This is a genomic window from Martinezella paranaensis, assembly GCF_014200235.1.
Lineage (GTDB): Bacteria > Pseudomonadota > Alphaproteobacteria > Rhizobiales > Rhizobiaceae > Rhizobium > Rhizobium paranaense.
In genome coordinates, this window is record NZ_JACHBI010000007.1 from 1 (window position 1) to 113536 (window position 113536).

Annotated in this window: 106 protein-coding genes, 2 tRNA genes and 1 riboswitch (1 of these 109 cut by a window edge); of the genes, 44 read left to right on the forward strand and 64 right to left on the reverse strand. The window is 60.6% G+C overall.

The window, feature by feature from the left end; genetic code table 11:
• Positions 1-239: 239 nt before the first annotated feature.
• On the forward strand, positions 240-1736 hold the full coding sequence (locus GGD50_RS17640) for an ArnT family glycosyltransferase (protein WP_107106965.1): 1497 nt from the start codon (positions 240-242) through the stop codon (positions 1734-1736).
• 95 nt (positions 1737-1831) lie between these two features.
• Here the strand turns inward: GGD50_RS17640 and GGD50_RS17645 are convergent, their stop codons facing one another.
• Complete coding sequence (locus GGD50_RS17645; protein ID WP_414124462.1) at positions 1832-2101, reverse strand: helix-turn-helix domain-containing protein; 270 nt, start codon at positions 2099-2101, stop codon at positions 1832-1834.
• Positions 2102-2180: 79 nt separating this feature from the next.
• Here GGD50_RS17645 and GGD50_RS17650 point away from each other — a divergent pair, with 79 nt between their 5' ends.
• From GGD50_RS17650 to secD, 3 genes are all read left to right on the forward strand, one after another.
• On the forward strand, positions 2181-4034 hold the full coding sequence (locus tag GGD50_RS17650; protein WP_107106963.1) for a cation:proton antiporter domain-containing protein: 1854 nt from the start codon (positions 2181-2183) through the stop codon (positions 4032-4034).
• A gap of 66 nt (positions 4035-4100) precedes the next feature.
• Positions 4101-4472 (forward strand): hypothetical protein, encoded by a 372-nt coding sequence (locus GGD50_RS17655; RefSeq protein ID WP_245407407.1) that lies wholly within the window; start codon positions 4101-4103, stop codon positions 4470-4472.
• A 93-nt stretch (positions 4473-4565) separates the two neighbouring features.
• Positions 4566-7121 (forward strand): protein translocase subunit SecD, encoded by a 2556-nt coding sequence (gene secD / locus GGD50_RS17660; RefSeq protein WP_107106961.1) that lies wholly within the window; start codon positions 4566-4568, stop codon positions 7119-7121.
• A 62-nt stretch (positions 7122-7183) separates the two neighbouring features.
• On the opposite strand, the gene GGD50_RS17665 is transcribed toward secD, so the two are convergent.
• On the reverse strand, positions 7184-8053 hold the full coding sequence (locus GGD50_RS17665; RefSeq protein ID WP_107106960.1) for an SMP-30/gluconolactonase/LRE family protein: 870 nt from the start codon (positions 8051-8053) through the stop codon (positions 7184-7186).
• Positions 8054-8321: 268 nt separating this feature from the next.
• Here GGD50_RS17665 and GGD50_RS17670 point away from each other — a divergent pair, with 268 nt between their 5' ends.
• On the forward strand, positions 8322-10391 hold the full coding sequence (locus tag GGD50_RS17670; RefSeq protein WP_107106959.1) for an ATP-dependent helicase: 2070 nt from the start codon (positions 8322-8324) through the stop codon (positions 10389-10391).
• A gap of 224 nt (positions 10392-10615) precedes the next feature.
• On the opposite strand, the gene mmsB is transcribed toward GGD50_RS17670, so the two are convergent.
• The 8 genes from mmsB to GGD50_RS17710 all read right to left on the reverse strand — a co-directional run bounded on the left by mmsB (position 10616) and on the right by GGD50_RS17710 (position 18969).
• Positions 10616-11497 carry a 3-hydroxyisobutyrate dehydrogenase gene (gene mmsB / locus GGD50_RS17675; protein WP_107106958.1) on the reverse strand — a complete coding sequence of 294 codons (882 nt, stop codon included), beginning with the start codon at positions 11495-11497 and terminating at the stop codon, positions 10616-10618.
• Between the two features lie 22 nt (positions 11498-11519).
• On the reverse strand, positions 11520-12578 hold the full coding sequence (locus GGD50_RS17680; protein ID WP_107106957.1) for an enoyl-CoA hydratase/isomerase family protein: 1059 nt from the start codon (positions 12576-12578) through the stop codon (positions 11520-11522).
• Positions 12579-12617: 39 nt separating this feature from the next.
• A complete protein-coding gene (locus tag GGD50_RS17685; RefSeq protein WP_107107053.1) occupies positions 12618-14213 on the reverse strand; it encodes a GMC family oxidoreductase in 1596 nt (531 codons plus the stop codon).
• A 162-nt stretch (positions 14214-14375) separates the two neighbouring features.
• On the reverse strand, positions 14376-15365 hold the full coding sequence (locus GGD50_RS17690; RefSeq protein WP_107106956.1) for a branched-chain amino acid ABC transporter permease: 990 nt from the start codon (positions 15363-15365) through the stop codon (positions 14376-14378).
• Between the two features lies 1 nt (position 15366).
• The gene (locus GGD50_RS17695) at positions 15367-16254 is read right to left on the reverse strand and encodes a branched-chain amino acid ABC transporter permease (RefSeq protein ID WP_107106955.1); all 888 of its coding nucleotides are present in this window, start codon (positions 16252-16254) and stop codon (positions 15367-15369) included.
• Positions 16255-16258: 4 nt separating this feature from the next.
• On the reverse strand, positions 16259-16960 hold the full coding sequence (locus GGD50_RS17700) for an ABC transporter ATP-binding protein (protein WP_107106954.1): 702 nt from the start codon (positions 16958-16960) through the stop codon (positions 16259-16261).
• A 2-nt stretch (positions 16961-16962) separates the two neighbouring features.
• Positions 16963-17745, reverse strand: a complete 783-nt coding sequence (locus GGD50_RS17705; protein ID WP_107106953.1) for an ABC transporter ATP-binding protein — start codon at positions 17743-17745, stop codon at positions 16963-16965.
• 15 nt (positions 17746-17760) lie between these two features.
• Complete coding sequence (locus GGD50_RS17710) at positions 17761-18969, reverse strand: ABC transporter substrate-binding protein (RefSeq protein ID WP_107106952.1); 1209 nt, start codon at positions 18967-18969, stop codon at positions 17761-17763.
• A gap of 172 nt (positions 18970-19141) precedes the next feature.
• On the opposite strand from GGD50_RS17710, the gene GGD50_RS17715 reads away from it, so the two are divergent.
• The gene (locus GGD50_RS17715; protein WP_107106951.1) at positions 19142-20059 is read left to right on the forward strand and encodes a LysR family transcriptional regulator; all 918 of its coding nucleotides are present in this window, start codon (positions 19142-19144) and stop codon (positions 20057-20059) included.
• A 61-nt stretch (positions 20060-20120) separates the two neighbouring features.
• Here GGD50_RS17715 and GGD50_RS17720 read toward each other — a convergent pair whose 3' ends face one another.
• The 5 genes from GGD50_RS17720 to GGD50_RS17740 all read right to left on the reverse strand — a co-directional run bounded on the left by GGD50_RS17720 (position 20121) and on the right by GGD50_RS17740 (position 26026).
• Entirely contained in the window at positions 20121-22082 is a 1962-nt protein-coding gene (locus GGD50_RS17720; RefSeq protein WP_107106950.1) for a putative bifunctional diguanylate cyclase/phosphodiesterase, read from the reverse strand.
• A gap of 143 nt (positions 22083-22225) precedes the next feature.
• The gene (gene galE, locus GGD50_RS17725; protein ID WP_107106949.1) at positions 22226-23260 is read right to left on the reverse strand and encodes a UDP-glucose 4-epimerase GalE; all 1035 of its coding nucleotides are present in this window, start codon (positions 23258-23260) and stop codon (positions 22226-22228) included.
• 192 nt (positions 23261-23452) lie between these two features.
• Positions 23453-24619, reverse strand: a complete 1167-nt coding sequence (locus tag GGD50_RS17730) for a pyridoxal phosphate-dependent aminotransferase (protein ID WP_107106948.1) — start codon at positions 24617-24619, stop codon at positions 23453-23455.
• A gap of 143 nt (positions 24620-24762) precedes the next feature.
• The gene (gene mscL, locus GGD50_RS17735) at positions 24763-25197 is read right to left on the reverse strand and encodes a large conductance mechanosensitive channel protein MscL (RefSeq protein WP_107106947.1); all 435 of its coding nucleotides are present in this window, start codon (positions 25195-25197) and stop codon (positions 24763-24765) included.
• A 226-nt stretch (positions 25198-25423) separates the two neighbouring features.
• A complete protein-coding gene (locus GGD50_RS17740; RefSeq protein WP_107106946.1) occupies positions 25424-26026 on the reverse strand; it encodes a TetR/AcrR family transcriptional regulator in 603 nt (200 codons plus the stop codon).
• Between the two features lie 143 nt (positions 26027-26169).
• On the opposite strand from GGD50_RS17740, the gene GGD50_RS17745 reads away from it, so the two are divergent.
• Entirely contained in the window at positions 26170-27381 is a 1212-nt protein-coding gene (locus GGD50_RS17745; RefSeq protein WP_107106945.1) for an MFS transporter, read from the forward strand.
• Positions 27382-27388: 7 nt separating this feature from the next.
• Here GGD50_RS17745 and GGD50_RS17750 read toward each other — a convergent pair whose 3' ends face one another.
• From GGD50_RS17750 to GGD50_RS17770, 5 genes are all read right to left on the reverse strand, one after another.
• Positions 27389-27832 (reverse strand): YybH family protein, encoded by a 444-nt coding sequence (locus GGD50_RS17750; RefSeq protein ID WP_107106944.1) that lies wholly within the window; start codon positions 27830-27832, stop codon positions 27389-27391.
• 122 nt (positions 27833-27954) lie between these two features.
• A complete protein-coding gene (locus GGD50_RS17755) occupies positions 27955-30165 on the reverse strand; it encodes a 3-hydroxyacyl-CoA dehydrogenase NAD-binding domain-containing protein (protein ID WP_107106943.1) in 2211 nt (736 codons plus the stop codon).
• A gap of 14 nt (positions 30166-30179) precedes the next feature.
• Positions 30180-31388: an acetyl-CoA C-acetyltransferase gene (locus tag GGD50_RS17760; protein ID WP_107106942.1), complete on the reverse strand. Its 1209-nt coding sequence runs from the start codon at positions 31386-31388 to the stop codon at positions 30180-30182.
• Positions 31389-31485: 97 nt separating this feature from the next.
• Positions 31486-33282 (reverse strand): acyl-CoA dehydrogenase C-terminal domain-containing protein, encoded by a 1797-nt coding sequence (locus GGD50_RS17765; protein ID WP_107106941.1) that lies wholly within the window; start codon positions 33280-33282, stop codon positions 31486-31488.
• A 257-nt stretch (positions 33283-33539) separates the two neighbouring features.
• Positions 33540-34568, reverse strand: coding sequence for an acyltransferase family protein (locus GGD50_RS17770; RefSeq protein WP_146143972.1), 1029 nt, complete (start codon positions 34566-34568; stop codon positions 33540-33542).
• A 466-nt stretch (positions 34569-35034) separates the two neighbouring features.
• Here GGD50_RS17770 and GGD50_RS17775 point away from each other — a divergent pair, with 466 nt between their 5' ends.
• From GGD50_RS17775 to GGD50_RS17785, 3 genes are all read left to right on the forward strand, one after another.
• Complete coding sequence (locus GGD50_RS17775) at positions 35035-38775, forward strand: peptidoglycan-binding protein (RefSeq protein ID WP_107106939.1); 3741 nt, start codon at positions 35035-35037, stop codon at positions 38773-38775.
• A 367-nt stretch (positions 38776-39142) separates the two neighbouring features.
• Positions 39143-40069: a sulfite exporter TauE/SafE family protein gene (locus GGD50_RS17780; protein ID WP_107106938.1), complete on the forward strand. Its 927-nt coding sequence runs from the start codon at positions 39143-39145 to the stop codon at positions 40067-40069.
• Positions 40066-40875, forward strand: coding sequence for a TIGR02186 family protein (locus GGD50_RS17785; protein ID WP_107106937.1), 810 nt, complete (start codon positions 40066-40068; stop codon positions 40873-40875). The genes GGD50_RS17780 and GGD50_RS17785 overlap by 4 nt, the downstream gene beginning before the upstream one ends.
• A gap of 78 nt (positions 40876-40953) precedes the next feature.
• Here the strand turns inward: GGD50_RS17785 and GGD50_RS17790 are convergent, their stop codons facing one another.
• The gene (locus GGD50_RS17790) at positions 40954-41457 is read right to left on the reverse strand and encodes a winged helix-turn-helix transcriptional regulator (RefSeq protein WP_107106936.1); all 504 of its coding nucleotides are present in this window, start codon (positions 41455-41457) and stop codon (positions 40954-40956) included.
• A 111-nt stretch (positions 41458-41568) separates the two neighbouring features.
• Between GGD50_RS17790 and GGD50_RS17795 the strand changes: the two genes are divergently transcribed.
• Entirely contained in the window at positions 41569-42129 is a 561-nt protein-coding gene (locus tag GGD50_RS17795; RefSeq protein WP_107106935.1) for a dihydrofolate reductase family protein, read from the forward strand.
• Here GGD50_RS17795 and pdeM read toward each other — a convergent pair.
• Positions 42126-42866, reverse strand: coding sequence for a ligase-associated DNA damage response endonuclease PdeM (pdeM, locus tag GGD50_RS17800; RefSeq protein ID WP_107106934.1), 741 nt, complete (start codon positions 42864-42866; stop codon positions 42126-42128). The genes GGD50_RS17795 and pdeM overlap by 4 nt on opposite strands.
• A 32-nt stretch (positions 42867-42898) precedes the next feature.
• Positions 42899-45409 (reverse strand): ligase-associated DNA damage response DEXH box helicase, encoded by a 2511-nt coding sequence (locus GGD50_RS17805; protein WP_107106933.1) that lies wholly within the window; start codon positions 45407-45409, stop codon positions 42899-42901.
• 202 nt (positions 45410-45611) lie between these two features.
• On the opposite strand from GGD50_RS17805, the gene GGD50_RS17810 reads away from it, so the two are divergent.
• Entirely contained in the window at positions 45612-46112 is a 501-nt protein-coding gene (locus GGD50_RS17810; RefSeq protein WP_107106932.1) for an RrF2 family transcriptional regulator, read from the forward strand.
• A gap of 23 nt (positions 46113-46135) precedes the next feature.
• Positions 46136-46597 carry a carboxymuconolactone decarboxylase family protein gene (locus tag GGD50_RS17815; RefSeq protein WP_107106931.1) on the forward strand — a complete coding sequence of 154 codons (462 nt, stop codon included), beginning with the start codon at positions 46136-46138 and terminating at the stop codon, positions 46595-46597.
• Between the two features lie 88 nt (positions 46598-46685).
• Here GGD50_RS17815 and GGD50_RS17820 read toward each other — a convergent pair whose 3' ends face one another.
• Complete coding sequence (locus GGD50_RS17820) at positions 46686-47726, reverse strand: glutamine synthetase beta-grasp domain-containing protein (RefSeq protein ID WP_107106930.1); 1041 nt, start codon at positions 47724-47726, stop codon at positions 46686-46688.
• Between the two features lie 443 nt (positions 47727-48169).
• On the opposite strand from GGD50_RS17820, the gene GGD50_RS17825 reads away from it, so the two are divergent.
• The gene (locus GGD50_RS17825; RefSeq protein WP_107106929.1) at positions 48170-48361 is read left to right on the forward strand and encodes a DUF2735 domain-containing protein; all 192 of its coding nucleotides are present in this window, start codon (positions 48170-48172) and stop codon (positions 48359-48361) included.
• A 161-nt stretch (positions 48362-48522) separates the two neighbouring features.
• Here GGD50_RS17825 and GGD50_RS17830 read toward each other — a convergent pair whose 3' ends face one another.
• Positions 48523-49467: a class I SAM-dependent methyltransferase gene (locus GGD50_RS17830; RefSeq protein ID WP_107106928.1), complete on the reverse strand. Its 945-nt coding sequence runs from the start codon at positions 49465-49467 to the stop codon at positions 48523-48525.
• A 181-nt stretch (positions 49468-49648) separates the two neighbouring features.
• Between GGD50_RS17830 and GGD50_RS17835 the strand changes: the two genes are divergently transcribed.
• The 3 genes from GGD50_RS17835 to GGD50_RS17845 are packed head-to-tail and all read left to right on the forward strand — an operon-like array spanning position 49649 to position 51787.
• Positions 49649-49915 carry a DUF6460 domain-containing protein gene (locus tag GGD50_RS17835; protein ID WP_107106927.1) on the forward strand — a complete coding sequence of 89 codons (267 nt, stop codon included), beginning with the start codon at positions 49649-49651 and terminating at the stop codon, positions 49913-49915.
• Between the two features lie 4 nt (positions 49916-49919).
• A complete protein-coding gene (locus GGD50_RS17840; RefSeq protein ID WP_181316003.1) occupies positions 49920-50420 on the forward strand; it encodes a CAP domain-containing protein in 501 nt (166 codons plus the stop codon).
• A gap of 17 nt (positions 50421-50437) precedes the next feature.
• Positions 50438-51787, forward strand: a complete 1350-nt coding sequence (locus GGD50_RS17845; protein WP_107106925.1) for an MATE family efflux transporter — start codon at positions 50438-50440, stop codon at positions 51785-51787.
• Here the strand turns inward: GGD50_RS17845 and GGD50_RS17850 are convergent.
• Together GGD50_RS17850 and GGD50_RS17855 are read right to left on the reverse strand one after the other, a co-directional pair.
• The gene (locus GGD50_RS17850) at positions 51763-52851 is read right to left on the reverse strand and encodes a quinone-dependent dihydroorotate dehydrogenase (RefSeq protein WP_107106924.1); all 1089 of its coding nucleotides are present in this window, start codon (positions 52849-52851) and stop codon (positions 51763-51765) included. The genes GGD50_RS17845 and GGD50_RS17850 overlap by 25 nt on opposite strands.
• Entirely contained in the window at positions 52848-53204 is a 357-nt protein-coding gene (locus GGD50_RS17855) for a DUF952 domain-containing protein (RefSeq protein ID WP_107106923.1), read from the reverse strand. The genes GGD50_RS17850 and GGD50_RS17855 overlap by 4 nt, the downstream gene beginning before the upstream one ends.
• Before the next feature lie 117 nt (positions 53205-53321).
• Here GGD50_RS17855 and GGD50_RS17860 point away from each other — a divergent pair, with 117 nt between their 5' ends.
• From GGD50_RS17860 to GGD50_RS17875, 4 genes are all read left to right on the forward strand, one after another.
• The gene (locus GGD50_RS17860; protein ID WP_107106922.1) at positions 53322-53750 is read left to right on the forward strand and encodes a hypothetical protein; all 429 of its coding nucleotides are present in this window, start codon (positions 53322-53324) and stop codon (positions 53748-53750) included.
• 141 nt (positions 53751-53891) lie between these two features.
• Positions 53892-54557, forward strand: a complete 666-nt coding sequence (locus GGD50_RS17865; RefSeq protein ID WP_107106921.1) for a S24 family peptidase — start codon at positions 53892-53894, stop codon at positions 54555-54557.
• A gap of 15 nt (positions 54558-54572) precedes the next feature.
• Complete coding sequence (locus GGD50_RS17870) at positions 54573-55736, forward strand: thermonuclease family protein (protein WP_107106920.1); 1164 nt, start codon at positions 54573-54575, stop codon at positions 55734-55736.
• A gap of 81 nt (positions 55737-55817) precedes the next feature.
• On the forward strand, positions 55818-56231 hold the full coding sequence (locus GGD50_RS17875; protein ID WP_107106919.1) for a tellurite resistance TerB family protein: 414 nt from the start codon (positions 55818-55820) through the stop codon (positions 56229-56231).
• Between the two features lie 9 nt (positions 56232-56240).
• Here the strand turns inward: GGD50_RS17875 and GGD50_RS17880 are convergent, their stop codons facing one another.
• A complete protein-coding gene (locus GGD50_RS17880; protein WP_245407410.1) occupies positions 56241-57038 on the reverse strand; it encodes a transporter substrate-binding domain-containing protein in 798 nt (265 codons plus the stop codon).
• 439 nt (positions 57039-57477) lie between these two features.
• Here GGD50_RS17880 and GGD50_RS17885 point away from each other — a divergent pair, with 439 nt between their 5' ends.
• Positions 57478-59487 carry a methyl-accepting chemotaxis protein gene (locus GGD50_RS17885; RefSeq protein WP_107107052.1) on the forward strand — a complete coding sequence of 670 codons (2010 nt, stop codon included), beginning with the start codon at positions 57478-57480 and terminating at the stop codon, positions 59485-59487.
• 85 nt (positions 59488-59572) lie between these two features.
• Here the strand turns inward: GGD50_RS17885 and GGD50_RS17890 are convergent, their stop codons facing one another.
• A complete protein-coding gene (locus tag GGD50_RS17890) occupies positions 59573-60160 on the reverse strand; it encodes an acyltransferase (RefSeq protein ID WP_107107051.1) in 588 nt (195 codons plus the stop codon).
• A 170-nt stretch (positions 60161-60330) separates the two neighbouring features.
• Here GGD50_RS17890 and GGD50_RS17895 point away from each other — a divergent pair, with 170 nt between their 5' ends.
• Both GGD50_RS17895 and GGD50_RS17900 read left to right on the forward strand, forming a co-directional pair.
• Entirely contained in the window at positions 60331-60621 is a 291-nt protein-coding gene (locus GGD50_RS17895; protein WP_107106917.1) for a BrnT family toxin, read from the forward strand.
• Entirely contained in the window at positions 60621-60938 is a 318-nt protein-coding gene (locus GGD50_RS17900) for a BrnA antitoxin family protein (RefSeq protein WP_107106916.1), read from the forward strand. The genes GGD50_RS17895 and GGD50_RS17900 overlap by 1 nt, the downstream gene beginning before the upstream one ends.
• A gap of 11 nt (positions 60939-60949) precedes the next feature.
• Here the strand turns inward: GGD50_RS17900 and GGD50_RS17905 are convergent.
• Positions 60950-61023, reverse strand: a tRNA-Gly gene (locus GGD50_RS17905).
• Between the two features lie 58 nt (positions 61024-61081).
• The gene (locus tag GGD50_RS17910; protein ID WP_181315996.1) at positions 61082-62176 is read right to left on the reverse strand and encodes a 2'-deoxycytidine 5'-triphosphate deaminase; all 1095 of its coding nucleotides are present in this window, start codon (positions 62174-62176) and stop codon (positions 61082-61084) included.
• Positions 62177-62344: 168 nt separating this feature from the next.
• Positions 62345-62423, forward strand: a riboswitch (SAM riboswitch).
• 43 nt (positions 62424-62466) lie between these two features.
• Between GGD50_RS17910 and GGD50_RS17915 the strand changes: the two genes are divergently transcribed.
• Both GGD50_RS17915 and apaG read left to right on the forward strand, forming a co-directional pair.
• A complete protein-coding gene (locus GGD50_RS17915; RefSeq protein WP_107106915.1) occupies positions 62467-63651 on the forward strand; it encodes an O-succinylhomoserine sulfhydrylase in 1185 nt (394 codons plus the stop codon).
• A gap of 325 nt (positions 63652-63976) precedes the next feature.
• Positions 63977-64369 carry a Co2+/Mg2+ efflux protein ApaG gene (apaG, locus tag GGD50_RS17920; RefSeq protein ID WP_107106914.1) on the forward strand — a complete coding sequence of 131 codons (393 nt, stop codon included), beginning with the start codon at positions 63977-63979 and terminating at the stop codon, positions 64367-64369.
• A gap of 105 nt (positions 64370-64474) precedes the next feature.
• Here apaG and GGD50_RS17925 read toward each other — a convergent pair whose 3' ends face one another.
• The 3 genes from GGD50_RS17925 to GGD50_RS17935 form a co-directional block, all read right to left on the reverse strand.
• A complete protein-coding gene (locus GGD50_RS17925) occupies positions 64475-65464 on the reverse strand; it encodes an Hsp33 family molecular chaperone (RefSeq protein WP_107106913.1) in 990 nt (329 codons plus the stop codon).
• 47 nt (positions 65465-65511) lie between these two features.
• Entirely contained in the window at positions 65512-66429 is a 918-nt protein-coding gene (argF, locus tag GGD50_RS17930) for an ornithine carbamoyltransferase (protein ID WP_104821927.1), read from the reverse strand.
• Between the two features lie 73 nt (positions 66430-66502).
• Complete coding sequence (locus GGD50_RS17935) at positions 66503-67702, reverse strand: aspartate aminotransferase family protein (RefSeq protein WP_107106912.1); 1200 nt, start codon at positions 67700-67702, stop codon at positions 66503-66505.
• Positions 67703-68127: 425 nt separating this feature from the next.
• Here GGD50_RS17935 and GGD50_RS17940 point away from each other — a divergent pair, with 425 nt between their 5' ends.
• Complete coding sequence (locus GGD50_RS17940; protein WP_107106911.1) at positions 68128-68652, forward strand: GcrA family cell cycle regulator; 525 nt, start codon at positions 68128-68130, stop codon at positions 68650-68652.
• A gap of 88 nt (positions 68653-68740) precedes the next feature.
• On the opposite strand, the gene phoB is transcribed toward GGD50_RS17940, so the two are convergent.
• The 7 genes from phoB to phoR all read right to left on the reverse strand — a co-directional run bounded on the left by phoB (position 68741) and on the right by phoR (position 76284).
• On the reverse strand, positions 68741-69424 hold the full coding sequence (gene phoB, locus GGD50_RS17945) for a phosphate regulon transcriptional regulator PhoB (RefSeq protein ID WP_004128368.1): 684 nt from the start codon (positions 69422-69424) through the stop codon (positions 68741-68743).
• A gap of 32 nt (positions 69425-69456) precedes the next feature.
• Positions 69457-70170, reverse strand: a complete 714-nt coding sequence (gene phoU, locus GGD50_RS17950) for a phosphate signaling complex protein PhoU (RefSeq protein ID WP_107106910.1) — start codon at positions 70168-70170, stop codon at positions 69457-69459.
• A 52-nt stretch (positions 70171-70222) separates the two neighbouring features.
• Positions 70223-71038, reverse strand: a complete 816-nt coding sequence (gene pstB / locus GGD50_RS17955) for a phosphate ABC transporter ATP-binding protein PstB (RefSeq protein ID WP_107106909.1) — start codon at positions 71036-71038, stop codon at positions 70223-70225.
• Between the two features lie 14 nt (positions 71039-71052).
• The gene (gene pstA, locus GGD50_RS17960; protein WP_107106908.1) at positions 71053-72387 is read right to left on the reverse strand and encodes a phosphate ABC transporter permease PstA; all 1335 of its coding nucleotides are present in this window, start codon (positions 72385-72387) and stop codon (positions 71053-71055) included.
• Positions 72384-73865 (reverse strand): phosphate ABC transporter permease subunit PstC, encoded by a 1482-nt coding sequence (gene pstC / locus GGD50_RS17965; RefSeq protein WP_107106907.1) that lies wholly within the window; start codon positions 73863-73865, stop codon positions 72384-72386. Before pstC ends, pstA begins: the two co-directional genes overlap by 4 nt.
• A 31-nt stretch (positions 73866-73896) precedes the next feature.
• On the reverse strand, positions 73897-74931 hold the full coding sequence (locus GGD50_RS17970) for a substrate-binding domain-containing protein (RefSeq protein ID WP_107106906.1): 1035 nt from the start codon (positions 74929-74931) through the stop codon (positions 73897-73899).
• 186 nt (positions 74932-75117) lie between these two features.
• Entirely contained in the window at positions 75118-76284 is a 1167-nt protein-coding gene (gene phoR / locus GGD50_RS17975) for a phosphate regulon sensor histidine kinase PhoR (RefSeq protein ID WP_107107049.1), read from the reverse strand.
• A gap of 336 nt (positions 76285-76620) precedes the next feature.
• Here phoR and ppk2 point away from each other — a divergent pair, with 336 nt between their 5' ends.
• Complete coding sequence (ppk2, locus tag GGD50_RS17980; RefSeq protein ID WP_107106905.1) at positions 76621-77502, forward strand: polyphosphate kinase 2; 882 nt, start codon at positions 76621-76623, stop codon at positions 77500-77502.
• An 18-nt stretch (positions 77503-77520) separates the two neighbouring features.
• On the opposite strand, the gene GGD50_RS17985 is transcribed toward ppk2, so the two are convergent.
• Positions 77521-78756, reverse strand: coding sequence for a hypothetical protein (locus tag GGD50_RS17985; RefSeq protein WP_107106904.1), 1236 nt, complete (start codon positions 78754-78756; stop codon positions 77521-77523).
• Between the two features lie 344 nt (positions 78757-79100).
• On the opposite strand from GGD50_RS17985, the gene GGD50_RS17990 reads away from it, so the two are divergent.
• The 4 genes from GGD50_RS17990 (at position 79101) to GGD50_RS18005 (ending at position 82171) form a co-directional block, all read left to right on the forward strand.
• Positions 79101-80060: an NAD(P)H-dependent flavin oxidoreductase gene (locus GGD50_RS17990; protein WP_107107048.1), complete on the forward strand. Its 960-nt coding sequence runs from the start codon at positions 79101-79103 to the stop codon at positions 80058-80060.
• A gap of 135 nt (positions 80061-80195) precedes the next feature.
• Positions 80196-80271, forward strand: a tRNA-Thr gene (locus tag GGD50_RS17995).
• A 400-nt stretch (positions 80272-80671) separates the two neighbouring features.
• Positions 80672-81610: an STM4504/CBY_0614 family protein gene (locus GGD50_RS18000; RefSeq protein ID WP_107106903.1), complete on the forward strand. Its 939-nt coding sequence runs from the start codon at positions 80672-80674 to the stop codon at positions 81608-81610.
• Positions 81611-81955: 345 nt separating this feature from the next.
• Positions 81956-82171, forward strand: coding sequence for a hypothetical protein (locus GGD50_RS18005; protein WP_107106902.1), 216 nt, complete (start codon positions 81956-81958; stop codon positions 82169-82171).
• Between the two features lie 100 nt (positions 82172-82271).
• Here the strand turns inward: GGD50_RS18005 and GGD50_RS18010 are convergent, their stop codons facing one another.
• The 5 genes from GGD50_RS18010 to GGD50_RS18030 form a co-directional block, all read right to left on the reverse strand.
• Positions 82272-82559, reverse strand: a complete 288-nt coding sequence (locus GGD50_RS18010; RefSeq protein WP_245407406.1) for a hypothetical protein — start codon at positions 82557-82559, stop codon at positions 82272-82274.
• 9 nt (positions 82560-82568) lie between these two features.
• Complete coding sequence (tnpC, locus tag GGD50_RS18015; protein WP_107106901.1) at positions 82569-84203, reverse strand: IS66 family transposase; 1635 nt, start codon at positions 84201-84203, stop codon at positions 82569-82571.
• A gap of 45 nt (positions 84204-84248) precedes the next feature.
• Positions 84249-84596 carry an IS66 family insertion sequence element accessory protein TnpB gene (tnpB, locus tag GGD50_RS18020; RefSeq protein WP_107106900.1) on the reverse strand — a complete coding sequence of 116 codons (348 nt, stop codon included), beginning with the start codon at positions 84594-84596 and terminating at the stop codon, positions 84249-84251.
• A complete protein-coding gene (gene tnpA, locus GGD50_RS18025) occupies positions 84593-84985 on the reverse strand; it encodes an IS66-like element accessory protein TnpA (protein WP_107106899.1) in 393 nt (130 codons plus the stop codon). The genes tnpB and tnpA overlap by 4 nt, the downstream gene beginning before the upstream one ends.
• Positions 84986-85468: 483 nt before the next feature.
• Positions 85469-85849 carry a TM2 domain-containing protein gene (locus GGD50_RS18030; protein WP_107106897.1) on the reverse strand — a complete coding sequence of 127 codons (381 nt, stop codon included), beginning with the start codon at positions 85847-85849 and terminating at the stop codon, positions 85469-85471.
• Between the two features lie 211 nt (positions 85850-86060).
• On the opposite strand from GGD50_RS18030, the gene GGD50_RS18035 reads away from it, so the two are divergent.
• The gene (locus GGD50_RS18035) at positions 86061-86360 is read left to right on the forward strand and encodes a putative quinol monooxygenase (RefSeq protein WP_107106896.1); all 300 of its coding nucleotides are present in this window, start codon (positions 86061-86063) and stop codon (positions 86358-86360) included.
• A 91-nt stretch (positions 86361-86451) separates the two neighbouring features.
• Here the strand turns inward: GGD50_RS18035 and GGD50_RS18040 are convergent, their stop codons facing one another.
• Entirely contained in the window at positions 86452-86733 is a 282-nt protein-coding gene (locus GGD50_RS18040; protein WP_107106895.1) for a hypothetical protein, read from the reverse strand.
• Positions 86734-86862: 129 nt separating this feature from the next.
• Positions 86863-88104, reverse strand: coding sequence for a LysR family transcriptional regulator (locus tag GGD50_RS18045; protein ID WP_107107046.1), 1242 nt, complete (start codon positions 88102-88104; stop codon positions 86863-86865).
• Positions 88105-88555: 451 nt separating this feature from the next.
• Between GGD50_RS18045 and osmF the strand changes: the two genes are divergently transcribed.
• The 4 genes from osmF (at position 88556) to GGD50_RS18065 (ending at position 92448) form a co-directional block, all read left to right on the forward strand.
• Complete coding sequence (osmF, locus tag GGD50_RS18050) at positions 88556-89464, forward strand: glycine betaine ABC transporter substrate-binding protein OsmF (RefSeq protein ID WP_107106894.1); 909 nt, start codon at positions 88556-88558, stop codon at positions 89462-89464.
• A 127-nt stretch (positions 89465-89591) separates the two neighbouring features.
• On the forward strand, positions 89592-90758 hold the full coding sequence (locus GGD50_RS18055; RefSeq protein ID WP_107106893.1) for an ABC transporter permease: 1167 nt from the start codon (positions 89592-89594) through the stop codon (positions 90756-90758).
• A complete protein-coding gene (locus GGD50_RS18060; RefSeq protein WP_107106892.1) occupies positions 90755-91702 on the forward strand; it encodes an ABC transporter ATP-binding protein in 948 nt (315 codons plus the stop codon). The genes GGD50_RS18055 and GGD50_RS18060 overlap by 4 nt, the downstream gene beginning before the upstream one ends.
• Positions 91699-92448 carry an ABC transporter permease gene (locus GGD50_RS18065; RefSeq protein WP_107106891.1) on the forward strand — a complete coding sequence of 250 codons (750 nt, stop codon included), beginning with the start codon at positions 91699-91701 and terminating at the stop codon, positions 92446-92448. The genes GGD50_RS18060 and GGD50_RS18065 overlap by 4 nt, the downstream gene beginning before the upstream one ends.
• 25 nt (positions 92449-92473) lie before the next feature.
• Here the strand turns inward: GGD50_RS18065 and GGD50_RS18070 are convergent, their stop codons facing one another.
• The gene (locus tag GGD50_RS18070; RefSeq protein ID WP_107106890.1) at positions 92474-93139 is read right to left on the reverse strand and encodes a nitroreductase; all 666 of its coding nucleotides are present in this window, start codon (positions 93137-93139) and stop codon (positions 92474-92476) included.
• Between the two features lie 193 nt (positions 93140-93332).
• Between GGD50_RS18070 and GGD50_RS18075 the strand changes: the two genes are divergently transcribed.
• A complete protein-coding gene (locus tag GGD50_RS18075) occupies positions 93333-93728 on the forward strand; it encodes a VOC family protein (protein WP_107106889.1) in 396 nt (131 codons plus the stop codon).
• 61 nt (positions 93729-93789) lie between these two features.
• On the opposite strand, the gene GGD50_RS18080 is transcribed toward GGD50_RS18075, so the two are convergent.
• On the reverse strand, positions 93790-94185 hold the full coding sequence (locus GGD50_RS18080; protein ID WP_107106888.1) for a PRC-barrel domain-containing protein: 396 nt from the start codon (positions 94183-94185) through the stop codon (positions 93790-93792).
• Positions 94186-94544: 359 nt separating this feature from the next.
• Between GGD50_RS18080 and GGD50_RS18085 the strand changes: the two genes are divergently transcribed.
• Positions 94545-96242: a long-chain fatty acid--CoA ligase gene (locus GGD50_RS18085; protein WP_107106887.1), complete on the forward strand. Its 1698-nt coding sequence runs from the start codon at positions 94545-94547 to the stop codon at positions 96240-96242.
• Positions 96243-96427: 185 nt separating this feature from the next.
• Positions 96428-98053 (forward strand): glucose-6-phosphate isomerase, encoded by a 1626-nt coding sequence (gene pgi, locus GGD50_RS18090; RefSeq protein WP_107106886.1) that lies wholly within the window; start codon positions 96428-96430, stop codon positions 98051-98053.
• A 345-nt stretch (positions 98054-98398) separates the two neighbouring features.
• On the opposite strand, the gene GGD50_RS18095 is transcribed toward pgi, so the two are convergent.
• From GGD50_RS18095 to GGD50_RS18105, 3 genes are all read right to left on the reverse strand, one after another.
• A complete protein-coding gene (locus GGD50_RS18095; RefSeq protein ID WP_107106885.1) occupies positions 98399-99325 on the reverse strand; it encodes a carbohydrate kinase family protein in 927 nt (308 codons plus the stop codon).
• A gap of 75 nt (positions 99326-99400) precedes the next feature.
• A complete protein-coding gene (locus GGD50_RS18100; RefSeq protein ID WP_107106884.1) occupies positions 99401-100102 on the reverse strand; it encodes an orotate phosphoribosyltransferase in 702 nt (233 codons plus the stop codon).
• A gap of 97 nt (positions 100103-100199) precedes the next feature.
• On the reverse strand, positions 100200-100874 hold the full coding sequence (locus GGD50_RS18105; protein ID WP_107106883.1) for a TetR/AcrR family transcriptional regulator: 675 nt from the start codon (positions 100872-100874) through the stop codon (positions 100200-100202).
• Between the two features lie 99 nt (positions 100875-100973).
• On the opposite strand from GGD50_RS18105, the gene GGD50_RS18110 reads away from it, so the two are divergent.
• Both GGD50_RS18110 and GGD50_RS18115 read left to right on the forward strand, forming a co-directional pair.
• The gene (locus GGD50_RS18110) at positions 100974-101120 is read left to right on the forward strand and encodes a hypothetical protein (RefSeq protein ID WP_181315995.1); all 147 of its coding nucleotides are present in this window, start codon (positions 100974-100976) and stop codon (positions 101118-101120) included.
• Complete coding sequence (locus GGD50_RS18115) at positions 101117-101596, forward strand: anthrone oxygenase family protein (protein ID WP_107106882.1); 480 nt, start codon at positions 101117-101119, stop codon at positions 101594-101596. Before GGD50_RS18110 ends, GGD50_RS18115 begins: the two co-directional genes overlap by 4 nt.
• A 7-nt stretch (positions 101597-101603) precedes the next feature.
• Here GGD50_RS18115 and GGD50_RS18120 read toward each other — a convergent pair whose 3' ends face one another.
• The 6 genes from GGD50_RS18120 to GGD50_RS18145 all read right to left on the reverse strand — a co-directional run bounded on the left by GGD50_RS18120 (position 101604) and on the right by GGD50_RS18145 (position 107776).
• A complete protein-coding gene (locus GGD50_RS18120) occupies positions 101604-102782 on the reverse strand; it encodes a GGDEF domain-containing protein (protein ID WP_107106881.1) in 1179 nt (392 codons plus the stop codon).
• 181 nt (positions 102783-102963) lie between these two features.
• Positions 102964-104004: a dihydroorotase gene (gene pyrC, locus GGD50_RS18125; RefSeq protein ID WP_107106880.1), complete on the reverse strand. Its 1041-nt coding sequence runs from the start codon at positions 104002-104004 to the stop codon at positions 102964-102966.
• 92 nt (positions 104005-104096) lie between these two features.
• A complete protein-coding gene (locus tag GGD50_RS18130; protein WP_107106879.1) occupies positions 104097-104729 on the reverse strand; it encodes a nucleoside triphosphate hydrolase in 633 nt (210 codons plus the stop codon).
• Positions 104726-105535, reverse strand: a complete 810-nt coding sequence (locus GGD50_RS18135) for an ATP-binding cassette domain-containing protein (RefSeq protein ID WP_181315994.1) — start codon at positions 105533-105535, stop codon at positions 104726-104728. The genes GGD50_RS18130 and GGD50_RS18135 overlap by 4 nt, the downstream gene beginning before the upstream one ends.
• A complete protein-coding gene (locus GGD50_RS18140; protein ID WP_107106878.1) occupies positions 105511-106575 on the reverse strand; it encodes an ABC transporter permease in 1065 nt (354 codons plus the stop codon). Before GGD50_RS18140 ends, GGD50_RS18135 begins: the two co-directional genes overlap by 25 nt.
• Positions 106576-106750: 175 nt before the next feature.
• Entirely contained in the window at positions 106751-107776 is a 1026-nt protein-coding gene (locus GGD50_RS18145) for a sugar ABC transporter substrate-binding protein (RefSeq protein ID WP_107106877.1), read from the reverse strand.
• Positions 107777-108031: 255 nt separating this feature from the next.
• Between GGD50_RS18145 and GGD50_RS18150 the strand changes: the two genes are divergently transcribed.
• Positions 108032-109279: an ROK family transcriptional regulator gene (locus tag GGD50_RS18150; protein ID WP_107106876.1), complete on the forward strand. Its 1248-nt coding sequence runs from the start codon at positions 108032-108034 to the stop codon at positions 109277-109279.
• On the forward strand, positions 109263-109697 hold the full coding sequence (locus GGD50_RS18155) for an RbsD/FucU family protein (protein ID WP_107106875.1): 435 nt from the start codon (positions 109263-109265) through the stop codon (positions 109695-109697). Before GGD50_RS18150 ends, GGD50_RS18155 begins: the two co-directional genes overlap by 17 nt.
• 218 nt (positions 109698-109915) lie before the next feature.
• On the opposite strand, the gene GGD50_RS18160 is transcribed toward GGD50_RS18155, so the two are convergent.
• The 4 genes from GGD50_RS18160 to GGD50_RS18175 form a co-directional block, all read right to left on the reverse strand.
• Entirely contained in the window at positions 109916-110953 is a 1038-nt protein-coding gene (locus GGD50_RS18160) for a 4-hydroxyproline epimerase (RefSeq protein ID WP_107106874.1), read from the reverse strand.
• 14 nt (positions 110954-110967) lie between these two features.
• Entirely contained in the window at positions 110968-111678 is a 711-nt protein-coding gene (locus GGD50_RS18165; RefSeq protein ID WP_107106873.1) for an SDR family oxidoreductase, read from the reverse strand.
• A gap of 9 nt (positions 111679-111687) precedes the next feature.
• Complete coding sequence (locus tag GGD50_RS18170; protein ID WP_107106872.1) at positions 111688-112935, reverse strand: NAD(P)/FAD-dependent oxidoreductase; 1248 nt, start codon at positions 112933-112935, stop codon at positions 111688-111690.
• Positions 112936-113074: 139 nt separating this feature from the next.
• On the reverse strand, positions 113075-113536 hold the 3' end of the coding sequence (locus GGD50_RS18175) for an alpha/beta hydrolase (protein WP_181316002.1). The gene runs 843 nt beyond the window's last position; the window shows 462 of its 1305 coding nt (coding positions 844-1305); its start codon lies off the right edge, out of view; it ends in the stop codon at positions 113075-113077.

A 113536-nucleotide genomic window follows, 5' to 3' on the forward strand; every position in this document is an offset into this window, starting at 1 on the left:
ATGCTGTTCCCATGGCGAAATCTCCTTTCGCCATGTTGAATCATGATTTGCCCAAAAATGGAATCGCGTGAGTCGACCTCATCAGGCTTCGGTATTAGGCGGCAGAAACCTCTTACAAAGAGGCTTTCTTCGCGGCATCCGGGCGCGCTTTTGCCATCGTTCTCTCTCGGCCAGAGCTAGCGTCGGGCTCGATAGTTCCGTATGAAGCCTGACGACCCGGCACAGAGATCGACCTGTTGATGTCCGACACCACCTATTCCGAAACGAGCCACAAGACACTGTCGCTGCCGCTTGCTCTTGCAATCATCTTCGGCGTCACGCTTTGGCGCGTGGTAATGCTGTTCTTCAACAGGACGGATCTCTTCGTCGACGAGGCACAATATTGGTTCTGGGGTCAGAACCTCGACTTCGGCTATTATTCCAAGCCGCCGATCATCGCCTGGGTCATTCGCTTCTTCAATGCGATATCGGGGTCGGACTCGACCTTCTGGATCCGCGTGTCCGCGCCTCTCTTCCATCTTGCCACCGCCCTGATGCTGATGCGGACGACGCGGCGACTGTTCGAGGGGGATGCCGGGCGGGAGATCGAGCCCTGGGTCGGCGTCATCTTCGTTACCCTGCCGGCGGCCTCGCTTTCGGCCGTGCTGATGTCGACGGATACGATTCAAATCCTGTTCGTCACCATTGCCATCTGGGCTTTTCTCGGCCTCACCAAGCGCTCCTCGATCATCGAAGCGCTAATCCTCGGCGTTAGCCTCGGGATCGCCTTCCTAACGAAATATTCGGTGCTTTTCCTGCTGCCCGGCGTCGGTATCGCGATGCTGACGCTGCGTTCGGCACGTATTGCCTGGCGCGACGTGCTCATCGCCGCCATCGCCGGCGCGATCGTCGTTTCCCCTAATCTCTGGTGGAATTTCGCCCATGATGCGGCGACGGTGCGTCACACCGAAAGCATTGCCCACTGGAACGGCGAAGGAAACGGTGGCGGTTTGGCGAAGCATCTGCTCGGCGCGCTCGGATTCCTCGGCGCGCAATTCGGTGTCGTCGGCCCCGTCATGTTCTATGGCATGCTCTGGGCCGCCTGGCGGATGATCAGCGGACAAAGCGACGACCGGGAAAAGCTGCTCGTCTGGCTGTCCATCCCCGTTATCGCATTGATCACGCTGCAGGCGCTGTTTGCAAAGGCCTATGCCAATTGGGCGGTTACCGCCTATGCCGCCGGCACCATCCTCGCCGTCTGGGTGCTCTACCGCCTGACGAAGAAGGGGCTTGCCGTCTCGCTGATCATCGGCTCGGTCGTCGCCTTCCTGCTGCCGATCCTGACCGTGTTTGCCTATGACATCAAGCTGCCGAACGGCGATCTCGTCATGAAGCGGTATGTCGGCCGCAGCGCCATCAGCCTGGAGATCGCCGATATCGCTGCCCAGGCGAATGCCTCGACCATCGTCGCCGATAACCGCGGTATACTCGCCGATCTCTTCTATACGCTGAAGGGCAAGCCCTATCATATCTACGCCCGTAACTCTGGCGGCTTCCCGAAAAGCTATTACGAGCAGAATTTTTCGCTGCCATCCAGCGCGACTGATGATGTGCTTTATGTCGATGACGAACCGTTCGATTGCACCACGGGCCGGTCGGAGCTCATCAAGAGCTGGTCGCCCGATTTCGGCAACATGAAAGGCAGGACGCTCTACGCCTACCATCTTTCGCCAAGCTGCCTGGCGCCGAAACCTTAGAGCAATTCCAGGAAAAGTGCAGGGCGGTTTTCCGTCCAGAATGCAAAAAACAAAGGGATAGAGCGGGAAACGATTCCGTGAAACACTAAACCGCTCTAGCCGCGGTCGGAAGTCGGGCGCAGGCAGACGCCCCAACCAAATTCCTGCATTTTCACGAAGACGACTCCACCCTCTTCGAAGGCCAGACGCAGTTGCGCCTCGGTTGCCCGATGAATGTCGTGGCGCCCGCCTTCGTAGTCGCGGATCGTGCTTCGTGATACGCCTGCTCTCTCGGCTATGTCCAACTGGGTCCAGTCGAGCAGCCCGCGTGCCGCGCGGCAGAGCGCAGGAGTGAGAATCGTTGGGTTGCCGCCTTGATTCACGATGAAAAACTGCCCATATTGGTCAACTTAAGCCAAATATGTCATAAACCACACGGGATTTCCAGTATCGAAGGAGACAGCGATGCCACACGATACGCCTTTGATTTCGACCATCGTCATGGGCCTTGTGCTGGCATTCATCTTCGGCGCCATCGCCAATCGCTTCAAACTGCCGCCGCTTGTCGGCTATCTCATTGCGGGCGTGCTCGCAGGCCCGCATACGCCGGGCTTCGTCGCCGACCAGAGCCTTGCGCCGGAACTCGCCGAAATCGGTGTCATCCTGCTGATGTTCGGGGTCGGCCTGCATTTTTCGCTGAAGGATCTGCTGTCAGTCCGTGGCATCGCCGTTCCCGGCGCGATCGTCCAGATCGGCTTCGCAACGCTGCTCGGCTGGGGCCTCGGCGCGCTGATGGGCTGGCCGCTCGGCGGTAGCCTCGTCTTCGGCCTAGCGCTCTCCGTCGCGTCGACGGTCGTTCTCCTGAAAGCCCTGCAGGAGCGGCGGCTGATCGAGAGCGAGCGCGGCAAGATCGCGGTCGGATGGCTGATCGTCGAGGATCTGGCCATGGTGCTGGCCCTCGTGCTCATTCCGGCCGCCGCCAGCATCTCCGCCGATGGTCATGGCGCTACGGAGCCGCTATCGGCCGGCCTCAACCGATTGCTTGGCCTCGATCTCGGCATCACCGGCATTATCGCCATGACGTTGCTGAAAGTCGCGGCCTTCGTCGGGCTCATGCTGGTGTTCGGCCGGCGGATCATTCCCTGGATCCTGCACCTCATCGCTCATACCGGCTCGCGTGAACTCTTCCGCCTCGGTGTCCTCGCCATTGCGCTTGGCGTCGCGTTCGGGGCTGCGAAACTCTTCGGCGTGTCCTTGGCGCTCGGCGCCTTCTTCGCCGGCATGATCCTGTCGGAAAGCGAGCTCAGCCACCGGGCCGCACAGGAAAGCCTGCCGCTGCGCGATGCCTTCGCCGTGCTGTTCTTCGTCTCGGTCGGCATGTTGTTCGACCCCAACATCCTGATCGACAATCCGCTGCCGCTGCTGGCGACTATTTTCATCATCATCATCGGCAAGTCCGTCGCCGCCTTTTTTATCGTGCTCGCCTTCCGCAAGCCGATGAGCACGGCGCTGACCATCTCCGCCAGTCTGGCGCAGATCGGCGAATTCTCCTTCATCCTCGCCGCGCTCGGCTCCGATCTCGGGCTGCTGCCGGCCGAAGGCCGCGACCTGATCCTTGGCGGCGCGATCATCTCGATCATTCTCAACCCGCTTGTCTTCATTGCCTGCGACTGGCTGCGGAAGATTCAAGAAACTAAGCCGCACGCCGAAATGCCGGAAGGCACGGAACCGGCCATCCAGGCAGAGCAACCGACGGCGGGCGAAGCCTCGCCTTCCCCTACCCATCCGTCAACGCCCGACGATGTCGGTGAGGAACTGCACGCCGTTACACTGACGGATCATGCGGTGCTGATCGGCTTTGGCCGCGTCGGCAGCATTGTCGGAGAGAAGCTCAAATCTTCCGCCACACCCTTTGTGGTCATCGAAGATTCCGACAAGCGGATCGGCGACCTCGCGCGGCAGGGAATCGAGGCGATTTACGGCAATGCCGCCTCCCCGGAAGTTCTGGCATATGCCAATATTTCCGCCGCGAGCAGCCTGGTCATTGCCATTCCGAATACCTTCGAGGCCTGCCGCGCCGCCGAGCAGGCACGCGCCATCAACCCGTCGATCCTGATCGTCGCCCGCGCCCATTCCGACGCCGAAGTCGATGTGCTCAAGCAATATGGCGCCGATACGGTGATCATGGGAGAGCGGGAAATTGCGCTGGGGATGGTTGACCGGCTGGCGCAAGTGCATCATGACAGGCCGCACTATGAAGACGCGCAGCGTCCTGATATCATGACCGAACCGTCGGAACCCGCTCCGGCAAAGGAATGAAGGCCCTTTTAACCGTTGAACCCGTTCGAATTCGGCGCTGCCGACAGCGAAGAGAACGATAGCAGGATGACGCGACGTGCCGGAGCGCGCGTGATCGCCTCGCTGTTCGTCGCCTTCTTCGCCTACCTCGGACTGGCGCTCGGCGGCGGCATCAATCTTGCCGCGCGGGCCGATGCGGAGGCCTTCTCTTCCGGCAGGGACAACCAACCGCTCTATCTCGCCCTGCGCGATCCGGTGCGTGGCACTGTCGTCGCTGACCGTACGGTCACGCCGAAAGCCACCTGGCACGATATCGGACCGGCGGCGCTTACAGCCGTTCCGTCGCTCGGGCTCCTGACCAATCCGGGGCAGCCGCGCACCCGCGGCGAACTCGCGCGGCATGAATCGCTTGCTTTCCGCGCCTATCTCGCCCGCGCTCCACCGACCGCTTTCATCTGACCGGTTCGCGCGCCTGACGGCGCATTTTCGACATGACCTTACGTCCGCCGGCGGCATGCTCTGCTGGTATCAGTGTATTCAAGGATAATACTCATGCGCACCTCACCATGGCTGGTGTTCACCTATACGGTGATCATCGTGCTTGGCCTTTTCATCGCCCTGCCGAACGTGCTGCCACAGTCGGTCTTAAGCAAAATGCCGTCCTGGCTGCCGCATAGCCAGGTTTCCCTCGGCCTCGACCTTCGTGGCGGCTCCTACCTCGTCCTCGAAGTCGACGAGAAGGACCTGACCAATGGCCGGCTGCAATCGCTGCTGCAAGACTCGCGCCGTGTCCTGCGCGACAAGAACATCCTGACCCGTTCGATCGTCCGCAATGGTGACCAGATCGTCGTCACGCTGACCGATCCGTCGCAGAGCAACGATGCGGTGACGCAGTTGCGGACCCTCGCCAATACGATCTCGTCCGGCCTTTCCGCCGGCCAGTCTGATCTGACGATTACGCCAAATGGCGGCGCGATTGCCATGTCCTTCTCGCCGGCCGGCATCGCCGCCAACGTCGATTCCGCCGTCCAGCAGAGCTTGGAAGTCATCCGCAAACGCGTCGACCAGGTGGGCGTCGCCGAACCGACCATCCAGCGCGTCGGTCCCAATCGCGTTCTCGTGCAGCTTCCGGGCGCACAAGACCCATCGCGCCTGCGCGAACTGCTCGGCTCGACCGCGAAGATGTCCTTCCATCTGCTCGCCGAGAACGTCGATCCGAAGAACCCCGGTCCTGGCGTTTCCATCCTCAAGGATGATCAGGGCAACAGCTTTCCGGTTCTCGATCGCATCGAGCTCGCCGGCGACCGCCTGACCGACGCCCGCGTCAGCTTCGATCCGAACACGCACGAGCCGCTCGTCACCTTCCGCTTCGACAGTGCCGGCGCAAACCGCTTCGCGGAAATCACCCGCGAAAACGTTGGCAAGCCTTTCGCCATCGTGCTCGACAACAAGGTGCTGAGCGCGCCGAATATTCGCGAGCCGATCACCGGCGGTTCGGGCCAGATCTCGGGCAACTTCACCGCCGACAGCGCGACGACGCTTGCAGCCCTGCTGCGCGCCGGCGCCCTGCCGGCCAAGCTCACCGTCATCGAAGAACGCACTGTTGGCGCCGACCTCGGCAGCGACGCGATCCAGAAGGGTATCTATAGCGGCCTGATCGGCTTCGCCTTGGTTGCCGCCTTCATCTTCGTGCTCTACGGCGCCTGGGGGATTCTCGCGAATGTTGCACTGCTCATCCACACGATCCTGACGTTCTCGGCCCTGACGCTTGTCGGCGCCACGCTTACGCTGCCCGGCATCGCGGGCGTCGTCCTTGGTATCGGCCTGGCGGTTGATGCCAACGTTCTGATCAACGAGCGCATCCGCGAAGAAACCCGCAAGGGCCGCGGCGCCTTCGCCGCCATCGATAACGGCTTCAAGAAGGCTTATTCGACGATTATCGACGGCAACATGACGGCCCTGATCGCCGCCGCCATCCTGTTCTACTTCGGCTCCGGCCCGGTTCGCGGCTTTGCCGTGACTATGGGTCTCGGCCTCATTATCTCGATGTTCACCTCCGTCGCCTTCGTGCGCGTCGTGATGATCGCCATCACCCGTCGCCGCAAGCTGAAGGTGCTCAACATCAGGCCGCTGATCCCCTTCAGCCCCTATGACAAGCACATCCAGTTCATGAAGGCCCGCTTCTTTGGCGTCACCGTCTCGGCGATCCTGTCGATCGCCTCGGTGGTCCTGTTCATCCATCCGGGCCTCAACTACGGCGTCGATTTCCGCGGCGGCATCCAGATGTCCGTCAAGACCAAGGACGCGGCCGATTTGGCTACGTTCCGCGAGGGCCTGAACACGCTCGGCCTCGGCGAAATCGCACTGCAGTCCTTCGGCGACAACAACAGCCTCCTTGTCCGCGCCCAGCGCCAGGACGGCGGCGAAGAGGCGCAGACGGCCGCGGTCACCAAGCTCAAGGCAGAAATCATCAAGATCGACCCAACCGCGACCATCGAAGGCACGGATGTCATCGGTCCGAAGGTTTCGGGCGAGCTTGCCTGGGCCGGCATCCTGTCGGTCGTGATCGCCAGCTTGGCGATGCTGTTCTACATCTGGTTTCGCTTCGAATGGCCGTTCGCGGTCGGCGCCATCGTCACTCTGGTACTCGACGTCACCAAGGCGATCGGCTTCTTCGCGATCACCGGCCTCGATTTCAACCTGACGGCCATCGCCGCTATCCTGACGCTGGTCGGTTACTCGGTGAACGATAAGGTCGTGGTCTATGACCGCATGCGTGAAAACATGCGGCTCTACAAGTCGATGCCGCTGCGCGACATCATCGACAAGTCGATCAACGAGACCCTGGCGCGAAGCCTCTATACCAACGCCACCGCCTTCCTGGCGCTGGTGCCGATGGCAATCTGGGGCGGCAGCGCCGTCTCCAGCTTCGCGATCCCGATGGTGTTCGGCATACTCGTCGCTGGTGCCTCGTCGGTCTTCATCGCCGCTCCGATCTTGCTGTTCCTCGGCGATTGGCGCCGCCGCCATGCCAAGGCGGTCGCCAACGACGCCGAGTCGGACGACAAGTCCGGCAAGGACAACAAGCAAATCCCCGCCGCCGAATAAGCGACAGACGGACACGAACAAGGGCATGCCCGGTTTCCGGGCATGCCCATTCTGCCTCCGGATCAGATGGACGGCATGTGCAGCGGCAGTCCTGGACGCGGTGCCGCTATTCTCTCCAAAACACCGTTTTCCTGCTCTGTGATGAGCGCATATTTGCCATCGAGGGTGAAGGCGATATTGCCCGGCCGGGTACCATTGGTGCGTATACGGCCGGCGATCTTCCCGGTGGGATCGATCAGGCAGATCTCGCCTTGCCCGTAGATCGCACAATAGAGCGTGCCATTGCGGTCGAAGGCCATGCCGGCCGGCCCGCGCAACGCCTTCACGGCAGGCGTCTGCATCACCTGTGCAAACAATTCCTGCCGCCCGCCGACGATCTGGCGATAGATTTTCCCGGTCAAGGTCTCGCTGTAGTAGAGCAAGCCATCCGGCCCGAAGGCAATGCCGTTGGCATAGAGCAAGCCGGCCGCCAGCACGCGCAGCACCCGTCCCTCCGCCGGATCGATCTGGTAGACACGACCGTTATAAGGCGCCCGGAAGAAATCAGGATTGATGTCAGCGCCGTCGAGCAGATCGGAGATGCGGACGCCGGAATCGGTCATGTAGAGCAGGCCGTCCGGGCCGAAGGCGAGGTCGTTCGGATAAAGAAACGGGCCATCGCTGCCGCCTTCGATCACCTGCAGGGTGCGGCCTTCTGGAGAGACCTTAACAAGGGAGTTTTCCGGACCGCCCGCCACCCAGAAACATTGATCGCCATCGACCGCGAGCCCAGTCGGTCGGCCGCCGGGCCGGCAGATTTCGCGGCGGACACCGGCCACAACCATTGTCAGGCAACGGCGGCTCTCACCGGTCTCCACAAGCGCGATACGCCCGTCCGTCAGGGCTACCGGCCCCTCAGGCTGGCGCAGTCCGGTGGCGATCGTCTCGTTCATGGTCGGGAACCCTCACCCAGCGCGCCGAAACCCCAAAATCATGTGTCAAAATGGTAAATAAGTACCCCAAAGGCTTTTTTCGAGCCGACGTTGGTTAAATCTGAACCAATTTCATGACGGGAGGGTCACATCTCTGTGCAGATCCGGCCGAGCTTGACAGTTTCAGTCAATTCGGAACATTCATCGAACATTCGGATATTATTGCGAACTTGATTCGTCACCGATTCTGTGGTCGCGCGCCTGCCGTCCGAAGCCTTCAGGAGAGCCCATGACTGCTGCCTATCTGGAAAAGCTGAACCCGGAGCAGCGGCTGGCGGTGGAGCACGGCACGACGGTCGAAGGCAGCCATATCGCCGGCCCGCTGCTGGTGATTGCCGGTGCAGGCTCCGGCAAGACCAATACGCTGGCCCATCGCGTCGCGCATCTCATCGTCAAGGGCGCCGATCCTCGCCGCATCCTGCTGATGACCTTTTCTCGCCGGGCGGCGGCCGAAATGGGCCGCCGCGTCGAGCGCATCTGTCGCGATGTGCTTGGCGCCAATGCCGGCATCATGGCCGACGCGCTTGCCTGGACCGGCACGTTCCATGGCATCGGCGCGCGGCTCCTGCGCGATTATGCCGAACAGATCGGCCTTGATCCGGCCTTCACGATCCATGACCGCGAAGACAGCGCCGACCTGATGAACCTCGTGCGCCACGAGCTTGGCTTCTCCAAGCTGGAAAACCGCTTTCCGACCAAGGCGACCTGCCTCTCGATCTATTCCCGCGCCGTCAATTCGGAAGCGCCGCTCGAAGAGATGCTGCGTGATTTCTTCCCCTGGTGCGCCGCCTGGGAAAAGCAGTTGCGCGACCTCTTCGCGGCCTATGTCGAGGCCAAGCAGGCGCAGAATGTGCTCGATTACGATGATCTGCTGCTCTATTGGGCGCATATGCTGCATGAACCGCTGATCGCCGAAGATATCGGCGGTCGCTTCGACCATGTATTGGTCGACGAATATCAGGACACCAACCGGCTGCAGTCGTCGATCCTGCTGGCGCTGAAGCCTGACGGTCAGGGACTGACCGTCGTCGGCGACGATGCGCAGTCGATCTATTCCTTCCGCGCGGCCACGGTGCGCAACATCCTCGACTTCCCGACCTCCTTTACCCCGGCTGCCAACATCGTCACGCTCGACCGCAACTACCGCTCGACACAACCGATCCTGGCCGCCGCCAACGCGGTGATCGATCTTGCTTCCGAGCGTTTCACCAAGAACCTGCGTACCGAACGCCAGAGCGCGGAGCGGCCGCGGCTGGTAACGGTGCGCGACGAAAGCGATCAGGCGCGTTACATCGCCGATCAGGTACTGGAAAATCGGGAGAGCGGTGCGAAGCTGAAGCAGCAGGCCGTGCTTTTCCGCGCTTCGCATCACAGTGGACCGTTGGAAGTGGAGCTTACCCGCCGCAATATCCCCTTCGTCAAATTCGGCGGGCTGAAGTTTCTCGACAGCGCCCATGTCAAGGACATGCTCGCCGCCCTGCGCTTTGCACAGAACCCGCGCGATCGCGTCGCCGGCTTCCGGCTGATGCAGCTTTTGCCGGGCGTCGGCCCTTCGACCGCCCAGCGCGTACTCGACCACATTGGCGAACAGGCCAGTCCAATGGCGGCCCTTGCCGATTTTCCGGCGCCGCCGCGCTCGGGCGAGGACTGGACGACTTTCGTAGCAACCATGCAGGAGCTCAAGACCGGAAAAGCGGGATGGCCTGCGGAAATCAGTCTCGTTCGGCAATGGTACGAGCCGCATCTGGAGCGGGCGCATGAGGATGCGGCGACACGCCAGGCGGACTTGATCCAGCTCGAACAGATCGCCGGCGGCTATGGCTCGCGAGAGCGCTTCCTCACCGAACTGACGCTCGATCCACCCGATGCTACTAGCGATCAAGCGGGCGTGCCGCTGCTCGATGAGGACTATCTCATCCTCTCGACCATCCATTCCGCCAAGGGTCAGGAATGGACGAAGGTGTTCGTCCTCAATGCCGTCGACGGCTGCATTCCGGCGGATCTCGCGGTCGGCTCTTCCTCCGAGATCGAGGAGGAACGACGGCTGCTCTATGTCGCCATGACACGGGCGAAAGACAATCTCGATCTTGTCATTCCGCAACGGTTCTTCGTGCACGGTCAGCATGCGCAAGGCGACAAGCACGTCTTTGCCTCACGCACGCGCTTCATTCCGGCGACATTGCTGCAGTTTTTCGAGGTTTGCGGCTGGCCGCAGGCAAGGGCCGAAAGCGCCGCCGCCATTAGGGCGCGGCAGGTGCGCGTCGATGTCGGCGCGCGGATGCGCGGCATGTGGCGGTAAGTGGGGCTTATTTGTAGAGGTCGCTGTTCCGGCAAGGCCCCTCACCCTAGCCCCCTCCCCGCTCGCGGGGAGAGGGGACGACCTCACAAAGAACTAAGCCTCCCCCGAGCCGAAACTACCTGGGGCACAACTCCCCCTCACCCCGGCCCTCTCCCCGCCTGCGGGGAGAGGGCCGGGGTGAGGGGCATCGGGCTTTCAACTCGCTCGATCGTCACGAGCAATCCTCAGCCCGCCTCCCGAAACATCTCGATAATGGCCGAAAAATCGCGGCCTCCATTGCCGAGCTTCTCGAAGAGCGCATAGAGCTGCGCCGCTTCCGCGCCCAGAGGTGTCGATGCGCCGCTCGACAAAGCGGCCTCCTGTGACAGGCGCAGATCCTTCAGCATCAGGGCTGCCGAGAAGCCGGGCTTGTAGTCGTTGTTAGCCGGCGAAGTCGGCACGGGGCCTGGCACCGGGCAATAGGTGTTGATCGACCAGCACTGGCCGGACGACGTGGAAGCCACATCAAAGAGAGCCTGATGCGAGAGGCCGAGCTTTTCACCGAGCACGAAGGCCTCGCAGACGCCGATCATGGAAATGCCGAGGATCATGTTGTTGCAGATCTTCGCTGCCTGCCCGGCGCCAGCGTCGCCGCAATGGACGATCTTCCGGCCCATGACTTCCAGCAGCGGCTTGGCGCCCGCGAAACTTTCCTTTGAGCCACCGGCCATGAAGGTGAGCGTTCCGGCCGCAGCTCCGCCGGTGCCGCCGGAGACCGGCGCGTCGAGCGATAGGCAGCCGGCATCGCCAGCCATGGCATGGGCCTTGCGGGCGCTGTCGACATCGATGGTCGAGCTGTCAATCAGCAGAGTACCCTTCGGCACGGAGCGCAGGATATCGGTCCAGACCGTCAGCACATGTTGCCCCTTGGGCAACATGGTGATGACCGCTTCCGCATTGGCCAAGGCCTCGGTCAGCACGTTTGCGGCCTTGACGCCCGTCGCCTCCGCGGCCTTCAGCATATCATGGGAGAGATCGAAGCCGATGACGTCATGGCCGGCCTTGACCAGATTGGCGGCCATGGGACCGCCCATATTGCCGAGCCCGATGAATGCGATCCGTGTCATGATGCTTTTCCTCCCATTCTCTTTACATCGCGAAAAGCGGCGGCTGCGGCGGTACGAAGAAGCGATCGATGGCGGCATCTTCGACCTCGGCAAGGCTCGCCGGCGACCATTTCGGATTGCGGTCCTTGTCGATGACGGCTGCGCGAACGCCTTCGTAAAAGTCGGGATTATACAATATCCGCATGCAGGCGCCGAGTTCACGATCCAGGCATTCGGCGAGGTTTGCGCTATTGCGCCCGGCGCGCAGCAGCCGCAACGTCAGTTTCAGGCTGGTCGGCGAGCGCGTGCCGATGATCTGCAGGGTCTCGGCAGCGAAATCGCCCGCCTCCCGCGCCAGCGCCTCCTGAATGTCCTCGACAAGATCATAGGCCAGCGCCCGATCGATCATGTCGCGGTTGGCGGCCAGGCGGCTTTCGCCGGCGGAAATCGCCATGCCGGCAATCACCCCGTGCACATCGTCCGGCGATGCAGAACCGGGTAGCGCCCCGATCGCCTCGATCAGTGCGGAGAGATCGGAGGACGCAACACAATGATCGGCCAGCCGCGCATGGATCGCATCGGCCGCATGGATGGCGAGGCCGGTCAGGCCCATCCATGTGCCAGCTTCTCCGGGCGCTCGCGGCAAAAGCCAGGTAGCGCCGACATCGGGAAAATAGCCGATGCCGGTTTCCGGCATAGCGAGCCGGGTGCGCTCGGTGACGACGCGATGGCTGCCGTGCGAGGACAGTCCGACGCCGCCGCCCATCGTGATGCCGTCCATCAACGCCACATAGGGTTTGGGATAGCGGGCAATGGCATGGTTGAGGCGGAATTCCTCGCGCCAGAAGGTCTCGGCGTCTGCAGAGCCTCGTTTGCCGCTCTCATGCAACAGGCGGATATCGCCGCCGGCGCAGAAGGCGCGATCGCCCTCGCCCCTAACGATGACGCAGGCGATGGAAGGATCGGCGGCGAAATCATCAAGAGCCGATGCGATCGCCCGGATCATCGGCAACGTCAGGCTGTTCAGCGCCTGCGGCCGGTTGAGCCGGATGAGACCCGCCGATCCCCGACGTTCGATGATGACCTCGTCTATGCTGTCCATTCGAAACTCCCCATCCTACCTCCACTCATCAATAGGCGCTCAGCGGTTATCGGCAAGGATCATCTCCGCGGCTTTTTCGGCAATCATGATGGTCGGCGAATTGGTATTACCCGAGGTGATCGACGGCATGACGGAAGCATCGGCGATCCGAAGCCTTGCCAGCGCCCGAAACCGCAGCCGCGGATCGACCACGCTTTGCGGATCGCCGCCCATGCGGCAGGTGCCGACCGGATGAAAGATCGTCGTGCCGATATCGCCGGCGGCGCGCTCTAGATCGGCGTCAGTCTGATAGGATGGGCCGGGCTTGAATTCTTCCGGCTTGAACTTGGCGAATGACGGCTGCTCCACGATGCGCCGCGTCAGCCGGATGGAGCGCACGGCAATTTCGCGATCGCGCAATGCCGAGAGATAGTTGGGGCTGATCTTTGGCTGGGCTGTGAATTGGGGGCTCTGGATGTGCACAGAGCCGCGGCTCTCCGGCCTCAGGTTGCAGACGCTGGCGGTAATCGCCGGAAACGGATGGACGGGATCGCCGAACTTGTCGAGCGAGACCGGCTGCACATGGTATTGCAGGTCCGGGGTTTCCTTGTCGGGGCCGGAGCGGGTGAAGATGCCGAGTTGGCTCGGCGCCATCGCCATCGGTCCGGAGCGGCGCACGAGATATTCCAGACCGATCGCCGCCTTGCCGAAGAACTTCGTCGCCTTCTCGTTCAGCGTCGGCACGCCGGTCACTTTGTAGGCCATGCGCAGTTGCAGGTGATCCTGCAGGTTCTCGCCGATCGCCTTGACCTCCCGCACCACCTCGATGCCGGCCTGGCTCAATACGTCGCCGCGACCGAGACCGGATAGTTCAAGGATCTGCGGCGAGCCGATCGCGCCGGCGGAAAGCACCGTCTCCTTGTCCGCAAAAGCGCGTTTGGTCACGCCGTCATGCTGGAACTCGACACCGATGACGGCATCGTCCTCGATCAGCAGGCGGCGGACCTGGGCCTTGGTGAGAACGGTGAGATTGCCCTGTTTCAGCGCCGGCCGCAGGAAGGCCTTCGCGGTGTTCCAGCGAATGCCCGCGCGCTGGTTGACGTCGAAATAGCCGGAACCTTCATTATTGCCGCGATTGAAATCCGCTGTCTCGGGAATACCGGCTTCACGCGCGGCCGCCTGGAAAGCGTCGAGCACGGCCCAGCGCACGCGAGCCTTCTCGACTCGCCATTCGCCGCCGGCGCCATGCATCTCGTCCTTGCCTCTGTAGTAGTCTTCGGACTTCACGAAATAGGGCAATACATCGTCCCAGCCCCAGCCAGCGCAGCCGAGCTGCCGCCAGAGATCATAATCGCGTGCCTGGCCGCGCATATAGATCATGCCATTGATCGACGAGCTGCCGCCGAGCACCTTGCCGCGCGGATAGTTCAACGAGCGGCCGTTCAGCCCGGCTTCCGGCGCTGTTGTGAAGCACCAGTCGGTGCGGGGATTGTTGATGCAATAGAGATAGCCGACCGGGATGTGGATCCAGTGGTAATTGTCGCTGCCCCCCGCCTCCAGCAGCAGCACCCTGTTGTTGCGATCCGCCGACAGCCGGTTGGCAAGCACGCAGCCGGCACTGCCGGCGCCGATGATGATGTAGTCGAAGCGATCCATCTGCATGCCCCTCACCCTAACCCTCTCCCCGAGGGGAGAGGGGACCATTTCGGCATTTGCGCCGGCCACCGATCCGGTGAATTTCAGGAACAATTCCCCCTCTCCCCTCGGGGAGAGGGCTGGGGTGAGGGGGTGCATACCAAAAACGCATGGGCCTAATCTTTACCGCCGATACTCAAATCCCAGCTTCCGCCCCAGCCGCGAAGCGTAGAACTCGCCGATAATACCGCGGCGGAAGAGCAGGACGCAGACCATGAAGACGATGCCGGTGATGACGGTGACCGGGAATTCCGAGGTGGCGAGATAGTTTTCCAGCGTTGCCACGAAGCCGGCGCCGAAAAGCGGGCCGACCAACGTGCCGATGCCGCCGAGCAAGGTCATCAGGATCACCTCGCCCGACATCTGCCAGGCGACATCCGTGAGGGTCGCGAACTGGAAAACCAACGCCTTGACCGCACCCGCAAGCCCGGCAAGTGCGGCCGACATGACGAAGGCGCCGAGCTTGTAATGCGCTACGGAATAGCCGAGCGAAATCGCCCGCTGCTCATTTTCCCGGATCGATTTCAGGATCATGCCGAAGGGCGAATTGATGAAGCGCCAGATGATCAGCACGCCGATGATGAATACCGCCAGCACGAAATAGTACATGTTGAACGAATTGTTCAGATCGATGACGCCGAAGAGATAGCCGCGCGGCACCGACTGAATGCCATCTTCGCCCTGGGTGAACTTCGCCTGCAGGCAGAAGAAATAGAACATGTAAGAGAGCGCCAGCGTGATCATGGCGAAATAGATGCCCTGCCGGCGGATGGCGACGAAGCCCATGATCAGGCCAAGCAGCGCAGCGCCCGCAACGCCGATCAGAATGCCGAGTTCCGGCGGCACGCCCCATTCCTTCACGGTATACGCCGTGAAATAGGCCGCTCCACCGAAGAAGGTGGCATGGCCGAAGGAGAGAAGGCCGGTATAGCCGAGCAGCAGGTTGAAGGCGCAGGCGAACAGCGCGAAACAGAGCACCTTCATGACGAAGATGGGGTAGATGAAAAACGGCGCCCATATCAGCAGGACCAGGCCGACGACCAGAAAGGCCTTCTGGACTGATGGCGACGGGCGGCGGCTTTCGGATTTCAGCGTATCGGTCATATCAGCCATATCACGCATCCCGGCCAAAGAGGCCCGCGGGCCTGAGGAGCAGCACGATCGCCATGATCACGAAGATGACGATGTTGGATGCTTCCGGATAGAAAACCTTCGTTAGGCCTTCCGCGACACCGAGCACATAGCCGGTGATGATGGCACCCATGATCGAGCCCATGCCGCCGACGACCACCACCGCAAAGACGATGATGATCATGTTCGATCCCATCAGCGGCGAGACCTGATAGATCGGCGCGGCCAGCACGCCGGCAAGAGCGGCGAGCGCGACGCCGAAGGCATAGGTCAACGTCAGAAGCACCGGCACGTTGACGCCGAAGACCTGCACCAGCACCGAATTTTCGGTTGCGGCGCGCAGATAGGCGCCGAGCTTGGTCTTCTCGATCAGTAGCCATGTGCCGATGCAGACGATAAGCGACACGACGATCACCCAGCCGCGATAGATCGGCAGGAACATGAAGCCGAGATTGACCCCGCCCGCCAGCGCCGTCGGCACGGAGTAAGGCTGACCCGAAGAACCATAGAGATAGCGGAACGTGCCTTCGATGGTCAGCGCCATGCCGAAGGTAAAGAGCAGACCGTAGAGCGGATCGACCTTGTAGAGCCGGCGCAGGCACAGGCGCTCGACGACCGCGCCGAACAGGCCAACAATCAGCGGCGCCAGCACCAATGACGGCCAATAGCCGATGCCGGCATAGGCAAGCAGCAGATAGGCGGTAAAGGCGCCGAGCATGTAGAGCGCACCGTGGGCAAAATTGATCACCCGCAGCATGCCGAAGATGATCGCGAGCCCGAGGCTCAAGAGCGCATAGAAGGAACCGTTGATCAGCCCGATCAGCAATTGTCCGAGAAGCGCCTGCAGCGGGATGCCAAATATCATGGTCATGGCGTCAAACCCCCAGAACCTTGTGCAGCATGCCCATCCGCTCCGGCAATTCGCCGACTGGAAATTCCGAGACCATCTGGCCATGATCCATCAGATAGAAGCGGTCGGCAATGCGGCTGGCGAAGCGGAAGTTCTGCTCGACCAGCAGAATGGTCATGCCGCGCTCCTTCAGCTTCTTCAACACCTCGCCGATACGCTGGACGATGACGGGTGCCAGTCCCTCGGTCGGTTCGTCGAGCAGCAGCATCCGCACGCCGGTGCGCAGAATGCGGGCCATGGCGAGCATTTGCTGCTCGCCGCCGGAGAGTTTCGTACCGGGGCTGTTGCGGCGCTCGTACAGATTGGGAAACAGTTCGAAAATCTCGTCGACCGTCATCCCGCCCTGCGCGACGACCGGCGGCAGCATCAGGTTTTCATGAACGTTGAGCGTCGAGAAGATGCCGCGCTCCTCGGGCACGAAACCGATGCCGCGGTGCGCCGTCTTGTGCAGCGGCACCTGCATCATGTCGGCGCCGGCAAAGGCGATCCTGCCCTTGCGCGCCCGAACGATGCCGATGATGGTGCGCAGCGTCGTCGTCTTGCCGACGCCATTGCGGCCGAGAATGGTGATAGTTTCGCCCTCGCCGACGTTCATGTCGACGCCATGCAATATGTGGCTTTCGCCATACCAGGCATTGAGACCCTGGACTTCAAGCAGTGCCGCCATGCTCAAGCCTCCTCCGTGCCCATATAGGCCTCGCGGACGCGCGGGTCCTGGCTGACCGTGGCGTAATCGCCTTCGGCAAGGATTTCGCCACGCTGGAGCACCGTGACGTGATGGCAGATATCGGCGACGACGGAGAGATTGTGTTCCACCATCAGCACCGCCCGGTCGCGCGCGACGTCGCGGATGATGGCGGAGACGGTGTTGACGTCCTCCAGCCCCATGCCGGCCATCGGCTCGTCGAGCAGCAGCACCTTGGGATCAAGCGCCAAGGTCGTCGCAATCTCCAGCACGCGCTTGCGGCCATAGGAGAGATCGGCCGCGATGGCGTCGCGCTCCTTCGTCAGACCGACCGCTGCCAGCAATTGCTCGGCGCGATCGTCAAGGCTCGCCAGCGCCGAGATCGGCCGCCAGAATTGATGTGCCAGATTGTTCGGCCGCTGCAGGGCGACACGGACATTGTCGAGCACGGAAAGATGCGGAAAGACGGCCGAAATCTGGAACGAGCGCACCAGCCCCATGCGCGCCACCTTGTCCGGCTTCGTCCTGGTAATGTCGGTGCCGAGCAACGTGATCGTGCCATGCGTCGGCTGCAGGAACTTGGTCAGGAGATTGAACACCGTCGTTTTGCCGGCGCCGTTCGGGCCGATCAGGGCATGCACGCGGGCATGGCGCACATCGAGATCGACATTCTTGACGGCCGTGAAGCCGCCAAAATCGCGTCGGAGGCCGCGGGCGGATAAAACCACCCGTGGCTCTTCCTGTTTCTCTGTCGCAGAGATCGCCATCGGCTGATCGCAAACTTACTGCTTGACGAGATCGCAGCCGCTCTTGGCTGGATCGATGTAGGCTTCCTTGCCGGGAATCGTTGCCAGCACGTTGTAGTAATCCCACGCCCCCTTGCTCTCCTCAGGCTTCTTGACCTGAAGAAGGTACATGTCGTGGATCATACGGCCGTTAGGCCCGACCGTGCCGCCGCGGCCGAAGACGTCGTCGACCGGCATTTCGTGCAGCTCCTTGGCGACCGCTTCGGTATCGTCGGTGCCGGCCTTCTGCACGGCCTTCAGATATTGCAGCACGGCGGAATAGGTGCCGGTGTGGATCATGTTCGGCATCTTGCCGGTGCGATCGAAGAAGCGCTTGCCGAACTTGCGGCTTTCATCGTCGCGGTTCCAATAATAGCCTTCGGTCAAGGTCAGACCTTGGGCCGCCTGCAGGCCGAGACCATGAACTTCGGCGAGCGTGAAGAGCAGCGCCGCCAGATGCTGGCCGCTCTGGGTGATGCCGAATTCCGACGCCTGCTTGATGGCGTTCGAGGTGTCGAGACCGGCATTGGCAAGGCCGATGACCTTGGCGCCTGACGATTGCGCCTGCAGCAGGAAGGACGAGAAGTCGTTGGTCGACAGCGGATGGCGGACGGAGCCTAGAACCTTACCGCCGCTCGCCTTGACGAAATCGCTGGTCTGCTGTTCCAGCGAATAGCCGAAAGCGTAGTCGGCGGTCAGGAAGAACCAGGTATCGCCACCCTGCTTGACGAGCGCGCCGCCGGTGCCGACGGCCAGTGCATGCGTGTCATAGGCCCAATGGAAACCATAGGGCGAGCATTGCTTGCCAGTGAGATCGGTCGTCGCCGCGCCGGTGACGATATCGATCTTCTTCTTTTCCTTGGCGATCGCCTGCACGGCCAGCGCGACGGACGAGGTCGTCAGCTCCATGATGGCATCAACCTTGTCGGTGTCATACCATTGGCGAGCGATGTTCGAGGCGATATCGGGCTTGTTCTGATGGTCGGCATCGACGATCTCGATCGGTACGCCCAGCACCTTGCCGCCGAAATCCTCGACGGCCATCTTTGCCGCCTCCACCGAGGACTTGCCGCCGAAGTCGGCATAGACACCCGACTGGTCATTCAGGATGCCGATCTTCACCACACCGTCGGACGCGCCAGCGGCGAACGCTGAAGTACCGGTTGCAAGCAGAAGTGCCAGGGATGCAATGAGACTCTTTCGCATATCCTCTCCTCCCAGAGATTTTGGCAAAAACGAATCTGTTCAAAATTGGCCAGCCGTTATCCTCAAAACGACTTTCCCGGCCGTCAAGATCATTGAAATCCTGCGTTGACGCAAGTGAAGTTTACAATTAATTCCAAACAGTATCTGTTCATTTTTGAACAGAAAGGAAGAGATGAAGACCGCGCCGCATTTCACCTGGGACGATCTGCAGTTTTTTCTGGCGGTGGCCCGGACCGGCCAGCTTTCGACCGCCGCCCGGCAATTGCGCACCAGCCACGCCACCGTCTCGCGCCGCATCGACCGGCTGGAATTTGCGCTACAGGTCAAGCTTTTCGAGCGCAATCCACGCGGCTATATGCTGACGGGCATGGGTCAACGCTTCGTGGATACGGCCGAGCGGATGGAGCAGGAAACGGAGCGGCTGCGGTCGGATCTAACGGCCGGCTCAGCCGCACAGCGCGGCGTGGTGCGGATCAGCGCGCCGGAAGGTTTTTCGAATTTCTTCTTCACCACCATGCTTTCGGAGTTCAGCGCGCGGTATCCGAACATTTCGCTGGAATTGGTGACGATCCAGCAGATCATGTCGCTATCGCGCAAGGAGGCCGATATCGTCATCGTGCTCGATCCGCCAAAGGCTGGCCCTTATTTCACCGAGAAACTGACCGACTACCATCTGCAGGTCTACGGATCACAGGATTACCTCGCCAGCCACCCGCCGGTGAAGAGCCGCGATGATCTGCCGGAGCATGCGTTCATCGGCTACATCGAAGACATGATCTTTGCGCCCGGCCTCGATTATCTCGGCGACATCCATCCGCGCATCAAACCGCAATTCCAGAGTTCCAGCATCTTTGCGCAGTTGACGGCGACCAAGAACGGGCTTGGGCTCTGCGTCCTGCCATTCTTCATCGCGAGCCGGCATCCGGACCTGCAGATGGTGCTGCCCGATGAAGTCGATCTGAAACGCCATTATTGGATCACCTGCCACCGCGACCTCAGGCAATCGCCGCGCGTGCGCACCGTCATCGATTTTCTGGTGGATGCCGTGCATCGCAACGCACCGGCCTTTCTTGGGCATGCGCCGGCTTAAAGCCGGTTCAGAGCCGCTCTATCTCACGCCATTCCGGATGGAAAATCTCTACGCTTTTCCTCTAGGCGTTTGCCACGCGTCGCGCTGCAATGCCGCTCTCGCTCGCTTCGGCAAAAGCGATCGCGTCGTGCAAGCGCAGCGGCCTGGAAAAATGATAGCCCTGCGCCAGCCGCACGCCGAAAGCATGCAACGCCTCGCCGATCGCAGCGCTCTCGACGCCTTCGGCGACAGAGACGATGCCGAGATTACGGCAGAGATTAGCGACCGAGCGGGTGATATTCATGCAGCGGACGTCGCGATCGAACTGCATGACGAAGCTCTTGTCGATCTTGATCTTGTCGAATTCCAGCCGGTGGACGTGGCTGAGGCTGGAAAAGCCGGTGCCGAAGTCGTCAAGCGCGATGGTAATGCCGGCGGTGCGAAGAAGGCTGATGACCTCGTAAGCCGTGTCGAAGTCCGAGAGCAATGCCGTCTCGGTGATCTCGAATTCGATACGGCGCGGATCGATCTTGGCGCCATGAATCATGCCAAGCAGGGCCATCGAAGTCTCATGGTCGCAGATATCGCGGGCCGAGAGATTGAAGGACATCCGCAGCGGCAGCGGCATGATAGACAGTGCCTGCAACGCCTCGGCAAAGAGGATGCGAGTCATCTTGCCGATCATTGCAGTGCGTTCGGCGGCGGGGATGAATGCATTGGGGTTGACGCGTCCGAGGCGGGCGCTGTTCCACCGCGCCAGGGCCTCGAAGCCGACGACATGGCCATCATCGAGATCGATGATCGGCTGGTATTCCAGCGACAATTCCCTCGCGAAATTATCGCCCTGCAATTCCAGCTCGATCAGGTGCCGTTGCTGCAGGATTTCTTCGAGATCGTGGGAGAAGAACTCGACACTGCCGCTGCGGCGGCTCTTGACCTGATAGAGGGCGAAGTCTGCCTTTTCGTATAGCTGCTCCGCCGTATGGCCGCCGCCCTCCGGAACGACGATGCCGCAGGAGCCGGAAATGCGGATGGAACCACCCGGGACATCGTAGGGCTCGCGCAGCGCTGCGCAGAAAGCCTGCCCCAACTCGGAGACGCAGTTGCGGTCGAGATCGCTTGGAAAAATCACGCCGAATTCGTCTCCGCCGAGGCGCGCAATGGTGCCCTTGCCGTCCATCAAAGCCACGAAACGTTCGGCCGTCTCCTTCAACACGAGATCGCCGGCGGCATGGCCAAAGACGTCGTTGACCGGCTTGAAGCCATCGAGATCGACAAGACCGACGATGGGCGGCTCTTCCGGCCGTTGCTGCAACAGATCCTGCAATTCGCGAAAGAAGCTGCGACGATTGGCGAGACCGGTCAGTTGATCCTGCATTGCGTTGCGGCTGTTGATGAGATTCAGCCGCTCGGCTTCCGCCTGCTTGTCGCCAAGTTCCTCCGTCAGCCGCACCAGCCCGGCAAAGTTCCGGAAATAGCTATTGATGACGCGGACAAAGGGGAAGGAGAGAAAGATGACGCTGGTCGCCGTCGCCACGAACACGGAATTGCCGGAGAACATGAAGGTGACGACCATGAAGGAAAAGGTGATCGCCGTTGTCAGCAGGGCAGCGGCCGGCAAATGCATCAGGCAGAAGACGCAGGAGATGCCCGTCACCACAAGGAAATAGGAAATCTGCCCCTGCTGATAGGCATTGCCATATTGATAGAGCGCGACGGCCCAACTGCCGAAAGCAAGGGTCAGTACGCCGGCGAGTACGACCGTTCGGCGCATCACGCTATAGGCTCGATCCGCGCTGACGGGATCCTGGCTATGCATATGCCACCACATAATGCGGAAAATGCAGAGGATGCTCAGGCTGACAGGCACGTAAAGTGCCAGCCACATCGGTGCGGTGTGGATATGGGTGGCCGCGACGGCCAGGGCGTTGATGATCAGAAGAATATAAAGGACCGGTATCTGTGACGACAGCGCCTTATATTGCGCCACCATAAACGCCGGGTTCTCTTTCTGTAGGCCCAGGCCTGAAAGCAAGTTCCTCATGGCTTCTTTCCCCCACACATACAAAACCACAAAAAACTTGATTTTCGGTTATTTTTATTGGGAAATATTACCAAGGATTGCTGAATACTTTGCATTTCTACCCAGGCATCAAAATATAGAACGCGCTTCCAACGTAAGAGACCTTAGATGCTTGGTGCTGCGAACACCTTCAGCAAGCCGCTGGCTTCGAAACCGGATCTGTGGGCGAGGTAGTTTTCCCACTCCAGCGACGAGCGCACGATGGTCTCCATACAATTGTATTTCGGTACCCAGCCGAGTTCGCGATGGGCGAGCGTGGTGTCGGCGACGACGCTGGCGGCATCGCCCGGTCGGCGCGGCGCCATATGTATCCTGAACGAGCGGCCATAGACCCGCATGACCATGTTCAGAACGTCGAGCACAGAATAGCCCATGCCATAACCGCAATTGGCGACCAGCGGCCCGCCGCCGCTTCTCAGGTGTTGCAGCGCCATCATATGCGCTTCGGCGAGATCGGAGACATGGATGTAGTCACGCACGCCGGTGCCGTCATGTGTCGGATAGTCGGTGCCGTAGATATCCACCTGGCGGCGGCGGCCGAGGGCCGCTTCGCAGGCTACCTTCACAAGATGTGTGGCACCGTCGGTCGATTGGCCGGCCCTGCCCTTCGGATCGGCACCGGCGACGTTGAAATAGCGGAGTGCCACATAGCTAAAATCGTAAGCGGCGGCGGCATCGCGCAGCATCCATTCCGACATCAGCTTGGATTGTCCGTAGGGTGTTTCCGGCCTGAGCGGCGCGTCTTCCCGCACCGGCTCTCCGGAGGGCTGCGGGCCGTAGACGGCAGCGGTGGAGGAGAAGACGAAATGGCGAATACCGGCCTTGATCGCCGCACTCATCAGGATGCGGGTTTTGCAGGTGTTGTTGTCGTAATAGGCCAGCGGATCTTCGATCGACGCCGGCACGACGGCGGAGCCGGCGAAATGAATGACGGCGTCGATATCATTTTCGGCGAAGATTTTCTCCAGCAGCACTTCATCGGCGACATCGCCGAAATAGAAGCGTGCCGCCGGCGCGACTGCCCAGCGAAAACCGGTGGAAAGACGGTCGATGACGACCACATCCTCGCCGGCGTCCAGCAATTTCCAGACCATATGGCTGCCGATATACCCGGCACCGCCTGTCACCAACACTGTCATTCTTCGCGTCCCTGCAAAGTCGTACAGGCACCATATGAGGCCGGGTTTCTTACGGATTTGATTAAAAGAAGAGACCGAGCGGGCTGCCGCGAAGGGAAGATTGTTCCTATGGTTAGGCAGGGTTTTCGGGGATTGGTCGAATTTTATCGAATGGCGGAAAATGCCTTCGCCCCAATGGGACGAAGGTAAATACTACAAGCTCAGGATATAGCGGCTCAGCCGTTCCGCAGCATCCGCCACCTGTGCAGGATCACGCAGGAAGCAGGCGCGCATGAAGAGTTCGCCGCCCTTGCCGAAGGCCGTTCCGGGCGCCAGGCCGACGCCGGTCTTGTCGACGATATCGAGAGCAGCCTTGCGGCTGTCGGTGACGCCGTCGATCTTCAGGAAGGAATAGAGCGCGCCATCCGGCTTCAGCGTGTGGACGCGGTTGGTGGCGATCAGCGCGTCGCAGAGGATATCACGCGAACGGGCGGCCTTGGCGATGTTGGAGCGGACAAAATCGTCGCCTTCGTTCAGTGCGGCAACGGCGCCCTTCTGCATGAACTGCGCCACGCCGGAGGTCGAGTATTGCACGAGGTTTTCGATCACCTGGCCGAGTTCGGGGGGCGCCACGATCCAGCCGACGCGCCAGCCGGTCATCGACCAGTTCTTCGAGAAGGAGTTGACGAACAGGATCTTGTCATCCGCCTCCTTGACATCGAGGAAGGAGGGCGCCCGGCCGCCGGCATAATAATAGAGCGCGTAGATCTCGTCGGCCATGATCCAGAGACTGTGCTCCCGGGCGAGCGCCAGAATATCCCTGAGGTCCTGATGCGTCGCCGTCCAGCCGGTCGGGTTCGATGGCGTATTGATGAAGAGACCTTTGGTTTTCGGCGTGATCGCCGCCTTCAGACGCTCAAGATCAAGCGTCCATTTGCCGTTTTCGAACTGCAGCGGCACCGCGACCGAGCGGGCGCCGGCGATCTCGAGCGCAGCCGCAATATTCGGCCAGGCCGGTGACAGATAGATCATTTCATCGCCGGGCGAGGTGATCGCCTGCACCGAGAGCTGGATCGCCTGCATGCCGGAACCGGTGACGTAGAAATGCTCCATCGGCAGAGACACGCCGAAATGCCGCGTATAGTAGTCGGAGAGCGCTTGGCGTAGCTCCGGGATGCCGCGCTGCCAGGTGTAGAAGGTTTCGCCGGCGTTGAGCGACGCCATGGTGGCGCGGTTGATGAAATCCGGCGTCGGCAGATCGCCCTCGCCAACCCAGAGCGGCAGCAGGCCATCGCGCCCACGGGCATAGTTCACGACTTCCACGATCCCGCTTTCGGGCGCAGTCAGAGCACGCGGGCTGAGGCTATCCAATATCGACATGCAAAGTCTCCGGTTTTCGCCTTCTTAGAGCAATTCGGCGGGCAAATCCCATGACTTTGACTGAGCGACCAATCGATTTTCGTGATGAATGAGCCCCGACCTTTGATAGGCCGAGGCTTGGAGACAGGAATCTGAAAAATGCCTTAGGCCGCGGGGCGCTTGGCCAAGAGATCACGGATTTCGGTGAGCAACTGCACATCGGCCGGCGGCGGTGCAGCTTCGGCTGCCTTCTCTTCCTTACGAGCGACCTGCTTTTGCAGCGCGTTCACACCCTTGACCATCAGGAAGATGATCCAGGCGAGGATGAGGAAATTGATAAGGACGGTGATGAAACTGCCGTAGGCGAAAACGGCGCCCTGCGCGCGGGCCGCAGCCAGCGATGGCGCATTGACGTTGGCTGAGAGCGGGAGGAAATAATTCGAAAAGTCGAAGCCGCCAAAAACCGCGCCGACGATCGGCATGATGATATCGTCCACCAGCGACTTGACGATACCGCCGAAGGCGCCACCAATGATCACGCCGACTGCGAGATCCATGACGTTGCCACGGGCGATGAATGCCTTGAATTCATTGAGCATCGAAGGTCCCCTTTGCGTTGCCATTGAATTTAATCGGCAACCATTAGCATCATCTTTGCCGGTGTTCTTCAATAGCGAAATAGCGCGACGGAGACATCGACGCTGCATATCCCAAGGGAATCACTGACCGCAGCTTTTTTCGCAGGCGATGCCGGCTTGCTTGTTGTCCAGTTGCGGACAGTGCAGGCTCAACCAGCGGGAGAAACGAATTCCATCAAGGAAGTCGTCAGACGCCGGACACATCAGCCGTTATTTCCGCAATTTCAGGACTTGCCGCAACCTTCGGCATGACCCGAGAGATCAGGCCATGAATATAGTCGTTGCTCGGCACCTGATCGAAGAGAATACGGTACATGATCGGCGAGATGACGAAGTCCATCAGTTCGGTGAGTGTCGGAAACGCCTCACCCTGTTCTTCCGCCCGGGCGACGATCACGCGCAATTGCTGCTGCGTATAGCCCGAGCACTTCTCTGCATTCGCAGTGTCGGATACCGCGAGGATATCGCGGATCATCTGCCGGCCGGCGCCGGAGGACATTTCGTCGGCATATTGCTCGGCCCAGGCCTGCAGGTCCATCCAGGCGCTGCCGGTTTTGAGCGGCTCCGTTTCCGGCTGCAACCGCGAGGCAGAAACATCTGCCAGCAGCTCCTGCAAATCGCCCCAGCGGCGATAGATTGTCGATGGCGTCACATTGGCGCGCTGCGCAATGAGCGGGATCGTCACGTCTGCGCGCTCCATCCTGGCCAACATCTCGCGCACCGCCTGATGCACCGCCGCCTGCACCCTGGCACTGCGCCCGCCGGGACGCGGATTTTCTTTTGAAGCCATAGATTTATGCCAATCTTTCCCTTTGTCGCTGTTATCGCATAGGAAGCGTCTACACGTTGCTAACGCAAATTATTTGCTTTTAGCCATGCGGCACCCTACATGTGCTTAACGCAACTTTTTTGCTTTAAGCCAGGATATAATCGATGACCACGATGGATTCCACCGCCAATTCGCCGCGGGCGGCTGGCCGGCGATTAGCACCGCTCTTTCACGCCGCCACCAGCGCCACCTTCTTTGCCGCCTCCTCTGCGCCGACACCGCTCTATCGAATTTACCAGCAGGTTTTCGCCTTCTCGCCGGTGCTGATCACGGTGATCTTCGCCGTCTATGCCTTCGCGCTCCTCATTTCGCTTCTGATCGTCGGCTCGATTTCCGATCATCTGGGACGACGGCCGGTTATCTTTGCCTCGCTCATCCTCAATATGGTGGCGATGGCGCTGTTTTTAATGGCCGACGGTCCAAATTGGCTGATTGCCGCACGCATCGTGCAAGGCTTCGCCACGGGTGCGGCAGCAAGCTCGATCGGCGCCGCCCTCGTCGATCTCGATCCGATCAAGGGATCGATCACCAACAGTCTTGCGCCGCTTACCGGCATGGCGATCGGAGCCCTCGGCACGAGCCTGCTGGTCCAATTCGCCCCGACGCCGACCCTGCTCGTCTATATCGTTATGCTTGCTCTGCTGGCCCTGCAGGCGGTGCTGCTCTGGCTGGTGCCGGAGACGACACGCCGGCGGAGCGGGCTGCTCGCATCGCTGAAACCGGAAGTCGCCGTTCCACAACAGGTGCGCCGGACGCTGCTGGCGCTGACGCCGATCAACGTCGCCGTCTGGGCGCTCGGCGGCTTCTATCTGTCGCTGGTGCCCTCACTGGTCAGCGCGACGACCGGCAGCACGGCGCCGCTAGTCGGCGGCTCCGTGGTCGCAGCCTTGACGATCAGCGGTGCGGCGGCCGTGTTCCTGCTGCGCAAGAGATCTGCCGCCACGGCCATGACGTTGGGTATACCCAGCATGACGCTCGGCATATTGACCGTCATCGCCGGCGTGCATGCGGCGCAGGTGTCGATCCTTGCCTTGGGAACGCTGATCGCTGGCGCCGGCTTCGGGGCGACCTTCCTCGGCACAGTTAGAAGCATCATGCCATTGGCCAAGCCGGACGAGCGCGCCGGCCTACTTTCGGCCTTCTACATCCAAAGCTACCTCGCCTTCAGCCTGCCTGCCATCCTGGCCGGGTTCCTGTCAAAGGCGGTCGGGTTCACGGCAACGACGGATATTTATGCGGCCGCCATTCTGGCCCTGATCATCTGCGGCGTGCTGGCGCTGAAGGCAGGACGGGAGAAGGTCACGGCGTCAGCCTAACCTGGGATTACGGCTTCAGCCCAAGTTCCGCCAATCCGCTGCCGTCCATGGCGAAGGGGACCGATGTGTGATCATGGGCGATCTTCCAGACACCGGCTTCCTTTCTGAGGCCAAGCGTCTCGCGGAACCAGAGGTCGACCTTGGTGCCATCAATCTTGGTGCCCAGCATGTGCGTCAGGCCGCTCCAGAAAGCGATATCCCCGCCGATCGTCAGCTTCTGGTCTTCGACATCGCCTTCGATCGGCCCCTGCCAAGTGTCGAACCAGCCCTGCAGGCTAGGTTGATCCTTGCCCTTATATTGCAGCGGCGGCGCCAGGGTGAATTCCACGATGTCGTCGGTCAGATGCGACAGGACGCCGGCGGCGTCCTTTTCGCCGATCGCCGTCGCCCAAGCGACAAGCACGGCAAAGATGGCGTCGGCCTCTTCGCGGTTTCCAATAATTTCGGCCATTACTTCTCTCCTCTGTGCAATGGAACTAAACAGAGGACGAATGGAAAAGGCCGCTCCCGACAGGAGCGGCCTATTATTTTCCGGAAATTGTCCAGCATGTTCTCTTTCGAGAGAACGCCCTCTTATGCCGCTGTTTTCACGCCATACGGGTCAAATCGCCCATAAAACGTCTCGCCCTTCGCCGCCATATCCTTCAGCAGCGCCGTGGGCTTGAACTGCCGTCCGTAAGCTTTAGCCAACGTTTCGCAGAGCTCCACGAAGGCTTTGACGCCCATTCCGTCGATGTAGGAGAGCGCGCCGCCGGTGTAGGGGGCGAAGCCGAAGCCGAGGATGGAGCCGACATCGGCCTCGCGCGGATCGGTGACGATGCCCTCTTCCATAGTCCGCGCGGCCTCCAGCGCGATGGTGGCAAGGAAGCGCTGCTTCAGGACGTTGACGTCGACCTCCTCGGCCTTCTTCTGCGGATAGAGGTCCTTCAGGCCCGGCCAGAGCGACTTCTTGCCGGGCTTCGGCGGATAATCGTAAAAGCCCTTGGAATTCTTGCGGCCGAAGCGGCCTTCGCCTTCCACCAGGCGCGTGACCAACTGCATGTGCCTGACATCAACAGCCTTGTCGCCGAGATCGGCGACGGCGGCCTTGAGGATCTTCAGCGACAGGTCGATGGCGACTTCGTCGTTGAGCGCCAACGGCCCGACCGGCATGCCCGCCATCTTGGCGGCATTTTCAATCATTGCCGGCGGCACGCCTTCGATCAGCATGTCATAGGCTTCCGACATGTAGCGCAGCACGCAGCGATTGACGAAGAAGCCGCGGGTGTCGTTGACGACGATCGGGGTCTTCTTGATAGCGGCGACGTAGTCGAGCGCGACGGCAAGGGCGCGGTCGCCCGTCTCCTTACCAAGAATGACTTCGGTCAGCAGCATCTTCTCGACCGGAGAGAAGAAATGGATGCCGATGAAATCAGCCGGGCGTTTGGAATTCTTCGCGAGACCGGTGATCGGCAGGGTCGAGGTGTTGGTGGCAAAGACGGCGCCCGCAGGCAGCACCGCTTCAACGGCCTCGATGACCGCCTTCTTCACATCACGATCCTCGAAGACCGCCTCGATGACGAGATCGGCATCGCTGAGATCGGCATAGTCGGCCGAAGGCGTGATGCAGGCAAGCAGTGCCGCGCCCTCGTCAGACGTAATCCGTCCCTTACCGATGGATTCCTTCACCAGACCTTCCGCGACCGTCTTGCCCTTACCGGCCGCTTCCATATCGCGATCGATGAGGGTGACGGCGATACCGGCGGCTGCGGTGACATAGGCGATCGAGGCGCCCATGAAGCCGGCACCGACGACGCCCACCTTCTTCAGCTCCGTCTTCGGCTGCCCGGCAGGGCGGCGAGCGCCCTTGCCGAGTTCCTGCATGGAGATGAACAGCGAGCGGATCATCGAAAAGGCTTCGGTCGTCTGCAGCACCTGCGTGAAATAGCGCTGCTCGATCTTCAGGCCGGTGTCGAAAGGCACCTGCAGGCCTTCGTAGACACATTTGAGGATGGCGAGCGCGGCCGGATAGTTGCCCGACGTCTCACGACGAAGGATGGCCGGGGCAGCCGGCCAAAGCTGCGCGGCAGCCGGCGTCCAGATACCGCCGCCGGGCACCTTGAAACCCTTTTCATCCCAGGGAGCGACAGGCTTCAGCCCATCCTTGATCATCTGCTTGGCGGCCGGAATAAGCTGATCCGGCTCGACCACCTGATGCACGAGGTTCATGGCCTTGGCGCGCGCCGCCGTCAGCGATTGACCCGTTGTCATCATCTGCAGCGCCGACTGCGCATCGGTCAGCCGCGCCACGCGCTGGGTGCCGCCCGCTCCGGGGAAAATACCGACCTTGACCTCGGGCAGCGCCATCTTGACGCCCTTGGCATTGGAAGCAACGCGGCCGTGACAGGCGAGCGACATCTCCAGCGCACCGCCCATGCAGGTGCCGTTGATCGCGGAAACCCAGGGCTTGCCGCAAGTCTCGAGCTTACGGAACAGGCCGGTCATGCGGCCGACGAGATCGAACAGCTTTTGCGCCGCCGTCGCCGGATCCTTCGCCTTCTCGTCCTGATAGACGGAGAAGAGCGATTTGATCATCGACAGATCGGCTCCGCCGGAAAAAGAGGATTTTCCGGAAGTAATGACCACGCCTTTGATCGCCTTGTCGGCAACGGTCGCATCGATGATGGCGTTCAGTTCCTCCAACACCTCGCCGGTAAAGACGTTCATCGATTTGCCGGGCATGTCCCAGGTGACGAGTGCGATGCCGTCTGCATCGGTCTCGATGGTGAAATTCGTATAAGCCATTGTTTCCGCTCCCCTCAGACGCGTTCGACGATCGTGGCGGTGCCCATGCCGGCGCCGATGCAGAGTGTCACCAGCGCTGTGTTGAGATCGCGCCGCTCCAGCTCGTCCAGCACCGTGCCGAGGATCATCGCGCCGGTGGCGCCAAGCGGATGACCCATGGCGATCGCACCGCCGTTGACGTTGATCTTGTCGTGGCCGATATCGAAAGCCTGCATGTAGCGCAGCACGACGGCAGCGAAGGCCTCGTTGAGCTCGAAGAGGTCGATGTCGGCGAGCTTCATGCCAGTGCGTTTCAAGAGCTTCTCGGTGACGTCGACCGGGCCGGTCAGCATCAGCGCCGGGTCGGAACCGATATTGGCAAAAGCCTTGATCCGGCCCCGCGGCTTCAGCCCCATGCTCTCGCCGCCCGCCTTGGAGCCGAGCAGCACAGCGGCCGCGCCATCGACGATGCCGGAGGAATTGCCGGCGTGATGCACATAGTTGATGCGCTCGACTTCAGGATGCGCCTGAATGCCGACCGCTTCGAAACCGCCCATCTCACCCGGCATCCGGAAGGATGGATTGAGCGAGGCCAGCGCCTGCATATCGGTGCCGGGACGCATATGCTCATCCCTGTCGAGGATGGTCAGGCCGTTCACATCCTTCACCGGGATCACGGAATTCTTGAAATAGCCCTTCTCCCAGGCATGGGCGGCCCGCTTCTGGCTTTCGACAGCATAGGCGTCGACATCATCGCGGGAGAAACCGTATTTGGTGGCGATGAGATCGGCGGATACGCCCTGCGGCATGAAATAGGCCGGAAAGTTCACCGAGGGATCCATGAACCAGGCGCCGCCGGACATGCCGAGGCCGACGCGCGACATGCTTTCGACGCCACCAGCGATGACGATATCGTCGGCTCCCTGCGCGATCTTAGCTGCGCCGAAATTCACGGCATCGAGGCCGGAGGCACAGAAGCGCGAGATCTGTATGCCGGGGGCCGTGGTCGAATAACCCGCCTCGAATGCGGCTGCCTTGGGAATGACGGCGCCGGCATCCATCACCGGATCGACGCAGCCCATGATGATGTCATCGACCGTCTTCGTATCGAGCCCGTTGCGGTCGCGGATTGCCTCCAATGTCTTGGCGGCAAGGCGAACGGAAGGCACTTCATGCAGCGCCCCATCCTTCTTGCCGCGCCCGCGCGGCGTGCGCACATGGTCGTAAATGAAAACCTTGGTCATGTCTCATCTCCCTGCGGCGGCAAGCCGCCTTCAAATTCTTTGTCCGGCGGTTGATCGCGTCGTCATTATCTCTCCCCAGCGGGGGAGAAGGTAGAAGTCAAAAAGCTTCCGCCGCCAGTTCCATCATCGTGTCGGCGCCGGTTTCGATGCGAGCCTTGCGCAGCGCCGTTTCCGGCATGATGCGCTCCATGTAGAACCGCGCCGTGACAAGCTTGTTCTTCAAATAATCCGCGCGGGCGCTGTCGCCGTCGGTAAGACCGGCTTGCGCCGCCTTCGCCATCTTCGCCCACATGTAGCCGAGAACGACGAGGCCGAAGAGGTGCATGTAATCCGTGGAGCCGGCGCCGGCATTGTCCGGCTTGGCCATGGCGTTCTGCATGAACCACATGGTCGCGGCCTGGACGTCGTTCAAGCCCTTCTTCAGATGCTTGGTGAAGAAGGCCATCTGCTCGTCATTGCGGTTTTCCTCACAGAAATCGCCGATCTCCTTGAACAGCGCCATGACGGCGCGGCCGCCGTTCAGTGCCAATTTACGCCCGACCAGATCCAGCGCCTGGATGCCGTTGGCGCCTTCGTAGATCATGGTGATGCGGGCATCGCGAACATACTGGCTCATACCATGCTCTTCGATATAGCCGTGGCCGCCGAAGACCTGCTGCGCCATGACTGCATGCTCAAAGCCCTTATCGGTCATGACGCCCTTCAGGATCGGCGTCGCCAGGCCAAGGATATCATCTGCCGCCTGGCGTTCCTTCTCGTCCGGCGAGCGGTGGGCAATATCGGACTTCAGCGCCGTCCACAGCAGGAAGGCGCGGCCGGCTTCGTTGAAGGCGCGGATGGTCATCAGCGAGCGGCGAATATCGGGATGGACGATGATCGGATCGGCTTTCTTGTCCGGCGCCTTCGGGCCGGAGAGCGAGCGCCCCTGGATGCGCTCGCGGGCATAGGCGACGGCATTCTGGTAGGCGATTTCGGCGATCGACAGCCCCTGCAGACCGACGCCGAGGCGCGCCTCGTTCATCATCACGAACATGGCGTTGAGGCCCTTGTTCTCGGCGCCGATCAGGAAGCCGGTGGCCTCGTCATAGTTCATGACGCAGGTGGCGTTGCCGTGAATGCCCATCTTGTGCTCGATCGCGCCGCAGGAGACCGCGTTGCGCGCGCCTGGCAAACCATCCGACCCGACCATGAATTTCGGCACGATGAACAGCGAAATGCCCTTCGTACCTTCCGGTGCGCCCTCGATGCGGGCGAGCACCAGATGCACGATATTGTCCGTCATGTCGTGTTCGCCGGCAGAGATGAAGATCTTCTGGCCAGAGATTTTGTAGCTGCCGTCGCCTTGCGGAACCGCCTTGGTGCGCAGCAGGCCGAGATCGGTGCCGCAATGCGGCTCGGTGAGGTTCATGGTGCCGGACCAGGTGCCCTCGACCATCTTCGGCAAATAGGTCCGCTTCTGCTCCTCCGAACCATGCACGAGAATGGCGGCGATCGCGCCCTGCGTCAGGCCCGGATACATCATCAGCGACATATTGGCCGCAGAGGTATATTCGCCGACAGCGCAATGCAGCGTATAGGGCAATCCCTGCCCTCCGAACTCCTCCGGCACCGCCAGGCCCAGCCAGCCGCCCTCGTAGTAGGCACGGTAGGCCTCCTTGAAGCCCTTCGGCGTCGAGACCGTGCCGTCGTCATGGCGCACGCAGCCTTCCTGATCGCCAGAGTAATTCAGCGGAAAAAGCACTTCTTCCGACAACTTGGCCGCCTCGCCGACGATCGCCTCGATCATATCGGGACTGGCTTCGGCAAAACCCGGCAGATTGTTGTAACGCTCCAGTCCGAGCACATCGTTCAGGACGAAAAGCGTGTCGTTCACCGGGGCCTTGTAGACTGGCATCTTTCGAATTCCTCCAATTGCCACCGGACTCGCATTCCGGCCTTTCACCTAGCCTTACAAAATATTGACGTTTGCGTAAACGTCAAATTCGTGAGGCAAAACGAATTTTTAGGCAGGATGGCGAAGCCGGCAATGGAAATGATGCCGCAGGCGACGGAGATGTGCTTACCCTATGGCTGCCCGCTTATCGAAAAATAGGATCATCGATCTCTCGACATCCGTCCGATCGGTCATGCGGAGCTTCTGTAAACCCGAAGTCAGGCGAGAGTTTGCTCGACGGGCCGGCGGCTGAACATGGCGTTAAGCGTGGCACGCAGAGGGCGTTCGATGAGGTCGTAGCTTGCCACACCACAGGCGATACCCAGTATGAGCGACAAAGCGGAGGGCAGAATCCCCGAACCGGCAAGCCTAAAAAAGGGTTCCTGCCATAGATAGATCGAGAAGGAGCACTGCCCGACAAAGCGGAGCATATTGCCTTCGAAATTCCTGCGGAACCATGGGGCGGAATATTCGATCCCGATCACAGCCATTGCCAGCAGGATCGTTTTGACGCCAAAAAAGACTATAGCATCTACGCCAAACATCCGCGCCAAGATCGCGCTCACCAGGGCGCATGGTGCAATCCATGTCCAATGATCCCGATGCAGGCTTGGTCGGAGAACAATGAAGAGGGCTGCGGAGATGAAGATCCCAGCCATGGCGACATCGGTGCGCCACATCACCACACCGGGGTCTCCCTCCGACATGTGGACTCGAATTACGCCATTGATCAGCGCCATCAATCCCGCCGCGAAAATGATGCCCCAGGTGATGGGTTTGCTTCGCGAGCGCGTGGCGAAGGCGATCAAGGCAAGCAGGATATAACTATGCTCTTCGACGCATAGGGACCAGATATGATCCAACAGGGAAAACGGGTGCCCATAGGCCATGGCGTAGTTCAGGGTGAATGTCAGCGCCGAAGCGGCGACTTTCAGGTCATATTCTCCGAACGTACCGTGAAATGCGAGACTGGTAATCAATATGAACACAAACAATGCGGGATAGACGCGCGCAAACCGTTTGGCGAAGAACATCGGTATCGGCATCTGCTTGACGAACAGAATGTCCGCCATCAATCGCCCCGACAACACAAAGAACAGATCGACGCCGAAGGAGCTGAAGTTTGGCAGATATCGGTCGGCCCCGAAATGGCCCATCAAAACCACGATAACCGCCAGCCCGCGCCATCCATCGAGGGCCGGGATGTGATGCGCCTGATCCGGTTCACGGGCGATGGATGGCGGCACGCACTCGGCTCCCAAGAATATTCAAATCAATCTATGATTCCACAACTCAGTTGAGAAAAGGATAATGGAGTTCAATTTTAAGGCTACGCATCTCGACCCTTCAACCAGCGCGGGACAGAAGGAATGATTGATGTTCAATGCGCCCATCTCACCAGCGGCAGCACCCGTCAAATCCATAAGAACATGAGCATATTCAACAACAAGGCCGAAATAAAAGGTTAAGATTTCGCCAAAACTTAACGGGTTGTTTACTACGTTTCGTGAATTGTGCGGGATGAGCAGCGATGCTTCGCGTTTCTTTCATCTTTAGCTTGATGGAGCGCCGTTTCGCGGTTCAGCCTGAGGAAAGCCTAATAAACTATTTCTTTCCGAACGGTGGGATGCGGTCTGCGCGTGAACCCGCGAAGCAGCGTTCCACAAGCGAAGATGGCCTTTGAGTGGTCCATATGTCGAAGCGAGCAAGAAGATGAGCGGATCGCGATCAAATCCTACCGGCACGGGCGACTGGACGTCGCTGGATGCGTTGAGCCGCACCATCGAGGGGCTGGAAGCGCGCATCGAAGGCCTGATGGGCACGGCTGGCGCCCGGGACACGCGCCAGCGTGTGGCAAACGGTTATGCCGCGGCGCCCGAGCGGACACCGATGCCGGAGCGCGCTCCTCTTTCCGACCGCACGCCACGCACCGAGCGCGACGCCTACGCGCGCCCTTATGAACGTCCCCTCCGCACTGAACGTGCGGAAGCCGATTTACGGCCCGATCCGCTTGCCGAAATCCGCCAGCGCCAGCGCGCGCTCGAGGCGAGCCGCGAGCGCCTGCACACCCGCCGTGAGGAAGCACCAATTGCGGAGCGGCAACCGCTTGGCGGGCGCTTTAGCGAAAATCCGGCGTCGCGGCCGCCTCTGCCTTCGGCGCTGCGCTCTGCCCCGGAAAGCTCCATCGATATCGCTCAGGCGCTGGTCAACCTGCGGCAAGACCTGAAACGGGATATCGCGGATAGCATTGCCCGCGAAGTCAGCGCATTGCGCGCCGAAATCCGCGACATCCGCGACAATGCCGAGGACAAGCATTTCGCCGCCGATGTGCGCGAGGACATGGCGCGGCTTGCCGACAGCATCAGCCAGCTCGCTGGCCATCCCGGCCAGCCGGAAACGGCCGGCCTGAAGGCGGAGTTCGAAGAACTGCGCTCGCTGATGGACGGGCTCGCCCGCGAGGATTCGTTGCACCACGTCGAACGTCAGGTGCAAGCGATCGACACGAATGGTCTACAGGACGAGCTGGTATCGCTCGCTTATCGCCTGGATGATATCAAGCAGCATCTTGGCAGCATGAGCGACAGCCCCGCCGTGCACGCGCTGGAAAACAAGCTGCTCTCGATCGCCACCGCTGTGGAAAGCTTCGGCGGCATGATACAGCCACAGGATCAGGCGATGCAGCGGCTTGAAGGCCGCATCAGTGACCTTGCCGACCAGCTCGACATGATGAGCCGTGAAGCGGCGCGGCGCCAGCCGGCGGACGATCTTTCCGGACGTCTCGAAGCGCTGGCGATGCGCATCGACGAACTCGGCAATGCCAAGGCGGCCGCCCGACTGGAAGAGCGCCTGGATCAGCTCTCCTATCTGATGGAGCGCTCACAGAAGGCAGCACCGCAGCCGGAACTGGTCAACCACCTCGCCGACATCTCCCGCAAGATCGATGCGCTGGAACACGGCTCGGTCGACCATGCGCTGGCCGAACGGCTGGATTATCTGGCCCGGCGCATCGATGAAATGGATTTCCATCCACCGCACCCGGCCGCAAACCTCGACGATGGTGCTGTCCGCCGGCTGGAAGGCCGTCTTTCCGATATCGCCATGCGGCTGGAAGCGAGCACCGCGGCACCGCCGACCGATACGCAGTCGCTGCGCAATCTCGAAGAGCAGATTGCCCATCTCTCGACGCTGCTGATGAACGAGCAGCGGACCGTCGCCGATGTTCCCGCCGATTTCGACCGCCGCATGAGTGCGATCGAAGATTATATGGCGACCAATGACGAGTATATCATCGAAGCCGCCCGCCACGCGGCGGAAGCGGTCGTCGAAGCCTATTCCCGCGAAGGCATGCTCGGCCATGGCGTGCCGGCCGTCGACATGTCGGCGATGACGGCGCTTGCAGAAGACCTTCGCCATCTCGAAGACCTCAGCCGCAGCAGCGACGAGCGCACCCATCGCACTTTCGAAGCGCTGCACGACACGCTGCTGCAGATCGCAGACCGGCTGGACCATATGGAACATCGCCAGCCGGCGCCTGCCATGCCTGCCGCAAAATTCGAGAGCGAGGTTTTTGCTCCGGCTGACACGGCAGCGGTGAAACCGCCTTTGGCAGCCCCACAAAAGGCCGGGCCGGTCATCCGCACCGTCGCGTCTGCCGAATCCGCGGCATCGCCGGAAGCCGCAGTCGCGCAAGCTGTGGAAGCCGTTACCAAGGCGGAGATCAAAGCGGCTGCGAAGAAGGATGGGGCGAAACCCAGCCTGCTCGCCAGCCTCGGCAGACGTTTCTTCATGCCTGAGAAGGCTGAGCCGATCTTCCTGCCCGACCGGCCTGTCATCGAACAGGCGCCGTCGATCGACCCCGTCGACATGATGCCGGCCGAGGACGCGAATGAGCTGCTCGAGCCGGGCTCGGGGGCGCCGGATATCAAGAAGATCCTGGAACGCGTGCGCGCCAGCCAGAATGCCGCGCGCAGCGGCACCATCAAACAGCCGACCGAAAACGAACGCGCCGATTATATCGCCGCTGCTCGCCGTGCCGCGCAGGCGGCCGCAATGGAAGTGGATCAGACACAGCGCTCGGCTCCTGCCTCTAAGAACGGCGAGAAGAAACGCGGTGCATTCTCGCGCTTCCGCCGTCCCATTCTGCTTGCTATCGGCGCAGCCCTGCTTGCCATCATGGCCTTCCCGCTCGTCAACACGCTGACGCGCGGCCAGAAGGCACCGCCGGCCGAAGTTTCGGTGCTGACCTCGGCTGCCGAAAATACCGCGACAAACGGAGCCTCCGCCAATGCCGCTCAAATGCCGGCCTCGAACGCTCAGGCGGCAGCGAATGCGCCTGCCACCCAGGTACCGACACAGGCTCCGGCCGCCGATGCTGGAGACGCTGCACAATCCTCCGCTGCGCCGGCAAATCCGGCCGCGGTGCCGACGAACGATCATCTGACAGCGGCAGCCCCCCTCGACGGCAAACCGACCAGCGAAACCCTGACGCCGGCCGGGAGCGCCACGCCTGCTCAGCAAACTGCTGCCTTCGTGCCCGCCAATGCCACGACGACCCCGGCGCCTGACGCGGCTCAGGCATCCGCGCCGGCCGCTGCGATCGCCGTGCCTGATGGCATCCAGCCGCCAACGCTCGTTGCCGCCGCCAAGTCCGGCGACCCCGTCGCTCTGTTCGAAATCGGCGTGCGCTACACGGATGGCCGCGGCGTTACGGCCGATCTCAAGCAGGCAGCGAGCTGGTATCAGCTTTCCGCCGACAAGGGTTTTGCGCCGGCGCAATACCGGCTCGCCAGCATGTACGAGAAGGGCAACGGTCTCGAGCGCGATCTCGTCAAGGCCAAAGGCTATTACGAGCAGGCCGCCAATCAGGGCAATGCCAGCGCCATGCACAACCTCGCCGTCCTCTACGCTTCCGGTGCAGCCGGTCCGCAGGACTATCCGACGGCGGCGAACTGGTTCATCAAGGCGGCCAATCTCGGCGTGTCCGACAGCCAGTTCAACCTTGCCATCCTCTATGCACGCGGCAACGGCGTGAAGCAGGACCTGCAGGAATCCTACAAATGGTTCGCGATCGCCGCAAAGGGTGGCGACAAGGACGCCTCGCAGAAGCGCGACGAAGTGGCGAACGCCATGAAGCAGGACGAACTCGAAAGCGCCCGCGCCAAGGTCGACCTCTGGAAGGCGCAGCCGCTGGACGCCAAGGCAAACGGCACGACCATCCCTGAGGAATGGACGACCGGCAAAGGCGTCAACACCGCCTCGATCGACATGAAGAAGGCGATCCGCAACATCCAGGCGATCCTTAACAACAACGGCTTCGACGCCGGTCCGCCGGACGGCAATATGGGCGGGAAGACCGTCGCCGCGCTGAAGAGCTTCCAGAAATCGGTCGGCCTGCCGCGGGACGGCAGGGTGAGCGATCAGGTCGTCAAGGAACTTCTGGCCCGCAACAAATAGATCGAAGGCTTCATTTCCGATCGATGAAGCCCTCGGGCATACCGCCGTCGCTGCGCGTAAGAGCAGCATCGGCGAAGGCCCGTTCCTTTGGCGGGCGCCGATCGGCTTGATCAGACCGTCGTCATATTTGAGCGAATGCCAGCGGTAACCCGCGGTTTCGCGCCGGCTTTGCCTTACGGCGAAATTCGTCACACAATCGCGGAAAATGCCACGTTAGAGTGGAATGACGAATTCGATCGCTGAAAGACGCCATGATTTTTCCTAAGGCTCTGGCAATCATTTCAGATTAGAATCGTCTGTTTAAAGGGGAAATTGTTCATAGGCATCCGGTCGCTTACGCTCGGATAGCTGCAACTGGGATCAGACCGTGACGATCTATCTGCCGATCGCAGAACTGTCGGTGAATATCTTCATTATTCTCGGCATGGGCGCAGCCGTTGGGTTTCTCTCCGGCATGTTCGGCGTTGGCGGCGGCTTTCTGATCACGCCACTCCTGATCTTCTATAACATCCCGCCCGTCGTCGCCGTCGCCACCGGTGCCAACCAGGTCGTCGCCTCGTCGATTTCGGGAGCCATCACGCATTTCCGCCGCGGCTCGCTGGACATGAAGCTCGGCACGGTGCTGCTGATCGGCGGTCTTACCGGCGCTACCGTCGGTATCTGGATATTCTCGCTGCTGAGACGCATCGGCCAGCTCGATCTCTTCATCTCCCTGCTCTACGTCATCTTTCTCGGCACGATCGGCGGATTGATGCTCTGGGAGAGCCTGAATGCAATGCGTCGTGCCGCCCGCAACGAACCCGCCATGCCCCGCAAGCCGGGTCACCACAGTTGGGTGCACCGCCTGCCGCTGAAGATGCGTTTCAAGAAATCGAAGATCTACCTGAGCGTCATTCCAGTGATCGGCCTTGGTTTCGGCATCGGTATCCTGACATCGGTTATGGGCGTTGGCGGCGGCTTCATCATGGTGCCGGCGATGATCTACCTGCTGCGCATCCCGACCAATGTCGTGGTCGGCACCTCGCTGTTCCAGATCATCTTCGTCACCGCCTATACGACCGTCGTGCAGGCCGCGACCAACTATTCCGTCGATATCGTGCTGGCCTTCCTGTTGATGGTGGCGGGCGTCGTCGGCGCGCAATACGGCGTGCGTGTCGGCCAGAAGCTGCGCGGCGAACAATTGCGCGCCCTCCTCGGCCTGCTCGTCCTTGCCGTTGGCCTGCGTCTGGCGATCGCACTGGTGGTCACACCGGCCGATATCTATTCCGTCGTGCTCGAAGGGGCGGGCCGATGAAACGTTTCGGGCCAATCCTCGCAGCCGGTCTCCTGCTTGCGCCATTGAGCGCACAGGCACAGGTGCTGCTCGACCAGCCGACGACCTCCACGACAGCGCGCGAGACAATGGAGATCGGCACCTCGACCAGCGAAATCGCCATCACCTCCGATTTCACCGGCGCCGACCTGACGATCTTTGGCGCGCTTTCCAACACCGACCAACTGCTGTTGGCGATCGGCCAATACGATATCGTCGTCGTGCTGGAGGGACCGCGCGAAAATGCCACCGTGCGCAAGAAGGAACGTGTCTTCGGCATCTGGGTCAATACCCGGTCGATGACGTTCGAGCATGTGCCGCAGGCCTATTCGCTGTCGAGCACGCGCGCCGTCGACTACATCACCGCGCCGCTGGAGCTGAACGACCGCGGCATCGGCATGGATCATATTCAGCTAACCCCCGTCGGTTTCGTCGGCAATGGCGCGGATGTGGCGGAATTTCGCCGGGCTTTCCGGCGGCTGCAGCAGAGCGGCGGCCTTTACGAAAGCGATCCGGCCGGCGTGCGCTTCGTCAGTTCCAGTCTGTTCAGGGCAACACTGAGGCTGCCCGCAGACGTGCCGAACGGCGTGCATACCGTGCGCGCCTTTCTCTTCAAGAGCGGCAAATTCCTGACCGAAAAATCCCTGCCACTGCGCGTCATCAAGACCGGCATCGAGCAGACGATCACCGATGCTGCCCATGAACGCCCCATTTTCTATGGCGCGTTTTCGGTGTTGCTGGCGGTCATTACGGGATGGACGGCGAGCTTCGTGTTCCGGAAGAGCTAGGTTCTATTTCGCAAGCTGAAACGAAACTTGGCATATGCCGCACCGCTGATACCCCCTCCACGAATTCGGAGTCGATGATCAAGCGCTCTTCTTGCGCTCGACTACCTCCAGATAGGCTTCCGTCAGCCGGCCGAGCACCGACGGCGTTCCCGGCGGTAATACCTTGCCCAGATGCTTCGCCCTCAGCTCATCCATAAAATCCTCCCAGAGCTTCGGCCCGCCATCTTCCAGCAGTTCCGCCCGGATCGACAGCTCCTCCGAAACCGGCAGATGCTTGCGGCCCCATGCACCCATATGGGCAAAGAGCGGCACGAGGTCGATCGCCATTTCGGTGAGGCTGTAGACGGCCTTCTGTTTATGGCTCGGGTCGCCGTCGCGGGTCAAAAGCCCGCGCTCGACCAGCCGCTTCAGCCGGTCAGCGAGGATGTTGGAGGCAATCCCCTCCTCCGAGTTCTGCAGAAGCTCGCGAAAATGCCGGCGATTGCCGAACATGATGTCCCTGATGATGATCAGACTCCAGCGGTCACCCAGGATTTCCAGGGTGAGATTGATCGGGCAGCCGGAGCGATTGAGCGCGTCCATAAATATCTCCAAAAACTGCTTGCACTTTGCCACCAGTCACGCTAATTTTCAACTGCTTGCTTTTAGCAACCAGTTTTGATTATGATACGGTTATCGCGAAGGAGGAAAACGATGAGAAAGCTTGTTGTCTGGAATCTTATGACGCTTGACGGTTATTTCGAGGGAACCAAACCCTGGGACCTCGATTTTCATATGCTCGCCTGGGGCGATGAGCTGGAGCAGTACGCGACCGAGCTCGGCAAGGAGGGCGATCTGCTAATCTTCGGCCGCAAGACCTATGAAGGCATGGCAGCCTACTGGCCGACGGCGCCGGAGACACCTGAAATCGCCGCCTATATGAATGGCATCGCCAAGATCGCCGCCTCGCGGACAATGGACAAGGCGGAGTGGAACAACACTCGCATCGTTCGCGATATCGTCGCCGAGGTCAAGAAACTGAAGGAAGAGCCGGGCAAGACCATGTTCGTCTTCGGCAGTGCCGAAGTGACGGATACGCTGCTGAAAGCGGGATTGGTGGACGAAATCCGCCTCTGCCTTGTTCCTGTCGTTCTCGGCGCCGGCAACCCGCATTTCAAGCCTGCGGCGGAACGGATTCCGATGAAGCTGCTCGGAACCACACCCCTGAAGACCGGTGCGGTGATCCTGCGCTACGAGCCCGCAAAAGCGGGTTAAGCCGAGAGATTGCCGAAGCGTACCGAATAGATGCGGTCGCGACCGAGCACATGGGCAATGAGACTTTCGCGATCGAACAGGCCGGCCATGGCCTTGTGGCGCAGGTCGAGCCCGCCGGTCATGATGCCGAACGCGGGCATCAGCAGGCGGGCGCCATCGGCGGCGAAGCACGGGCGGCGGACGGATTTGTCGCGGCGGCGGACGGTGGCGGACGGATGCAGATGGCCGGCGATCTCGCCGGCCTGCTGGCCGCCCCTCGGTTCGTGGCGGAAGGTCAATCCGCCATAATGCATCTCATCGACAGAGTGACCGGGCAGATCGACCGTGCCATCCGGATCGTGATTGCCGTTGATCCAGATCCATTCGCGGCCGCGTGCCATGTTGACGATCAGGCTGCGGAACTCCTCCGGCAGATGCATGGAGCCCACGCGGTCATGGAAATTGTCGCCGAGTGAAACGACGAGCTTCGGATCGTAGCGGGAGATGACCGCGGCAAGCACAGTCAGCGTCGCCAACGTATCGTAAGGCGGCAGCAGCATGCCGCGCCGTGCGAAGGCTGCTCCCTTTTCCAGATGCAGATCGGAAACGACAAGGATGCCGGCGTCCGGCAGATACAGCGCGCCAAGCGGATCACAGACTGCGGCGACGCCGTGAACGGCGGTCTCTACGCCGGATGCGGGAGTCAATCCGTTCCTGACTTGGCCGTTCATCTCTCGCGCAAGCGCCAGGCGGTTCATCAACTCGGTCTGCCTTCGTTGTTTGGCATGCTTTATTCCATGGCCTCGCGGATCAGATCGTCAGCCGCTTCCGCCAATACCACATCATGCGCCTCGCCCGGCACCGGCACCTTGCCGATTTCCAGCATGACCGGCACGGCAAGCGGCGAGATATGATCCAGCGCCCGGTGGGTGATGTGGCCTTTGATTCGCTTCAGCATATCCCCAAGGCGGCCAATCTCCAAAAGCCCCGTGGCCGCGTCCTGCCGGGTCGCCTGCATCAGGATGTGGTCGGGCTCGTGACTGCGCAGGACGTCATAGATCAGATCGGCGGAGACCGTCACCTGCCGGCCAGTCTTTTCCTTGCCGGGGTGACGGCGCTCGATCAAACCGGCAATGACGGCGCAATTGCGGAAGGTGCGCTTCAGCAGGAAGGATTCATCCAGCCAGGCTTCGAGATCGTCACCGAGCATGTCCTCATCGAAGAGATCGGCAAGGCTGAGACGGCCATTGGCGATCATCAGGCTCATGTCCTCCAGCCCCCAAATGCCGAGCGAATAATCCGTGGCGATGAAGCCCATCGGCTTTGCGCCGGCGCGCTCCAGCCGCCGGGTCAACAGCATGCCGAGTGTCTGGTGCGCCAGCCGCCCTTCGAAGGGATAGGCCACCATGTAGGCGCGGCTGCCGCGTGGAAAGGTCTCGATCAAAAACTCGTCGCGCTTCGGCAGCAGTGACCTGTCCTTCTGCAGCTCCAGCCAATCGCGTACCTGATCCGGCAACCGATGCCGGCGATCGGGATCGTCGATCATCATGCGCACCTGATCGGCAAGGTAGGTGGACAGCGGAAACTTGCCGCCGGCATAGGAAGGAATTTTCGGGTCCATGGAAAAGGTCTGCGAGGCCAGGCATTCATTCTCGCGAATGCCCTCGAAGCGCAGCACCTTGCCGGAGAAGAGGAAGGTGTCGCCGGGCGAAAGCTGTTCGAGAAAATACTCTTCGACCTTGCCGAGGGGGGCGCCGCCGCGACCGAGCGATCCCAGCGCATTGCGCTTCACCAGCCGAATGTTCAGCATCGCCTCCTCGACAATGGTGCCGAGGTTCAGACGATATTGCTGCGCGACCTGCGGATTGGAGACGCGCCAGCGGCCTTCGGGCGTCTTGCGGATGCGGGCATAGCGCTCGTAGGTGCGCAGGGCATAGCCGCCGGTGGCGACGAAATCGACGATGCGTTCGTATGTCTCCCATGACAGGTCGGCATAGGGCGAAGCGCTGCGGATCTCGTCATAGAGTTCCAGCATGTCGAAGGGTTCGGCGCAGGCCATGCCGAGGATATGTTGGGCAAGGACGTCGAGTGCACCGGCGCCGACCGGCGGCGTATCCTGCGCGCCGACATAATTGGCGTCGAGTGCCGCCTGGCATTCCATGACCTCGAAACGATTGGCCGGCACGAGGATCGCCTTGGATGGCTCGTCCATGCGGTGGTTGGCGCGACCGATACGTTGGGCAAGGCGCGATGCGCCTTTCGGGGCGCCGACATGGATGACCAGATCGACATCGCCCCAGTCTATGCCGAGATCGAGCGTCGAGGTGGCGACCACGGCGCGCAGCTTGTTGGCGGCCATGACGGCTTCGACCCTGCGGCGCTGTCCGACATCGAGCGAGCCGTGATGCAGCGCGATCGGCAGATTGTCATCATTGGCCGACCACAGCTCCTGAAACAGCATTTCCGCCTGCGAGCGGGTGTTGACGAAGAGAAGGGTCGTCCGATGCTCTCTGAGCTCGCGGTAGATATCGGGGATGGCGTATTTGGCGGAGTGGCCGGACCAGGGGATGTGTTCCTCGGTCCTGAGGATCGAGATATCAGGCTTGGCGCCGCCGTCGACCATCACGAGGCCGGCATGCCGGTCCATCCCCTCCTCCTGCGCCACCAGCCATTTCTGCAGGTCCATCGGCTCGGCAACCGTTGCCGACAGGCCGATGGTTTGCAGATGAGGCGCCAGCTTGCGCAGGCGCGCAAGGCCAAGCGAGAGCATATGACCGCGCTTCGACGTCACAAGCGAATGCAACTCGTCGAGGACGATGTATTTCAAATCCCTGAAGAAGCGTTCGGCTTCGTGATTGGCGAGCAACAAGGCCACCTGTTCCGGCGTGGTCAGAAGAATGTCCGGCGGATTGAGCTTCTGGCGTTGCCGCTTGCCGGCGGGCGTATCGCCGGTGCGGTTTTCGACAGAGACCGGCAGGCCCATCTCCGTGACCGGCTTCATCAGGTTGCGCTCGATATCGACGGCCAGCGCCTTCAGCGGCGAAATGTAGAGCGTGTGGATGCCGGTAAAGGCCGAACCCGGCGGGATCTTGCCGCGCCGGGTCAGATCGGTGAGCGAGGGAAGGAAACCGGCCAAGGTCTTGCCGGCGCCGGTCGGCGCGATCAGCAACGTGCTCTCGCCGGCCTCGGCACGGGCAAGCAACTCAAGCTGATGAGCACGCGGCTGCCAACCCTTTTCCTCAAACCAGCGGATGAAAGGGGCAGGCAAAGCAAGGCGGCGCTCGGAATCGATCTGGTCCACGGGGGCAAATGTAGTCGAAATGCGAGGGATAGGAAGCGGGGGGATTGTTCACTTCCCAACAGTGGCTTCAGTGTTCGCAGAGAGTGCACCGGGCGCACGGCATACGCTAACTCCGGGTTACATACAGCCTCGCTTAAAAAAGCAATTGACTCCTCCAATAATCACGGATAAAAAATATCCACGATATAAAAAGGACGAACCAATGAAACTCGGCGAAGGCGTTGAACAGGCCATACACAGCGTCGGGATGCTGGCCGGATTGTCCGAGGGCGGAGTGCTTTCGGCGGCGGCGATTGCCGAGTTTCATGGGGTGTCGGTGAGCTATCTCTTGAAGCATCTGCAGGCGCTTTCCGGCGCCGGCATTCTTGATACCGTACCCGGCCCCAAGGGTGGCTACCGGCTGGCGCGTCTACCGGCCAAAATCACCCTTCTCGATATCGTGCTTGCTGTCGAAGGACCGGCGCCCGCCTTTCGCTGCGCCGAGATTCGCCAGCGCGGGCCAAACCCGCTGCCTGGAAAATACTTTGCAAAGCCGTGCGGCATCAGCGCGGCGATGCTGGCAGCCGAGCGGGTGTACCGCGCCGAGCTCGCCAAGACCACCATTGCCGATATCCTCGCCGATCTTGCGGCGGGCGACGACGGCAGCATCGCGGCAAGGGGCTGCGCCTTCCTTGCCCTCAATGAACGCAGAACCACCCGATAGATCCAGAACCCAAGGAGAAAACCATGCAACCTCGTTTCAACTTTGCCAAGGCTTCCCCGGACTCCTACAAGGCCGTTACCGCGCTGGAGAACTTCGTCCAGACCTCCGGGCTGGAGCGTCGTTTCATCCACCTGATCAAGCTCAGGGCGTCGCAGATCAACGGCTGCGCCTATTGCGTCGACATGCATGTCAAGGAAGCCCGGCATGACGGCCTCAGCGAGCAGTGGATCAACCTGATGTGCGTCTGGTGGGAATCGCCCGTTTACGACGACCGCGAACGCGCCCTGCTACGCTGGGTTGATTCCGTCACCAAGATTGCCCAGACCGGCATACCGGATGCGGATTTCGAACCGCTCAAGCAGCATTTCAGCGAGGAAGAGATCGTCAAGATCACCGTCGCAATCGGCGTGATCAATGTCTGGAATCGGCTGGCCGTCGGTTTCCGCGCGCAGCATCCGATCGACAAGGATGCGAAGGCCGCATAGGCACTGAAATGGAAACAAAAAAGCGCGGGACCGAAATCCCGCGCTTTTTTTATTTTTCTCGGTCTCGGCAAGCCGAGACCGATAATGATTAAGCAGCAGCCGAAGCGAAGCCAGCCGTCGGAACTTCCGAGATGGTCTTCAGAACCTGGGAAGCGATCTGATAGGGGCAACCCTGAGAGTTCGGACGACGATCTTCGAGGTAGCCCTTGTAGTCGTTCTTGATGAACGAGTGCGGAACGCGGATGGAAGCACCGCGGTCGGCAACACCGTAGCTGAACTTGTTCCACGGAGCCGTTTCATGCTTGCCGGTCAGGCGCATGTGGTTGTCCGGGCCGTAGACCGCAATATGGTCGTGCAGGTTCTTGTCGAACTGAGCCATGAGCGCTTCGAAATAGGCCTTGCCGCCGACTTCGCGCATGAACTTGGTCGAGAAGTTGCAGTGCATGCCCGAGCCGTTCCAGTCGGTGTCGCCGAGCGGCTTGCAATGGAACTCGATGTCGATGCCGTACTTTTCGCACAGACGCAGCAGCAGGTAACGTGCCATCCAGATCTGGTCGGCGGCGCGCTTGGAGCCCTTGCCGAAAATCTGGAATTCCCACTGACCCTTGGCCACTTCGGCGTTGATGCCTTCGTGGTTGATGCCTGCTTCGAGGCAAAGGTCGAGATGCTCTTCAACGATCTCGCGAGCGACATCGCCGACGTTCTTATAGCCGACGCCGGTGTAGTACGGGCCCTGCGGAGCCGGGTAACCGGATTCCGGGAAGCCGAGCGGACGGCCGTCCTTGTAGAAGAAGTATTCCTGCTCGAAGCCGAACCAAGCGTCTTCGTCGTCGAGGATGGTGGCGCGGCTGTTGGACGGATGCGGCGTTACGCCGTCCGGCATCATGACTTCGCACATGACGAGGGCGCCGTTCGTACGCGCCGGATCCGGATAGATCGCTACAGGCTTCAGCACGCAATCGGAGCTACGGCCTTCGGCCTGCATCGTCGACGAACCGTCGAAGCCCCAAAGCGGAAGCTCTTCAAGCTTCGGAAAATCAGCAAATTCCTTGATCTGCGTTTTACCGCGCAGGTTCGGTACCGGGGTGTACCCGTCGAGCCAGATATACTCGAGCTTAAACTTCGTCATTACGCACCTCATAAGGGTTTAACTACCCGAAGCAGAGAAAATTCGAAGGCGCCCGCCCGGAAATCTTCGCCACCTACGGCCGCCATGTGACATGCATTTGACATGCCAATTTGAACGAGATGCGCTGCCGTTCGAAGAAAAATGCACAAATCGGAGTCAATTTTTGCCAATTTTCCATCGCCCTGGCTCGGATTCTCTCAAAATCGTGAGGAACTTGGCCGAAAGGTGCTGCCAACTTGTCGCAGTGCGGCAGATTCGAAGCAGCGCAACAATTAGGCGCCCGAAAACCACATTCTGGCGTCGCAAAATCTCAAAATGCCTATAAATTCAACCTTTTGCATTTTATTTGTGCAAATACCTCAAAAACGGGCTCCGACTCTGCTACATATAAGCTGTCTCTTGAAGCGCTCCCGCTTGAGCACAAAAAGGGGAGAGACATTGCAATGGCAGTCAGCCCTCAACACGAAACGGCAAAGATTTTTAAGTTTCCCATCAAGACCCGGCCCATTCCTGCCGGCCAACGCGATCAAGTGAACCTCAATCCCGATATCGGCCCGACCATCGCGACGGCTGCTTTCGATAGCTGGTATCATGAGGCCGCCATCTCGGAGTCCGACGAGACCCGCAAACAATAGTCGTCGCCGCTCCCTGCAGCGCGATATAGCGATCCGCCCGATGGTTGGTCGTGACGAAGTGATTGAGCGCGACTACCTCCGCCGAGGGCGCCCAGGTTCCCCACGATGTTTTCCCTTGTTGAGGGATGCGGGCCTATCGCGAATTCGCGAAAATGGGTCGATCAGGCCGATTTCCATGTAACAAACAAAATGCCGTGCACCGGTCTTCCGGCATCCATGCGAATGATGCTGCGCGCAAGAGCGAGGACAGCGAAGCCATGAGCGGCCAATATCGTCCTGATATAGGCCTCCGAGTGGGCGAAACGCAGGGAATCGCGCAGGAGATACCCCTCCTCTTCTTCCGCATCCTCGACGGAAAAGGCAAACACAGCCCCGGATGCGGCCAGTTCCCTGACGATCGCCATGACGCCCTGGAGATTGCCGAGATACATCAGCACGTCGGCCGCCGTGATCAGATCGGCCCGTGCCGGCGCGAGCCCGCCGTCGAAGACGCCGGACTGGAGCGGCGACAGCGACAGATCGGCTTGTCCCAGGTGATCATAGACACCCTTCTCCGCTGCCTTGGCGAGCATGCCTTTCGACAGGTCGAACCCTTCCAGCCGATCGACGCGTCCGCGGATTTCCGGACCGAACAGGCCCGTGCCGCAGCCGAGATCGACGACAAGACGGAAATGCCCGGGCATGCCGGCCGTATCGGCGACCAGAGCCGCGAGCTTCTGCGGCACGCTATAGCCGAGCTTTTCGACCAGCGACGTCTCGAAGCGGTCGGCATAGTCGTCGAAGAGACGCTCGACATAGCGGCTCGGCGGCTGATCGGGCAGATCGGCCGCTCCCAGAACTGAAAGCTTCAGCCGGGCGCCGAAGACATCGCCGGCATCAAGCGCCAGAACCTTGTTCAGCGCCTCGATGGCGCCTTCCGTATTCCCGGCTTTTTCACGATAGGTCGCGAGCGTAAACCAGCCGGCGGCCCAGCCCGGCGTCAACTCCAGCGCCTGCTCCATCAATTCGGCAGCACTGGCCGGCTCGCCGTTTTCGGCGAGCATCTTCGCATAGTCGGCGCGACGGTCGGCGATGACGTCGCCGGAGGAAAGCTGGCTCGGCAGCATGATTTCGGTCCTGTTTGGCACCCGCCTTTGGACGCGGTCACAAAAAAACTCAAGTCCTATTTCAGGCAGACACCTGTTTCGAGTAAGTACGGTTTCAGTACGTATCGGGCAAAAGCGCTTGCGAGTCGCAGGCCACAGCCTTATCTCAAAACCGCTCGACAGGCATTATGGAGACAGCCGCATGTCCGATCAGGTGAACAGGTTCCTCGGCGACTCGCCCGGCCGTACACTCGTGAAGCTTATTATCGTGTCGCTGATCGTCGGTTTCGTGATGAAATTCTTCGGCTGGCGGCCGCTCGACTTCCTCTATGGTGTCCGCCGCTTCCTCCTTGATCTCTGGCACAGCGGCTTTGCCGCGCTCGGCGAGTTCGGCGATTATGTGCTGCTCGGCGCCAGCATCGTCATTCCGCTCTTCATCATCCTCCGCCTTTTCAATTATCGCCGCTGATATGATCTCAAACATTCCGCTTTCTACACGGCGCCACGCGCTGCGTCTCACCGGCCTTGCGCTCGCTGCCATCGTCGCAAGCTGCGCCACGCCGCCCACCCATGTTTCCAACACGCCGGCCAACGACGAGACCGCTTCCGCGCTGCCGCTCGTCAACTCCTTGCGCGCCAAAAACGGTCTGCCGCCGCTCAAGATCGATCCGGCTGCCAGCACGGCCGCGATCTACCAGGCCAAGCGCATGGCTGATGCCGGCAAGATGGAACATCTGATCGGCATCGGCGACAATTTCGGCACGCGCGTCAAGGCGAGCGGCGTCAAGCTGCCGGCGGCCGAAAATATTGCCGAGGGCCAGCGCGACGTGAACGCCGCGGTGACGGCCTGGATCAATTCGCCGAAGCATTTGCACAACATGCTCGGCAAATATAACGGCCTCGGCGTCGCCCTTGCCTATGCTCCCTCTTCCAGTGACAAGCCCTATTGGTCCATGGTGCTGTCTTCGAATTGAAGACGGGCTGATTGGACATGGATCATCGAGAGCATAGCGGAAGGGTTCTGCCTTTCGATGTGACGCACCGGCTGGTGCTGTCGATCGCTATTCCGATGACGCTCGGCTTCATGACGACACCGTTGCTCGGCCTCGTTGATACGGCCGTCGTCGGGCATCTCGGCCTGCCGGACGCACTCGCCGGGCTGGCGATCGGTGCGGTGCTCTTCGATCTCCTCTTCGCGAGCTTCAACTTCCTGCGCTCGTCGACGACTGGCCTGACGGCGCAAGCCTATGGCCGCCGCGACGGGCATGAGCAGCAGGCGGTGTTTTGGCGGGCGCTGCTGTCGGCGCTCGGATGCGGTCTGCTGCTTCTGCTGTTGTCGCCCATATTGCTCTGGCTCGGCATCAGGCTGATGGGACCGGAAGGCGGCATTGCCGACGCGACACGCACCTATTTCTCGATCCGCATGCTATCCGGCCCAGCGGCGCTCGCCAACTACGCCATCCTCGGCTTCGTGCTCGGGCGCGGCCAGGGCCGCATCGGGCTTCTGCTGCAAACCTTGATCAACGGCGTCAACATCATCCTCGCCGTCCTGCTCGGCCTCTGGCTGGGCTGGGGTGTGGCAGGTGTCGCCTGGGGTACTTTGATCGGCGAAGCGACAGGCGCTCTCACCGGCCTTGCCATTGTGCTGCGCGGCTTTGCCGGCGAACCAAGACCTACCCGCGCGGACCTCCTCTCCCGCGCCAAACTCACGCAGCTTTTCGCGCTCAACCGCGATATCCTCATCCGCACGTTCGTGCTGATCGGCGCCTTCACGCTGATGACGCGCATCGGCAATACGTTCGGCGCGGTGACACTTGCCGCCAACGCCGTGCTGATGAACTTCTTTCTGCTTTCCGGCTATTACCTCGACGGACTGGCGAATGCCGCCGAGCAGATCACCGGCCGCTCGATCGGCGCCAACTATCGCCCGGCCTTCGAGCGCGGATTGAAGCTGACCGGGCTTTGGTCCTTTGGGCTGGCATTTGCCGCGACCGTGTTCTTCTTCACCCTCGGCCCGGCGCTGATCCGGCTGCTGACGACCTCGGAGGAGGTGCGCACTGCGGCCGAAACTTACTTGCCCTGGGCCGCTGTCACCGGGCTCACCGGCGCGCTCGCATTTCTGATGGATGGCGTCTTCATCGGCGCCACATGGTCGCGCGACATGCGCAATCGCATGCTGATGTCGTTCGCCGGCTATCTATTGGCACTTGCCGTCTTCGTGCCGACCCTTGGCAACCACGGCCTGTGGCTGGCCATGAACGCCTTCCTGCTGTTCCGCGGCATTTTCCTGGTCATGGGGCTGAAGAAGCGGGCCTATCAGACGTTTCTGTCGGCCCAATGATCGAGCCTGCTGTCGCGCAACTCGCGGATCGAGCCGACACGCTCGCGGTCGAGCAGCTTCGACAGGCCGCTCACGATACGGCCCGGCAGGCCCGGGCCTTCATAGACCATGCACGAATAAAGCTGCACGAGATCGGCGCCGGCCTTGATCTTCTCCAGCGCCGTCTCCGCCGATGAAACACCGCCAACGCCGATAATCGGCAGGGCCGCACCGACGCGGCGACGCATCTTTGCGAGGACGACTGTGGATTTTTCGAAGAGCGGCTGGCCGGAGAGGCCACCGGCTTCCTTCGCCTGGGCCTGATCTCTCAGCCCGTCGCGCGAAAGCGTGGTGTTGGAGACGATCAACCCGTCCAGCGCATGAGCCAAAACTTCGGCAGCGATGTCATCCATGCCCTCTTCCGTCAGATCGGGGGCTATCTTCAAAAAAACCGGGATCTTTTTGCCTGCCTTTGCCGCCTCTTCGTCGCGTGCGGCAAGCACTGCCGACAACAGCGCCGAAAGGCTTTCCCGCGCCTGCAGATCGCGCAGGCCCGGCGTGTTCGGCGAGGAGATGTTGGCGGTGAAATAGCGCGCCACGGAATAGAAACGGCGGATGCCGGCGACGTAATCGGCGATCCGGTCGGCGCTATCCTTGTTGGCGCCGATGTTGACGCCGATGATGCCCTTGCCGCGGATCGGCTGCAGACGCCGGAAGGCCGCATCGTGGCCTTCATTGTTGAAGCCGAGGCGGTTGATGACGCCCTCGTCCTCGACCAGGCGGAAGATGCGCGGGCGCGGATTGCCGGATTGCGGCTTCGGCGTCACCGTGCCGATTTCGGTAAAGCCGAAGCCGAGCTTCAACAGCGCCTCCGGCACCTCGGCGTTCTTGTCATAGCCGGCGGCCATGCCGAGCGGATTGGCAAAATCCAATCCGGCCACAGTCTGACGCAGTCGGGGATCATTGCTGATCCGGCAGGCCGGAACAAGACCGGATCTCAGCGCCGCGATCGACATTCCATGCGCCGTTTCCGGATCGAACATGAAGAGACCACGCCGGCCGAGATCGCGGAAGGCGCCGATCATTCCGGCATCTCCGGAAAGACATGCGCGCCATCGGGGCCAAGCGGCAACGGCTTTTCCCAGAGCACGGCCGAAAGCTGCAGCGGCGCGTAGAGATGCGGGAAAAGATCGCCGCCACGCGAGGGCTCGAACACCAGCTTGTCGCCGAGCGCGTCGCCGTCGATCGCCACCAGCAGCAGGTCCTCCTGGCCGACAAAATAGCGTGCGGCGGTTTCCTTCGCCTGCTTTGCCGTCGAAAGGTGGATGAAATTGTCGGTCAGATCGATCGACGCGCCATTAAAAACACCGGTTTGTCTGGCTTGCTGCCAGAGCGTATCCGGCACGATCTTGTAAACCACTGGCATCGCAGTCATCATCCTTACATGACTTGTGTCCTTGATAGGGCTTTGCACGAAAACCGTTGCCGATGTCCACGGGGATCACCGGGAAAAGTGCAGATGGATGCACATTAAGCAGAAAATTCGGAGGATGACATGACGAAGGAAATGGTATCAGGCCTTGCGGCCCTCATCCTGCCTGCCGCTCTTCTTCTCGCCACGCCCGGCTACGCCGCGGAGCCGGACCCCACGCGCTTCCAGCTCGAGCGCAGCGGCGATCATTTCGTCCGTTTGGATAAGCAAACCGGTGCCATGTCGATCTGCCAGGATCAGAACGGCAATCTGGTCTGCCGCATGGCCGCCGATGAGCGCGCGGCCTATGAAAACGAACTCGATCGCCTCTCCGAGCGCGTCTCGAAGCTGGAAAAGACGGTCGCCTCAAGCAGCGGATCGAACCTGCCGAGCGACGCCGACATCGATCGGACCCTTGGGATCATGGAGAAATTCATGCGTGGCTTCATGGGAATGGCGAAGGAATTCCAGAAGGAAGCGCCCGACACCCAGGCGCAGCCGCAGAAGACCTGAAGCTACTGGAATCAAAAAGCGAAAGCAAGGGGACAAAGGACCTTATTCCTACGCCGCCCTTTACTCGTGAAAAAGCCTCGGTTAACCTTTCTTTAGGGGTCAAACGCCGAACATTCCGGCTTCCGAGTGTGCTGAACCGCAATGTTGTCACATGAGCAGATATGGAGCGCGATCGACAGGCTTGCCGAACGGCATGCCCTGACGGCATCCGGTCTTGCCCGGCGCGCCGGCCTCGACCCCACATCGTTCAACAAGTCGAAGCGGCTGAGCCAGGACGGACGTTTGCGCTGGCCCTCGACGGAATCGATCGCCAAGGTGCTGGATGCGACCGGAGCCAGCATGGAGCAGTTTCTCGGCTGCATGCGCTCGGTGGAAAGCACAAGCAGCGCAGCCGACCGCGCTTTTCCTTTGCCGACAAGCTCCATCCCCTTGCTCGGCTTCGCCCAAGCCGGCGCTGGCGGCTTTTTCGATGACGGCGGCTTTCCGGTCGGCCAGGGGTGGGACATGGTGGAGTTTCCGGTGTCCCCCGGGCAAAAGGGCGGCGTCTATGCGCTTGAAGTGCAGGGCGAGAGCATGCTGCCGCTCTACCGGGATGGCGATGTGCTGATCGTCGAACCGGGGGCACAAATCAGGCGCAATGATCGGGTAGTCGTCAAGACCCGCGAGGGCGAGGTCATGGCCAAGGTGCTGCTGCGACAGACCGCGCGGTCGATAGAACTGCTGTCGCTCAACCCCGAGCATCCGAATCGGAGCTTCGATCTTGCGGATGTGGAGTGGATTGCGCGCATCATCTGGGCCAGCCAATAGGAAAGTTTTCTCGTTATGCGTCGTGATGTTTGGCTGGCAAGTTTGGCAGGTGTGGTCCTCGGTTCGTGGGTGACGCTGGTTGCCGTGCAGGTCGAGGAGCATGGTTTCAGTTTGTCGAACAGAGCCGGAACCGAAAGCGCACCTGTCGTGAGCGCACCAACGGAAACGGCAAAGGCAGTCACCCCGGCAACAGCCACCTCGGCCCAGCAGCCTGCCGATACGACGAAGCCGGACGGCAAGACCGCGGTGCAACCTGCTGCCGTCGCCGCGCAAGCGACGCCAGCCGCAACGACTACTGTAGCCGCCAACGGCGATCAGTCGGCTACAACAAGCTCAGACGCAACGGCATCGCCCCCCACTCCGGCGCCCACCGCAACGCCGACGTCAACGCTGGAAGGCACGGCGAAAGCTCTTGTCGCCACCAGCTCGGATCAAATTAACAAAGACCAATCCGCAGCGGTCCAGCAGCCGACCATATTGCCCGAAAGCAAGGCGTCCGCCGAGTTGGCGCAGCCGCAGGCGACACCAGTAAATCCGGGCGAGACGCAAGTGGCGCAGGCAACGCCGACAAACCCGGCGCCGTCGAACCAAACCGATGCGTACCAAACGCCGGCGAGCCGGATGCCGGCCGACCAGATGGACAGGGAGCAGGCGGCCGAGGCCCTCAGGACCGAGCCTGCTGAACCGCCATCGCAGCAGGCGTCGACCGGCAGCGACGAAAAGCCGATCGAGCAAGCAAAGCCGGTGGAACTGGTGCGGCCATTTTCGGACCGCGCCGGCATATTGACCATTGCCGGCAAGAGCGTGCAGCTCCCCGGCATCATTCCGACCGATGTCGAGCGGATGTGCACCGGGCCGAATGGCAAGAGCTGGCCCTGCGGGGCGGCGGCGCGTACCGCTTTCCGCATGTATCTGCGCGGCCGCACCATCGACTGCGACCTGCCGAACCCGACCTGGCAAGGTACGGTGACCGGCGCCTGCCGCTATGTTCGCGTCGATCTCAGCGAATGGCTGGTGCGTTTCGGCTGGGCCGAGCCTGAGGCTGGATCGCCCTTGGTCGCCCTTGCGGAACAGGCAAAGCAGCAGAAACGCGGTATCTACGGCGACGATCCGCGAGCGGGCGGAAAATCGACGCTCGCTCCTCCGCCGGCCAAGGAAAATCCGCTCAATCCGATCTGACGTCATGCTTCCAACACGCGCTCTTGTCATGAGAGGCGCGACTTTCTAGTCTGCTGCCAAATTGAAGGATTTTGCACTGCCATGAACAAGCCGCTTTCCGCCCATGAAGCCCTGATCTACGTCATGGTGATCGCATCCGCCGTCGATCGGACCATGAACGACAAGGAATTGGGCCGGATTGGCGAGCTGATCCACGCACTGCCGGTTTTCGACGGCTTCGATGACGAGCGACTGATCTCCGTTTCGCGCGATTGCGCCAAGCTTCTCGCTGGCAACGAAGGGCTCGATATTGTGCTGGAAACCGTGCGCGACACCCTGCCGGCGCGGCTCTACGACACTGCCTATGCACTTGCCGTCGAGGTGGCCTCTGCCGATTTCTCGGTCAAGGCAGAGGAACTGCGCCTGCTCAGCCTGCTGCGCGACCGTCTCGGTCTCGACAAGCTGACCTGTGCCGCCATCGAGCGCAGCGCTATTGCCCGCTACCGCAAGGGCTGAGACGCTTCATCAATAAAGTCCGTAGGGAAAATATCGCAGATAGATTTCCTGCAGCCGGCTGTCGCGGGACAATGTTGCCAGCGCGTGATTGATCGCGGCCGTCAGATCGGCGTCCTGCTGCCGCAACATGATGGTCATGCCCTCGCCCAGGAATTGCTGGGAGAGATAGGGGCCATCAAACAGCGCGCAGCATTTTTCAGCCGATGACGACGATACCCAGAAGGACAGTTGCAACCCATCGGCAAAGGCAGCGTCGACCTTGCCGTCCTTCACCGCCGTTAGCAGCGCGTTCTTGTCGTCAAAGGGAACCTGCTTGATGTCGGGGAAAAAGGCGGCGAGCATCGACTCATGCGCCGTGCGCTTGACCACGCCCACAGAATGACCGGCAAGGGCGGCGGCCGTCGTGCCGTCGATCGACGCCTTGAGATTGCGGACGAAGCGGGCAGGCAACATCAGGAAGGGACGCGAAAAGGCAAAGCTCTTGCGCAGCTCAGGCGTCACGGCGACGCCGGCAATCACCGCATCACCTTGCGAGGCGGATAGCGCGCCCTGCAATTCATCGAATGGCAGCGCCTGGATCTGACATTTGTCCGATATGCCGAGCTCGTCGCAAATCTCGCGCGCAAGATCGACATGAAAGCCGGCGAGCTTGCCGTTCTGATCGGCGAAATTGAAAGGCGGAAAGTCGACGGAGGTCAGGAAGCGAAGCCTGACCAGCGAAGAAAGGTCTGGCTTCGGCAGCCGCTCTCGCGAGTCGAACAGGATCGGTAGGCCGGAGGGTGGCGCCTCCTGGGCGGCCAGAGGCATGGCGCAGGACGCGGAAAGCAGCGCCACGCATGCCACGCGCCTGGCCAAGGATTCCAACGACGAAAGGCAAACACGCATGACGATGATCCCCTCCGGTCGGTTCGCGGTTTCCGATTTCGAAACCGGTGTAACAGAGTCGTGCCGAGGGGAGAATGCAATAGCCGGAAAAAGCGGGGATAGCCGGCAGAATCGGGCCTGAAAGATACTGATGTTAGCGGTCGATTAAGCTCTATCGATTCTATTTGGCATCGACGACGTCGGCTCCCGAAGCTGATCGCATGACGCAGGTCGTCCGAACCTTGCTGGCCAAGGTATCTCATAAAATTCGGCTTCACTTGCGTGCATCAGGCAGCAAGCGCGACGTCCATCTTTTCTCCAGGGAAAGCGGATCATGGCGCGCTGTCGTTGGTGCTGCGCGATATCCTTCGGGCGGATCGTCATGTTCAGGAACCTGAAAATCAAAACCAAGATGCTCGCCGTGATCCTCTTTCTCGGGATCATCTCTTTCGCCGGCTTGCTCTACATCGTCAGCGAATTCCGCAAAGCGGACGAGGTCTACAGCGCCTTCCTCGACAACGAGGCCGTTGCGGCGACGCAAGGCACGCGCTCCAGCACATCCGTTCTCGCCTCCGTGCTGCAGGCAAGCATGATGCTGAATTTCGATCCCGACAGCGACGTCTTCAAGACGGTCGCAGCGGGCAAGAGCCGTTTCGCGGAGGCCAAGGATCGGTTGAAACAAGCCGAAATCCAGGTTCCTGCGCAAAAGGCTCAAATCGATGTGATCCTCGCGGGCATAGACGAACTGGAAGCGCTGACGAACAAAATGATCGACCAGCGCAAGAGCGGCGACGTCAAAGGCGCGACCGCAACCATGATCGCCGTCAGCGACAAGTTGACCGCGCTCGTTGCCAAGATGCAGGCGGACAACAACGAGTTGACCGACCGGATGGACAAGGGCGCCGATGACGTGTCGGCCCACGTCAACACCACAATCAACTACACGCTCGCCATTTTCGGCACTCTGACGTTTCTGGCCATCGGCCTTGGCCTCTATGTCGCGCAGACCGAAATTGCGACACCGTTGGCGCGCCTGCATCGCCGCATGGTGACGCTTACCAGCGGCGACACGACGAGCGAGATCGAGGGTCTCGACCGCCGCGACGAAATCGGTCAAATGGCCTCGGCAGTTTCCGTTTTCCGCGACAACGCCATCGAACGCGCCCGGCTGGAAGCGCAGGCCGAAGCCGACCGTAACCTCAGCGACAGCGAACGCGCCGAACGTGAGGCGCAGCGGGTGGCAGAAGACGCGCATCTGCAGCAGGCAGTGCAGGCGCTCGGCGACGGCCTGAAGCGTCTGGCCGACGGCGATCTCGTCACCCACATCAACACGCAGTTCGTCGCCCATCTCGACCAGCTACGGCAGGATTTCAACAATTCGCTGATCAAGCTGAACGAGGCGATGCAGGCGGTCGGCGCCAATGCGCGCGCCATCAATGCCGGCGCCAACGAGATCCGCGGTTCCGCTGAAGAGCTTTCCAAGCGGACTGAACAACAGGCCGCCGCCGTCGAAGAAACGGCGGCCGCCCTGGAACAAATCACCACCACGGTCAAGGACGCGGCCAAGCGGGCGGAAGAAGCAAGCCAGCTTGTCGCCCACACCCGCGCCGGCGCCGAACGGTCCGGCGAGATCGTCCGCAACGCCGTCAGCGCCATGCAGCAGATCGAGAAATCCTCCTCCGAGATCGGCAACATCATCGGCGTGATCGACGACATCGCTTTTCAGACCAACCTTCTCGCTTTGAACGCCGGTGTCGAAGCAGCCCGCGCCGGTGAAGCCGGCAAGGGCTTTGCGGTCGTCGCCCAGGAAGTGCGCGAACTGGCGCAGCGCTCGGCCAATGCCGCCAAGGAGATCAAATCGCTGATCACCGCGTCCAGCACGCATGTGCAGACCGGCGTCGATCTCGTCGACGAGACCGGCAAGGCGCTCGACGCCATCGTCTCGGAAGTGCAGGAGATCAACCGGCATGTGCATGCCATTGCCGAAGCCTCCCGCGAACAATCGGCGGGCCTGCAGGAGATCAATACCGCCGTCAACGCCATGGACCACGGCACGCAGCAGAACGCCGCCATGGTCGAGGAGAGCACAGCCTCCAGCCAGAGCCTGGCAACGGAAGCCGCCTCGCTGACGGCCCTGCTCGGCCAGTTCCGCATGACCGGAACCGAAGGTAGTTACGTTGCTTCCGCGGCCCCGTCGAGCCACGCGCCGCGCATCTCCACCCGCCCCGCACCGCGACCGGCTGTTGCTCCGGTTCGTGCCGTCGAAGGGACGAAGGCACGCCCGGCCCCCTCACCCGCCCGCGCGCTCGGCCAGAAGCTGATGAGCGCCTTTGGCGGCAACAGCCAGACAGTTTCGGCTCCCCCAAAGGACGCGGACTGGACGGAATTCTGAGGCCGTCAGCGCTGCTCGGCGCTATAACTCCACATGAAAACAGGCGGGACGCTTCATCGCATCCCGCCTGTTTCTTTGAAGGGGCCTATTGATCCGTTTTTCTTTTGGAGAAAGAAAGCCGTTCGACATTCGCGTGGCTGACGCCGCCCGTTTCACCCCGCCACCTGACCAGCCGCGCGGGAGCGCCGACATAGATGCCATAGGGTTCGGTCTTTCCCTTGACGACGGCATTGGCGCCGATGACGCATCCTTTGGATATATGGGAGCCGCCAAGGATTTTCGCCCCGGCGCCGATCCAGACATCGTCTTCGATGACAACCGGCTTCTTGGTGACGCCCTGCATGCGAATGGGCTGTGTTGGATCATCGAAATTGTGGTCGAACGAAACCACCATGGCATGAGCGGCGATCCGCACATCATTGCCGATCGTGATGCCGCCGCGCCCGAGCAGAATGGCGTAGTCGTTGAGGGAGACGCTCCGGCCGATCTCGATGCTGCCGCGTTGGGCATCGATGACGATCCCCTTGCGGAGAAAGGCCTTTGGCCCGATGCTGACGCTGCCATCCTTCCAGATAATCGTCGCACTGGGCGGCACCTTGGTGCGGCGGGAAATCTTCAACACGCCGCGCGTGAAGACCGCCCTCAACCTGTAAAACAGCGCAACATTGAGCATCGGCATCCGCTCCAGTTAAGGGATGACCTTCTGGCACGAATGTCTGGCATTAACCTGAATAAGGACGGGTATTCACCTCAGCGGCCGTTCCATCGCAGCCTTCCGCGAGGGATTTGCTGAAACGCTACAGACGAAGATGCCGTTCTTGACATTGCAGCCTTTTTGTATATATGAAAACTGTTGGCAAACTTTTAGTTTTCGTATATACAAAATCTAATGAAATTACTTGGGACGAGCCGAAGCGAATAGCCAATTTGGAGAAGCACGGCCTTGACTTTGCCGCTCTATCTCTCGAATTCTTCCTGAATTCCATTGTGATCCCCGCGAAGAAGAATCGCCCCCAGGCTATCGGCAAGATGCAAGACGGCACGATTTCAGTGATCTTCGGCACCCTTGGTTCGGAAGGCATATCCGTCATTTCCATGCGCCGCGCCAATAGTAAAGAAAGGAGCCTGCTCTGATGGTTGTCAAATTTGAACGTCCGCGTTCCTTCAAAGAAGGCCGAGGTTATACGAAGCAGGATTGGGATGAGGTTTCCGACAACCCGCCAGTCACGGAAGAGACGTTACGAAAGGCCAAGCCGTTTACGGAGGCATTCCCTGAACTCACCGAGGAAATCCGCAGGAATCTAGGCGGGCGTCCCAAATCGGAAAATCCCAAGCTTGCCGTCAGCATTCGCCTGGACCGTGATGTTGTCGAAGCTTTCAAGGCGGACGGCGAAGGCTGGCAAAGCCGTATAAACGAGGCTCTGCGGAAGGCCGCTGGTCTATTGAGGTAAATTGAAATAGCTGGAGCGGGTGAAGGGAATCGAACCCTCGTATTCAGCTTGGGAAGCTGCTGCTCTACCATTGAGCTACACCCGCATGACATCCAGAGATGTCCAACAGTTGGCGGCCTGTGTCAAGGCCGCCAAATAGAGGATCACAGCCGGAAGTGCTTGGAAAGCTTCAGGCCCTGCGCCTGATAGTTTGAACCAACGCCGGAGCCATAGAGGCTTGAGGGTTGTTCCAGCATGTGCTCGTAGACCAGACGGCCGACGATCTGGCTGTCTTCGAGGATGAAGGGGACTTCGTGGCTGCGCACTTCCAGCACGGCGCGGCTGCCGCGGCCGCCGGCGGGTGCGTGGCCGAAGCCGGGGTCGAAAAAGCCCGCGTAATGAACGCGGAATTCGCCGACCAAGGGATCGAAGGGCGTCATTTCGGCGGCATAATGCGGCGGCACATGAACGGCTTCGCGCGAGACGAGAATGTAGAATTCGTCCGGATCGAGGATCAGTTCGGTCCGGCCACGGCTATAGAGCGGCTCCCAGAAATCGAAGATATCGTGCTGGGCCTTCTTGTCGACGTCGACGACAGCCGTGTGATGCTTGCCGCGATAGCCGATCAGGCCTTCCTTATCGCCCGCCAGATCGATCGAGAGCGCGATGCCGCCGCCGGTGACGTTCGGCTTCTTGCTGGCGACCAGCGTCTCGCTCTCGTGCAGCGCCAGCAGTTCCGGCTCGGAGAGCATGGCCTGGCCGACACGGAAGCGGATTTGCGACAGGCGCGAGCCGCGACGCACGACGATCGGGAAGGTGCGCGGACTGATTTCGAGATAGAGCGGGCCGGAATAGCCGGCCGGGATCTTGTCGAACTCCTGCGCGCGGTCGGTGATGACGCGGGTGAAGATATCCAGGCGGCCAGTCGAGCTTTTTGGATTGGCGGAAGCGGACATATCGGCCGGCAGGTCGAGCCGCTCCATTAGCGGGACGATGTAGACGCAGCCGGTTTCCAACACCGCGCCTTCCGAGAGATCGACGACGTGCAGCTTCAGCCGGTCGAGCTTGTCGGCGACAAGATGCGACGGGCCGGGCATGAAGCTGGCGCGGACACGGAAAGCATGCGCACTGAGCCTGAGATCCAGGCTCGCCGGCTGGATCTGATCGACATCCAGTTCTTTTTCGCTCGTCAGCCGTCCCGCTTCGAAGAGCGCTGCAATGGCGCGATCGGCCAAAATTCCAGTAGTGCGAGCCATCATGCCTCTTTCCCAGCGTATGACAGGGCAAGTCGAGAACAAACTTGCCGGTTATGCGCCGTACAAATGTTACTGCGGCCTCAGCACATCCTGGCGGACGCGCGGGCAGTAATTTGCCGCAGACAAAACCAAACTCGGGGAATTGACGCAAGCGGTCAACGGCAGTATTGCAACTTATCCCGTGGTGATTTGGCCGGTCGGCTTGCAGCCACGTTAAACAAGTGGCTAAAAGGACCGGGGTTAAACCGGTCTGCTTTCGCGACCGGTTTTTTTGTTTTGAAAGTGGTGATGGCATGAGCAAGACTTGGCGCCCCGCAACCCAGCTCGTTCACGGTGGAACGCTCCGTTCGCAATTCGGCGAGACATCCGAAGCAATCTATCTGACGCAAGGCTTCGTCTACGACACGTCGGAAGCTGCCGAGGCCCGTTTCAAGGGTGAGACCGACGGCTTCATCTACGCCCGCTACGGCAGCCCGACGAACGACATGTTCGAAAAGCGCATGTGCGCTCTGGAAGGCGCCGAAGATGCCCGCGCCACCGCTTCCGGCATGGCCGCCGTTTCCGCCGCCATCCTCTGCCAGTTGAAGGCCGGTGATCATATCGTCGCAGCCCGCGCCCTCTTCGGCTCCTGCCGCTGGGTCGTCGAGACGCTGGCGCCGAAATACGGTATCCAATGCACGCTGGTGGACGGCCGCTTCATCGAGAACTGGGAAAAGGCGATCCAGCCGAATACCAAGGTCTTCTTCCTGGAGAGCCCGACCAACCCGACGCTGGAAGTGGTCGACATCGCCGCCGTCGCCAAGCTCGCCAACCAGATCGGCGCCAAGGTCGTGGTCGACAACGTTTTCGCGACGCCGCTGTTCCAGAAGCCGCTGGAACTCGGCGCCCACATCGTCGTCTATTCCGCCACCAAGCATATCGACGGCCAGGGCCGCTCGCTCGGCGGCGTCATCCTCTCCGACAAGCAGTGGATCGACGAGAACCTGCACGACTACTTCCGCCACACCGGCCCGGCCATGTCGCCGTTCACGGCCTGGACGCTGCTGAAGGGCATTGAAACCCTGCCGCTGCGCGTCAAGCAGCAGACGCAGAACGCAGCCAAGGTCGCCGACTTCCTCGCAGAGCAGAGCAAGGTCGGCAAAGTGATCTATCCCGGCCGCAAGGACCATCCGCAGGCCGACATCATCGCCAAGCAGATGACCGGCGGCTCGACGCTGGTGGCCTTCGAGCTGAAGGGCGGCAAGGAAGCGGCTTTCAAGCTGCAGAACGCGCTGGAGATCGTCAAGATTTCCAACAATCTCGGCGACTCGAAGAGCCTGATCACTCATCCCGCCACCACCACGCACAAGAACCTCACGGACGAAGCCCGTGCCGAACTCGGCATCTCGCCGGGAACCGTGCGCTTTTCGGCAGGGATCGAGGACAGCGAGGATCTGGTCGAAGATTTCGCCCGCGCACTGGCGCAGGTCTCCGGCTGACGTTCTACCCAAACCCGCCTGAATATTGTTCGGGCGGGCTTACACATCTTGAAAACAGACCGCGCGCCTATACTTTCGATCGCGGACGATTAACCTTTAGAGTTAGTCATAACATCTGAAAATCCGAAGGATTTAATCCGCTAAAGGCGTTTTCACCAATCCATTCCTTGACGGAACAGGTCGCTTTATAGGATACCCCTAAGTATCCCGCTTTCCGTGGGATCATAGAAAGCGGATAAGGTGCCCTAGACTTAAAATGCTGGAGCGTCCTTTGTGCGTTCGTTTGAGCGCGCGACGTTTCGGAGTAGTGACCAAGGTGTCAGGCATGTATCGCGCTCTAACACACGACATCGAAGTTGTTGTCGAACCCTTTTATCTGGAGGAGCAATCCGATCCGGATGACGATCGTTACGTCTGGGGTTATCGCATCGTGATTTCCAACCACTCGACCGTCTCCGTGCGGCTGGTGACGCGCTACTGGCACATCACCGATCAGAACGGCATGGTGGACGAAGTGACCGGACCCGGCGTTGTGGGTGAGCAGCCGAGGCTGCGGCCCGGCGATACCTATGAATATTCTTCTGGCTGTCCGCTCGACACACCCTCAGGCATGATGTTCGGCCACTACCAGATGGAGACGGACGACGGGAAGCTGTTTCACGTCAAAATCCCAGCCTTTTCGTTGGATACGCCCAACTTGCTGCGGACGCTGAACTGAGCCGATTGAAGCGGCTCAGCTTTTCGCGGAACCGCAACACCGTTTCATCTCTTTGTTCTTCGCAATGCCGGACGGAGAACTATCCCGCCCTTTTCCTGAAATCGCTCAGACTTCCGTCACCTCGGACACCTCGAAGCGATAGGTCGTCGAACAGAATTCGCAGGTGACGGCGATCTCGCCATTGTCCTGGCTCGCTTCGATCTCCTCGGCGGAGAAGCCGCGCAACACGCCCTTCAGCTTGTCGCGTGAACAGGTGCAGCGGTCGAAGACCGCCTTGGGCTCGTAGACGCGCACGCCGCGCTCATGGAAGAGGCGGTACAACAGACGCTCGGTGCCGACCTGCGGATCGGTCAATTCGTCGGCGTCGATGGTCTCGACCAGCGTGCGGGCTTCCGCCCAGGCATCATCCTCGACGTGTTCGCGCAGGCTCGTGTCGCCGTCTCCGCCGTGGAAATCCGGCTGGCGCATGCGCTCCGGTGCTTCCGGTAGGAACTGCGCGACAAGGCCGCCCGCCCGCCAGCGATGGCGCGGCTTGCCGGCCTCGTCGCGATCGAACAATTCGGCAGCGCCGAGGCGGACGCGCGTCGGAATCTGTTCCGACTGGCGGAAATAGGTGCCGGCAATCTCTTCGAGCGACGCACCGTCGAGCGCCACGATCCCCTGATAGGGCTGACTGAAGCGACCCTGATCGATGGTGAAGGCGAGGACGCCCTTGCCGAGCAACTGTTCCGGCTCGGTCTTGCCGGCGGCCACTGCCTGCGCCAGCGCCTCGTCATCGAAGCGGGCATAGGCGCGCACGTTCTCCGGCGTCGAAAAATCGGCGACCAGAAGGTCGACCGGTCCGTCGCTCTTCGTCTGTACGGTGAACTTGCCCTCGAACTTCAGCGAAGTGCCGAGCAATACGGTCAGCACCACCGCCTCGGCTAGCAACCGCGCGACAGGAGCCGGATAGCTGTGCCTAGCGAGAATTGCGTCCAACAGCGGCCCGAGCTGCACAGCGCGGCCACGGACATCAAGACCCTCTACCTGGAAGGGAACGACATGATCGTCGCCGGCAAAATCAAACTGACCCAGCGAGGCTGCACTTTCCGCCATTGCTCTACTCCTACTGCGCCCGCGACATCAAACGCGGTTCTATATCCTCAGATCGCGCCCAGGCACCAAGCAAGAATCGATTTTTGCGCATGAAGGCGGTTTTCCGCCTCATCGAAAACAACGGATTGCGGACCGTCGATCACCTCGTCCGTCACTTCCTCCCCGCGATGGGCGGGCAGGCAATGCATGAACAACGCGTCCTTGCCGGCCTGTGCCATCAAAGCCGCGTTGACCTGATAGGGCTGGAAGACGTTGTGACCGCGGGCCCGGTGCTCCTGATTCATGGAAACCCAGGTATCGGTTACCACACAATCGGCGCCGGCGACCGCACGGTCGGCATCATGCGAGAGCATGATTTCGGCGCCCTCGTTGCGGGCCCAGTTCAGATAGTGATCCTTGGGCTCAGAACCAAGGGGTACGGCCATGTTCATGCGATAGCCGAAACGGGCAGCTCCTTCGACCAGCGAATGCAGCACGTTGTTGCCGTCGCCGGTCCAGGCAATGGTCTTACCCTTGATCGGGCCACGATGCTCCTCAAAGGTCATGATGTCGGCCATGATCTGACAGGGATGCGTGTCGTCGGTCAGCGCGTTGATGACCGGCACGGTCGCGTGCTGGGCGAGTTCCAACAGGCGCGAATGTTCGGTCGTGCGGATCATGATCGCGTCGACATAGCGCGACAGCACCTTCGCCGTATCGCCGATCGTCTCGGCGCGGCCGAGCTGCATTTCCGTACCCGACAGGAACAGCGTCTCGCCGCCGAGCTGGCGCATGCCGACGTCGAAGGAGACGCGGGTGCGGGTGGACGGCTTCTCGAAGATCATCGCCAGCATCTTGCCGGCCAGCGGCTTGTCGGCCGCACCTGCCTTCAGCGCCTGCTTTCGCACGATGGCATCGTCAATGATGCTGCGCAGATCGGCAGCCGCGACGGCCGAGAGATCGAGAAAGTGTTTCGGTGAAGCCATGTCCCTACCTGTACTCCAGAAATGATAACGCCCGCTGTGAGGGCAAAAACGCCCCGATCAGCAGGCGTTGAACTCAAGCCGACTTCTTGACGCGGGCGGCGCGCAGAGATTCTGCAGCGCGTTCGATACGGACAAGGCCTTCGCGCGCCTCCTCGGCCGTGACCACCAGCGGCGGCAGCAGACGGATGACGTTGTCGCCGGCCGGCACACCCAGCAGATGTTCGGCGCGGATCGCCTGCAGTAGATCCGACTGCGGAATGGCAGCCTTGATGCCGAGCAGCAGCCCCTCGCCGCGGACATCCTCGATAATATCCGGAAAACGATCCTTGAGCGAGGCCAGACCCTGGCGGAAGACCAAGGCCACATCGCGCACATGCTGCAGGAAGCCATCCGACAGCACGACATCGAGCACGGCGTTGCCGACCGCCATGGCGAGCGGATTGCCGCCATAGGTCGAGCCATGCGTGCCCGCCTTCATGCCCGAGGCCGCCTCCGCGGTCGCAAGGCAGGCGCCGAGCGGAAAGCCACCGCCGATGCCCTTGGCGACAGCCATGATATCCGGCGTGATGCCGGCCCATTCATGGGCGAAGAGCTTGCCGGTGCGACCGACGCCACTCTGAACCTCGTCGAGGACCAGAAGCAGGCCATGCTCGTCGCAGATCTGACGCAGGCCGCGCAGGAACTCGTTGGTCGCCGGGCGGATACCGCCCTCGCCCTGCACCGGCTCGATCAGGATCGCAGCCGTAGCACCGGTAATCTCGGCACGCACGGCGTCGAGATCGCCGAAAGGCACCTGGTCGAAGCCGGGGGCCTTCGGGCCGAAACCTTCCAGGTATTTCTCCTGGCCGCCGGCAGCGATCGTCGCGATCGTGCGGCCATGGAAGGCGCCTTCGAAGGTGATGATATGGTATCTGTCGGGATGCCCCTTGAAGAACTGGTAGCGACGCGCCGTCTTGATGGCGCATTCCAGAGCCTCGGCTCCGGAATTGGTGAAGAACACCTTGTCGGCGAAGGTGGCGTCCGTCAGCCGCTTCGACAATTTCTCCTGGCCCGGCACCTCATAGAGGTTGGACAGGTGCCAGACCTTGTCAGCCTGCGACTTCAACTCTGCAACCAGATGGGGATGAGCGTGGCCAAGCGAATTCACCGCAACGCCGGCGGCAAAATCGAGGTAGCGCTCGCCGGTCTCCGTGATCAGCCACACGCCCTCGCCTCGCTCGAACCGCAGCGGAGCACGCATGTAGGTGTCATAAAGCGGCGCGGTTTCAGCCATGGCGCATTCTCCTCGATCACAACCTTTAGGGCCTGTCGTTTCCTTCGTGTGAAACGGGCCCCGGAAAATCAAAAATGCCGCCTTTCGGCGGCCTGAGCACTATTGATGTTTTGCACTGCGATGTCAACAAAACTGGCGATTTAGCAGGTGCGGCAGAGCGCCTCCGGAGGGAGGCCATCTCTTCGACAAGTTATATTGCATAAATGCCACTCACGTATAGCAAGTTGGGGAAAACCTCGAAATCGATTCCTCAAGAATCCCGCGACTCTTGTCACGGAGTCAGCCTCACACTAGGTTAAAAACCAATTACTAGACTGCATGCGGCGGAACTAGTCACCACAATTTTAAAGCGTTTCACGCCTCGACCCAATGCGAGGCAATGGTGAGGGATTCTGCCATCAGAAACGCGACAGCGGAGACAGGGCATGAATTGGACAGACGAACGCGTCGAGAAGCTGAAAAAGCTGTGGTCCGAAGGTTTGAGCGCCAGCCAGATCGCGGCACAGCTCGGTGGTGTCAGCCGTAATGCCGTCATCGGCAAAGTGCATCGCTTGAGCCTGCCAGGCCGAGCGAAGGCCGGTGGCGCAGCAACCGCAGCTCGAGCGCCGAAGCGCAATACCTCGGCCCCACGGGCGCCGAATTACGCCTCGCGCGTTGCAACCCGCACGGTTACCCGCCAGCAGGGTGCGACGATGCTCAAGGAAGAGGTCGAGATCGATACGGTCCACGAGATCGAATATCGCCCGGCCACCAATGTGGTCGTTCCGATCTCGCGCCGCCTCGGCCTGACGGAACTCACCGAACGCACCTGCAAGTGGCCGGTCGGCGACCCGCTGAAGGATGATTTTCACTTCTGCGGCAACGACAGCCCGGACTCCTCGCCCTACTGCACCTACCACCAGCGGCTGGCTTACCAGCCCGTGCATGAGCGGCGCCGGGCGGCACACTGAGCCATATCAACCATATGAAAAACGGGCCGAAAGGCCCGTTTTCTGTTTCCGCCGCCATGTTGGAGGACGGCCCGCCGGGTTTCCCCGATCAGGCCTCCATAGAATAACCCGCGCCGCGAACGGTGCGGATGACATCCTGCATATTGGAGAAATTCAGCGCTTTGCGCAGACGGCCGACATGCACGTCGACGGTGCGTTCGTCGACATAGATATCGTGCCCCCACACGCCGTCGAGCAACTGAGAGCGCGAGAAGACACGGCCGGGCGATGACATCAGGAATTCCAGCAGGCGGAATTCCGTCGGCCCCAACCGCACTTCACGGCTCTTGCGGTGGACGCGATGGGTCTCGCGGTCCAGTTCGATATCGCCACAGCGCAGGACCGTGGACAGAACCTCCGGGCGGGCTCGGCGCAGCATTGCCTTGACGCGGGCCATCAGCTCCGGCGTCGAGAACGGCTTGACGACATAGTCGTCCGCGCCGGTGGAAAGGCCGCGCACGCGCTCGCTTTCCTCGCCGCGAGCGGTGAGCATGATGATCGGCAGGCGCTCCGTCTCCGGCCGCATACGCAGCCGACGGCAGAGCTCGATGCCGGACACGCCGGGGAGCATCCAATCGAGGATCAGAAGATCGGGGATGCGCTCCTGGAGGCGCAGCTCGGCTTCGTCGCCTCTCAGGATAGTGTCGACCTCGAAGCCTTCCGCCTCGAGATTATAGCGCAGCAGAACGCTTAGCGCTTCCTCGTCTTCTACAACAGCTACTCTCGGAACCATGCGCCTCTGGTCTCCTTCTCTTGGCGTCTACTTTATTCCGTCACTGCACCGACGGTGTTGGCGGTATCGTCCTTCGGGCGCTCGCCTTCGGGCTGGGCACCGGTCGCCATGTAATAGATCGTCTCGGCGATGTTGGTGGCATGGTCGCCGATGCGCTCGATGTTCTTGGCGCAGAAAAGAAGATGCGTGCAGGTGGTGATGTTGCGCGGATCTTCCATCATGTAGGTCAGCATCTCGCGGAAGAGCGAGGTGTACATGGCGTCGATTTCCTCATCGCGCTCGCGGATCGACACGGCCTTGTCGGGCGAACGGGTCGAGTAGACGTCGAGCACTTCCTTGAGCTGGACGAGCGCCAGTTCGGAGAGGTGTTCGATGCCGCGGGCGAGACGCCGCGGAACGCCGGTGCCCTGCACGGCGATGACGCGCTTTGCGGTGTTCTTGCCGAGATCGCCAACGCGTTCCAGATCGGAAGCGATGCGGATGGAGCCCATGATTTCACGAAGGTCGGCAGCCATCGGCTGGCGGCGGGCGATGGTGACGATCGCCTTGTCGCCGACTTCGCGCTCGGCGTGGTCGAGAATGGCGTCGTCGGAGATGACCTTCTGCGCCAGAGCGGCATCGCCGTTGACCAGCGCGCGGACGCTGTCGCTGACCATCTGCTCCGCCAGGCCGCCCATTTCGGAAATGCGGCGCGTCAGGAACTTCAGGTCCTCGTCATAAGCAGAGAGAATGTGTGTAGAGACCATTTTTCTATCCTCAAGGTGAAAGGTGCGAAGGGAACCGCGCGGGGGAGCATCATCAGCCAAAACGGCCCATGATGTAATCCTGCGTGCGGAAATCATCGGGATTGGTGAACATCTTATCGGTATCGTTCTCCTCGACCAGATGGCCGAGATGAAACATTGCGGTACGCTGCGAAACGCGGGCTGCTTGCTGCATGGAATGCGTCACGATGACGATCGTGAAGTTTTCCCGAAGCTCATGAATGAGTTCCTCGACTTTGGCGGTGGCAATCGGATCGAGCGCCGAACACGGCTCGTCCATGAGAATGACCTCCGGACTGACAGCGACGGCACGGGCGATGCAAAGGCGCTGCTGCTGGCCGCCGGAGAGGCTGGTCCCTGCCTCAAAAAGCCGGTCCTTCACCTCGCCCCACAGCCCGGCCTTCTGAAGGCTGGTTTCGACGATATGGTCGAGATCGGTCTTGGACCGATGCAGGCCATGGATACGCGGGCCATAGGCGACATTCTCGTATATCGACTTCGGGAACGGATTGGGCTTCTGGAACACCATTCCGACGCGGGCGCGCAGCTCAACAACGTCGATGCTGTTGTCGTATATATCCTGATCGTCGAGCGTGATCTTGCCGGTGACGCGGCAGGTGTCGATCGTATCGTTCATGCGATTGAGGCAACGCAGGAAAGTGGACTTGCCGCAGCCGGAAGGACCGATCAGCGCGGTGACCGTGTTGGCGCGGATGTTCAGGTCGACATCGAACAGCGCACGCTTGTCGCCGTAATAGACCGAGACAGCCTGGCCGATCATCTTATAGGGGATCGTCATCATCTTCCTGGCCAGTGCTTTTTCGCTCGCGGCTTCCGTCATCATGTTCATTCCATCGCCTCCTGTCACCAGCGCCGCTCAAAGCGACGGCGCAGCAGGATGGCGCCGATGTTCATCGCAACGAGGAAGAAGAGCAGGACGATGATGGCCCCGGAGGTTCTTTCTACAAAAGCGCGCTCGGCTTCGCTCGCCCACATGTAGATTTGCACCGGCAAGGCCGTCGAAGGATCGAGCGGCCCCGCCGGATAATTGGCGACGAAGGCGACCATGCCGATCAGCAGCAACGGCGCGGTTTCGCCGAGCGCATGCGCCAGACCGAGGATCGTGCCCGTCAAGATACCGGGCATGGCGAGCGGCAGGACATGGTGGAACACCACCTGCATGCGCGAAGCGCCTAGGCCGAGGGCAGCGCTGCGGATCGACGGCGGCACGGCACGCAGCGCCGACCGCGTGGCGATAATGATCATCGGCAGCGTCATCAGGCTCAGCACCAGCCCGCCGACCAGCGAGGCGGAACGCGGCAGGCCCATGAAGTTGATGAAGACCGAGAGCCCGAGCAGGCCGTAGACGATCGACGGGACCGCAGCGAGATTGTTGATATTGACCTCGATCAGATCCGTCAGCCGGTTCTTCGGCGCGAACTCCTCAAGATAGATCGAGGCAGCAACGCCGACCGGCAGCGCCAGGACCAGCACGGTCAGCATGAGATAGAACGAGCCGATCAGCGCGACGCCGAGGCCCGCAGCCTCCGGGCGACTGGAATTGCCCGACAGGAACAGGCCGGAATTGAACGCTTCGTGCAGGGCGCCCGTGGCGGCGAGCTGCTTCATCCAGGCAATTTGCCGATCGGAGACCTTGCGATCCTTTTCGTCGGCCGTCAGGTCGATCTGTCCCTTGTTGGCGGAGTCGATATTGGCGCCGGCGAGGAAAGTGACCTTTACCGTCCTCCCGATGACAGACGGATCGGCCAGGACCCTCTCGCGCAAGGCAATCCGCGCGCCGTCCGATACCATTTCCGTCGCCTCGCGCACGAGCGCCCGATTGGAAGGATCGATGTCCAGCGCCTTCACCAGGGCGTCACGGATGAGAACGGGATAGTTGGCCGCGATCAGCACCTTCGGATCGCTGCCGCGCCTGCCTGAGGGATCGATGACCTTCTCGGTGAACTCGATTGGCAGGGTGATCGAGGTCTGCACAAAGGCGGTATAGCCGTGGCGTACCACTGTGGAGACCAGGATGATGAGGAAGACCAGGCCAAAGGTAACGGCGGCAAGGCCATAGGCGCGGAAACGCCGTTCAGCGGCGTAGCGTCGCCTGATGCCGATATCGCGCCGCAGCGGCGTGCCGGGTGTTAGCCCGCGCGGAACAGGCGACGGGGCGGAAGATACGACATCGCTCATTCGTATTGCTCCCTATACCGGCGCACGATGTAGAGCGCATAGACGTTCAGGCACAAGGTCAGGCCGAAGAGCGTGATGCCAAGCGCGAAGGCAACCAATGTCTGCGGCGAGGTGAATTCGAGGTCACCGGTCAACTGGTTGACGATCTTCACGGTGACCGTCGTCATCGGCTCGAAGGGGTCGAGCTGCATGCGGGCGGCAACGCCGGCAGCCAATACGACGATCATGGTCTCGCCGATCGCCCGCGACGCCGTCATCAACAGCGCGCCGACAATGCCCGGCAATGCGGCCGGCAGGAGGACGCGCTTGACCGTCTCCGACCGCGTTGCGCCAAGGCCGAGCGAACCATCGCGCAGCGAGCGCGGCACGGCCATGATGATATCGTCGGACAGCGAGGAGACGTAGGGGATGAGCATGACGCCCATGACGAAGCCGGCAGTCAGGACACTCTGCGCCTCGATGAAGCTCGTGTAACTGCCCGTCAGCAGGCCGTTGATGTCTGCGGAAATGTCGCGCAGGAATGGCCCGACGGTCACCAGGGCAAAAAAGCCATAGACGATGGTTGGAATGCCCGCGAGCACCTCAAGCATCGGTTTGGCGATGGAGCGCACGCGGGCCGAGGCATATTCGGCCATGTAGATCGCGGCAAACAGCCCGACGGGCACCGCAACCAGCATGGCGACGAAGCCGATATAAAGCGTGCCGGCCAGCAACGGAATGAGGCCGAAGGTACCCGATGTCCGCGCGCCGGCGCCGGTAAAGCCCGGATCCCAGACAGTGCCGAAGAAGAACTCGGCGGCAGGAACCATGTTGAAGAAGCGGGCGGCCTCCGACAGCATCGAAGCAGCGATGCCGACCGTCGTCAGCACAGCGATGGACGAGGCCACGATCAGACCGCCGAGAATGACCTGCTCCACCCGGTTGCGGGCGCGAAAGCGCGGCGCGATGGCGCGCAAGCCGTGGATGGCGCAGAGCAACGAAAGAATGATGGCCGCGACGGACATGACGACACGGCTCACACCCCGCATACCGTTATATTGATTGGCGGCGTCGATCATATAGCCGGTCGGCCGGGCGGCGAGCGGGACGCCTTTTTGCGCCAGGGCCAATTGAAGATCGGCCGAGCCGTTGGCGACGGCGGCAAGTTCCTGGTCATCGAGCTGGCGCATGCCATGGGCCAGGCTGCGTACCATGCTGTAGCTGAGTTTGAGTTCGGCCGTCGGAAGGGATTTCACCTCCTCCGGAAAGGAACCGACCACGAAACGATCGATCACCTCCGGACTGATCACCAGCCAGGCGCAGATCAGCGCCAATGCCGGCAATACCGCCCAGATGGCGGCATAGGCGCCGTGATAGCCGAGCCGCGAATGCATGGCCGAGGACCTGTTGCCCGACAGTGCAGCCGCTCTCGTCCGCCCCAGCACGAAGGCAAGGGCGCCGATGATCGACAGGCACGACAGCAACAGTGACAAACTCATTCCTATTCCCCGACGGGCAGTCCTTACGCCATCACATGATCTTACCGTCCGCGAAATCCTTGCGGATCTGGTCGCGCTCGGAATCCGGCGCCGGCACCAGGCCGTATTCGGCCAGGGCGCTGTCCGGTCCGATCATTTGATCGCTCGTGAAGAACTCGACATATTCCTTCAGGCCCGGAATGACGCCGAGATGCGCCTTCTTGACGTAGAAGAACAGCGGCCGTGACACTGGATAGGTGCCGTTGGCGATGGTCTCGCCCGACGGCACGATGCCGCTCACGGTCGCGACCTTCAGCTTGTCGGCATTGTTCTGATAGAAGTAGAGGCCGAAGACGCCGACGCCGTGCTTGTTGGCGTCGATGCGGGCGAGCGTCTCGGGATAATCGCCATCGATATCGACCGCTACGCCGTCCTTGCGCACCGCAATGCATTTCTTGGTCTGCTGATCTGGATCGGAGACGGTTGCCTTGATGACATCAAGCGCACCGGACTCCTTGCAGCCGGCAGCGAGCACCTTCTCTTCGAAGACCTCGCGCGTGCCATGCTTCTCGCCCGGAATATAGGCTGCAATCTCAAAACCCGGCAGGGCCGGATTGATCTCCGACCATTTCTTATAGGGATTGGGAACCAGCTTGCCGCTCACCACAACTTCGGCGGCCAGCGCCTTGTAGAGATCGGCGGGCACGAATTTCATGTCGGGATTGCTTTTGTCGAAGGCGAAGACGATGCCGTCATAACCGATCTTGACCTGCTCGATATCGGCAACGCCGGCAGCCTTGCAGGCCTTGAGTTCGCTATCCTTGATGGCGCGCGAAGAATTGGCGATATCGATGGAATCGGTGCCGACGCCCTTGCAGAATTCCTTCAGGCCGGCACCGGAGCCACCGGATTCGACGACCGGCGTTTTGAACGCGGTGAAGGTTTCGCCGAAAGTCTCGGCAACAATCTTGGCATAAGGGAACACGGTGGAGGAACCGGAAATCTGAATCTGATCGCGGGCCGTGGCGCCCCCAGCGAAAGCGGCGGATACGACCAACGCTATGACAGACAGTTTCAACGTGTTCATGGTGAACCCTCCCTGACAGGCTTTGAAGAGCGCGACGGCGAACGGGACATCCGCCTGTTCAGCATCTCTTTTTTAGCTGTCAAAGCACCGCCCTTTTATGTCAGGCGAGTGAAACAATTATGACAGTTCAACCAATTGAAATTTATGGATTAAGTTGCGCCCAAAATAGGCGATTCACAGAGGCGTTCAGAAGCGTACCGTGAAGTCCGTTCCCTTTCCGACTTCCGATTTGACGATCAGTCGCGCGCGGTGACGGGTGAGAATGTGCTTGACGATGGCAAGCCCGAGGCCGGTGCCTTTTTTCGAGCGGCTGTCCTCGACATTGACGCGATAGAAACGCTCCGTCAGGCGCGGCACATGTTCCGCCGGAATGCCCGGCCCCCTGTCGGAGATGATGACCTCGACGGCCTGGCTCGAGTCGTTCAAGAGCGAAACCTCGACCACCTTGCCTTCCTGACCATATTTGCAGGCATTCTCGATGAGGTTTTCGAAGACCTGCACCAATTCGTCACGATCGCCCAGCACCTCCACCTTGCCGGGAGGCAGATGCAGATTGATGGTGACGTCGAGGTCGTCGGCAAGCGGCAGCAGCGCGTCGCGGACATGGCCGAGCAACGGCACGAGGTCGACTTTCTGATCCGGCGCGATATGCGACTTCAGCTCCAGCCGCGACAGCGACAGGAGATCGTCGACCAGCCGGCTCATGCGCGTCGTCTGGTCGAACATGATGCCCAGGAAACGCTGCTGCGCCTTTGGATCCGCCTTGGCCGGCCCCTGAATGGTTTCGATGAAACCACGGAGCGAGGCGAGCGGTGTGCGCAGCTCATGGCTGGCATTGGCAACGAAATCGGAGCGCATGCGGTCGATATGCCGGAGCTCGGAGATATCGCGGAAAGACAGCACGAAGAAGGTGCCGGGCTCGATGTCGGTCTCCGGCAGCTCGACCGGCGCGATGCGGACGATATAGACGCGCTCGGACGGCAGACGCTCGGAATGCTCGATCTGGTTCGGCGTGTTGGTGGTGATCGTCTCGCGCACCATGTCGAGCACGCCGGGGGAGCGCAGCTTGGCGGAGATGTGAGCATTGAGCGGAAAGGCGCCGAATGCCTTCTCCGCGGCGGCATTCTGCACCAGGACGGAGGCCTCGCGGTCGATGATCAGCACCGGCATGTCGAGCGCGGCGAGGCCGGAGAATACCGTGCGAAGCAAGGCTTCCGGATCGGTGGGCGCTGGCTCGACGAGCGTCGGCGGCGCAATCTGCGCGGTCAGCGGCCGGCGGATCAGCGCGACGATGACAACGACGACCCACATCCACAAGATGACGGCAGCATTGATACCTTCGACGAGCGCCATAACGGCGATCAGCGTCGCAAGAATGAGGATGGCGATCTCCTGCCGCAGCCTTGCAGCCAGCCTACCAAGGAATGACCATTCGTCTTCCAATTGCACCCGTCCCTTCGCCTCTCATAGCGGAATCCAAGACTCCGCGTCTTAGCGGGGATTCATGACAGAAGTTTTCGGCTCTATCCACAGAAGCCCGCGGCTTACCGCAATAAATGTAGCCGGCGAAGGATGAGGCCGGCAAAGGGCTTGAAAATACTGGATAAATGACCCAACTTGCCCATGAGGCTTTTTTGCCGCACCGGCAGATATGGTTAAGACGGCGTAAATTTCGGAGGAGCAGCGGACATGGCAGAGGACGTGAAAAGCCGGGCGGTGGAATTGGATATTCATGGCAAGACGCGCATTTTCGATGTCGATGACCCCGTGCTGCCGGACTGGATCGAAGACGAGGCGCTTGCTTCCGCAGGCTTTCCTTACAAGAAGAAGCTGAAGGAAGAAGAATATCTGGAAGAGCTGGAAAAGCTGCAGATCGAGCTCATCAAGGTACAGTTCTGGCTGCAGGCGACCGGCAAGCGGGTAATGGCGCTCTTCGAGGGACGCGACGCCGCCGGCAAGGGCGGTTCGATCGCCGCAACGTCGGCCCATATGAACCCCCGCCTCGCGCGCGCCGTAGCGTTGACAAAGCCGACCGATCGCGAGGCTGGGCAATGGTATTTCCAACGCTATGTCGCCCAGTTCCCGACAGCCGGCGAATTCGTGCTGTTCGATCGTTCCTGGTATAACCGCGCCGGCGTCGAGCCGGTCATGGGCTTCTGCACGCACGAGCAATACGAGCTATTCCTGAAGCAGACCCCGCATATGGAAAAGCTCATCGTCCAGGACGGCATTTACTTCTTCAAATTCTACCTCGATATCGGCCGGGAAATGCAGCTCAAGCGCTTTCACGATCGGCGCCACGATCCGCGCGCCGTCTGGAAGCTCTCCTCGATGGATATCGCTGCACTGAGCAAATGGAAGGACTATAGCGAGAAGCGCGACCGCATGCTGAAGGAGACGCATGTGGACTACGCGCCATGGACGGTGATCCACGCCAACGACAAGCGCCGCGCCCGCCTCAACCTCATCCGTCATATTCTGCTGACGCTCGACTATGACGGCAGGGACGAAAAGGCGATCGGCGAGATCGACGACAAGATCCTTGGCATGGGATTGCATGTCATCAAATAGGCAGAATGCAACCCAGCCTTATTGTCCCGGCAGGACGCGGATGGCGTAGATATTGATGCCGCGCGCCTTGCCGTCCACATCGCTGTTGATGATGAGATGGCCGGGCGCAGTCGGCGCCAACGAGCGATCATAACGGACCTGGAACAGCGCATCGGTCTTCTGACGGGTGACGTCGAAGCGATGACGCCCGCAACTGCCGAGGGAGCCGAAATCGCACTCGACAGTGATCTGCGTCGGCGTATCCGAGGTGGACTGCAGTGTGAGCGCGATGGTCGACGATTTGCCGGCCAATTGCTGCAGCACGTTTGCCGGCACTTCGACCGACGCGTTGCCATCGGGACCGCTGGCCTGAGAGGTCAGGCGCACGGCCGGACCTTCGTTCTCCGAGACGCTCTCGGCCTTGGCCTGCGCGCCGCTTACGACCTTTGCCAAGTCGGTCGGCTTGAAAATTTCGATCCACTCCGCCGAGAAGTTGTTCTGCGGGTCGATCGTCGCCAGCCCCGGATTAGCAGGCGGCCCGCTATTGTCCTCGTCATCAGATGTATCATCGGCATTGTTGCTGCCGTTGAAATCCTGGGAATCGACATGCGCCGGCGGATTGGGAACGCTGGTGTCGCGCTGCGCCGCCGTCATGAACACGCCCGAGGTCTTGATCCACCAGGCACCGACGCCAAGAAAGGCGAGCAGGATGCAGAAGACCAGCAGGCGCGAGAAGAACTTGCGCGGCTTGCGGCGAACGGCGGCGCGCTCGGGCTTGAAATTCATCGACCGCGTTGCGGTCGGCGCGGCAACTAGTTGATGTTCATCGCTATCGGCGCCGAGATGATCGGCCGGGCCAGCGCGCATGTCGCCCAAATCGCCTTCCGGTGCAGCGGGCTCGACAGGAACAGAGGCTTGAGGGGCAGCGGGACGATCGCGCGTCTCGCCGCGAACGCTCATCACAGGCTCCTGACGCTGCTGCGTCGGTTGGGGCGCCCGCTGTTGCGGCGCCGCTGGAGGCACATGAGGCGGTTCCACCTCAGGGGTCACGGGCATCTCCGGCGGGCGGGCACGCTCTTCACCCTCGATCGCCCGGATGGTCGCTTCAAGGCGTTGGCGCTGAGCCGAAATAATGCCGATGTCGGTAATGTCCTGCTTGCGAAGTCCGGCTTCAAGCGCCTGTCGCGCCGATTGATAGATGCGAGCCCGGATTTCCGGATTGGCGCGATCGGATCGCTCCAACGCGCTTCTGATAGCCGTTTCTAATCCGCTCACATCAGGTCCTTTACTCTCACTCGCGATGCGCTCGCATACTCTACTGGCAAGACGACCATTTCTTTACCATTCGCTAACCGAATTCGGTAACGCCCTGACCAGCAATGTGCAAGTCTCTCCAAAGAACCCGCGAACACTCCGGCGGGGATAAATGGCAAAGACGACACAAATGGGGTGGCAGGTGAGGCAGTAGGAAGCGTGAGCGCGGATAGGTTATCACTATTGCCTATTGCCGAATGCCTCCGCCGCCCATTGCCTGCTGCCTGCCTCTTCCCCATCTTCCCCTCCCGGCGGACATCTGCTATCCGTTTGACGTTTTCGTAAACGTCAAACGGATGATGTTCATGGCCCTTCCCTCTGTCCTGACCGAGCGCCTGCGGCTGCCGGTCGTGGCCTCGCCCCTTTTCATCATCTCGCATCCGGTATTGACGCTGGCCCAATGCAAGGCCGGCGTCGTCGGTTCGTTTCCAGCATTGAACGCCCGGCCGGAGAGCCAGTTGGACGAATGGCTGGCGATGATCACGGAGGATCTCGCCGCCCACGACGCCGCGCATCCCGACCGTCCATCGGCTCCCTTTGCCGTCAATCAAATCGTCCATGCGTCGAACAAGCGGCTGGAACACGATCTGATGCTCTGCGTCAAATACAAGGTGCCGATCGTCATCTCCTCGCTCGGCGCCGTGCCGGAGGTCAATGCAGCCGTGCATTCCTATGGCGGCATCGTGCTGCACGACATCATCAACAACCGTCATGCCAATTCGGCGATCCGCAAGGGAGCGGACGGGCTGATTGCCGTGGCGGCGGGCGCCGGCGGCCATGCCGGCCAGCTCTCGCCCTTCGCGCTGGTTCAGGAAATCCGCGAATGGTTCGACGGGCCGTTGCTGCTCGCCGGCGCAATTGCCAATGGTGGCGCGATCCTGGCCGCCCAGGCGATGGGCGCGGATATGGCCTATATCGGCTCACCCTTCATTGCCACCGAAGAGGCGCGCGCGGCGGAAGCCTACAAACAGGCGATCGTCGACGGCGCGGCGGCCGATATCGTCTACTCCAACTTTTTCACCGGCGTACATGGCAACTATCTGAAGCCCTCGATCCGTGCCGCCGGCATGGACCCGGACAAGCTGCCCGAAGCCGATCCTTCGAAGATGGATTTCGAAACGGCAACGACCGGCGCCAAGGCCTGGAAGGATATTTGGGGCTCCGGCCAGGGAATCGGCGCAGTCAAAGCCATCGAACCGGTGGCTACGCTTGTCGACCGGCTAGAGGCGGAATACCGGCAGGCACGGGCTCGACTGGCGCTCTAGGGACCCTTGAAGCGCGGCTACTTTTTCACAAGCCCCCCGCTTTTTTACCATTCAGCGATTTGAACGCTTGAAATCTCGTCGCATTGACTGTATCAGCCCCATGCAAATCGCGGGGCCATACCGAACCCCCGGAATGCCGCTTTAGCTCAGTCGGTAGAGCACATCATTCGTAATGATGGGGTCACGTGTTCGAGTCACGTAAGCGGCACCAAAAACCTTTGCAATTCCCTGAGTATTTTCAATTGCATCTCCGAACACTGACGACGCTCGACAAGCTCGCTCATCTACCGACTGAGCTAAAGCGGCATCTGTGTAATGAGAATAGAATGAGATGGCGCTGATTCGAGGGTGGACCCGAAAGTTTATGGCGTGATGACGGGCAGAACCTCCAACAGAGAATAGCAAAGCTCAAAAGCATTCCCTCCCACCACGAATGTCCTCGACGGGGTACTGGGGGGTTCAGGGGTTCAGGGGTCTAGTGCCTTAGTGTATAGCACCCCGAGATTTTCTCAGAGAAATTATGCTGTTTCCAGACGAGGGTTGCTCTCGACTCTTTTGGTTGAATCTGACTGAATCTCTACACAACTCGGGAATCAGGGTAGAGGTTCGCAATGGCCGTGTGGGGCTTATTTTCAAAACGACAAAGCCAATTGAGGGGAGAGGTCCCGGATGTTTACACCTACACTTCAATCCCCCCTAAGCTTCGAGTGCAGATCGTCCATATAATAAGTGAAGCACTAGGAAATCCGGGAGAAAGATATCAAGAACCTCAAGTCAACGAAACATACAAAACAATAGTTGAGGGGCTATGCAGAGAGTATGGCTTGTTTTATTTGCCACCAACAAATGACAGATACGGAGTTTCTTATGGAAAGGAGCTTTTTGATTTTTTGCTGCGAGTTGAGAACGTGGAGCAATGCCTCGACGTTGTTGAAATAAGCTTTCGCGCTGTTGATTTGGTCGCACGTCAGCGGGATTACATTCATGGATCAAGTGGTGGTCAAATCTGTGACGGAGCCATTGAAGAGCTGAACGAGCGTTTCAAAGAAAATGGGGTCGGTTACCAGTTCGTGGACGGTGAGATTATCCGGGTCGATTCCCAACTCCTTCATGCTGAGGCTGTGAAACCTGCTTTAAATCTCCTGAACACAAGGGAGTACCGTGGACCCCACGAAGAGTTCATCAACGCATACGAACACTACAAGGATGGGAACAACAAGGAAGCGCTGGTTGACTGCCTAAAAGCTTTCGAGAGCACCATGAAGGCTATTTGTGACAAACGAAGGTGGGCTTACGATCCCAAAGGCGGGGCAAAAGACCTTATCGCCGTAATGTTCGACAAAGGGCTCGTTCCTTCATTTTGGCAGACACAGCTTTCCTCTCTTAGAAGCCTCCTCGAAAGTAGTGTACCGACAGGCAGGAATAAGCTTGCTGGTCATGGGCAAGGGTCGACACCCACAGAAGTCCCTGACGAGATCACGGCTTACATGTTGCATATGACAGCTTCAACATTAGTCTTCCTGACGACGGCTGAAAGAGCTTTGCCATAGTGATGAGCCGCGACTACGACGAATTTGGGCGAGCAGGCATGTACGATAGGGAATAGCGGCGGGGGACTTAGGTGGCTAAAGCCATTGTGCGAGAGAGAAAAGATATACCAGAGACGGCGTGATGACATGCACCAACTAGTCATAGTGCCAAGCTGCGGCTTTTTTATTAAAGGTCGTGCTCACACCATTTTTCTTCGATAGAATCAAATTGTTATGTGGACGGAAGTTCTTTTGAACTATGGCGACAGTGTTGCGATTAAGCCTACAGTTTCAAAAGTAAGCTACCTGTGCCGCTTGACTTCGCACTACCCTCTGACACCGTGAACGCTATCGCGGAGGATATTCATGACCCCAGAACGCTTTTCTGAATGCCTTTTGCATATCCGTTGGACGCCGATCAATTTGGCAAGTGCCCTGCAATGCGATCTGTCGTGGGTGGAAGCCATGGAAGTGGGGAATGCCAAAGTGCCGGATGGACTGGCAGCCTGGCTGGAAACTCTCGCGCAATGCCATGAAGCGGCTGGCGTTCCAACGACATATCGAGGGCGTGGGCACGATTGAATAGGTGCGATCTTGATGTGAGGTGCGCACAGTTTTGACGGCGAGGCCTAGAGTACCCATACGGTGAAGACCGCGGTTAGCCTGATCCTGCATGCCGGTTTTATCGAAGTGCCAGGATTCTTCGTGCGGCTCTCTCACATCGCTTGGCCAACTCGGGATATGACAGGCCCATATGCTCTGTCGCAATCTCGAAGAGGTAGCTGGCGATGTCTTCTGCCGTTGCGTTGGCATTGACCAGCATGCCGCATACGACGTCGGCATAGGCGTCATATTCGTCCTGGGCTTCGGGAATGTCAGATATGCCGATCGGATCCCAAGCACGAAGCAATATATCGCGAACAACAGCGAGGATACTTTCAGACTCAGCCCCGCCGGTTTCGTGTCCCATCAGTTGATCCTATGCAGCAGCGGCATTTGGTGACGATGACATCCAATTCCAGGGCAACAACCCCTCGAGCCGAGTGATCGGTGTATCAGCGATACGGGCGAGCACGTCGGCAAGCCACGCTTGCGGATCAATGTCATTGAGCTTGGCGGACATAATTAGCGTCGCCATGAAGGCGGCGCGGTCGGCGCCGCGATCGGAGCCAGCAAACAACCAGGATTTTCTGCCGAGAGCGAAGCTGCGCAGCGCCCGTTCGGCGGCATTATTCGTCAGGCAGATCCGACCGTCATGGAGGAACGATATGAAGCCGTCCCAGCGCTTCAGCATGTAATCGATGGGCTCGGTGACCGGTGAACTGCGCGACAGCTTTGCCCGCTCGCAGCTAAGCCAGTCTTGAAGTTCGTCGATGAGTGGACGGCTGTCTTGCTGGCGTCGCGCTAATCGTTCATCGGCAGATAGTCCGTTGATGTCGCGCTCAATGTCGAACAGAACGTCTATGCGCTTCACGGCTTCGAGCGCCACCGGCGAGATCTCGGCAGCATTCTTTCCCCGTTTGGCGTTGGTGGCGATGTCGGCAAGCACGAAGAACTTGCGACGCGAATGTGCCCAACACAGCGCCTGAGTCAGCGGACCCGGATCGCGATCAGCCTTGAATAGCGGGTTGTAGCCGCCATAGGCGTCAGCCTGCAGAATGCCGGTGAAGCTCTTGAGATGACGCTCAGGATGCTCCTGCCGCCGGTCGCGCGAGGCATAATAAAGCGCCGCCGGTGGCGATGTTCCGCCGAATGGCCGGTCATCTCTGACGTAGGTCCAGATGCGGCCAGTATCGGTCTTGCCTTTCGCCTGGATCGGCACGGTGGTGTCATCACCATGCAGCCGATCGGCGGCAAGGACATGCGCCTCGATCAGCGCATGCAGCGGTTTTAGCGACGCGGCGCAGGCTCCGACCTGATCGGCGAGCGTCGAGAGGCTGAGGTCGATGCCCTCGCGGGCATAACGTTCGCTCTGTCGGTTCAGCGGCTGGTGTTGACCGAACTTCTCGAACAGGATCATTGCCAAGAGGTTCGGTCCGGCAAAGCCACGTGGCGTCACATGGAAGGGTGCAGGCGGCTGGGTGATCTTCTCGCATTCCCGGCACGAGAACTTCTCGCGCACAGTCTGGATCACCTTCCATTGACGCGGGATCACTTCCAGCGTCTCGGTGATGTCCTCTCCTAACTTCGCCAGCTTGGCCGAGCCGCAGCACGGGCAATTGGTGGGCGGGGTAATGACGACACGCTCGCGCGGCAGGTGTTCGGGGAATGGCTTCTTTGATGGACGCTTGCGCTCAAAGGCTCTGACCGAAGATGAACGTGCTGCTATCTCGGCTGCCAGTTCATCCTGACTAGCGTCGGCTTCCAGCTCCTCGAGCTGCAATTCCATCTGTTCGAGCAGTCGCGCCTTGCGCTCCGATCGGCTGCCGTGGATGTCGCGCTTCAGCTTCTCGATCTCTAGCCGGAGACGGGCGATCAGCGCATCAGAATGGGAGTTCACCGCCTGGGCGCGGGCGGCAACCGCTTCCGCGTCACGGCGTGCCGCACGCTCGGCGAGGATCATCGCGTGGGCGCTGGCAAGGTCGTCGGGAAGCTGATCAGCCGGCTCGGTCATGGCAAGATGGAATCATATTCGCTCCTGCCTTTCCAGCGATTTCCGCTATCCTGCCGAGCTCGGACGCCAGGTTTTTTGCGGCATGCGCCAGTCGATACCTTCGAGCAAATATCCGAGCTGTGCGGGCGTAATCACCACCGTGCCATCGGCGGCCGACGGCCATAAGAACCGTCCCCGCTCAAGCTTTTTGGTGAAGAGGCAGGCGCCCTGGCCATCATGCCAAATGACCTTGATCAGCCCACCTTGGCGACCTCGGAAGCAGAACAAATGGCCGCTGTGCGGATCCCGCTTCAGCGTCTCCTGCACCATCAATGCCAGACCTGGGAAGCCTTTCCGCATATCCGTATAGCCGGTCGCCAGCCACACTTTTACACCACTCGGAACCGGGATCATCGTCGCTCCACAACGTCAAGGATTCGGCCCAAGGCTTCCGGATCAATATCACTCTCCACGCGAAGACGTCGGCCCCGGCCAAGCTCGATCGTCACCATGCTCGCCTTCTTGCGCGGTCGTGGCGGCACTGCCGTCTCCACAGGATCAGGCGCGGGCAAGGCCGCGACGACGTCAACTGGAACAAATTGCGGCGTGGGTGGCTCTGAGATTTGGCAGAGCTGTTTGCGCCAACGGAACAATTGCCCGGTATGGATTCCGGCGGAACGCGCGATCTCCGATACGCTGGCGTCCGATTCAAATGTCGCTGCGACCAGCCGCTCTTTGTCCTCTCGAGACCAGCGCCGACGCCGCTCGACCGATGTGATCACCTCAACCTGATGCTTGGTCATATGACTATCCCTAGTGCTTGCACTAGGACTTGCAGTCTTCAGCCCATCTCAGCAAGGCGGCCCCCACCGTGGGGTTACGGCCTAGAGGCTTCGCTGACCGGTTTCGGCGTTAGCGCCTTTTTCTCCAAACAAAAAAGACCCAAACTGCTAGTTGACTCATAATAAGTTTAGCATACTGATTTGTTATCTGATTGGATTTGACCCCTGATCGGATCGTACAGCAGCTCGACCGCCGGTTCGGTCGGGCTGCTTGTTATGGAAACTTGAAACCGCGGTTCAGCCGGTGGACCGTTGGGATAGCTAGGCCCTTATGAACAGGGCGCCTACCAAGCCAAAAACCACAATCGACTGCAATATGAACATTGGCCATTCGGTTGACATTGGCTTCCTCCCATCATCAGGAATATAGGGAAGCACTAATGTTTGCCGATTGTCATGTCATTACTTTTGATTGTGCCACCGGCAGAACCACTTCCAACGTGATTACGCGTTTTGCCCATGCGCTGAAATCACGGTGCGTTTTGCCTGCTCCGCCTGCTGATTCGTCCGGAGCGCCTGATCGGTCAGACGTTGCCGAATCTCTTCCTTTTGTTCGGAAATCATCGCGGAAATGAGGAAGGCATCGACGATCCACCAGATGCCAAGCACCGTCAGGAGCGCAAAGCCGATAATCAGGAATGTCGTAAGCCAGCCCACTACACATAGAATCAACTGCGCCACCGCGCTGCCGGTTCTACCAAGATAAAACCGGTGAGCGCCCAGCGTGCCAAGAAAAAACCAAAGCAAATAGGCTGCGCCGACCGATTTTGCTTCATTGGTCACGCGTTGTTCGATCAATATTTGCTCTTGCGTAGAAAGTGCCATCTTTTCCCCATGATTTTCAGGCGCAAGCCCCCTCACGCCACAATAGATCGGCGCATTGAAATTCACGCCTAGATAGAGAAATGCAACTGCATCAAAGTAAAGTCAAGCATTTGGTCATCGTCTATTTGTGATATGCGTCAGAACCGGGCACGCAATGTGCGCAATCCGCCTTCCTGCATCTCAATCACCCTATCCATTCAAAGGAAACGTCATGATCCACGTTCTCGCCATCCTCACCGCCCTGCCCGGCAAGCGTGCCGCCGTGCTCGAAGTCTTCCAGGCGAATGTTCCGGCCGTGCATGCCGAGGACGGTTGCATCGAATATACCGCCGTTGTCGATGTCGAAGGCGCCAATCCGGCGTTCGGTCCCGATACATTCGTGGTGGTTGAAAAATGGGAAAGCATGGCGGCGCTCAAGGCACATGCGGCCGCGCCGCATATGGCGGCCTATGGGGAGAAAGTGAAGCACCTGATGGCCGCGCATGCCGTGCATGTGCTGAACCCGGTCTGATCTCACCTCGCGGCAGCCAAACAATCATCTCCACGGCGCCATTCGGCGCCGTTCATCTTATCCAGCCCGCGAGCGCGGGCCGCCCGCCTACTCAGTACCACGGGTCGTAATAGCGATCGCGCCAATAGGGACGATGCCAATAACGGTAGTTCCCATAATACGGACCACCCCAATAGCGGTCGCGATAATAATCGCGGTAGTAGTAGCGATGATAGCCATAGCTTGGGCCGACATAGAGGCCGAAGAAGCCTGGCGAGACCATCACGCTGGGGCCGCCGTAATGATGATGGTGATGATAGTAGCGGTGAGCATCAACGGTCACTGGCAAAGCGAGGATGCCCAGCGCTACTAACGCCGCTGCAATGATCCTCATTTCTCTTCTCCTTGAACGCATCCCGTAAGCCGGCGACACCTGTGCCGACTTGGATGCCATCATCCCCGCGCATGCGGGGGCATGAAGATAAACGCGCAGGGGGAAGGCATGGTTCCGAATGGCCGAAAGCTATGAGCTTTGTGAGAAATGCGGCCTGTTGCCATAAGCCGGGGCGGTTTCCGTTCCGCCCACCAGCTCCCGCACCGCCTCTTGGATCAGCCGGCAGGCATCGACCGAAGCGCGGCGGCCATTGTGGGCGAGGTGATAGGAGAGCGGTAAAGTCTGATCCGGATCGACGATCCGGACCTTGTCGGCGATGGGCGCGGCGCTGACGCGGCCGAGAAACGAAACATACCCATGATTGGCGACGAGGTCGACGATGACGGGAAGCGAGTCGGCCGAAGTGATGTCGCGACCGCGAAACCGACGGCGGTCGCCGCTGTCATAGCCGAAGGCCGTAGCCGCATTGCCGATGCCGGTGCGCGGGCTCGGCACGCAAAGCGGATGGTTTTCGACCAGTGCCGTCACCGTCTGTTCCGTGCTGCCAGGCGGCGCGATCGCCACCATGTCGGTTGCCACCAGCTCCATATGCTCGAAAGCATCGAGGCCGAAGACGGAATCGACGATGGCAACGTCGATGCGACCGGACCTCAGCGCCTCGCGCAAATCGTCGGCCGTCATCAGCATCAGGGACAGCGTGTTGCGGTTGCCGCTGATGTTCCAGCGTGCCACGAGGCTGGCGAGCGAGCGCGCAACCCAGCTTTCCGAGCCGGTCGGGATGATCGACCCGATGCGCACTGCACGCGCCGCCCGCTGAAATCGCTCGTCCGCCGTCGCCTTCATCTCGTCCCAGGCCTCGGCGATACCGGCGAAGATGGCATAGACCTCGCGGCCGATATCGGTCAGCACCGAACCCTGCGCCTGCCGTTCGAACAGGCGGCAACCGAATAATTCTTCCAGATTGGCGATCTGCAGCGAAAGCTGCGGCTGACCGAGACGCAGACGGCGGGCGGCGCGATTGATGCTGCCCTGATCGGCGACCTCCAGGAAACGTTCGATGGTGGCGATTTTCAGCGGCAGGCGGGCCGCCCATTCGGGATAGTCCTGTACTGCCGGGGGCTCCTTCGTCAGCGCTGAGAGCTGCCGCATGGCGGACAGGATCGGCTGCAGGCCCTTCTGCACCATCGAGCTGGCAAGCAGGGTGGCAAGCTCGCCCGACGCTCGCTCGACGAGCTTCATCGCCAGCTCCGTTTCCAGCCGCCGCAGCGCGCTCGACACGGTCGAGGCTGAAAAGGACAGCCTGCGGGCAGTCTCCCTGACGGAGCCGATCGAGAAAACCGTATCGGCGATGAACAATGCCCCGAGATACAAGCCGGCCATCCTTTTAGAGCCTGCCACATGCCCTCTCCGCATGCAGCCGAACCAAGATGTCGACACGATATGGTGTGTTCTCAAAAAAAGATATCCCAAACCCAAAAGGCCAGGACTATCGTTCGATGACCGCCTAACTGATCCTGATCGCTGAGAGATCGGAACGGCGGCGAAACGGGTAAGGGGAACAAAAACAAACGCACTTGCCCCCGAAAAAAGAAATCTATTTTCGCGCTTATGCCGGGCACCCTCGTCATAATCGCGCGGCGACTGCAGGTGGCGGACTGGCGTGTCATCGATTTTTCGGCGGCGAGCGCTATTTCCCAGACGCAGACAGGACTTCGCATGCGGGTTCTTCGGCCCGCATCCATATGTGGCGTGTCCGGGGACCGGATTTGAACCGAACGGATACGCCAGACAAACGGTTCAACGGGGTACAAAGGGAAACATCATGTTCAAGAAGTTCGCACTCGCCGCCGCGCTAACGGCTTTCGTCGCCAGTGGTGCCAGCGCTGCCGACGTCGTGGTCTCCTCGAAGATCGATACGGAAGGCACGCTGCTCGGCAATATCATCTTGGCCGCGCTCAACGCCAACGGCATCACGGCCAAGGACCGCATCGCACTCGGCACGACGCCTGTCTTGCGCAAGGCGATCACGGCCGGCGAAATCGACGTCTACGCCGAATATACCGGCAATGCCGGCTTCTTCTTCAACAAATCAGACGATCCTGCCTGGAAGAACCTGCAGCAGGGTTATGATCTGGCGAAGAAGCTGGATTACGACGCCAACAAGATCGTTTGGCTGACGCCGTCGCCGGCAAACAACACTTGGGCGATAGCCGTTCGCAACGACGTCGCCGGTCCGGCCAAGCTCAAGACCATGTCCGATTTCGGCAAGTGGGTTGCCGGCGGCGGACCGATCAAGCTTGCGGCGTCTTCCGAGTTCGTCAACTCGCCGGCGGCTCTGCCGGCCTTCCAGACGACCTACAGCTTCCAGATCAAGCCCGACCAGGAAGTCGTGCTCTCCGGCGGCGACACCGCAGCAACGATCAAGGCTGCTGCCGACAAGACCAACGGCGTCAACACCGCCATGGTCTACGGCACGGATGGCGCCATCGAAGCGGCCGAACTGACGGTTCTCGAAGACGACAAGAGCGTGCAGCCGGTCTATGCGCCGACGCCGATCATCCGCGAAGCCGTACTGAAGGCCAATCCGAAGATTGAGGAAGTTCTGGCCCCGATCTTCAAGGGCCTGACTGCCGACGTGCTCCGCAAGCTGAACGGCCGCATCCAGGTGGACGGCGAACCGGCCAAGTCGGTTGCCGAATCCTACCTCAAGGAAAACGGCTTCCTGAAGTAAGACTTTACCTATCACCCCTGCGGCTTCGCTTTGATAGAGTGGGGCCGCAGGGATATTTGATGAGGCATGATCTTATCCAAGAACCGCTTCGCAGGTTTTGGCATCATGCGCTGACGGAGCTTGCTTGATGGAAGATGGGCTTGCGGTGCGCAGGGTGGACCGTCTCGGGGTGGTGCTGGTGGCCGGTGGCTGCCTCGCGGCGGCGTCGATGCCGTTCATCATCGTCAAGGCAAACCGCATCGCAGCCGGCAAGCCGCAATTGTTGACGCAGCTCCTCGCCCAGCCCGTCGCCTTAGCGCTTCTAGCCCTTCTCATCGTCACCGCCCTCGCCGCTCTCTTTCTGCGCAACCAGCTCGTCCGCCTCGGCATCGCCACGCTCGCAATTGCCCTTCTGATCGTCACGCTCGGTTTTGTTTCCACCGCGGCCACGCCTGCCAGCAGCACCGTCGCCCGCATTACGCCGGGCGGCTCCTTCTGGATATTGCTCGCCGTCATCGGCCTGGTGATCTCGGATGCGCTGGTCAAGCTGCAGCTCACGCCATGGCTTCGCGTCGCCGCGCTCGCGCTCTATGCGGCGATCCTCGGCATCATTCTCAGATCCGGCCTGCTCGACAATCTGTCGATCATGAAGGAATACGCCAACAATGCGGACAAGTTCTGGAATGAGGCGCTTGGCCATGTGTTCCTGTCGCTCGGCTCGGTCGCCATCGCCATCCTGCTTGCCTTGCCGCTCGGTATCTTCTGCTACTGGCAGCCGAGGCTTCGCGCTGTCGTGCTGCGCGGCCTGAGCTTGGTGCAGACCATTCCGAGCCTGGCCCTGTTCGGCATTTTGATGCTGCCGCTCGGCTATATCGCGACACACGTTCCTTTCGCAGCCGCGCTCGGCATTCAAGGCATCGGCACTGCGCCGGCGCTGGTGGCGCTGGTGATCTATTCGTTGCTGCCGATCGTCGCCAACACTGTCGTCGGGCTTGCCGGCGTCGACCCGTCCGTGCGCGATGCCGCCGCCGGCATGGGGCTGACCCGTCGGCAGATCCTGACCGGCATCGACCTGCCGCTCGCCTTTCCGGTTATCCTGACCGGCATCCGCATCGTGCTGGTGCAGGCGATCGGCCTCGTTACAGTCGCCGCGCTCATCGGTGGCGGCGGTTTCGGTCTCTTCATCTTCCAGGGCATCGGCCAGACAGCCAATGACCTGGTGCTGCTCGGCGCCGTGCCGACGGTCCTTCTCGCATTCTCATCGGCCGTCATCCTCGATGCGGTCATCGACAGCATCCGGGGACAACACGCATGACCACCATGATCGAGCTGAAGGGCGTGACCAAGCGCTACGGCAACGCCACCGTGGTCGATAATGTCAGCATGAGCATGGAAAAGGGCACGATCACCGTCGTTGTCGGCACCTCTGGCTCCGGCAAGTCGACGCTGATGCGCATGATCAACCGGCTGGTACCGATCTCATCCGGCCAGATTTCGGTCGACGGTAAGGATGTCATGAGCGTGCCGGCGACCGAACTTCGCCGCCGCATCGGCTATGCCATTCAGGGCCACGGCCTGTTTCCGCACCGTACCGTGGCACAGAACATCGCTACCGTGCCGCAATTGCTCGGCTGGGACAGAGCCCGCATCGACCGGCGCGTCGAGGAATTGCTCAATCTCTTCCATCTCGATCCCGGCACCTTTGCGGCGAAATATCCGAGCCAGCTTTCCGGCGGCCAGCAACAGCGCGTCGGTGTCGCCCGTGCGCTTGCGGCGGAACCGGAACTGCTGCTGATGGACGAACCCTTCGGCGCGCTCGACCCGGTCATCCGCGGCAAGGCGCAGGACGATCTTCTGGCAATCCAGAAGCAGTTCGGCACCACCATCATGCTCGTCACCCACGACATGGACGAAGCTTTCCATCTCGGCGACCAGATCGCCGTGATGAGCGAAGGCAAGCTGCTGCAATGTTCGGAACCGGGGAAGATCCTGACCGAGCCGGCCGATCCCTTCGTGCAGCAACTGACCGGCACCTCCGACCGGGCGCTAAAGCTGATGTCGCTGCTGCCGCTGAAGGAAAGCATGCAGCCGCCGCGACCGGGCCTCGGCTACAGCCTGCCGCAGACGCTCAATCTGCGCGATGCCCTGGCCGAGATGATCTGGCAGGGTGCTGACGAGGCTGCCGTGGAAGACGACAGCAAGGTGCCGGTCGGCTCGATCTCCATGCAGCATTTGATCGAGCTGGGCCGCAAAGCATGAAGTTTCTGACCGCCAACATCTTCCGGTTCCTGGCACTGGCGTTGCTGCTGGTGCTGCTGTTCCGGCCGGAATGGCTGATGCCGATCCTGGCGCCGCTCACCAAATTCGGTGCATCGCCGATCTATACGCAAAACAGCCTGGTCGGTCTCGCGATCAGCCATATGGAGCTGATCCTCATCTCGATCGCCGCCAGCGGCATTCTTGCCGTGCTCGGCGGCATCTTCGTCACCCGCAAGAGCGGCGCCGATTTCCTGCCGCTGTCGCGGGCGATCGCCAATGCCGGCCAGACCTTTCCTCCGGTCGCGGTGCTGGCGCTCGCCATCTCCACCACCGGTTTCGGCGCGGTGCCGACGCTGATCGCGCTTTTTCTTTACGCCCTGCTACCGATCTTCGAGAATACCGTCGCCGGCCTGCAGCAGGTGCCCGCCTCCGTACTGGACGCCGCCGACGGCATGGGCATGAATGGTTGGCAGCGGCTGTTTCGGGCCGAGCTGCCGCTTGCACTGCCGCTGATCATCGAAGGGCTGAAGATCGCCACCGTCATCAATATTGGCACCGCAACCATCGGCTCGACCGTTGCGGCGAAGGGGCTCGGCGAAGTCATCATCGCCGGCCTGATCAACGACAATACCGCTTTCATTCTGCAGGGCGGCCTGATCGTCGGCCTGATGGCGGTGCTGATCTACGACGGCATGGAACTGATTGAAACCGCGGTCACTCGCAAAATCGGCTTGCAATCGCACTGACATAGCTGCCGGAGCGAGATCGCAATCAACCGTCGACGAAAGTGATGGTCTCGTTGATCGGTGCCCGGCCCGTACGGACGTAAGGAACCGTGACGTCCTCATACCCGATCGACATGCCACAGAAGAGGGTGAGCCCTTCGGGCGGTGACAGGACTTCCGCGACAGTCTTGCGATATACCGACCACGCCATTTGGGTGCAGCTATGCAACCCTTCGCCGCGCAGCAGCAGCATGACGGTCTGCAGATACATGCCGACATCGGCCCATTGGGGTGCGCCCAGCTTGCGGTCGATGTAACAGAACAAGGCCGCAGGCGCGCCAAAACAATCCCAATTTGCGGAGGCGGTCCTCTGCCTCGCCTCCCAATCGCCCTCGGCGATACCGAGTGCGCTATAGCGCTCATGGCCGAAGGCGGATCGGCGCTCGCGATAGGGTGATTTCAGTTCGGGCGGGTACATCTCGTATTCCCGCTCGTCCCAGGCATCATGTGCGGCCACACGTTCGCCGGCGCGCTTTTTAAGCTCTGCCAGCGGCGCACCGGTCACTAGGTAGGAGTTCCACGGCTGGAGGTTTGATCCGGATGGCGACCAGGCTGCGGCCGCCACCACGCGCTTCAGCACATCTTTCGGGATATGTCGGTCGGTAAATCCGCGCACCGCCCGTCGGCTCGTAACCGCCTCGTATACGTCCATGATCGCTCCCCTTCCGGTTGCCAAGGCTCAGCAGCGAGCCCCTGCCATGAGAGGTAGCAAATTCGAATTGAGAGGCCCATTCTGCGCGGTGTTTGCCCGCACACGACATTTGGCTAGTAGAAGTCATGCCGACGTCGAGCACAGCTTGCATAAAAGGTATGTTCTTGGGGAAAACAGCGGCAGGAGGCTACCTATGGCGAAAATGATCCATTCGATGATCCGGGTACTCGATGAAGCGCGCTCGGTCGATTTCTACGGCAAGGCTTTCGGGCTCACGGTTGCCGACCGCGTCGCATTCCCGACCTTTACGCTGATCTATCTCAGCAGTGCCGAGACCGGTTTCGAATTGGAATTGACCGTCAACCAGGGCCGCGTCCAGCCCTATGCGCTCGGAGAAGGCTATGGCCACCTCGCCGTTTCGGTCGACGAACTGCGGGACGAACATACGCGCTTCACGGAACTCGGCCTGAACCCCGGCAAGATCGTTGAACTCAATCGCGATGGAAAACTTTTCGCGCTCTTCTTCTTCGTCACCGATCCCGATGGTTACAAGATCGAGGTGATGCAAAGGAACGGGCGGTTTCAATAAAAGCTACGCAAACCAAAGCCCCGCGCAAACGGGGCCGGTCTGGCTTCGACTATTTGCATGCCTACATCCAGTAGGGAGGCACACCGAAATAGTCATGGCTCTTATGGCCACGGTCCTTATGGACGAGGGTATCGTCCTTGCTGGCGAAACGACACGCCTTTTCGACGTCGTTCTTGGTCATATTGATGCGGTAGCCGTCAATGCGGGCGTCATAGCGCAGCTTCTCCCACGGCAGCCGGTAGTGGTCCTGGCCGATGCCGAAAAAGCCGCCGAAGCTCAGGATGATGAAAGCGATACGTCCATCGCTTTTTTCCATCATCAGGCGCTCTATATGACCGATTTGTTTGCCGTCGGATCCAAAGACCTTCGACCCCTCGACCCGATCGCAGGCCACCAGCATCGACATGTCCTTGATGTAAAGATCGCGGCTCATCGTATCGGCACTCTCTTTATGCATGTGCGCACCTCCTCTTGGATACGCTTCACATAAACTTTTGGAGCGTCCGATCCGCCTTAAGCGTTTACGGGGGCAGCACGATGCTCCGGTGGGTTCTCGCCCACGGCCATATTAACGCGCTGTCTTGGCAAAAGTTCCAGTACTTTTTTCAAAGTTATTAAAAAATGGTTAACGCGCAGGGATTATTGACGTTTACGTCAAAGTTAGTATAGCTTTTCGTTGTTGCTCTACGTCTTTAGGTGAGGGCAAAAGCGGCAGCACTGTGAAAAGCGGGAGACTTTTCAGCGAAGCAGTGCCACGCTACAAAGCCGCGGCTCGCCAAGGGCGAGGCGTGATGATGCGTAAGGGAGGAAGTGCGCATGAATTCAGTCTCTGCTCCTTCGGATAGACCGCAGGTCAACAAAATATGGCTTGCTTCCTATCCGGATATCGTACCGGCCGAATTGCCGCCGTTGGAGCACGCATCGCTCATCGAACTGCTGGAAGAAAGCTGCGCGCGCTATGCCGACAAGCTCGCCTTCACCAGCATGGGCAAATCCATTACCTATCGCGACCTCGATACGCAGACGCGCAAAATCGCCGCCTGGCTGCAGAGCCTCGGCCTTCAGAAGGGCGATCGCGTCGCCGTCATGATGCCGAACGTGCTGCAAAACCCCGTGACCGTGTACGGCATACTTCGCGCCGGCCTCGTGGTCGTCAACGTCAACCCGCTCTACACGCCGCGCGAACTCGAGCACCAGCTTCGCGATTGCGGCGCCAAGGCGATCTTCGTTCTTGAAAACTTCGCTCATACGGTGGAGCAGGTTCTGGGGCATACGGATGTGCGCCATGTCGTGGTCACGGCACTTGGCGACATGCTTGGCATCAAGGGCCACATCGTCAACTTCATCGTCCGCAAGGTGAAGAAGCTCGTGCCGGCATGGTCCATCCCCGGCCATCGCGGCTTCAAGGGTGTGGTCTCCGAAGGCGCGCGCCTGCCGTTGAGACCAGCCGAACTCACGGGCAAAGATATTGCGTTCCTGCAATATACCGGCGGCACCACCGGCGTTGCCAAGGGCGCGATCCTCACCCATTCCAATCTGCTCGCCAACCAGCAGCAATTGCTGCTCTGGCTGCAATCCGCCTATATCAACAAGCCGCGCCCCGAACAGCTAACTTTCGTCTGCGCATTGCCGCTCTATCACATCTTCGCGCTGACGGTGAATTCGTTGATGGGCATGTCACTCGGCGGTCATAACGTCCTGATTGCCAACCCACGCGACATACCGGGCTTCATCAAGGAGCTGGGCAAATACAAGTTCGATATGTTCCCCGGCCTGAACACGCTGTTCAACGCGCTGATGAACAATCCCGAATTCGCCAAGCTCGATCTGTCCCATACCGCAGTCCTCGCCGGCGGCATGGCGGTGCAGCGGCCGGTTGCCGAGCGCTGGCAAAAAATGACGGGAGCCTGGATCACCGAAGGTTATGGCCTTTCCGAGACCTCGCCGGTTGCAAGCGCCAACCGCTTCGACAGTTCGCAATTCTCCGGAACGATCGGGCTGCCGATCACGGGCACCGATTTCGACATTCGCGACGAGAACGGCAGATCGCTGCCTCTCGGCGAGGTCGGCGAAATCTGCATCCGCGGGCCGCAGGTCATGGCGGGCTACTGGAAGCAACCGGCCGAAACCGCACGCGTGATGACAGCGGACGGCTTCTTCCGCAGCGGCGACATGGGTTTCATGGACGAGCGCGGCTACACCAAGATCGTCGACCGCAAGAAGGACATGATCCTGGTCTCCGGCTTCAACGTCTATCCGAACGAGATCGAGGAAGTCGCCGCCATGCATCCGGGCATTCTCGAAGCCGCGGCCATCGGCGTGCCGGACGAACATTCGGGCGAAGCTGTCAAGCTTTTCATCGTCAAAAAGGATCAGGCGTTGACCGAGGCCGATGTCAAGGCGCATTGCGTTGCAAACCTCACCAACTACAAGCGGCCACGCTTCATCGAATTCCGCAGCGAATTGCCGAAATCGAATGTCGGCAAAATCCTGCGCAAGGAATTGCGTAACTGACATAATTGGATGTCACTATTCCATGCCATTCGGAAAGCCGCCCGCCCTTCTCCGCGGGCGGCTTTTTTCGTTTTTACCGGTGCGCGAACTTGATTTACCCCTTACAAAGCGAATAGTTTCCGCGACCAACTCAGAGTGCCCCGCCCTCGCCAGATGGCCTGCGGCGTGAACCGCAAGGAGCCCCCATGAACGCCCTCGTCGAACAACTGAAGAGCACTGCAGCGGCCACCAAAGCCACGGATATCCGCGCGGCCTTTGCAGCCGACTCCCAACGTTTCTCCCGCTTCAGCACCGCGCTTGACGACCTGCTGATGGACTATTCCAAGACTGCGGTGAACGACGAGGTCTTCGCGCTTCTCGAAAAGCTCGCCAACGAAGGCGGTATTGCAGCCAAGCGCGACGAGATGTTTTCGGGCGTTGCCATCAATTTCACCGAAAATCGCGCCGTTCTGCACACCGCGCTGCGCAATCGCTCCAATACGCCGGTCTTCGTCGATGGCAAGGACGTAATGCTTGACGTCAACGGCGTGCTAGCGGCCATGGGCAAATTTGCCGACGGTATCCGCTCGGGCACGCTGAAAGGCGCGACCGGCAAGGCGATCACCGACGTCATCAATATCGGCATTGGCGGCTCCGATCTCGGCCCGGTCATGGCGACGCTGGCGCTTGCCCCCTTCCATGATGGCCCGCGCGCGCATTTCGTCTCCAACATCGACGGCGCCCATATCGCCGATATCCTGAAGCTCGTTGCGCCGGAAACGACGCTGTTCATCATCGCGTCCAAGACCTTCACCACCATCGAGACGATGACGAACGCCCAGACGGCGCGCAACTTCATCGCCAAGGCTCTTGGTGAAGCTGCTGTTCAGCATCACTTCGCCGCCGTTTCGACCGCGCTCGACAAGGTTGCCGCTTTCGGCATCGATAGCGAGCGCGTCTTCGGCTTCTGGGATTGGGTCGGCGGCCGCTACTCGATCTGGTCGGCCATCGGCCTGCCGCTGATGATTGCTGTCGGTCCGGAGAATTTCGGCAAATTCCTCGACGGCGCGCATGCGATGGACAACCATTTCCGCAAGGCGCCGCTCAAGGAAAACCTGCCGATGCTGCTGGGCCTCATCGGCTTCTATCATCGCAACGTGCTGGGTTACACGACCCGCGCCATCCTGCCCTATGACCAGCGCCTGTCGCGCTTCCCCGCCTATCTGCAGCAGCTCGATATGGAATCGAATGGCAAGGGCGTCACCATCGACGGCACGCCGGTCGAGGGCAATTCCGGCCCGGTCGTCTGGGGCGAGCCCGGCACCAACGGCCAGCACGCTTTTTACCAGTTGATCCACCAGGGCACGAGCATCATTCCGGCCGAATTCATGATCGCCGCCAATGCCTTCGAACCGGATCTGCGCCACCAGCACCAGTTGCTGGTGGCAAACTGTGTGGCACAGTCGGAAGCCCTGATGAAGGGCCGCACCTTCGCCGAAGCCAAGGCCCAGCTCACCGCCAAGGGCATGGACGATAAAAAGGCCGATTTCATCGCGCCGCACCGCGTATTCACCGGCAATCGCCCGTCGATCACCTTCGTCTACGACAAGCTGACCCCCTACGCACTCGGCCGCCTGATCGCGCTCTATGAACATCGCGTCTTCGTCGAAGGCGTGCTCTTCCGCATCAACTCCTTCGACCAGTGGGGCGTCGAGCTCGGCAAGGAACTGGCAACCGGCCTGCTGCCGGTCATCGAAGGCAAGGAAAGCGCTGCCGGCCACGATTCGTCGACGCAGGGCCTGGTGGCTGCGCTCGCAAGCCGGGCGAAGTAAGTCTCTTCGACCAAGAATAAAATGGCCCCGTCTGTTGCGTCAGGCGGGCCCTTTTACGTGAAGGTGCGGCAAACGCGAGGTTATCTCGCCCTTGGCGGGCGAGAAAGCAATTTCATTGGTTTAGGAATTGCGATACCGGAAGCTCTGCATCTTCAAAAGCTTCTCGCAATTTCTAAGCCATTGAAATTGCAAGGGTGGAGGTCCGCTTCTTGCACTGATCCGCTGGACATTGGTCACGTCCCTGCCTACCCCCGCCCTTGCAATTTCTAAGAATTAGACAAGGGGCAAGCCCTCGCCTAATCCTAAGAAATTGCTTTCCCGCCGCCAGGGGCGGGATAGGACCTCTTACAGCCCAATCTCATGCGCCCAGGGCGGGTTGGCACCTGCGCGGGACACCGTAACGGCCGCGGCCTTGGCGCCCAAGGCCAGCGCGTCGCGAAGCCCCTTCTCATCCAGAGATGCAACCTGCGCCTTGGTCAGCAGATTGTTCATCTTCAGCGATGCCAGGATGCCGGCGTCGAACGTGTCGCCCGCGCCGACGGTATCAACCACGGTCACGCGTTCGCTCGGCACCGTCACCTTCAATGACTTCGTATAGCCCGTCGCGCCCTCGGCGCCCTTGGTGACAACGACCAGCTTGGCGCCCTGGTTCAGCCAGTGAGCCGCAAGTTCGTCATGGTTGCCGGCGATGCCGAACCATTCAAGATCTTCATCGGAGAACTTCAGGATGTCGGACATGGCGGCCATGCGGCTGATGCGGCCCATATGCGCCGGCTTGTCCTTGATGAAGCCGGGGCGGATGTTCGGATCGAGCGAGATCACCCGGCTTTGATATTCGCGCTTCATCAGCGCTTCGTAGGTCGCACCGCAGGGATTCGGGATCAGGCTGATGGCACCGAAATGCAGGGCTTCGCAGTCATCTCCCAAAGCGGGGAGATCGGCCTCGGTGATCATGCGGCCGGCGGAACCTTCGTCGTAGAAGGCATAGGTCGCCTGGCCGTTGACGAGCTTGACGAAAGCGATCGTGCTCGGACGCGGAGCGATAGCGCAATAGCTGTAATCCACCTTGGCGGCCGCGAGCGTCTCGCGCAAGATATCGCCCATCATGTCGTCGGCAATGCCGGTGAAGAAACCGGTCGGAACGCCAAGACGGCCAAGCGCAATCGCGGTATTGAAGATCGCGCCGCCGGCATAGGGCGCAAAGGCCTTTTCACCCAGCGTCGTATCTCGCGGCAGCATGTCGATCAAAGCTTCGCCACAGCACAATATCATTCCGGCCTCCTCGATGGCATGTCTGTCAGTGTAGTCCGTAAATCGATTAGATAAATTTACGGCAAAAGCAAAGCATCACTTTGTTGCCAGTTCCGATACGCCGCCATTCCGGCCAGACCAGGCGAGCGGCGCGTTGAGAAAAGCTTCCACTTCCTCGAGCGTTTTGTCGTCGAACAGCTTTTGCGCCTTGGCGACGGCAAGCGCATCACGCCAGGTGGCGATATGGTGGAGCCGAACCTTCGCGTTGGCAAAGCGCTCCTCGGCTTCCGGGAAAATGCCGTAGTAAAACAGCGCCATACCGTGGTCGACGATGCCGCCGGCAGCACGGATGGCGTCGATGAACGTAAACATGCTGCCGCCCGCCGTTGTCAGATCCTCGATGACCAATACACGGGCCCCTTCCGGCATATGGCCCTCGATCTGTGCATTGCGGCCATGGCCCTTCGGCTGCTTGCGGACATAGATCATCGGCAGATCAAGACGCTCGGCGAGGAAGGCGGCGAAGGGAATGCCCGCCGTCTCGCCGCCGGCAACGCAATCGAACTGCTCGAAACCGGCGTCGCGCATGACGATGCTGGCGGCGAAATCCATCACTGTCGAACGAATGCGCGGGTAGGAAATCAGCTTACGGCAATCGATATAGACCGGGCTCGCCATGCCGGAAGCCAACTTATAAGGCTTCTCGGCGCTGAAATGCACCGCCTTGATCTCCCAAAGCATCTTCGCCACCAGTTCGGCCATGACGGCGCGATCGGAAAATGTCATCTGGGTGGTCATGCAGGCCTCCTTCGCTATTTAAGACATTCCTGCGGCAATAGCAGCAAGTGGCCGAGGTTTCCAGACGGATCGGTCCTCTGCGCGCCTCTTCCAGAGGCTATTGCATCGATTGCGGCGGCTTCTCCGAAACAGCACCGATATCAGCGGGCAGCATTGCCTTAAACAGGGCGATCGCCCTGTCGCCCTCCTCCTTCTCGAGCGAAATCGCATAGCGCACGGCGGCGGCGACCAATTGCATGGTCAGTCGCGCAATCCGAGCCAGCTCCTCGGAATCACGCGTCGGCCAGAGACGATGAAGGACGGCCAGAAAAGCCTGAGAATGCCATTCCATATCCTCGGCATCGATCTCCTGCAGAAGCTTGTCCGCCTGGGTCGCATGCCAGATATCCCGCATGACCGGCTCATCGCGGAACATCGCGTAGTAACCGTCGACGATGCTGCCAAGCGCGCCCTGAAGATCGTCAGTGCTTTGCACGCGCGCCAGTTCGATCTCCACACATTGCCGCCCCTGTTCGTTGAAGCGTTCGGCCAGGACACGGATAATGGCGGTCTTGTCGGGAAAATATTGATAGAGCGAACCGAAGGAGACTCCGGCCTTTTCGACGATCTCGCCCATACGCAATGCGTCGCTGCCGTTCTTTTCGATCAGCTCCATCGCAACCGATAAGATCCGCTCGACACGCTCGCGGCCGCGCTGCTGGCTGGGGATTCGGCGCGGTGTCCCCGCCTCTTCCTTGCTGCGCCTGCGTTTCACAATCGGTTCCTGCGTCATGCCACCACTCGCCCGTCGTTCTTGACAGACGATATAAGAGAGTTTATCACATTTCGCAAATGAGATAATTTATCACATTTTAAACGAGGGAGGCCCGATATGCAGATCTCGACGATCGCCGCCATCGGCGGATTGGGAAAAACCGGCGGCCGTGTCGTCCGACAGGTACTCGCCAGGCCGCCCAGGAATTTTTCCGACTATGCCCGTGGAACCGCCACAAGCGGCATCTGGAGTGTCCAATCATGACCTACCCGATCACGAACATCGCTCTCATCGCCGCCGCACTCGGCAGCGGCCTTCTCGCCGGCGTCTATTTTGCCTTCTCGACCTTCATTATGCAGGCCTTCGCCCGTCTTACCGTCGATCAGGGCGTCGCCGCCATGCAATCGATCAATACGACGATTGTGCGTTCACCCTTTATCGCACTGTTCCTGTTGACGGCTGCGCTCTCGGTGTTCATCGCCGTGATGGCAATGCTCTATTGGCGGGGCGGCACCAGCATCCTGATGATTGCCGGCGCGGCGCTCTACCTCGTCGCCAGCCTTCTTTCGACCATGGTCTTCAACGTCCCCTTGAATGACGCCCTGGATAAGGTCGATGGCCGCACGGCGGAAGCAGCTCAGCTATGGAGTACCTATCTCAGCGATTGGACGAAGTGGAACCATGTGCGTACGGTGGCGTCGCTGCTCGCCTCATGCGCCTTCGTCCGGGCTCTGTTTTAATTGATCGTCAGGACGCCGTACGAGAAACGTCCGGCGAGACGGCGTGCAGATAGACCGCAACCTCGACGCGGTTGCGGCCATTGCGCTTGGCAGCATAAAGCGCCTTGTCGGCGGTGCTGAGGACGCTGTCGAAACCGATACCCTCGGCGGTGCCGAGCGCGACACCGGCGCTGACCGTGCAAGCAAACGATTTGCCGTCGGCGATGATTTCACGGGCAGCAAAAGCGTCGCGGACCCGCTCAGCGATCTGCTCTGCCCGGCCCGACAAGGCATTGTCGAGGACCAGTGCAAATTCCTCACCACCAAGACGAGCGACCTTGTCGGAGGCCCGCAGTCCGGCCGACAATTCCTTGGCAAAAAGCTTAAGCACTATGTCGCCGGTGGCATGGCCATACTGATCGTTGACGGACTTGAAGCGATCGATGTCGAAGACGATTACGGCCATGGACGGGCCGAAAGAGCGGTGGCCATAGAGATCGAACAGAGCCCGCCGGTTGAGCAGACCGGTCAGCGGATCGGTGATGGCCTGCTGACGATGATGCGCCGCCTGACGCCATTGATGCAGCGCCAGCGACAGGGCGCCGATGCCAGTCATGCCGGCAATGCAGATGGCAAGGCTGACATCTTCGGCCCAATTGTCCGGCGCATGGCCGAGCACGAGCTTACCGTCCCAGATCAGGACGCCCGCACACAGCGCAAAGGAAATGGCGGTCAGCGTGTAAAGCGCTGCGATGCCATAGAGCGGCGTCAGCGCCTCATGACGGCTCAACCAATATTCGCGCGCCGTCAACAGCAGAAGCACCGCGACAACGATATTGTCGCCCATGAAAGCGAGGCCATCATAACCGGCGAGCATGGCCGGCACGGAAGCGGCAATGCCGGTCAAGCTTCCCAGCAAAGCGCGGGTCTTGGAAAACCGACGCGTGCGGAACTGATATCCCGCCGCCCAGATGATCGAAAAGCCAATAAAAAACAGCACGAAGGTGAGAATGGCGAGTATCGGTCGCGGCTTGTCGACATAGGCACCATAGGTGAAAATCCCGACAACGATCGGCACAAGGCCCGCAGAACAGCTCAGCAGGAATGTCTCAGGCCGGCGGGAAAACCAGCTTCCGCCCAGCGTCACCGCAAGACAGGACGCAGAAACGCCAAGGGCAAGCAGAAGAGAATTATAGTCGAGCTCCATGCTTTTCCTTCGACGGTTTCATTCCGCACCGTTGGGGATCGGCATAACGCTACCCCTCAAGGGGTATCATATTGGTTACGGGATCCGATAAAGATCATGTATTTCAATAAAATATGCCTTTGATATTACGAAAGCAGTCTCCAAACAAAAATATTTTTATCGGCACGCAGGATTATTTTTCTTAAGCCTCGACATCCCAGTGCAAGGGGAACATCGGATCAAACACGGTAATGGCGCCCGCTTCGGTTTTGATCTTGTCGGGAAAGGCCACCGATTCCGCGCGGCGGATCAGCGTAATGCGATCCTCGTTCGCCGCCAGCCCATACCAGGCGGGGCCGTTCAGTGAAGCGAAAGCCTCGAGTTTATCGAGCGCACCTTCCTGTTCGAACACATGGGCCAGGCAGCTCATGGTGTTGACCGATGTGTAGATGCCGGCGCAGCCGCAGGCGCATTCCTTCAGCGGATCGACATGCGGGGCGGAATCGGTGCCGAGGAAGAACCTGGCGTCGCCGCTCGTGGCGGCAGCGCGCAGCGCCAGGCGGTGGCTTTCGCGCTTGGCGACCGGCAGGCAGTAATAATGCGGCCTGATACCGCCGACGAGGATGGCGTTGCGGTTGATGATCAGGTGATGCGTGGTGATCGAGCCGGCGAGATTGGCCTTTGCCGACTTGATGTAGTCAATGCCGTCCGATGTCGTCACGTGCTCCATGGTGACTTTCAGTTCCGGCAGGCGCTGACGCAGCGGATCGAGTACGGTTTCGATGAAAACGGCCTCGCGGTCGAAAATGTCCACATCCGGCGACGTCACTTCGCCATGCACACAGAGCGGCAGGCCGATCTTGGCCATGCGCTCCAGCACCGGCATCGCCCTGTCCATATTCCGCACGCCGCCATGGGAATTGGTCGTCGCACCGGCGGGATAGAGTTTGACGGCGGTGATGAGGCCGCTTTTCTTGCCTTCCTCGACATCGTCGGGATCGGTGTGCTCGGTGAGATAAAGCGTCATCAGCGGCTGAAAGCGGTCGCCTGCCGGCAATGCCTTCAGGATGCGCTCACGATAGGCCGCCGCATCCGCGGTAGTGACGACCGGCGGCACCAGGTTCGGCATGATGATGGCGCGGGCGAAATGCCTGGAGGTATCCCCGATCACGCCTTCCAGCACGGCGCCGTCACGCAGATGCAGATGCCAATCGTCAGGGCGGCGGATGGTGAACTTTTGCATGAGCGCGAACCTCTGAATGGTTATCGCGCTTCGAATAGCACCATACGCCACCGCAAAACAATCGATGGCGACGTGTAAATGACAGTGTGGGCTCAGCCCTGTACGATATCGATGGTGAAATCAGCGGGACGGCGGTTCTCGAGGATCAGCCGGCCGTTCGGCAGGTCGTTGCCGTAGACCTTGGCACCCGCCGCCTCTTCGTCGAGGTTATAGCCCCGCCAACGCTCCCAGAGCCGCTCCTCCAAGACCTCCATCGGCGGCGCCAGCATGATCGAATAGTCGAACATGCCTTCCAGCTCCGCCCACTTGCCCTGATTGAAGAGCAGGTAGTTCCCCTCGATGACAATGAAGCGGTGATCGGGAGAGACGATGCGAGCCGACGCGATGGCGATCTCGCGCGAACGGTCGAAGACCGGCACCAGTACTTCCTGATCGGCTGCGCGCACAGCCTTGACGATATCGAGAAAGGCGCGGACGTCGAAGCTTTCGGGAACGCCCTTGCGCTTCAGCAGACCCTTTTCGATCAGCACGGCGTTATCCATGTGGAAGCCGTCCATCGGAAGGACCTCGGCGCTCTCGCCCTTGGCTATGAGCGCCTTGGCCACATTGTCCGCCAGCGTCGATTTGCCGGCGCCGGGCGGGCCGGCAATCGCGACGAGAAACCGTTTTACGCCGTTGGCGCGCCCGATAATCTCGTCGGCGATTCCCTCGAGCACGGAGCTCATGCGGCGACGGTTTCCGCCGGCGGCGCCTTGGCGCCGGTCATGAAGGCAACGGCATCCGACATCGAATATTCCTTCGGGTTGATCACGGTCAGACGACGCCCGAGGCGATGGATATGGATGCGATCTGCCACCTCGAAGACATGCGGCATATTGTGCGAGATCAACACGATCGGCAAGCCGCGGGCGCGGACGTCCAGAATAAGCTCCAGCACCTTGCGGCTTTCCTTGACACCAAGGGCGGCTGTCGGCTCATCCATGATGACGACCTTGGAACCGAAGGCGGCAGCACGCGCCACCGCCACGCCCTGGCGCTGGCCGCCCGAGAGCGTTTCCACCGCCTGGTTGATGTTCTGGATCGTCATCAGGCCAAGTTCGCTGAGCTTGTCGCGGGCGCGCTTTTCCATCGCCGGACGATCGAGCATGCGGAACAAGGAGCCGAGGATACCGGGCTTCCGGATTTCGCGACCAAGGAACATATTGTCGGCGATCGAGAGCGCCGGCGACAATGCCAGGTTCTGATAGACGGTCTCGATGCCGGCCTCGCGCGCTTCCATCGGCGATCGGAAGTGGACGGGTTTCCCCTCCAGCTTGATCTCGCCTTCGTCGGGCGTGGTCGCGCCGGAGATCGCCTTGATCAGCGAGGATTTGCCGGCGCCGTTATCGCCGATGACAGCAAGGATTTCGCCGGGATAGAGGTCGAAATCGGCATTGTCGAGGGCGGTCACGCGTCCGTAACGCTTGACGAGACCGCGGGCTGTGAGAAGAGGTTCGCCAGTCGTGGTCATGCCGACACCTTTCTGATCCATTGATCGATCGCGACGGCGCCGATGATCAGCACGCCAGTCAAAAGAACCTTCCACTGCGGGTCGGCTCCGAGCATGTTGAGGCCCATGGACACTACGCCGACGATCATTGCGCCGAACAGCGTGCCGAGGATCGAACCGCGGCCACCGAAGAGCGAGATGCCGCCGATCACGGTCGCGGTAATCGCCTGAAGATTGAAATCCGTCACGGCCGAGGATGGCGAGATCGAACCGTTGCGGCCGATCGAAACCCAGGCGGCGAATGCCGCGATCAGTCCCGAAACGCCGTAGACGGCGAGCAGCACCTTCTTGGTCTGGATACCCGACAATTTTGCCGCTTCCGGATCATCGCCGACAGCATAGACATGCCGGCCCCAAGCCGTGTGATTGAGAACGTACCAAAGGCCAACCACCAGCAGCACCATGGCGATGACGCCGAGCGTCAGCACCGCGCCGCCAAGCCGGAAGCTGATCGCGAAGAGATGCAAGAGCGGCGCCTGTTCGTCGACATCGGTGTCGCGAATGGTCTCGTTGGCGGAATAGATGAAATTCGTCGCCATGACGATATTCCAGGTGCCAAGCGTCACGATGAACGGCGGCAGCTTCATGGTGGCGACGAGGAAACCATTGAGCAATCCGCAGACGCCGCCCACAAGCATGCCGGCAAGAATGGCAATGGGCGTCGGCATGCCGTAGGTTATGGCGCAATTGCCCATGACGACAGCGGAAATGACCATGATCACGCCGATCGAAAGATCGATGCCGGCGGTCAGAATGACCAGCGTCTGCGCTGCGCCGAGAATGCCGACAATGGCGATCTGCTGCAGAACGAGGGTCAGCGTATAGGCGGAGAAGAACCGACCGCCGATGGCAATGCCGAAGATGATGATTGCCACCACCAAGACGATCAACGGCACCGCGGCCGGAGTCGAATGCAAGAAATGCTGTGTGCGTTTGAGAAGAGTGACATCCTGGTGCTCAAACGAGGCGACGTTCTTGTCGCTGCCATCGAGAACACGCTCGAATTCCTGTGCTCCGGTCATTGTTTTCCTCCGCAACCGCGCCGAACTACGCGGAAACCGCCGGGGTTGAAACCGGCCGGGGCTCAAACCCGGCCGGCATGGTATCGCGACGGCATAATCCTAAGCCGAAGAACCGCATCAACAAGACGTGTGAAACGGCTCTTCGAACAAGATCACGCCAAACCTAGGATTGGGCTTAGCCCCAGCACTTCGCAGTACCTTCCTTGGTATCGATCGACTTCAAGCCAGAAACCGGCTTGTCCGTCACCAGCGAAACGCCGGTGTCGAAGAAGGACTTGCCTTCGGTCGGCTTCGGCTTTTCACCGGTGTCGGCGAACTTCTTGATCGCTTCGACGCCGAGAGCAGCCATCATCAGCGGATACTGCTGCGAGGTCGCGCCGATGACGCCATCCTTGACCGACTTGACGCCCGGGCAACCGCCGTCAACCGATACGATCAGGACCTGCTTTTCCAGACCGACTGCCTTCAGGGCCTGATAGGCGCCGATAGCGGCCGGTTCGTTGATCGTGTGGATGACGTTGATGCTGGAGTCCTTCTGGAGAAGGTTTTCCATGGCCTTGCGGCCGCCTTCTTCGTTGCCGTTGGTGACGTCATGACCGACGATGCGCGGATCGGTCTCGTCGCCGATCTTGTTCGGATCCTTCGGGTCGATGCCGAAGCCGATCATGAAGCCCTGGTCACGCAGGACGTCGACGGTCGGCTGCGACGGCGTCAGGTCGAGGAAGCCGATCTTGGCGCTCTTGGCCTTGTCGCCGAGGGTCTTGTTGGCCCATTCACCGATCAGCTTGCCGGCGAGAAGATTGTCGGTGGCGAAAGTCGCGTCGGCAGCGTTAGCCGGATCCAGCGGGGTGTCGAGCGCAATGACCAGGAGGCCTGCATCACGCGCCTTCTTGATCGTCGGAACGATGCCCTTGGTGTCGGAAGCGGCGATCAGAATACCCTTGGCGCCTTCGGCGATGCAGCTTTCGACCGCAGCCACCTGGCTTTCGCTGTCGCCGTCGATCTTGCCGGCATAGGACTTCAGCGTCACGCCGAGTTCCTTGGCCTTAGCGGTAGCACCTTCCTTCATCTTGACGAAGAAGGGGTTCGTGTCCGTTTTGGTGATCAGGCAGGCGGAAACGTTGGCAGCATTGGCCGGCGCGGCAAAGACGACACCGATCGCCAGAGCGGCGAGTGCTGCGGAAACAACAGATTTCTTCATTCAATCCTCCCAAAATTTGAATAGACCGGAACCTTCCGGCGGTCTCGGCTCGCAGTGAGACCGGATCTAAGACGTGTCATGTCTGCTTGGATTTCTTCCAGATCGGCCGCCTCCAAGGCCATGCTCACGTCCTCCAACGCCCGTATCTGATCCTAAAGATTTCCTTCTGTCAATAAATAAATCGGATTGAATTATTAATCGGATGTGGCATGTTGCTGAATAATACGGCATGGCCATGATGGAAGGAGCGGGCCAATGTCTCCCTTACAAGACCCGGCAGATACGCCATCATCACCCATGATTCTCGACCCCAGCGGGGGTGCGAATCAGGTGCGCGTCCGCGCGCATAATGAACGGCTGGTGCTGTCGCTTGTGCGCCGTCACGGCGCGCTGTCGAAGGCGGAAATTGCGAGGCGCAGCGGACTGTCGGCACAGACGGTCTCCGTCATCATGCGTGCCCTGGAGAAAGAGGGGCTGCTGTCGCGCGGCGAGCCCGTGCGCGGACGCGTGGGGCAGCCTTCCATTCCGATGCGGCTCAATCCGGATGCGGTGCTCTCCTTCGGAGTCAAGATCGGCCGGCGAAGCGCCGATCTCGTGCTGATGGATTTCGTCGGGCACATTCGGATGCAACTCCACCAAATCTATCCCTACCCGCTGCCGCAGGACATCATGTCCTTCGTCACATCAGGCATTCAGGAACTCGAAGCACGCCTCAGCAGTGAAGAACGCCGCCGGCTTGCCGGGGTCGGCATCGCCGCCCCTTTCGAACTCTGGAACTGGGCGGAAGAAGTCGGTGCGCCCGATGGAGCGATGGAGGCCTGGCGCGGTTTCGACCTGCAGGCGGAGATCGCCGCTCGTGTGCCCTATCTCGTCTATCTGCAGAACGATGCCACCAGCGCCTGCGGGGCCGAACTCGTCTTCGGCGTCGGTCCGCGCTATCCGGATTTCGTCTATCTCTTCATCGGCTCCTTCCTCGGCGGCGGCATCGTTTTGAACTCCTCGATCTTCGTGGGGCGAACCGGAACGGCAGGCGCGCTTGGCCCGTTGCCCGTACGCGGACGCAACGGCGAAACCCGGCAGTTGCTCGACATCGCTTCGATCTATGTTCTGGAAAATTACTTGCGGCAGGCCGGCTTCGATCCTCGGCCGCTCTGGTATTCCGCCGATAACTGGATCGATTTCGGCGAGCCGTTGGAAACCTGGATCCAGGATACGGCAAAGGCACTGGCGCAGGCGATCGTCGCCGCCGCCTCCATCATCGATTTCAGCGCCGCCATCATCGATGGAGGCTTCCCCGACTGGGTGCGCGAACGCGTCGTGCGCGCCACCATCAAAGCGGCTTCGGATCTCGACCTGCAGGGCGTCGTCCTGCCCGAGATCATCGAAGGCGCGGTCGGTCCGCAGGCACGTGCCATCGGCGGCGCCAGCCTGCCGATCTTCGCGCGCTACCTCATAGACCAGAACATACTTTTCAAGGAGATAGACCATGCTGAAGGGCATTGACCCGCTGTTGAGCCCCGACCTCTTGGCGACGCTGCGCGCCATGGGACACGGCGATGAAATCGCCCTCGTCGACGGCAATTATCCGGGTCTCGAACATGCCCGCCGCCTCATCCGTCTCGATGGCCATGGCGTCGTCCGGGTGCTCGATGCGGTGCTGAGCGTATTGCCGATCGACGATTTCGTGCCGCAGGCGATTTTCCGCGCGACGGTCAAGCAGGACCGCGATGCCCTCGATCCCGTGCATGCGGAAATGGTTGACGTTTGCGCACGACATGTCCCCGACATCAAGGTCGTGCCGCTGCTGCCGGCGGAATTCTACGAGCGGGTGAAGCAGGCGCATGCGCTGGTGCAGACAAGCGAGCCGCGGCTTTATGGAAATATCATTCTGCGTAAGGGTGTGATTTATCCGAAGGGATAACGAGGGCGCATGCCAAGAAAGCCCCTCATCCGGCCTTCGGCCATCTTCTCCCCGCAGGCGGGGCCAAGGGGATGGGCGCACCCACGGCCTTCTTACCAGCCAATCACCTGGACGAGAGCGAGAGGTCGTCCCCTCTCCCCGTCAAAAACGGGGAGAGGGCTAGGGTGAGGGGCTAAACTCTCCATGCGACCTATCGAAACGGCCTCTCCACTTACCCCTCAAATATCCCCCGCCGAAGGTCCCCAGACGTCCGTCATGGCGAAACCTTCCGCCATGGGATCGAAGGGATCCAGCGCCACCTGGCTCAGGCCGAAGGTGAAGCCGCGGCCGGTGATGGTGGGGATGATGGCGGGCTTGCCGGCAACTTCTGTCACGGCCTGCAGGCCGACCTCGAATTCCGAGCCGATGATCGAGCGGGATTTGAAGACATCGCCGACCTTGGCCTTGCCTCTGGCATGCAGCGTGGCGAGGTTGGCGGAATTGCCGGTGCCGCAGGGCGAGCGGTCGGCCCTGCCCGGCCACATGGTCGTGCAGGTGCGGATGGCGCCATCGGGGTCGATATCCCGGAACATCACGTAGGCGACGCCGGAGATGGCCGGAATTTCCGGATGCACGACCGGGATCGTACGGTTGATCAAATCCTTCAGGATCATGCCGGCCTGGACGAGCGCTGCGGCATTGCCCTTCTCGATCGTCAGATTGATCTGGCTGACATCGACGAGCGCATAGAAGATGCCGCCATAACAGAGATCGAGCTTGATCCTGCCCCAATGCGGCGTGTCGATCTGCACATCCAACTCGTGCACGAAGGACGGAACCATGGTGAGCCGCACCTTCTCGCAGCGACCGTCGCGGCAGGTGGCGGTCGCCCGCACTAGGCCGGCGGCGGTGTCGAGCGTCACCACTGTTTCCGGCTCCTTCATCTCGACGATCCCGGATTCGAGCAGCGCCGTCGTCATGCAGATGGAATTGGAGCCGGAGCTCGCATGCGCCTGATCCGGCTGCAGGACGACGAAGCCGGCATCGGCATCGGGATGCTTGGCCGGCAGCAGCAGGTTGACGGAACCGATCGGCGCGCCGCGCGGCTCCAGCACTAGGAAGCGGCGCAGCTCCTGCCCCTTCGGATCTGTGTTCAGCCATTGCAGTTGCTCGGCGATGGTATTGCCAGGAATCTTCGGCACGCCGCCGATCGCGACCTTGCCGATTTCACCTTCGCAATGAACGTCCAGCAACTGAATCGTGCGCTTCCATCTCATGTCGACAACTCCAATCAGACGTGACGGGTGATACCGCCATCAACGCGAATATTCTGGCCGGTGATGTAGCCGGCGCCATCGGAGAGCAGGAAGGCCGCGGTCTTGGCGATCTCGCTCATCAGGCCGATACGCTTCATCGGCACCTTGTCGGCGGTTTCCGGCTTGTGATTCAAACTGTCGATATAGCCGGGCAGGATGCAGTTCATGCGGATATTGTTGGCCGCATACCGGTCCGAATAGAGCTTGGTGAAGGCGCCGGCAGCAGCGCGGTAGGTGCAGGAAACCGGGAAGACCAGCGACGGCTCGTAGGCGGCAAAAGTGGTGATATTGACGAAAGCGCCCTTGCCCTGCTTCAGCATGACCGGCGTCACCAGCCTTGCCATGCGCACCAGCGACAGGATCATCATGTCGGAGCCGAGCGTCCAGCTCTCGTCAGAAATATCCAGCAGATCGCCCTTCGGTGGGTGGCCGGTATGATTGACCACGGCGTCGATGCGGCCGTAACTCTTCATCGTCAGGTCGAAGATCGCCTGGATATCCTCGGCTTTTTCCGCGACACCGCGCGAGGCAACACCGCCGAGTTCAGCGGCCAGCTTTTCGCAGCTTTCCGAAGGCGACATCAATGCCAGGCGATAGCCGCTGGCCGAGAGTTCGCGAGCGATCGCCTCGCCCATGCCGCGGCCGCCGCCGGTGATCAGTGCAACGGGCTTTTCGGTTTCGGACATGTATTCCTCCTAGTAGCGATTGATGCGGAACGGGGTCATATCGACCTCGGGCGTGACGCCGGTCATCATATCGGCCATCAACCTTGCTGTCGTCGCCGAAAAGGTCAGTCCCAGATGGCCATGGCCAGTGGCGTACCAGACGCCCGGAATGCGTGAAGAGGGCGAGATGATCGGGAGCGTGTCGGGCAGCGCCGGGCGGTGGCCCATCCAGTCCTTGGCGTCCTCCACCTGCAGGCCTGGCAGTGCCCGCTGAGCGTGACGGACGAGGATGCGCGGACGACGAAAATCCGGAGGCGCATCGAGACCCGCCAATTCGACATTGCCGCCGACGCGAATGCCGCCGGCCGTCGGGGTGACCATGAAGGCACGATGCGGCCAGATGATCGAATAGCGCATGGCAATGCCGGGCTTCATGATCTGCGTGTGATAGCCGCGCTCAGTCTCGAGCGGGATCGGCTCGCCGAGTGCAGAGGCGATGAAGCGCGTCGGGACGCCGGCGGCGAGCACGACATCATTGACCTCCAGCCGCCTTTCGTCTTCGAGAAGCACCGCCATGGCGCCATTTGCCTGACGCTCCACGGTTCGGATCGCGCCGGAGGTGAAGGTGGCGCCGAGAGCCTTTGCCGCATCCACCAGCTTGAGCACGAGCTGATAGGGGTCGCGGATCGACTTGTTGTCCGGCATCAGCACGGCCTTGGCAATTTTCGGCGAGAGCGCCGGCTCGTAATCGCGGATTTCCGCGCCGGAAAGAACCTTGTGCTCGAAACCATAGCGCCGCATCAGCTCGATGTGGCCGCGATCGCCGGTAAACTCCGACTCGGTCTCGTAGATGGCCAGGCAGCCCTCTTCCGTCATCAGATCCGGAGCGCCGATGGTGTCGAGCATCGTTCTGAAGTCACCGAGTGCGCGACGGGACAGGCCCATGCCGGCATCTTCGATCTCTTTCAACCGGGAGGGTCGACCGGCGGCGACGAAGCGCAGGAACCAGGGCAGCATTTTCGGCGCATAGGAAGGCCTGAGCCAAACCGGACCTTCCGGGTCCAGCAGCCAGCCGGGAATCTTGCGCCAGGTGGACGGGCCGGAACTGGCGGCAAAATCGAGCGCAATGCTCGCCATATTGCCGAAGGAAGCGCCCTTGCCCGGCTCATCCTTGTCCACAAACGTCACCTGCCGTCCACGCCGCTGCAATTCGAAGGCAATCGCCGCACCGACAATACCGGCGCCGACAACGATGACCGTCCGCTTATTTTCGTCCATTCCTGAAATCCATCCGCAGAGCGCGCGCCCGATTTGATGCGATTCTGTGATATATCAGATCAGGAGATGTGGCTATGCGGTTTTTGCGAGAGAGCGGAATGCCAAGCGCAAATCCTTCGTCGCGGTGGAGCGAGAATAGCTATTGACCGATCGCCGTGCCGACGCTGCTGCCGGTCGTCTCGACGCTGTCACCGACGGAGCCGACGGTATTGCTAGCGGATGCGCCAAGGCGGCGGACCTGCTCGCCGTAATTCTGGCGGGTGCGCGGATCGAAGATGGCGATCGGCGCACTGACGGCGACACTGGCAGCGCTGCCGACCGTCTGCGCGGCGCCGATGGCGACGGCACCGACCGCTTCGCCGATGCCGACATCGGAATCGGTGATGGTCTGCCCCTCGATCAGCCGGTCGCCGATCAGCTTGACCACCTCAGGGCTCTCGGCGAATTTGCCGTGGTTCAGCCGATCGCCGGTCTTGAGCTTGGTGAGATCGAGCACGGTGATGCCCTGTTTTTCGAGCGCGCTGCGGTAGGGCTCGGCGCCCGGGTCGATCTGGCCGAGGCGGTCGACATTGCCGGAGATGCGGCGCGACAGCGATAGCGC

What these genes read in the sequence shown, in the direction of transcription:
- GGD50_RS17640 (WP_107106965.1), top strand. Translation starts at nt 240, where the DNA reads ATGTCCGACACCACCTATTCCGAAACGAGCCACAAGACACTGTCGCTG.
- GGD50_RS17650 (WP_107106963.1), top strand. Translation starts at nt 2,181, where the DNA reads ATGCCACACGATACGCCTTTGATTTCGACCATCGTCATGGGCCTTGTG.
- GGD50_RS17655 (WP_245407407.1), top strand. Translation starts at nt 4,101, where the DNA reads ATGACGCGACGTGCCGGAGCGCGCGTGATCGCCTCGCTGTTCGTCGCC.
- secD (WP_107106961.1), top strand. Translation starts at nt 4,566, where the DNA reads ATGCGCACCTCACCATGGCTGGTGTTCACCTATACGGTGATCATCGTG.
- GGD50_RS17665 (WP_107106960.1), bottom strand. Translation starts at nt 8,053, where the DNA reads ATGAACGAGACGATCGCCACCGGACTGCGCCAGCCTGAGGGGCCGGTA.
- GGD50_RS17670 (WP_107106959.1), top strand. Translation starts at nt 8,322, where the DNA reads ATGACTGCTGCCTATCTGGAAAAGCTGAACCCGGAGCAGCGGCTGGCG.
- mmsB (WP_107106958.1), bottom strand. Translation starts at nt 11,497, where the DNA reads ATGACACGGATCGCATTCATCGGGCTCGGCAATATGGGCGGTCCCATG.
- GGD50_RS17680 (WP_107106957.1), bottom strand. Translation starts at nt 12,578, where the DNA reads ATGGACAGCATAGACGAGGTCATCATCGAACGTCGGGGATCGGCGGGT.
- GGD50_RS17685 (WP_107107053.1), bottom strand. Translation starts at nt 14,213, where the DNA reads ATGGATCGCTTCGACTACATCATCATCGGCGCCGGCAGTGCCGGCTGC.
- GGD50_RS17690 (WP_107106956.1), bottom strand. Translation starts at nt 15,365, where the DNA reads ATGGCTGATATGACCGATACGCTGAAATCCGAAAGCCGCCGCCCGTCG.
- GGD50_RS17695 (WP_107106955.1), bottom strand. Translation starts at nt 16,254, where the DNA reads ATGACCATGATATTTGGCATCCCGCTGCAGGCGCTTCTCGGACAATTG.
- GGD50_RS17700 (WP_107106954.1), bottom strand. Translation starts at nt 16,960, where the DNA reads ATGGCGGCACTGCTTGAAGTCCAGGGTCTCAATGCCTGGTATGGCGAA.
- GGD50_RS17705 (WP_107106953.1), bottom strand. Translation starts at nt 17,745, where the DNA reads ATGGCGATCTCTGCGACAGAGAAACAGGAAGAGCCACGGGTGGTTTTA.
- GGD50_RS17710 (WP_107106952.1), bottom strand. Translation starts at nt 18,969, where the DNA reads ATGCGAAAGAGTCTCATTGCATCCCTGGCACTTCTGCTTGCAACCGGT.
- GGD50_RS17715 (WP_107106951.1), top strand. Translation starts at nt 19,142, where the DNA reads ATGAAGACCGCGCCGCATTTCACCTGGGACGATCTGCAGTTTTTTCTG.
- GGD50_RS17720 (WP_107106950.1), bottom strand. Translation starts at nt 22,082, where the DNA reads ATGAGGAACTTGCTTTCAGGCCTGGGCCTACAGAAAGAGAACCCGGCG.
- galE (WP_107106949.1), bottom strand. Translation starts at nt 23,260, where the DNA reads ATGACAGTGTTGGTGACAGGCGGTGCCGGGTATATCGGCAGCCATATG.
- GGD50_RS17730 (WP_107106948.1), bottom strand. Translation starts at nt 24,619, where the DNA reads ATGTCGATATTGGATAGCCTCAGCCCGCGTGCTCTGACTGCGCCCGAA.
- mscL (WP_107106947.1), bottom strand. Translation starts at nt 25,197, where the DNA reads ATGCTCAATGAATTCAAGGCATTCATCGCCCGTGGCAACGTCATGGAT.
- GGD50_RS17740 (WP_107106946.1), bottom strand. Translation starts at nt 26,026, where the DNA reads ATGGCTTCAAAAGAAAATCCGCGTCCCGGCGGGCGCAGTGCCAGGGTG.
- GGD50_RS17745 (WP_107106945.1), top strand. Translation starts at nt 26,170, where the DNA reads ATGACCACGATGGATTCCACCGCCAATTCGCCGCGGGCGGCTGGCCGG.
- GGD50_RS17750 (WP_107106944.1), bottom strand. Translation starts at nt 27,832, where the DNA reads ATGGCCGAAATTATTGGAAACCGCGAAGAGGCCGACGCCATCTTTGCC.
- GGD50_RS17755 (WP_107106943.1), bottom strand. Translation starts at nt 30,165, where the DNA reads ATGGCTTATACGAATTTCACCATCGAGACCGATGCAGACGGCATCGCA.
- GGD50_RS17760 (WP_107106942.1), bottom strand. Translation starts at nt 31,388, where the DNA reads ATGACCAAGGTTTTCATTTACGACCATGTGCGCACGCCGCGCGGGCGC.
- GGD50_RS17765 (WP_107106941.1), bottom strand. Translation starts at nt 33,282, where the DNA reads ATGCCAGTCTACAAGGCCCCGGTGAACGACACGCTTTTCGTCCTGAAC.
- GGD50_RS17775 (WP_107106939.1), top strand. Translation starts at nt 35,035, where the DNA reads ATGAGCGGATCGCGATCAAATCCTACCGGCACGGGCGACTGGACGTCG.
- GGD50_RS17785 (WP_107106937.1), top strand. Translation starts at nt 40,066, where the DNA reads ATGAAACGTTTCGGGCCAATCCTCGCAGCCGGTCTCCTGCTTGCGCCA.
- GGD50_RS17790 (WP_107106936.1), bottom strand. Translation starts at nt 41,457, where the DNA reads ATGGACGCGCTCAATCGCTCCGGCTGCCCGATCAATCTCACCCTGGAA.
- GGD50_RS17795 (WP_107106935.1), top strand. Translation starts at nt 41,569, where the DNA reads ATGAGAAAGCTTGTTGTCTGGAATCTTATGACGCTTGACGGTTATTTC.
- pdeM (WP_107106934.1), bottom strand. Translation starts at nt 42,866, where the DNA reads ATGAACCGCCTGGCGCTTGCGCGAGAGATGAACGGCCAAGTCAGGAAC.
- GGD50_RS17810 (WP_107106932.1), top strand. Translation starts at nt 45,612, where the DNA reads ATGAAACTCGGCGAAGGCGTTGAACAGGCCATACACAGCGTCGGGATG.
- GGD50_RS17815 (WP_107106931.1), top strand. Translation starts at nt 46,136, where the DNA reads ATGCAACCTCGTTTCAACTTTGCCAAGGCTTCCCCGGACTCCTACAAG.
- GGD50_RS17820 (WP_107106930.1), bottom strand. Translation starts at nt 47,726, where the DNA reads ATGACGAAGTTTAAGCTCGAGTATATCTGGCTCGACGGGTACACCCCG.
- GGD50_RS17825 (WP_107106929.1), top strand. Translation starts at nt 48,170, where the DNA reads ATGGCAGTCAGCCCTCAACACGAAACGGCAAAGATTTTTAAGTTTCCC.
- GGD50_RS17830 (WP_107106928.1), bottom strand. Translation starts at nt 49,467, where the DNA reads ATGCTGCCGAGCCAGCTTTCCTCCGGCGACGTCATCGCCGACCGTCGC.
- GGD50_RS17835 (WP_107106927.1), top strand. Translation starts at nt 49,649, where the DNA reads ATGTCCGATCAGGTGAACAGGTTCCTCGGCGACTCGCCCGGCCGTACA.
- GGD50_RS17845 (WP_107106925.1), top strand. Translation starts at nt 50,438, where the DNA reads ATGGATCATCGAGAGCATAGCGGAAGGGTTCTGCCTTTCGATGTGACG.
- GGD50_RS17850 (WP_107106924.1), bottom strand. Translation starts at nt 52,851, where the DNA reads ATGATCGGCGCCTTCCGCGATCTCGGCCGGCGTGGTCTCTTCATGTTC.
- GGD50_RS17855 (WP_107106923.1), bottom strand. Translation starts at nt 53,204, where the DNA reads ATGATGACTGCGATGCCAGTGGTTTACAAGATCGTGCCGGATACGCTC.
- GGD50_RS17860 (WP_107106922.1), top strand. Translation starts at nt 53,322, where the DNA reads ATGACGAAGGAAATGGTATCAGGCCTTGCGGCCCTCATCCTGCCTGCC.
- GGD50_RS17865 (WP_107106921.1), top strand. Translation starts at nt 53,892, where the DNA reads ATGTTGTCACATGAGCAGATATGGAGCGCGATCGACAGGCTTGCCGAA.
- GGD50_RS17870 (WP_107106920.1), top strand. Translation starts at nt 54,573, where the DNA reads ATGCGTCGTGATGTTTGGCTGGCAAGTTTGGCAGGTGTGGTCCTCGGT.
- GGD50_RS17875 (WP_107106919.1), top strand. Translation starts at nt 55,818, where the DNA reads ATGAACAAGCCGCTTTCCGCCCATGAAGCCCTGATCTACGTCATGGTG.
- GGD50_RS17880 (WP_245407410.1), bottom strand. Translation starts at nt 57,038, where the DNA reads ATGCCTCTGGCCGCCCAGGAGGCGCCACCCTCCGGCCTACCGATCCTG.
- GGD50_RS17885 (WP_107107052.1), top strand. Translation starts at nt 57,478, where the DNA reads ATGTTCAGGAACCTGAAAATCAAAACCAAGATGCTCGCCGTGATCCTC.
- GGD50_RS17890 (WP_107107051.1), bottom strand. Translation starts at nt 60,160, where the DNA reads ATGCTCAATGTTGCGCTGTTTTACAGGTTGAGGGCGGTCTTCACGCGC.
- GGD50_RS17895 (WP_107106917.1), top strand. Translation starts at nt 60,331, where the DNA reads ATGAAAACTGTTGGCAAACTTTTAGTTTTCGTATATACAAAATCTAAT.
- GGD50_RS17900 (WP_107106916.1), top strand. Translation starts at nt 60,621, where the DNA reads ATGGTTGTCAAATTTGAACGTCCGCGTTCCTTCAAAGAAGGCCGAGGT.
- GGD50_RS17910 (WP_181315996.1), bottom strand. Translation starts at nt 62,176, where the DNA reads ATGATGGCTCGCACTACTGGAATTTTGGCCGATCGCGCCATTGCAGCG.
- GGD50_RS17915 (WP_107106915.1), top strand. Translation starts at nt 62,467, where the DNA reads ATGAGCAAGACTTGGCGCCCCGCAACCCAGCTCGTTCACGGTGGAACG.
- apaG (WP_107106914.1), top strand. Translation starts at nt 63,977, where the DNA reads ATGTATCGCGCTCTAACACACGACATCGAAGTTGTTGTCGAACCCTTT.
- GGD50_RS17925 (WP_107106913.1), bottom strand. Translation starts at nt 65,464, where the DNA reads ATGGCGGAAAGTGCAGCCTCGCTGGGTCAGTTTGATTTTGCCGGCGAC.
- argF (WP_104821927.1), bottom strand. Translation starts at nt 66,429, where the DNA reads ATGGCTTCACCGAAACACTTTCTCGATCTCTCGGCCGTCGCGGCTGCC.
- GGD50_RS17935 (WP_107106912.1), bottom strand. Translation starts at nt 67,702, where the DNA reads ATGGCTGAAACCGCGCCGCTTTATGACACCTACATGCGTGCTCCGCTG.
- GGD50_RS17940 (WP_107106911.1), top strand. Translation starts at nt 68,128, where the DNA reads ATGAATTGGACAGACGAACGCGTCGAGAAGCTGAAAAAGCTGTGGTCC.
- phoB (WP_004128368.1), bottom strand. Translation starts at nt 69,424, where the DNA reads ATGGTTCCGAGAGTAGCTGTTGTAGAAGACGAGGAAGCGCTAAGCGTT.
- phoU (WP_107106910.1), bottom strand. Translation starts at nt 70,170, where the DNA reads ATGGTCTCTACACACATTCTCTCTGCTTATGACGAGGACCTGAAGTTC.
- pstB (WP_107106909.1), bottom strand. Translation starts at nt 71,038, where the DNA reads ATGAACATGATGACGGAAGCCGCGAGCGAAAAAGCACTGGCCAGGAAG.
- pstA (WP_107106908.1), bottom strand. Translation starts at nt 72,387, where the DNA reads ATGAGCGATGTCGTATCTTCCGCCCCGTCGCCTGTTCCGCGCGGGCTA.
- pstC (WP_107106907.1), bottom strand. Translation starts at nt 73,865, where the DNA reads ATGAGTTTGTCACTGTTGCTGTCGTGCCTGTCGATCATCGGCGCCCTT.
- GGD50_RS17970 (WP_107106906.1), bottom strand. Translation starts at nt 74,931, where the DNA reads ATGAACACGTTGAAACTGTCTGTCATAGCGTTGGTCGTATCCGCCGCT.
- phoR (WP_107107049.1), bottom strand. Translation starts at nt 76,284, where the DNA reads ATGGCGCTCGTCGAAGGTATCAATGCTGCCGTCATCTTGTGGATGTGG.
- ppk2 (WP_107106905.1), top strand. Translation starts at nt 76,621, where the DNA reads ATGGCAGAGGACGTGAAAAGCCGGGCGGTGGAATTGGATATTCATGGC.
- GGD50_RS17990 (WP_107107048.1), top strand. Translation starts at nt 79,101, where the DNA reads ATGGCCCTTCCCTCTGTCCTGACCGAGCGCCTGCGGCTGCCGGTCGTG.
- GGD50_RS18000 (WP_107106903.1), top strand. Translation starts at nt 80,672, where the DNA reads ATGGCCGTGTGGGGCTTATTTTCAAAACGACAAAGCCAATTGAGGGGA.
- GGD50_RS18005 (WP_107106902.1), top strand. Translation starts at nt 81,956, where the DNA reads ATGACCCCAGAACGCTTTTCTGAATGCCTTTTGCATATCCGTTGGACG.
- GGD50_RS18010 (WP_245407406.1), bottom strand. Translation starts at nt 82,559, where the DNA reads ATGGGACACGAAACCGGCGGGGCTGAGTCTGAAAGTATCCTCGCTGTT.
- tnpC (WP_107106901.1), bottom strand. Translation starts at nt 84,203, where the DNA reads ATGACCGAGCCGGCTGATCAGCTTCCCGACGACCTTGCCAGCGCCCAC.
- tnpB (WP_107106900.1), bottom strand. Translation starts at nt 84,596, where the DNA reads ATGATCCCGGTTCCGAGTGGTGTAAAAGTGTGGCTGGCGACCGGCTAT.
- tnpA (WP_107106899.1), bottom strand. Translation starts at nt 84,985, where the DNA reads ATGACCAAGCATCAGGTTGAGGTGATCACATCGGTCGAGCGGCGTCGG.
- GGD50_RS18030 (WP_107106897.1), bottom strand. Translation starts at nt 85,849, where the DNA reads ATGGCACTTTCTACGCAAGAGCAAATATTGATCGAACAACGCGTGACC.
- GGD50_RS18035 (WP_107106896.1), top strand. Translation starts at nt 86,061, where the DNA reads ATGATCCACGTTCTCGCCATCCTCACCGCCCTGCCCGGCAAGCGTGCC.
- GGD50_RS18040 (WP_107106895.1), bottom strand. Translation starts at nt 86,733, where the DNA reads ATGAGGATCATTGCAGCGGCGTTAGTAGCGCTGGGCATCCTCGCTTTG.
- osmF (WP_107106894.1), top strand. Translation starts at nt 88,556, where the DNA reads ATGTTCAAGAAGTTCGCACTCGCCGCCGCGCTAACGGCTTTCGTCGCC.
- GGD50_RS18055 (WP_107106893.1), top strand. Translation starts at nt 89,592, where the DNA reads ATGGAAGATGGGCTTGCGGTGCGCAGGGTGGACCGTCTCGGGGTGGTG.
- GGD50_RS18060 (WP_107106892.1), top strand. Translation starts at nt 90,755, where the DNA reads ATGACCACCATGATCGAGCTGAAGGGCGTGACCAAGCGCTACGGCAAC.
- GGD50_RS18065 (WP_107106891.1), top strand. Translation starts at nt 91,699, where the DNA reads ATGAAGTTTCTGACCGCCAACATCTTCCGGTTCCTGGCACTGGCGTTG.
- GGD50_RS18070 (WP_107106890.1), bottom strand. Translation starts at nt 93,139, where the DNA reads ATGGACGTATACGAGGCGGTTACGAGCCGACGGGCGGTGCGCGGATTT.
- GGD50_RS18075 (WP_107106889.1), top strand. Translation starts at nt 93,333, where the DNA reads ATGGCGAAAATGATCCATTCGATGATCCGGGTACTCGATGAAGCGCGC.
- GGD50_RS18080 (WP_107106888.1), bottom strand. Translation starts at nt 94,185, where the DNA reads ATGCATAAAGAGAGTGCCGATACGATGAGCCGCGATCTTTACATCAAG.
- GGD50_RS18085 (WP_107106887.1), top strand. Translation starts at nt 94,545, where the DNA reads ATGAATTCAGTCTCTGCTCCTTCGGATAGACCGCAGGTCAACAAAATA.
- pgi (WP_107106886.1), top strand. Translation starts at nt 96,428, where the DNA reads ATGAACGCCCTCGTCGAACAACTGAAGAGCACTGCAGCGGCCACCAAA.
- GGD50_RS18095 (WP_107106885.1), bottom strand. Translation starts at nt 99,325, where the DNA reads ATGATATTGTGCTGTGGCGAAGCTTTGATCGACATGCTGCCGCGAGAT.
- GGD50_RS18100 (WP_107106884.1), bottom strand. Translation starts at nt 100,102, where the DNA reads ATGACCACCCAGATGACATTTTCCGATCGCGCCGTCATGGCCGAACTG.
- GGD50_RS18105 (WP_107106883.1), bottom strand. Translation starts at nt 100,874, where the DNA reads ATGACGCAGGAACCGATTGTGAAACGCAGGCGCAGCAAGGAAGAGGCG.
- GGD50_RS18110 (WP_181315995.1), top strand. Translation starts at nt 100,974, where the DNA reads ATGCAGATCTCGACGATCGCCGCCATCGGCGGATTGGGAAAAACCGGC.
- GGD50_RS18115 (WP_107106882.1), top strand. Translation starts at nt 101,117, where the DNA reads ATGACCTACCCGATCACGAACATCGCTCTCATCGCCGCCGCACTCGGC.
- GGD50_RS18120 (WP_107106881.1), bottom strand. Translation starts at nt 102,782, where the DNA reads ATGGAGCTCGACTATAATTCTCTTCTGCTTGCCCTTGGCGTTTCTGCG.
- pyrC (WP_107106880.1), bottom strand. Translation starts at nt 104,004, where the DNA reads ATGCAAAAGTTCACCATCCGCCGCCCTGACGATTGGCATCTGCATCTG.
- GGD50_RS18130 (WP_107106879.1), bottom strand. Translation starts at nt 104,729, where the DNA reads ATGAGCTCCGTGCTCGAGGGAATCGCCGACGAGATTATCGGGCGCGCC.
- GGD50_RS18135 (WP_181315994.1), bottom strand. Translation starts at nt 105,535, where the DNA reads ATGGATCAGAAAGGTGTCGGCATGACCACGACTGGCGAACCTCTTCTC.
- GGD50_RS18140 (WP_107106878.1), bottom strand. Translation starts at nt 106,575, where the DNA reads ATGACCGGAGCACAGGAATTCGAGCGTGTTCTCGATGGCAGCGACAAG.
- GGD50_RS18145 (WP_107106877.1), bottom strand. Translation starts at nt 107,776, where the DNA reads ATGAAGAAATCTGTTGTTTCCGCAGCACTCGCCGCTCTGGCGATCGGT.
- GGD50_RS18150 (WP_107106876.1), top strand. Translation starts at nt 108,032, where the DNA reads ATGTCTCCCTTACAAGACCCGGCAGATACGCCATCATCACCCATGATT.
- GGD50_RS18155 (WP_107106875.1), top strand. Translation starts at nt 109,263, where the DNA reads ATGCTGAAGGGCATTGACCCGCTGTTGAGCCCCGACCTCTTGGCGACG.
- GGD50_RS18160 (WP_107106874.1), bottom strand. Translation starts at nt 110,953, where the DNA reads ATGAGATGGAAGCGCACGATTCAGTTGCTGGACGTTCATTGCGAAGGT.
- GGD50_RS18165 (WP_107106873.1), bottom strand. Translation starts at nt 111,678, where the DNA reads ATGTCCGAAACCGAAAAGCCCGTTGCACTGATCACCGGCGGCGGCCGC.
- GGD50_RS18170 (WP_107106872.1), bottom strand. Translation starts at nt 112,935, where the DNA reads ATGGACGAAAATAAGCGGACGGTCATCGTTGTCGGCGCCGGTATTGTC.